General features: G+C 36.4%; 113 protein-coding genes, 7 pseudogenes and 2 riboswitches (1 of these 122 running past the window's edge). Of the genes and pseudogenes, 26 read left to right on the top strand and 94 right to left on the bottom strand.

The genetic code is table 11. From position 1 onward, the window contains the following. Positions 1–294 precede the first annotated feature (294 nt). The 5 genes from GX497_16465 (at position 295) to GX497_16445 (ending at position 2,413) form a co-directional block, all read left to right on the top strand. Positions 295–732 (top strand): GNAT family N-acetyltransferase, encoded by a 438-nt coding sequence (locus GX497_16465; protein ID HHY74783.1) that lies wholly within the window; start codon positions 295–297, stop codon positions 730–732. Positions 733–829: 97 nt separating this feature from the next. Then, complete coding sequence (locus tag GX497_16460; protein HHY74782.1) at positions 830–1,327, top strand: hypothetical protein; 498 nt, start codon at positions 830–832, stop codon at positions 1,325–1,327. An 87-nt stretch (positions 1,328–1,414) separates the two neighbouring features. Further along, positions 1,415–1,660 (top strand): hypothetical protein, encoded by a 246-nt coding sequence (locus tag GX497_16455; protein ID HHY74781.1) that lies wholly within the window; start codon positions 1,415–1,417, stop codon positions 1,658–1,660. Between the two features lie 15 nt (positions 1,661–1,675). Continuing rightward, complete coding sequence (locus tag GX497_16450) at positions 1,676–2,158, top strand: hypothetical protein (protein ID HHY74780.1); 483 nt, start codon at positions 1,676–1,678, stop codon at positions 2,156–2,158. Between the two features lie 36 nt (positions 2,159–2,194). After that, positions 2,195–2,413 (top strand): hypothetical protein, encoded by a 219-nt coding sequence (locus tag GX497_16445; protein ID HHY74779.1) that lies wholly within the window; start codon positions 2,195–2,197, stop codon positions 2,411–2,413. A 52-nt stretch (positions 2,414–2,465) separates the two neighbouring features. Here GX497_16445 and GX497_16440 read toward each other — a convergent pair whose 3' ends face one another. The 4 genes from GX497_16440 to GX497_16425 all read right to left on the bottom strand — a co-directional run bounded on the left by GX497_16440 (position 2,466) and on the right by GX497_16425 (position 6,514). Further along, positions 2,466–3,836, bottom strand: a complete 1,371-nt coding sequence (locus tag GX497_16440) for a diguanylate cyclase (protein HHY74778.1) — start codon at positions 3,834–3,836, stop codon at positions 2,466–2,468. A gap of 136 nt (positions 3,837–3,972) precedes the next feature. Then, a complete protein-coding gene (sulP, locus tag GX497_16435) occupies positions 3,973–5,730 on the bottom strand; it encodes a sulfate permease (GenBank protein HHY74777.1) in 1,758 nt (585 codons plus the stop codon). Positions 5,731–5,845: 115 nt separating this feature from the next. Beyond that, positions 5,846–6,187 (bottom strand): winged helix-turn-helix transcriptional regulator, encoded by a 342-nt coding sequence (locus GX497_16430; protein ID HHY74776.1) that lies wholly within the window; start codon positions 6,185–6,187, stop codon positions 5,846–5,848. Positions 6,188–6,346: 159 nt separating this feature from the next. After that, entirely contained in the window at positions 6,347–6,514 is a 168-nt protein-coding gene (locus tag GX497_16425; protein ID HHY74775.1) for a hypothetical protein, read from the bottom strand. Positions 6,515–6,734: 220 nt separating this feature from the next. Here GX497_16425 and GX497_16420 point away from each other — a divergent pair, with 220 nt between their 5' ends. Then, positions 6,735–7,673, top strand: coding sequence for a cation transporter (locus GX497_16420; protein ID HHY74774.1), 939 nt, complete (start codon positions 6,735–6,737; stop codon positions 7,671–7,673). Positions 7,674–7,714: 41 nt separating this feature from the next. Here GX497_16420 and queE read toward each other — a convergent pair whose 3' ends face one another. From queE to thpR, 4 genes are all read right to left on the bottom strand, one after another. Beyond that, the gene (gene queE / locus GX497_16415) at positions 7,715–8,434 is read right to left on the bottom strand and encodes a 7-carboxy-7-deazaguanine synthase QueE (GenBank protein HHY74773.1); all 720 of its coding nucleotides are present in this window, start codon (positions 8,432–8,434) and stop codon (positions 7,715–7,717) included. After that, a complete protein-coding gene (gene queD / locus GX497_16410) occupies positions 8,427–8,915 on the bottom strand; it encodes a 6-carboxytetrahydropterin synthase QueD (protein ID HHY74772.1) in 489 nt (162 codons plus the stop codon). Before queD ends, queE begins: the two co-directional genes overlap by 8 nt. Before the next feature lie 7 nt (positions 8,916–8,922). Continuing rightward, complete coding sequence (queC, locus tag GX497_16405; GenBank protein HHY74771.1) at positions 8,923–9,588, bottom strand: 7-cyano-7-deazaguanine synthase QueC; 666 nt, start codon at positions 9,586–9,588, stop codon at positions 8,923–8,925. A gap of 56 nt (positions 9,589–9,644) precedes the next feature. Continuing rightward, positions 9,645–9,688, bottom strand: a riboswitch (PreQ1 riboswitch). Positions 9,689–9,718: 30 nt separating this feature from the next. Beyond that, positions 9,719–10,312: an RNA 2',3'-cyclic phosphodiesterase gene (thpR, locus tag GX497_16400; GenBank protein HHY74770.1), complete on the bottom strand. Its 594-nt coding sequence runs from the start codon at positions 10,310–10,312 to the stop codon at positions 9,719–9,721. A gap of 80 nt (positions 10,313–10,392) precedes the next feature. On the opposite strand from thpR, the gene GX497_16395 reads away from it, so the two are divergent. Continuing rightward, positions 10,393–10,689, top strand: a complete 297-nt coding sequence (locus GX497_16395; protein ID HHY74769.1) for a hypothetical protein — start codon at positions 10,393–10,395, stop codon at positions 10,687–10,689. Between the two features lie 267 nt (positions 10,690–10,956). Here the strand turns inward: GX497_16395 and tatA are convergent, their stop codons facing one another. The 9 genes from tatA to GX497_16350 form a co-directional block, all read right to left on the bottom strand. Then, entirely contained in the window at positions 10,957–11,157 is a 201-nt protein-coding gene (gene tatA / locus GX497_16390) for a twin-arginine translocase TatA/TatE family subunit (GenBank protein HHY74768.1), read from the bottom strand. A gap of 33 nt (positions 11,158–11,190) precedes the next feature. Next, complete coding sequence (locus GX497_16385; protein ID HHY74767.1) at positions 11,191–12,906, bottom strand: GMC family oxidoreductase; 1,716 nt, start codon at positions 12,904–12,906, stop codon at positions 11,191–11,193. A 23-nt stretch (positions 12,907–12,929) separates the two neighbouring features. Beyond that, complete coding sequence (locus GX497_16380; protein HHY74766.1) at positions 12,930–13,685, bottom strand: gluconate 2-dehydrogenase subunit 3 family protein; 756 nt, start codon at positions 13,683–13,685, stop codon at positions 12,930–12,932. Positions 13,686–13,688: 3 nt separating this feature from the next. Continuing rightward, positions 13,689–14,423, bottom strand: a complete 735-nt coding sequence (tatC, locus tag GX497_16375; protein ID HHY74765.1) for a twin-arginine translocase subunit TatC — start codon at positions 14,421–14,423, stop codon at positions 13,689–13,691. A gap of 159 nt (positions 14,424–14,582) precedes the next feature. Next, complete coding sequence (locus tag GX497_16370) at positions 14,583–14,999, bottom strand: PaaI family thioesterase (protein HHY74764.1); 417 nt, start codon at positions 14,997–14,999, stop codon at positions 14,583–14,585. 79 nt (positions 15,000–15,078) lie between these two features. Continuing rightward, positions 15,079–16,104 carry a phosphotransferase gene (locus GX497_16365; GenBank protein ID HHY74763.1) on the bottom strand — a complete coding sequence of 342 codons (1,026 nt, stop codon included), beginning with the start codon at positions 16,102–16,104 and terminating at the stop codon, positions 15,079–15,081. A gap of 187 nt (positions 16,105–16,291) precedes the next feature. Beyond that, on the bottom strand, positions 16,292–18,628 hold the full coding sequence (locus tag GX497_16360) for a UvrD-helicase domain-containing protein (protein HHY74762.1): 2,337 nt from the start codon (positions 18,626–18,628) through the stop codon (positions 16,292–16,294). A 217-nt stretch (positions 18,629–18,845) separates the two neighbouring features. Continuing rightward, the gene (locus GX497_16355) at positions 18,846–19,343 is read right to left on the bottom strand and encodes a hypothetical protein (protein ID HHY74761.1); all 498 of its coding nucleotides are present in this window, start codon (positions 19,341–19,343) and stop codon (positions 18,846–18,848) included. A 133-nt stretch (positions 19,344–19,476) separates the two neighbouring features. Beyond that, positions 19,477–20,472: a LysM peptidoglycan-binding domain-containing protein gene (locus GX497_16350; GenBank protein HHY74760.1), complete on the bottom strand. Its 996-nt coding sequence runs from the start codon at positions 20,470–20,472 to the stop codon at positions 19,477–19,479. A 177-nt stretch (positions 20,473–20,649) separates the two neighbouring features. Between GX497_16350 and GX497_16345 the strand changes: the two genes are divergently transcribed. Next, a complete protein-coding gene (locus GX497_16345) occupies positions 20,650–21,081 on the top strand; it encodes a YndM family protein (GenBank protein HHY74759.1) in 432 nt (143 codons plus the stop codon). 41 nt (positions 21,082–21,122) lie between these two features. On the opposite strand, the gene GX497_16340 is transcribed toward GX497_16345, so the two are convergent. Then, positions 21,123–22,286 (bottom strand): DUF4317 family protein, encoded by a 1,164-nt coding sequence (locus GX497_16340; GenBank protein HHY74758.1) that lies wholly within the window; start codon positions 22,284–22,286, stop codon positions 21,123–21,125. A 151-nt stretch (positions 22,287–22,437) separates the two neighbouring features. Here GX497_16340 and GX497_16335 point away from each other — a divergent pair, with 151 nt between their 5' ends. Beyond that, entirely contained in the window at positions 22,438–23,058 is a 621-nt protein-coding gene (locus tag GX497_16335; protein ID HHY74757.1) for a trimeric intracellular cation channel family protein, read from the top strand. Between the two features lie 135 nt (positions 23,059–23,193). Further along, entirely contained in the window at positions 23,194–24,744 is a 1,551-nt protein-coding gene (locus tag GX497_16330; protein ID HHY74756.1) for an FAD-dependent oxidoreductase, read from the top strand. A gap of 221 nt (positions 24,745–24,965) precedes the next feature. Here the strand turns inward: GX497_16330 and GX497_16325 are convergent, their stop codons facing one another. Continuing rightward, on the bottom strand, positions 24,966–25,781 hold the full coding sequence (locus GX497_16325; GenBank protein ID HHY74755.1) for a protease complex subunit PrcB family protein: 816 nt from the start codon (positions 25,779–25,781) through the stop codon (positions 24,966–24,968). A 219-nt stretch (positions 25,782–26,000) separates the two neighbouring features. Between GX497_16325 and GX497_16320 the strand changes: the two genes are divergently transcribed. Next, positions 26,001–26,546 (top strand): pyridoxamine 5'-phosphate oxidase family protein, encoded by a 546-nt coding sequence (locus GX497_16320; GenBank protein HHY74754.1) that lies wholly within the window; start codon positions 26,001–26,003, stop codon positions 26,544–26,546. 212 nt (positions 26,547–26,758) lie between these two features. Beyond that, the gene (locus GX497_16315; GenBank protein ID HHY74753.1) at positions 26,759–27,895 is read left to right on the top strand and encodes a GHKL domain-containing protein; all 1,137 of its coding nucleotides are present in this window, start codon (positions 26,759–26,761) and stop codon (positions 27,893–27,895) included. An 82-nt stretch (positions 27,896–27,977) separates the two neighbouring features. On the opposite strand, the gene GX497_16310 is transcribed toward GX497_16315, so the two are convergent. Then, positions 27,978–28,922 carry an SDR family NAD(P)-dependent oxidoreductase gene (locus GX497_16310; protein ID HHY74752.1) on the bottom strand — a complete coding sequence of 315 codons (945 nt, stop codon included), beginning with the start codon at positions 28,920–28,922 and terminating at the stop codon, positions 27,978–27,980. Positions 28,923–28,939: 17 nt separating this feature from the next. Further along, complete coding sequence (locus tag GX497_16305) at positions 28,940–29,128, bottom strand: SDR family oxidoreductase (protein ID HHY74751.1); 189 nt, start codon at positions 29,126–29,128, stop codon at positions 28,940–28,942. 287 nt (positions 29,129–29,415) lie between these two features. Between GX497_16305 and GX497_16300 the strand changes: the two genes are divergently transcribed. From GX497_16300 to GX497_16285, 4 genes are all read left to right on the top strand, one after another. After that, on the top strand, positions 29,416–30,111 hold the full coding sequence (locus tag GX497_16300; protein HHY74750.1) for a response regulator transcription factor: 696 nt from the start codon (positions 29,416–29,418) through the stop codon (positions 30,109–30,111). Then, a complete protein-coding gene (locus GX497_16295) occupies positions 30,108–31,112 on the top strand; it encodes a HAMP domain-containing histidine kinase (GenBank protein HHY74749.1) in 1,005 nt (334 codons plus the stop codon). Before GX497_16300 ends, GX497_16295 begins: the two co-directional genes overlap by 4 nt. Before the next feature lie 92 nt (positions 31,113–31,204). Beyond that, the gene (locus GX497_16290; protein ID HHY74748.1) at positions 31,205–31,963 is read left to right on the top strand and encodes an ABC transporter ATP-binding protein; all 759 of its coding nucleotides are present in this window, start codon (positions 31,205–31,207) and stop codon (positions 31,961–31,963) included. Next, positions 31,960–33,906, top strand: coding sequence for an ABC transporter permease (locus GX497_16285; protein ID HHY74747.1), 1,947 nt, complete (start codon positions 31,960–31,962; stop codon positions 33,904–33,906). Before GX497_16290 ends, GX497_16285 begins: the two co-directional genes overlap by 4 nt. Before the next feature lie 45 nt (positions 33,907–33,951). On the opposite strand, the gene GX497_16280 is transcribed toward GX497_16285, so the two are convergent. The 6 genes from GX497_16280 to GX497_16255 form a co-directional block, all read right to left on the bottom strand. Continuing rightward, entirely contained in the window at positions 33,952–34,539 is a 588-nt protein-coding gene (locus GX497_16280; protein HHY74746.1) for an ECF transporter S component, read from the bottom strand. Positions 34,540–34,691: 152 nt separating this feature from the next. Next, positions 34,692–34,823: riboswitch (FMN riboswitch) on the bottom strand. 114 nt (positions 34,824–34,937) lie between these two features. Then, a complete protein-coding gene (locus GX497_16275) occupies positions 34,938–35,372 on the bottom strand; it encodes an OsmC family protein (GenBank protein HHY74745.1) in 435 nt (144 codons plus the stop codon). A 58-nt stretch (positions 35,373–35,430) separates the two neighbouring features. Further along, positions 35,431–36,180 carry an amino acid ABC transporter ATP-binding protein gene (locus GX497_16270; protein ID HHY74744.1) on the bottom strand — a complete coding sequence of 250 codons (750 nt, stop codon included), beginning with the start codon at positions 36,178–36,180 and terminating at the stop codon, positions 35,431–35,433. Positions 36,181–36,193: 13 nt separating this feature from the next. Beyond that, the gene (locus GX497_16265) at positions 36,194–36,838 is read right to left on the bottom strand and encodes an amino acid ABC transporter permease (GenBank protein ID HHY74743.1); all 645 of its coding nucleotides are present in this window, start codon (positions 36,836–36,838) and stop codon (positions 36,194–36,196) included. Between the two features lie 20 nt (positions 36,839–36,858). After that, complete coding sequence (locus GX497_16260) at positions 36,859–37,719, bottom strand: transporter substrate-binding domain-containing protein (GenBank protein HHY74742.1); 861 nt, start codon at positions 37,717–37,719, stop codon at positions 36,859–36,861. Between the two features lie 24 nt (positions 37,720–37,743). Then, positions 37,744–38,364, bottom strand: coding sequence for a TetR/AcrR family transcriptional regulator (locus tag GX497_16255; protein ID HHY74741.1), 621 nt, complete (start codon positions 38,362–38,364; stop codon positions 37,744–37,746). Between the two features lie 229 nt (positions 38,365–38,593). Here GX497_16255 and GX497_16250 point away from each other — a divergent pair, with 229 nt between their 5' ends. Beyond that, complete coding sequence (locus GX497_16250) at positions 38,594–39,868, top strand: YbfB/YjiJ family MFS transporter (GenBank protein ID HHY74740.1); 1,275 nt, start codon at positions 38,594–38,596, stop codon at positions 39,866–39,868. Positions 39,869–39,972: 104 nt separating this feature from the next. Here the strand turns inward: GX497_16250 and GX497_16245 are convergent, their stop codons facing one another. Then, on the bottom strand, positions 39,973–40,773 hold the full coding sequence (locus GX497_16245) for an Rpn family recombination-promoting nuclease/putative transposase (GenBank protein ID HHY74739.1): 801 nt from the start codon (positions 40,771–40,773) through the stop codon (positions 39,973–39,975). A gap of 145 nt (positions 40,774–40,918) precedes the next feature. On the opposite strand from GX497_16245, the pseudogene GX497_16240 reads away from it, so the two are divergent. After that, positions 40,919–41,377, top strand: a pseudogene (locus GX497_16240) (hypothetical protein). 958 nt (positions 41,378–42,335) lie between these two features. On the opposite strand, the pseudogene GX497_16235 reads toward GX497_16240, so the two are convergent. The 6 genes and pseudogenes from GX497_16235 to GX497_16210 form a co-directional block, all read right to left on the bottom strand. Then, positions 42,336–43,621, bottom strand: a pseudogene (locus GX497_16235) (translation elongation factor). Then, the gene (locus GX497_16230) at positions 43,599–44,459 is read right to left on the bottom strand and encodes a DNA adenine methylase (GenBank protein ID HHY74738.1); all 861 of its coding nucleotides are present in this window, start codon (positions 44,457–44,459) and stop codon (positions 43,599–43,601) included. Before GX497_16230 ends, GX497_16235 begins: the two are co-directional and overlap by 23 nt. Before the next feature lie 145 nt (positions 44,460–44,604). Next, entirely contained in the window at positions 44,605–44,865 is a 261-nt protein-coding gene (locus GX497_16225; protein HHY74737.1) for a site-specific DNA-methyltransferase, read from the bottom strand. A gap of 142 nt (positions 44,866–45,007) precedes the next feature. Further along, a pseudogene (locus tag GX497_16220) lies at positions 45,008–46,572 on the bottom strand (DEAD/DEAH box helicase). A gap of 265 nt (positions 46,573–46,837) precedes the next feature. Next, positions 46,838–48,757 (bottom strand): AAA family ATPase, encoded by a 1,920-nt coding sequence (locus tag GX497_16215; GenBank protein HHY74736.1) that lies wholly within the window; start codon positions 48,755–48,757, stop codon positions 46,838–46,840. A 188-nt stretch (positions 48,758–48,945) separates the two neighbouring features. Continuing rightward, positions 48,946–49,644, bottom strand: a complete 699-nt coding sequence (locus GX497_16210; GenBank protein HHY74735.1) for a DUF542 domain-containing protein — start codon at positions 49,642–49,644, stop codon at positions 48,946–48,948. Positions 49,645–49,893: 249 nt separating this feature from the next. Between GX497_16210 and GX497_16205 the strand changes: the two genes are divergently transcribed. Continuing rightward, positions 49,894–52,023: an EAL domain-containing protein gene (locus GX497_16205; GenBank protein HHY74734.1), complete on the top strand. Its 2,130-nt coding sequence runs from the start codon at positions 49,894–49,896 to the stop codon at positions 52,021–52,023. A gap of 73 nt (positions 52,024–52,096) precedes the next feature. Here the strand turns inward: GX497_16205 and GX497_16200 are convergent, their stop codons facing one another. After that, positions 52,097–52,540, bottom strand: a complete 444-nt coding sequence (locus GX497_16200) for a cell wall hydrolase (GenBank protein HHY74733.1) — start codon at positions 52,538–52,540, stop codon at positions 52,097–52,099. 54 nt (positions 52,541–52,594) lie between these two features. On the opposite strand from GX497_16200, the gene GX497_16195 reads away from it, so the two are divergent. Beyond that, positions 52,595–52,810, top strand: a complete 216-nt coding sequence (locus GX497_16195) for a VanZ family protein (protein HHY74732.1) — start codon at positions 52,595–52,597, stop codon at positions 52,808–52,810. Between the two features lie 272 nt (positions 52,811–53,082). Beyond that, entirely contained in the window at positions 53,083–54,021 is a 939-nt protein-coding gene (locus GX497_16190) for a magnesium transporter CorA family protein (protein ID HHY74731.1), read from the top strand. 83 nt (positions 54,022–54,104) lie between these two features. Here GX497_16190 and hfq read toward each other — a convergent pair whose 3' ends face one another. The 3 genes from hfq to GX497_16175 are packed head-to-tail and all read right to left on the bottom strand — an operon-like array spanning position 54,105 to position 55,469. Continuing rightward, a complete protein-coding gene (hfq, locus tag GX497_16185; GenBank protein ID HHY74730.1) occupies positions 54,105–54,341 on the bottom strand; it encodes an RNA chaperone Hfq in 237 nt (78 codons plus the stop codon). Between the two features lie 49 nt (positions 54,342–54,390). Then, positions 54,391–55,332, bottom strand: a complete 942-nt coding sequence (gene miaA, locus GX497_16180) for a tRNA (adenosine(37)-N6)-dimethylallyltransferase MiaA (GenBank protein ID HHY74729.1) — start codon at positions 55,330–55,332, stop codon at positions 54,391–54,393. Next, positions 55,329–55,469 carry a hypothetical protein gene (locus GX497_16175; GenBank protein ID HHY74728.1) on the bottom strand — a complete coding sequence of 47 codons (141 nt, stop codon included), beginning with the start codon at positions 55,467–55,469 and terminating at the stop codon, positions 55,329–55,331. The genes miaA and GX497_16175 overlap by 4 nt, the downstream gene beginning before the upstream one ends. Before the next feature lie 131 nt (positions 55,470–55,600). Between GX497_16175 and GX497_16170 the strand changes: the two genes are divergently transcribed. Next, positions 55,601–56,023 carry a hypothetical protein gene (locus tag GX497_16170; GenBank protein HHY74727.1) on the top strand — a complete coding sequence of 141 codons (423 nt, stop codon included), beginning with the start codon at positions 55,601–55,603 and terminating at the stop codon, positions 56,021–56,023. A 69-nt stretch (positions 56,024–56,092) separates the two neighbouring features. On the opposite strand, the gene mutL is transcribed toward GX497_16170, so the two are convergent. The 42 genes and pseudogenes from mutL to GX497_15960 all read right to left on the bottom strand — a co-directional run bounded on the left by mutL (position 56,093) and on the right by GX497_15960 (position 98,264). Continuing rightward, the gene (gene mutL / locus GX497_16165; protein HHY74726.1) at positions 56,093–57,967 is read right to left on the bottom strand and encodes a DNA mismatch repair endonuclease MutL; all 1,875 of its coding nucleotides are present in this window, start codon (positions 57,965–57,967) and stop codon (positions 56,093–56,095) included. A 15-nt stretch (positions 57,968–57,982) separates the two neighbouring features. Then, the gene (gene mutS, locus GX497_16160; GenBank protein HHY74725.1) at positions 57,983–60,613 is read right to left on the bottom strand and encodes a DNA mismatch repair protein MutS; all 2,631 of its coding nucleotides are present in this window, start codon (positions 60,611–60,613) and stop codon (positions 57,983–57,985) included. Between the two features lie 78 nt (positions 60,614–60,691). Next, positions 60,692–61,255: an outer spore coat protein CotE gene (gene cotE, locus GX497_16155; protein ID HHY74724.1), complete on the bottom strand. Its 564-nt coding sequence runs from the start codon at positions 61,253–61,255 to the stop codon at positions 60,692–60,694. A gap of 187 nt (positions 61,256–61,442) precedes the next feature. After that, positions 61,443–61,910, bottom strand: coding sequence for a hypothetical protein (locus GX497_16150; protein ID HHY74723.1), 468 nt, complete (start codon positions 61,908–61,910; stop codon positions 61,443–61,445). Further along, positions 61,903–63,456, bottom strand: coding sequence for a tRNA (N6-isopentenyl adenosine(37)-C2)-methylthiotransferase MiaB (gene miaB / locus GX497_16145; GenBank protein HHY74722.1), 1,554 nt, complete (start codon positions 63,454–63,456; stop codon positions 61,903–61,905). Before miaB ends, GX497_16150 begins: the two co-directional genes overlap by 8 nt. A gap of 198 nt (positions 63,457–63,654) precedes the next feature. Beyond that, positions 63,655–64,521, bottom strand: coding sequence for a 2-oxoacid:ferredoxin oxidoreductase subunit beta (locus GX497_16140; GenBank protein HHY74721.1), 867 nt, complete (start codon positions 64,519–64,521; stop codon positions 63,655–63,657). A gap of 1 nt (position 64,522) precedes the next feature. After that, the gene (locus GX497_16135; protein HHY74720.1) at positions 64,523–66,262 is read right to left on the bottom strand and encodes a 2-oxoacid:acceptor oxidoreductase subunit alpha; all 1,740 of its coding nucleotides are present in this window, start codon (positions 66,260–66,262) and stop codon (positions 64,523–64,525) included. 218 nt (positions 66,263–66,480) lie between these two features. Beyond that, on the bottom strand, positions 66,481–67,410 hold the full coding sequence (locus GX497_16130; protein ID HHY74719.1) for a membrane dipeptidase: 930 nt from the start codon (positions 67,408–67,410) through the stop codon (positions 66,481–66,483). An 86-nt stretch (positions 67,411–67,496) separates the two neighbouring features. Then, positions 67,497–67,757, bottom strand: coding sequence for a stage V sporulation protein SpoVS (gene spoVS / locus GX497_16125; protein HHY74718.1), 261 nt, complete (start codon positions 67,755–67,757; stop codon positions 67,497–67,499). Between the two features lie 111 nt (positions 67,758–67,868). After that, a complete protein-coding gene (locus GX497_16120; protein HHY74717.1) occupies positions 67,869–68,669 on the bottom strand; it encodes a TIGR00282 family metallophosphoesterase in 801 nt (266 codons plus the stop codon). A gap of 69 nt (positions 68,670–68,738) precedes the next feature. After that, positions 68,739–70,298 (bottom strand): ribonuclease Y, encoded by a 1,560-nt coding sequence (rny, locus tag GX497_16115; protein ID HHY74716.1) that lies wholly within the window; start codon positions 70,296–70,298, stop codon positions 68,739–68,741. A gap of 262 nt (positions 70,299–70,560) precedes the next feature. Then, positions 70,561–71,604, bottom strand: coding sequence for a recombinase RecA (gene recA / locus GX497_16110; protein HHY74715.1), 1,044 nt, complete (start codon positions 71,602–71,604; stop codon positions 70,561–70,563). 178 nt (positions 71,605–71,782) lie between these two features. Continuing rightward, a complete protein-coding gene (locus tag GX497_16105) occupies positions 71,783–73,024 on the bottom strand; it encodes a competence/damage-inducible protein A (protein HHY74714.1) in 1,242 nt (413 codons plus the stop codon). A 17-nt stretch (positions 73,025–73,041) separates the two neighbouring features. Continuing rightward, the gene (pgsA, locus tag GX497_16100; GenBank protein ID HHY74713.1) at positions 73,042–73,620 is read right to left on the bottom strand and encodes a CDP-diacylglycerol--glycerol-3-phosphate 3-phosphatidyltransferase; all 579 of its coding nucleotides are present in this window, start codon (positions 73,618–73,620) and stop codon (positions 73,042–73,044) included. Positions 73,621–73,749: 129 nt separating this feature from the next. Next, entirely contained in the window at positions 73,750–74,709 is a 960-nt protein-coding gene (locus GX497_16095) for a helix-turn-helix domain-containing protein (protein ID HHY74712.1), read from the bottom strand. 8 nt (positions 74,710–74,717) lie between these two features. Continuing rightward, positions 74,718–75,512, bottom strand: a complete 795-nt coding sequence (locus GX497_16090) for a DUF3388 domain-containing protein (protein HHY74711.1) — start codon at positions 75,510–75,512, stop codon at positions 74,718–74,720. Between the two features lie 197 nt (positions 75,513–75,709). Beyond that, positions 75,710–75,958 carry a DUF3243 domain-containing protein gene (locus GX497_16085; GenBank protein ID HHY74710.1) on the bottom strand — a complete coding sequence of 83 codons (249 nt, stop codon included), beginning with the start codon at positions 75,956–75,958 and terminating at the stop codon, positions 75,710–75,712. Between the two features lie 59 nt (positions 75,959–76,017). Then, positions 76,018–76,734 carry an SDR family oxidoreductase gene (locus tag GX497_16080; protein ID HHY74709.1) on the bottom strand — a complete coding sequence of 239 codons (717 nt, stop codon included), beginning with the start codon at positions 76,732–76,734 and terminating at the stop codon, positions 76,018–76,020. A 70-nt stretch (positions 76,735–76,804) separates the two neighbouring features. Then, the gene (locus tag GX497_16075; GenBank protein HHY74708.1) at positions 76,805–78,088 is read right to left on the bottom strand and encodes an insulinase family protein; all 1,284 of its coding nucleotides are present in this window, start codon (positions 78,086–78,088) and stop codon (positions 76,805–76,807) included. A 2-nt stretch (positions 78,089–78,090) separates the two neighbouring features. Then, a complete protein-coding gene (locus GX497_16070; GenBank protein ID HHY74707.1) occupies positions 78,091–79,374 on the bottom strand; it encodes an insulinase family protein in 1,284 nt (427 codons plus the stop codon). A gap of 164 nt (positions 79,375–79,538) precedes the next feature. Further along, a complete protein-coding gene (locus GX497_16065; protein ID HHY74706.1) occupies positions 79,539–80,291 on the bottom strand; it encodes a GntR family transcriptional regulator in 753 nt (250 codons plus the stop codon). A gap of 91 nt (positions 80,292–80,382) precedes the next feature. After that, a complete protein-coding gene (locus GX497_16060) occupies positions 80,383–82,755 on the bottom strand; it encodes a DNA translocase FtsK (GenBank protein HHY74705.1) in 2,373 nt (790 codons plus the stop codon). Between the two features lie 135 nt (positions 82,756–82,890). Continuing rightward, positions 82,891–83,112 (bottom strand): hypothetical protein, encoded by a 222-nt coding sequence (locus tag GX497_16055; GenBank protein HHY74704.1) that lies wholly within the window; start codon positions 83,110–83,112, stop codon positions 82,891–82,893. Then, positions 83,109–83,882: a ClpP family protease gene (locus tag GX497_16050; protein ID HHY74703.1), complete on the bottom strand. Its 774-nt coding sequence runs from the start codon at positions 83,880–83,882 to the stop codon at positions 83,109–83,111. The genes GX497_16055 and GX497_16050 overlap by 4 nt, the downstream gene beginning before the upstream one ends. 116 nt (positions 83,883–83,998) lie before the next feature. Next, complete coding sequence (locus GX497_16045; GenBank protein ID HHY74702.1) at positions 83,999–85,666, bottom strand: ribonuclease J; 1,668 nt, start codon at positions 85,664–85,666, stop codon at positions 83,999–84,001. Positions 85,667–85,761: 95 nt separating this feature from the next. Continuing rightward, positions 85,762–86,634 (bottom strand): 4-hydroxy-tetrahydrodipicolinate synthase, encoded by an 873-nt coding sequence (gene dapA, locus GX497_16040; protein ID HHY74701.1) that lies wholly within the window; start codon positions 86,632–86,634, stop codon positions 85,762–85,764. A 14-nt stretch (positions 86,635–86,648) separates the two neighbouring features. After that, a complete protein-coding gene (dapG, locus tag GX497_16035; protein ID HHY74700.1) occupies positions 86,649–87,857 on the bottom strand; it encodes an aspartate kinase in 1,209 nt (402 codons plus the stop codon). 98 nt (positions 87,858–87,955) lie between these two features. Continuing rightward, a complete protein-coding gene (locus tag GX497_16030; GenBank protein ID HHY74699.1) occupies positions 87,956–89,005 on the bottom strand; it encodes an aspartate-semialdehyde dehydrogenase in 1,050 nt (349 codons plus the stop codon). 136 nt (positions 89,006–89,141) lie between these two features. After that, a pseudogene (locus GX497_16025) lies at positions 89,142–89,486 on the bottom strand (dipicolinate synthase subunit B). 99 nt (positions 89,487–89,585) lie between these two features. Next, positions 89,586–89,969, bottom strand: coding sequence for a hypothetical protein (locus GX497_16020; GenBank protein HHY74698.1), 384 nt, complete (start codon positions 89,967–89,969; stop codon positions 89,586–89,588). Then, complete coding sequence (locus tag GX497_16015; protein HHY74697.1) at positions 89,966–90,223, bottom strand: hypothetical protein; 258 nt, start codon at positions 90,221–90,223, stop codon at positions 89,966–89,968. Before GX497_16015 ends, GX497_16020 begins: the two co-directional genes overlap by 4 nt. A gap of 126 nt (positions 90,224–90,349) precedes the next feature. Further along, on the bottom strand, positions 90,350–90,520 hold the full coding sequence (locus tag GX497_16010) for a hypothetical protein (protein HHY74696.1): 171 nt from the start codon (positions 90,518–90,520) through the stop codon (positions 90,350–90,352). Positions 90,521–90,653: 133 nt separating this feature from the next. Next, positions 90,654–91,160, bottom strand: coding sequence for a DUF3368 domain-containing protein (locus GX497_16005; protein ID HHY74695.1), 507 nt, complete (start codon positions 91,158–91,160; stop codon positions 90,654–90,656). Continuing rightward, positions 91,147–91,434: a UPF0175 family protein gene (locus GX497_16000; GenBank protein ID HHY74694.1), complete on the bottom strand. Its 288-nt coding sequence runs from the start codon at positions 91,432–91,434 to the stop codon at positions 91,147–91,149. Before GX497_16000 ends, GX497_16005 begins: the two co-directional genes overlap by 14 nt. Positions 91,435–91,713: 279 nt before the next feature. Then, positions 91,714–92,172 (bottom strand): DUF523 domain-containing protein, encoded by a 459-nt coding sequence (locus GX497_15995; protein ID HHY74693.1) that lies wholly within the window; start codon positions 92,170–92,172, stop codon positions 91,714–91,716. Positions 92,173–92,246: 74 nt separating this feature from the next. Then, entirely contained in the window at positions 92,247–92,903 is a 657-nt protein-coding gene (locus GX497_15990; protein ID HHY74692.1) for a Fic family protein, read from the bottom strand. 171 nt (positions 92,904–93,074) lie between these two features. Continuing rightward, a pseudogene (locus GX497_15985) lies at positions 93,075–93,285 on the bottom strand (hypothetical protein). Between the two features lie 26 nt (positions 93,286–93,311). After that, positions 93,312–93,839: a hypothetical protein gene (locus GX497_15980; GenBank protein HHY74691.1), complete on the bottom strand. Its 528-nt coding sequence runs from the start codon at positions 93,837–93,839 to the stop codon at positions 93,312–93,314. Further along, on the bottom strand, positions 93,836–94,456 hold the full coding sequence (locus tag GX497_15975) for a hypothetical protein (protein ID HHY74690.1): 621 nt from the start codon (positions 94,454–94,456) through the stop codon (positions 93,836–93,838). Before GX497_15975 ends, GX497_15980 begins: the two co-directional genes overlap by 4 nt. A gap of 128 nt (positions 94,457–94,584) precedes the next feature. Continuing rightward, entirely contained in the window at positions 94,585–96,744 is a 2,160-nt protein-coding gene (locus GX497_15970) for a DUF3160 domain-containing protein (protein HHY74689.1), read from the bottom strand. Positions 96,745–96,828: 84 nt separating this feature from the next. Next, positions 96,829–97,305: a hypothetical protein gene (locus GX497_15965; GenBank protein ID HHY74688.1), complete on the bottom strand. Its 477-nt coding sequence runs from the start codon at positions 97,303–97,305 to the stop codon at positions 96,829–96,831. Between the two features lie 431 nt (positions 97,306–97,736). Beyond that, positions 97,737–98,264, bottom strand: a pseudogene (locus tag GX497_15960) (hypothetical protein). Positions 98,265–98,493: 229 nt separating this feature from the next. On the opposite strand from GX497_15960, the gene GX497_15955 reads away from it, so the two are divergent. Further along, the gene (locus GX497_15955; protein HHY74687.1) at positions 98,494–99,057 is read left to right on the top strand and encodes a hypothetical protein; all 564 of its coding nucleotides are present in this window, start codon (positions 98,494–98,496) and stop codon (positions 99,055–99,057) included. Between the two features lie 314 nt (positions 99,058–99,371). On the opposite strand, the gene GX497_15950 is transcribed toward GX497_15955, so the two are convergent. After that, positions 99,372–99,980 carry a transglutaminase family protein gene (locus GX497_15950; protein ID HHY74686.1) on the bottom strand — a complete coding sequence of 203 codons (609 nt, stop codon included), beginning with the start codon at positions 99,978–99,980 and terminating at the stop codon, positions 99,372–99,374. A gap of 300 nt (positions 99,981–100,280) precedes the next feature. Between GX497_15950 and GX497_15945 the strand changes: the two genes are divergently transcribed. Further along, the gene (locus GX497_15945) at positions 100,281–100,622 is read left to right on the top strand and encodes a hypothetical protein (GenBank protein HHY74685.1); all 342 of its coding nucleotides are present in this window, start codon (positions 100,281–100,283) and stop codon (positions 100,620–100,622) included. Positions 100,623–100,743: 121 nt separating this feature from the next. Here GX497_15945 and GX497_15940 read toward each other — a convergent pair. Then, positions 100,744–100,934 (bottom strand): annotated as a pseudogene (locus tag GX497_15940) (glyoxalase). Positions 100,935–101,278: 344 nt separating this feature from the next. Between GX497_15940 and GX497_15935 the strand changes: the two are divergent. Further along, positions 101,279–102,220 carry a hypothetical protein gene (locus GX497_15935; GenBank protein ID HHY74684.1) on the top strand — a complete coding sequence of 314 codons (942 nt, stop codon included), beginning with the start codon at positions 101,279–101,281 and terminating at the stop codon, positions 102,218–102,220. Positions 102,221–102,350: 130 nt separating this feature from the next. Here the strand turns inward: GX497_15935 and GX497_15930 are convergent, their stop codons facing one another. Next, on the bottom strand, positions 102,351–102,890 hold the full coding sequence (locus GX497_15930; protein HHY74683.1) for a hypothetical protein: 540 nt from the start codon (positions 102,888–102,890) through the stop codon (positions 102,351–102,353). Between the two features lie 208 nt (positions 102,891–103,098). Between GX497_15930 and GX497_15925 the strand changes: the two genes are divergently transcribed. Continuing rightward, entirely contained in the window at positions 103,099–103,860 is a 762-nt protein-coding gene (locus GX497_15925) for a MerR family transcriptional regulator (protein ID HHY74682.1), read from the top strand. A gap of 442 nt (positions 103,861–104,302) precedes the next feature. Here GX497_15925 and GX497_15920 read toward each other — a convergent pair whose 3' ends face one another. The 11 genes from GX497_15920 to pnp form a co-directional block, all read right to left on the bottom strand. After that, positions 104,303–104,530, bottom strand: a complete 228-nt coding sequence (locus GX497_15920) for a hypothetical protein (GenBank protein HHY74681.1) — start codon at positions 104,528–104,530, stop codon at positions 104,303–104,305. Positions 104,531–105,062: 532 nt separating this feature from the next. Continuing rightward, positions 105,063–106,067, bottom strand: coding sequence for a hypothetical protein (locus GX497_15915; protein HHY74680.1), 1,005 nt, complete (start codon positions 106,065–106,067; stop codon positions 105,063–105,065). A gap of 201 nt (positions 106,068–106,268) precedes the next feature. Then, positions 106,269–107,189: a copper amine oxidase N-terminal domain-containing protein gene (locus GX497_15910; GenBank protein HHY74679.1), complete on the bottom strand. Its 921-nt coding sequence runs from the start codon at positions 107,187–107,189 to the stop codon at positions 106,269–106,271. Between the two features lie 142 nt (positions 107,190–107,331). Then, positions 107,332–109,068 (bottom strand): methyl-accepting chemotaxis protein, encoded by a 1,737-nt coding sequence (locus GX497_15905; GenBank protein HHY74678.1) that lies wholly within the window; start codon positions 109,066–109,068, stop codon positions 107,332–107,334. A 105-nt stretch (positions 109,069–109,173) separates the two neighbouring features. Then, positions 109,174–110,691, bottom strand: coding sequence for a recombinase family protein (locus tag GX497_15900; GenBank protein HHY74677.1), 1,518 nt, complete (start codon positions 110,689–110,691; stop codon positions 109,174–109,176). 38 nt (positions 110,692–110,729) lie between these two features. Continuing rightward, on the bottom strand, positions 110,730–111,014 hold the full coding sequence (locus tag GX497_15895) for a hypothetical protein (protein ID HHY74676.1): 285 nt from the start codon (positions 111,012–111,014) through the stop codon (positions 110,730–110,732). Continuing rightward, positions 111,015–111,914 (bottom strand): dipicolinic acid synthetase subunit A, encoded by a 900-nt coding sequence (gene dpaA / locus GX497_15890; protein ID HHY74675.1) that lies wholly within the window; start codon positions 111,912–111,914, stop codon positions 111,015–111,017. Between the two features lie 154 nt (positions 111,915–112,068). Next, positions 112,069–112,305 carry a YlmC/YmxH family sporulation protein gene (locus tag GX497_15885; GenBank protein HHY74674.1) on the bottom strand — a complete coding sequence of 79 codons (237 nt, stop codon included), beginning with the start codon at positions 112,303–112,305 and terminating at the stop codon, positions 112,069–112,071. Between the two features lie 100 nt (positions 112,306–112,405). Continuing rightward, positions 112,406–113,644, bottom strand: coding sequence for an insulinase family protein (locus tag GX497_15880; GenBank protein HHY74673.1), 1,239 nt, complete (start codon positions 113,642–113,644; stop codon positions 112,406–112,408). A gap of 83 nt (positions 113,645–113,727) precedes the next feature. Then, entirely contained in the window at positions 113,728–114,693 is a 966-nt protein-coding gene (locus tag GX497_15875) for a polysaccharide deacetylase family protein (protein ID HHY74672.1), read from the bottom strand. 204 nt (positions 114,694–114,897) lie between these two features. After that, positions 114,898–115,343, bottom strand: partial view of a polyribonucleotide nucleotidyltransferase gene (gene pnp / locus GX497_15870; protein HHY74671.1) — the end only. Its footprint extends 1,672 nt past the window's final position; the window shows 446 of its 2,118 coding nt (coding positions 1,673–2,118); its start codon lies beyond the right edge, outside the window; its stop codon occupies positions 114,898–114,900.

Genomic DNA, 115,343 nt, shown 5'->3' with positions numbered 1-115,343 from the left:
ATAATCGGAAAAGGCAGTCCAATAATTTCTTCTTCCTCCACTTAAAGTTCCTCCTTCAAAAGACATTTGCGCCCCCATGCCATAAACAAATACGGTAACTAGCTGACATTCCGAAATGGAGTAGTCCCTATAGCTTTAGGACCATTAATTGGCTTATGCAATTTTTTCATGATAGACTGTCTGTGAGAGTAAACCGTTGATATTTCATGGAACCAATTTCTTATTTTTTTCATGTAATGTATGTATAAGCATCGGTGACAAACGTATAAACAAATAGGTAAAGGTGGTTTCAAGATGATTATCCGCAAAGCCAATGAATATGAGGTAAACCAATTGCTGAAGTGGTCTGTATCGTTAACGGATGAACTATCCGTAGGTTATATGAAAAGTAACAAACACTTGACATATGATATGGTAAAAAATGTGCTATCTAATGGAGGCTATTACTTAGTTTCTCTAAATGGCGGGAAAATTATTGGCTGGATTTTGCTTGGAATTGACCGGAATTTCTATAAAGACGAAACGATTGGCTTTCTTTATGAATTATATGTGTTCCCGCCGTATCGAAAAAATGGCATTGGAAAGTTATTAATGGGACGCGCTATTTCGAATTTTCGAAATGCTGGTATAACAAAGGTTCAATTAAATGTATTTGCTGGAAACTCAGCCAAAACAATGTACGAAAAGCTTGGATTCAAGGAAGTGACGACATTAATGGAGAAAGAAATCTAGAGGCTACATAGCCTTTTGACGACAGATAATAAGTACTATCTTGGTTTTCGAAGCATATACTAGCAAGAGTAATTTTTTCTGAAGGGAGTGGGTTGTCATGTTCCCTTGGAGCCATCATGAAAATTTTAATGAGTATGTCAAACAACTAATGAATTTAAGACCAAATGAGGTTGATCAATTTATCAAAAAAACGATTGAAGATAATGTTCTAAATAAGTTACCGTTTACTCCCCAAAATAACACAACAGAACAAACAAGGAATAATACAACCTCTGCCTTCACAAAAAAAGACGTTACACCTCAAGCCAATACAAAGGTAGACCCCCTTAAAATAAACGTATTTGAATCTCATGAAGATGTATTTATCCAGCTCCCTGTTAAACATAAAAATGATTTGCGAGCAGGAAAAATATTTTATAATTCAAACCAACTAATTATAAAAGATATTCCAAATATCGGCGACAAGCATAAAGTTTTATTACCTGCCATTGTTCAGCAGCGCGGTGCACGAATACATCATAAAAATGGGATTCTACAAATAAAAATACCGAAAGCCGATGATATTCAATTTACGGAAATTGACTTAAATTTTTAAAAAAGTAATTTAAGTAGGAAGAAACATTACTTTTTTAAAAAAATATTGCATATAATAGCAGTAATAATTAATTAGGGTGGTTTTGTTATGGCCATTGCCATCAATTTTGTATCGGTTGTTGTTAATGCACAAAATAGAAATTCGACGATATCAATGGGAGAGGTGTTACAATCGAACTGGAATTCCCATCAAAAATCCAATTTTGGAATTGGTTTTTCCGTCGGCAACACAGCTGAATTTAATAATATCATTAATATTCTAGATAGTGATCTCATTGATATGCCACTTCAAGACAGTGATGTTGTACCATCAGCCCAAAATCAGTCACTATAAGGAGGGATAGGCTTCGTGAAAGCGAAAATTGAAGTAGGAGATCTTCACGTTCAAGCAATCACAACGACATCGGGCATTTTCATTTCCCAAATCAATTATGCAAATGGGTGGAGAACACAAACAAAGTCTAATTCAGGGTTCGGAAGTATCGTTGGTGATAGTGATACAATAGAAAACTGCATTTTTATTGTATCTGACGATGATATCATTGATTCAGCAATGGAAGATAATAGTATGTTAATTAGTAATAATAAAAAACCAGAAAACAGTGACACCATCATTCATTTTAACGGGATTGAAGTTGAACTGCAAAGTACAAATGCAGCGATTTCGATTGGTGATAATAGCCAATCCGGTTGGGTGACACGTTCTAAAAGCAACGAAGGGAATGGACGTTTTAGCGGGGATACAGCCCTTCTTCATAATAAAGTATTCATTGAAGATAAGGATATCGTGGATGCCCCTATTTATGACCGTCATCTTAACACCAATCTTTAGAAGTGATTTGAGTTTTGTAAATTAGGGTGATTAGTTTTGAGTGAAGAAGAAAAAGTTACTTGTGTAAGATGTTATCAAGTTGCGGGGGATAAAGACCAATATTGTGTGAAGTGCGGGGCGCCATTAGTAAACCGCTGCTCAGATTTAAAAACAGCAAAAGGAAAACATGGCTGTGGACATGTGAACCGGCCTGAAGCACTATATTGTGCAAAATGCGGCACAGAAACCATTTTTAAACAGCAAGGATTATTATAGCACTTTTCCAACGTTACAAAAGCGGAAAAGTGCTATTTTTCATCTGCTAAATTCATGCTTTTTTCAACTGTTTCTTTCGTATATTTTTCTTTCTTGATTTTGTTTTATTAGCTGAAGAGTTATATTGTGTTATTTGGTTACGACCATTTTCTTTAGATTTATAAAGCGCCTGATCAGCGAGCGTAATTAAGTGAGCAGAATTTCTATTTCCTATCGCCGGGAACATCGAGGCAACACCGACACTTATTGTTAGAAACTTGTTGACATAAGAGCTATGATGGGGGATCTCTAAATCAATCACAGCTCTCCTTAATGTTTCCGCTTTCGAAAAAGCAATTTCTTCATTTTGCTCTGGTAAAATGACCGCAAACTCCTCGCCGCCGAATCTAGCAACAATATCAGATGTATCTCCAAATAGCTCTATTAATTTATTTGATATTTTTTTTAGACATTGGTCTCCTCGAAGATGCCCATACGTATCATTATAATTTTTAAAGTAATCGATATCAAAAAGAATAAGTGATACTTGCTTCGCATCATTTTGAGCCTTGGTCCAAATCGTTTCTAACGTCTGGTCAAAATAACGACGGTTATAAATGCCTGTATTTCCATCTAAAACTGCCAATGATTCCATTGTCGAAAATTTTTCATTTAATTCGAGCCTCATTGTATTCACATTTTTGATAAGCTCCGCTAATTCATCCTTTTTATTGTACTGTGGAATATCAACAGAAAAATCCTTTTTTGTATAGGCTTTCACAGTTTTATTTAACGCTAAAACCGGCTGAATAATGGCTTTAATTTGCCGATTGATGATAAGAGCATTTAATAAAATTAAAACAATTGATAAGGCAATGAGAATACTTTTTGCCTCCTTAATTTTGCCGATATATAAATTTCTGGAACCATCGCGTAAATTCCCAATTAAAACGAGTGTTTCTTCTAGTGAATCTCGGAATTCTTCAAAAGCTGCTTTTGAGTCTCCAAGCGATTCAAGGCTTGGCTGTTGACCGTTCTTCGTCATTTTGACGAGCTTCAGACCATGTTGTTCCTGCCAATACCTCCCTTTTTCAATTATCACACTTACATGACTTTTAATGTCTGGTTTATCCTCCACCTTCTCTAATAACAGTTGAGAAGCTTCATTATAATCATTCAAGCCATCATGAAACGACTCAAGGAAAACGTTTTCACCTGTGAGGTTAAATGCCCTTTGTCCACTTTCTTGGTTTAATAATGATTGGTATAAAGTGTGCAATGAAGTTTCAATTTCATCTGCCTCAATTTGCGATTTAGCATTTGCCGTAAAATGATGATCAATTTCCCATATACAAAAAAATACAAAGGCTATGAAAATAAGTCCTGAAGTGGTAGATGTAATGAATAGGTTCCGGCCAATTCTCCCAAAATTGAAATATTTCATTCTTTTTTCTCCTACTTTTCCTTTTATTTCATTTTACAAAATAATCCAAGATTAATATAGGATATTCTCAGACCGTCACAAAATGTTCGAATTTAATAAAAAAACGCTCAGAGTTTTTTCACTCTGAGCGTTTTCATTAAATAATTTCTTGTCTATCTTTGCTCCCTGCTTCAACCTCGACACGATTGGAAAGTTGGGCACACTCCCGAAAGGCAAAATGCTTACAGCCGATACATTTATTCTTCTCAATTTCTTGTATTGCATAATCGATTGCTTCCCCTGTATGATTAAAAAAGTGGTTTTCAGCTATTTCATCATATAATCCCGATTTTTTTAAAATCTCTATTAATGACGAAATAGCCCCTGAAATAAGGACAACACCGCCATGCTTTTTAAAATGCTGAACAATACTTCTTAAATTGGCTTCCCCTGTTGTATCCATAAAAGGAACTTTCCCCATCCTTAAAATCAATACATGTGGTTTGTAGTTAATCGTCTCCGTAATCCGCTGTTCAAAAAGCTGGGCAACGCCGAAGAATAAAGGACCTTCAACCGTAAATATACTGACTTGCGGACAATCATGAGCATCATTTACTACATGTGGTTGTACTGGCTGATTTTTCTGGGAATGGTCAGGCAACACTTTCGAAACAACTGGCATTTCGCTCATTCGTTTTACAAATAAAATTATCGCTAATACTAGCCCTACTTCCACTGCTGTTGTTATATTAGCAAAAACCGTTACTAGAAATGTTACTAACAGAACAAGTGAATCTCCTGTTTTCAATTTTAATATATGCGAAAAATGCCTTCGTTCACTCATATTCCAAGCAACAATCATAATAACTGGCGCCATACTAGCTAATGGAATATTAGAAGCATATGGAGCGAAAACTAATAATGTGAATAAAACGAAAAGACCATGGATTACCCCTGACAATGGTGAAACAGCGCCAGTTTTTATATTTGTTGCTGTTCTGGCGATTGCACCTGTCGCTGGTATTCCCCCAAATAATGGCGTAACGATATTCGCAATACCTTGACCAACTAATTCCCGATTACTATTGTGACGGCTATTTGTCATTCCATCAGCAACAACAGCTGATAAAAGTGATTCAATTCCTCCTAGAATAGCAATAACAAATGCTGGTGCTAGTAATCTATTAATCTGTTCCCATGTTATTTCCGGCATTTGAAATTGAGGGAGTGTACTAGGGATATCCCCGAAAGCCGTGCCAATTGTCGCAACCTTACCGGAAAAAAAGATAGACGCAATAACTGTAGATACAATTAAGCCAACTAAGGACCCCGGTACTTTCGGTAAAATCTTTGGCGTTATTAATATAATAAATAAGGAAATAAGCGCCGTTATTACGCTGTAAATGTTAATTGTACCAAGATGTGAAACAATTTCTTTCATATTGTCAAAAAATTTCTCGTGATTTTGAAGACCTGTCAATCCTAAAAAATTAGCAATCTGTCCTGTAAAAATAATAATTGCAATTCCTGCGGTAAATCCAATCGTTACAGGACGTGGTATAAATTTAATCAAAGAACCTATTTTGAAAATCCCCATGAGACAAAGCATAATTCCAGCCATAAATCCAGCTAATAATAAATCCTCGTAACCATAGGTAATTACAATCCCGAACAATACAGGTATAAATGCACCAGTAGGTCCACCAATTTGATATTTCGAACCACCTAATAATGAAATAAGAATCCCGGCAATAATCGTCGTATAAATTCCATACTCCGGCTTTACACCTGAGGCAATAGCAAAACCCATCCCAAGTGGAATGGCAATAATTCCAACAATAAGTCCTGAAATAAGATCTTTTTGAAAATGTTTCAACGAATATCCTTCAAATCGCTCAATAAATAGGCTCTTCACTTACAACCCTTCTTTTCTAATTAAACTTTCTCCACAGAACATATCTGCAAAAAAATCTAATAGTAGATTATTTTTCCCCCAGCATTTATGTTCACTTTTTTCATTTAAGCATTGTTCATGCATTGCTTGATTGCTGCTCATCTAGTTCCTCTAAAATTGTAATCGTATTAATTAAATGGTTGTTAAAAATCCCTTTAGCCACATCTAACAGTTCATTTATTGCTGGATCCCTAAGAGAGTAGACAACCCTTTTGCCATCTTTTACACCAACGACTATATTTTTATTCCTAAGCACACTAAGTTGTTGGGATACAGCTGAGCCTTCACTATTCAGGCAACTTTGGATTTCATTAACACTTTTCTCCCCTTCCGTTAGTAATTCAAGAATTTTAATCCTTAAAGGATGTGCCAAGGCTTTGAAAAACTCTGCTTTAAAGTGTTGCATATCATTCCACAAAAATTTATCCTCCTAACTAAAACGGTCATATATATTCAAATATCTGAATATGTATGAATGAATTATACCTCTGTCCACAAAATTTTTCAAATACATTTTAAAAAAAGTGCAAATTTTCCTAAAGTTTTTAAATAATAAACCATATATACATTATGTTAACTAGTTATTGCTATCCTTTATTTTCCTTTTTTTAAATACAAAAACAGCTTTTTCCGCATTTTCAATTCTATCGATTGGTTCGTACCTATACTCATTTTCCTCATCATCAAGCAACGACCAAAAAATTGCAAAGGTAAAAATAATTATTAATAAAATGAAAAATTCCATTAAAAAACCTCCCTTCTCACTCATTATTGATAAAATATTCTAAATTGATACGTAAATAGTAATAATTATTGTTTTTTAATATATTGATAAACTCTATATTAATTATTATTTCAAATATCCATTATGATTCTTATTCTCAATTGTAAAAATATTTTCTCAATTAAAATTGACAACCCCGCCTAGCAAGAAGTATGATTGGCAATGAAGGGAGAAGAAAAAAATGAAAAGTTATGATTACCACCACCTTAATCATGTGAAGGAACAACATGAATCAAAGAGAACATTATGGATTACTTTAATCCTTACTCTATTTTTCACATTAGTCGAAATTATTGGAGGGATATTATCCAATTCCTTAGCCCTATTATCAGATTCTGCGCATATGTTATCCGATGTACTTGCTTTAGGGTTAAGTATGGTTGCTATTTATTTAGCAACACGGGAAGCGAATAATAAATATACGTTTGGCTTCCTTCGATTTGAAATTTTAGCATCATTTTTAAACGGACTTGCTTTAGCAGTCATCGCTATCGGAATATTTATTGAAGGGATTAAAAGAATCATTAATCCAATGGAGATTGAATTGGGATTAATGTTGGGTGTTGCCGTTATTGGCCTAATTGTAAATATTGTCCTTACAATCGTATTAATTCGCAGTACAAAGAAGGAAAATAATCTAAATATTAAAAGTGCGCTTTGGCATTTCATTGGTGACTTATTGAATTCTGTTGGCGTTATTATTTCCGCTATTTTAATTTATTTTACAGGTCTTATGATTTTTGACCCAATTATCAGTATTGTCATCGGCGGTGTTGTTTTCACTGGTGGTGCAAAAATTATTCGGGAATCTTATCTTATCTTAATGGAAACAGTGCCGGAAAAATTTGATCTTGATGAAATTCGTGCGGATATTAGAGCGGTTGAAGGTGTTGAAGATATTCACGAATTACATTTATGGACGGTTACAACAGACCACCATTCCTTAACAGCACATGTATTCATAAGAAAAGACAGTCAACCTTTTACCGTTGTCTCATCAATTACCGGCATGTTAAAAGATAAATATGGTCTTGAGCATGTAACTGTTCAGGTTGAACATCCTACTATAAACGAACACGGACAATATGGAGATGATTTTTTAGGTGAACGCCTTGATTAAGAAAAAAAGCGCTTTTCGCGCTTTTTTTGGCTTTTGTTTTCTTAAACCCCTCTTTTATTCCCCCACACGAGCGCATGGAGCTGTGGCAATACTTTGACATCATTTAATTTCGGGCTTTCAACAACTTTTTGAATAAGCCATTCATATTTTTCTAGCATTTTTTTCGTTAAAGAATCATTATTAACAGTTGTAGTATCATCATTACCAACTTGCAGAAAAAAAGGAACATCACAATACCGTTCATGAATTCTTATGGCATAGTCAAAATCAATGTCATCAAATACAACGACTTTTAAACTTGCATTATTAATTTCACGAAGATTTTCCACTATCATATCAAGAATCTCAAAATCAGTTTCCATCCCAGAGCTTGGCGGTTTTGGAGAAAGTGTTAAATCATCAATATCTTTCATCCACTCCTGCCATCTAGACCCTTGGGTTTCAAGGGCAATCTTCATTCCTTTATCCTTCAATAGATTAACAAATTCACTAATGGAAGATAGTAAAGCTGGATTACCACCTGAAATGGTAACATGATCAAAACAATCCCCACCTATTTCCAATAGCTTCGCCCATATTTGCGCTGTTGTCATTTGCTTTATCTCATCTTTAGCCGATCCATTCCATGTAAAAGCGGAATCACACCATTTGCAATGATAATCACATCCTGCTGTTCGAACAAACATTGTCTTACGGCCAATTACAGCTCCTTCTCCTTGGATAGTTGGTCCGAATATTTCCAAAACGGGGATTTTATTCAACTTCCATCCACTCCCTTTTCGCTTCCGCATAGCTTGTCGGGGTTTCATACAGTCTTACAAATTCAACCCGTGCACCAAAGTACTTATCTTGTCTTTTCTCCAGCGCCTCTTTCATTTTTTCATAAATCCAAACAACCATGTTTTCTGCGGTCGTATTCATTTTCGGAAGTGTTTCATTTAAATAGCGATGATCTAAATATACTTCAATTTCTTCTTTCCAAATTTCTTTAATATCCCCGAAGTCAATAACAAGGCCAATTTCATTCGCATAGCCGCTTATTCCAAACACTACTTTATACGTATGACCATGAAGATTTTTACATTTTCCATCATAACAGTGCAAATGATGGGCTGCATCAAATGTGAATTCTTTGCTTACGAGCACACGTTTATGATGATATTTTAGCTCGCTGCGATGAATATCTTTATCTATTTTTTGAAGATCCTCAACAATTCTGAAGCCGAAAATTTTGTTTTCCATCTTCATCTTATTCAACCCCCTCTGTAAGAGAGTTTACATATTGATCTAAACCAGCTTTGCGAAGCTTACATGCCGGGCATTCGCCACAGCCATCAGCGATCATGCCGTTATAACAAGTTAACGTTTTTTCACGAACAAAATCCAACACACCAAGCTCATCAGCTAGTTCCCAAGTTTCTGCTTTATTGATCCACATTAACGGTGTATGGATTACAAACGTCTCGTCCATTGAAAGATTCAACGTAACATTTAATGATTTAACAAAAATATCACGGCAATCTGGGTAGCCGCTAAAATCAGTTTCGCACACACCCGTAATAATGTGCTTTGCACCGACCTGGCTTGCTAACACCCCTGCAAACGATAAAAACAAAAGGTTTCTACCAGGTACAAAGGTATTCGGAAGTTCGCCTTCTTCACCAGCTTTTACTTCAATATCATCTCTCGTTAAAGCATTAGGTGCTAACTGATTCAACAATGACATATCCAATATATGGTGTCTCACACCAATTTCTTTAGCAATATTTTTAGCCACTTCTATTTCTAAGCGGTGACGCTGATTGTAATCAAAAGTAACGGCTTCTACTTCTTTAAATTGCTTTAAAGCCCAAAATAAACATGTTGTACTATCCTGCCCACCGCTAAAGACGACGATGGCTTTATCATTTTTCATATTTTCCAAACTCCTTTTTCAACAGAAAAAACAGCACCCCTAAGAAAGAATGCTGTCCCTCCTTAGTTTTTTTGAGAGGGTAGCTAAGAACCTCTACCGTTTGAAAACGGATTTTTATCAATTACTTTTACTATACCATATTTTTTGATATTGGTGTGAAACATTCTTTTCCAAGTTGATATGTTTGAACAACTTCATATCTGGGTTTTCTATTCGGAAATACTTGGTAAATAATAACTTCATTGACCTCCATATTCTGCATTTCCCTATATTCTTTTCTAATCTCAGCCATGCCTTCAATACCGTTGTCCCCTGTCCATTTTTTTGCAAGTGTAATGTGCGGACGATATTCTCGGTTTTCTTTTGCAAATCCAATTCTAGCGGCGCATTCCTCAACCCGTTGCTGTAATATTGTCAATTGATTAGTTTTTTCAACCCCAGCCCATACTACACGGGGCTGTCTAGGGTTTCCAAACGTGCCGATTGTTCCAACATTTAAAGAAAAAACTTCTAACTGTTCAATTTCTTTTAACTCAGCTTGCAATTGCAAAAGTGCTTCTGAATCCACCGGACCTAGAAACTTTAAGGTGATATGCAAGTCTTGTTGATGTGGCCATTCTTTATATGATAATTTTTGTTGCAAATCATTTTGCCAGCTTGAAAAATAATCTTTCAACAAATCTGGGAGCGGAATCGCAATAAAATAATGCGGTAGTTTTGACATAAAATCCTCCAATTATTATTTTAAATCATTCAAATAATATAGTATGATAATGATGAACGACGATAAGGAGTAGGTTAAATATGCCAAGAGCTTTGATTCATTTTACATTCTTTTTCTTCACTCTTATTGCATTATCTGGTTTATGGATGCGATTATTCTCTATCCAACCAAATAGCACAATTCCTTATACGAATGTTTTGCATGGTCATTCCCATTTAGCTATTTTAGGATGGGCTTTTTTAGGGGCTTTTATTATTTTCTTGGCGGTATTTTGGCAAACCATGCTAGAAAAAAAACAAGCAAAAGCACTAGCATATACCCTCTTTATCACCTCTTCTATCATGTTCATTGCCTTTTTATACCATGGATTGATATAGGTACATCTAGTACCGTGCTAGCTATAATCGGCTGCATTGGACAATGGCTCGGAGTTATCTTTATTATAATTTATGACAGGATTTTTTCTCAATGAAGTATTATTGTTTGGTCAAGGATTGCTTGAGTGGCTCACGCTTTCTAGGTTTCCTTATTATACAGAGGGGCTCTTTTTTACAAGTGGATTGTTATTAATTGGTGTTATAATGCTTTGGAGTTCGTTTATATTTGAAAAACAGCACCGCAAAATTTGATTTGCGGTGCTGTTTTTACGCTTTCACTTTTGTTTTTTCTTCCTTATCCTCGATTTTAAATTCATCTGTCACATCATCAACGATATCTTTTGTTGATGATTTAAATTCTCTTAACGTTTCACCAATGGCTTTTCCTAATTGCGGCAGTTTGGCAGGACCAAATATGATTAAGGCAATGACCAAGATTAAAATTAAACCTGGAACACCAATATTCATCATCGTTACTCAACTCCTTTGTTTAAAAGTGAATTATACTAACAAGCCTCCTTGTTTAAGATATTTTTCTATCCCCTCTGCTGCTCGGTATGCTAGAGCACCGACTGTTGCAGTTGGGTTGAAGCCAGAGTTATGCGGAAAAGCGCTTGCTCCAGGGATAAAAACATTTTGGAAGTCCCACATTTGAAGATAATTGTTCAATACACTTGTCTCGGGCTCGGCACCCATAATCGCGCCACCAGTATTATGAGTCGATTGGTAAGGCACAATGTTGTAAGGCCCTCTTTTGTTGCTCGTAATAACTTTATCTGCTCCCATTGCTTCCATGATTTTTCCAGCTTGCGTACCTGTAAACTCAATCAATTTTCGGTCTTGTTCCTCGAAATCAAAGGTAATCCGGAGGAGCGGGTTGCCGTAGGCATCTTTGTATGTTGGATCTAAGTCAAGATAATGGTGGCGGTATGGCATTGATGACCCTTGCGACCCAATATTCAACGTGCGGTTTGAATATTTAAGCGATTGCTGTTTAAACTCTTTTCCCCAATTTCGTTCTGCATCTAATGTTGAATTATTGGCGATTGGCCGTTTTCCTGTCTGAGTGATAGAGATGACCCCGCCATGAATGAACTCCAAATCACTATGATCAAAATTATCTCCATTGAAATCATCCAATGCCGCACCTAACGCTCCAGCACCAGCGTATAGATTAAATTCTTTATTTTCAAAAAAGCCTGTTGCAGAGGCGCCCATTGTTTGATAAGCATAGTTCTTGCCAACAACACCGCGACCAGTATCGGGATTATAAGCTGTTCCCATATTCGAAACGAGCAGTAATTTTACATTATTCAAGGCATAACTTGTTATCGCAACTACTTCTGCTGGTTGAATAAATTCTTCACCTGTGTTTGTATCAATATACAAAACACCTGTTGCTCTCTTTCCATCGTGTAAAATTTTCATCGCATTCGCATGGGTCCTAATTTCAAAATTACCTGTTTCTTTTGCGACCGGAAGGACCGTTACGATTGGATCTGCTTTTGCTCCAAATTCACAGCCAAATCGCTCACAAAAGCCGCAATATTGGCAGGCTGCACGTTCAATGCCATCAGGATTTTTATAATTTTCCGATAAATTAGCTGATGGAAGTCGATAAGGATGTAAACCTAGTTTTTTTGCACCATCCATAAATAGATTAATAGCCGGCGTTGATTTCATAGGTGGTGTTGGATACGGATTAGACCGTTTTCCATGAAGTGGATTTTCCTCACCTGAAATCCCACACATTTGTTCAAATTTATCGAAATACGGCTCGATTTCATCCCAAGTAATTCCCCAATCTTGAAGTGTCATATCAGCAGGGATTTTGTTCTTCCCATAGCGTTCGATTGTTTTTGTTTTAATTTCAAAATCGTATGGTAAGAAGCGGACGGTCATACCATTCCAGTGCGCGCCGGCTCCACCTAGACCATCACCTAATAAAAAAGAACCATATTGCCGCATTGGCAACGCTCTCATTTTTGTATTATTTCTAAACGTGATTGTTTCTTTTGATAAATCTTGCATCATTTCAAAACGGTTAGCAAAGCGAAGCTCATCATGCCCCATCAGGAAATCTTCCGTTTTTCTTTCTTTGCCCCTTTCTAAGCCAACCACTTTATAGCCCTTCTTTGATAGTTCAGCAGCGACGATGCCACCTGTCCAGCCTAAGCCGACGACGACCACGTCTGTTTTTGGTAGTTCTTTAGCCATACTATCACGTCCCTCTCTTTATCTTAATGTTGATGACCTTGATGCTGAGAATTTAGACTTGCAGGCTTAATAACATGAAATGTAGCGTCCTCAATGATTTTTGTATAAGACATTTGGTGTCCAGGGTAGTTTTTCATTTTCCATCCCTCCATTTGGTAGTTTCCACCATACATTGGGTCTGCATAAACACCTTCAATCGTTACGGATCTTAATTGGGAAAAGAAATAGGAAGCGGTCACACCCTTCAATTCAACTTGATCCGCCTCAAAGGCTATTAAAATCTCATCCTGTTGCTCAGGAGCTAATTCTTCAAAAGGTTTTTGATACGTTTTCATGCTATGATCATGCAGGCCTTTTAAGCCGATATCAAAAATTTGCTGGCGATTTAAATGCCCTTGATAACCTTGCGTCGCCTCCCCTTTGATAAATGGACCCATCGTATATTCCTTCCCTCTTGTTCCCCATGCACTTGCCAATTGATGGTCAATAAAATAAGCAACATTAAGTTTTTTAGCACCAGGGCCATTTTCATCTTCAGGAAAAACTCTTTCGGCTGCAGCGTCCACAATTCGATATTGTTGTGGACTAAAGTACATCAATGCTCGATTGGCATTGTTTTCAACTATTTTTTCAACTGGTACTTCCTTTGTAACTTCCTTTGTTTTTGTAAATTGGCTCGTAATGCCTGCACCGATAGCGAGACCACCGATGGTGAAGCCAGAGTTTTTCAGAAAGCTCCTTCTCGAATACTTTTTTTGTACTTCTTTTTTTCCTTCCATCCATTACCCCTCCGTTTTCTTATTCTTTTTTTGAATAGACCATTGTGAACACAAAATACTAATCTCAAATAAAAGGATAAGAGGAATGATGATTAAGATGTCTGAGAGAAAATCCGGCGGTGTTACCGAAACGCCAACGACAACTAAGACGAAATAGGCTAGCTTCCTCATTTTTTTTAACTTATAAGGGTCTAAGATTCCTAGTTTCGTTAGAAATAAGACGACAACAGGCATTTCAAATATAATACTAATTGGAAAAACAACATTGAACATGAAGGTAAAATATTGCGCGATCCCATATGTTTCCATTGCCCCAATGCTCTGGTTTATGTTCGACATGAAATTTAGAACAAGCGGAAACACAATATAATAGCTAAATGTGACCCCAACAATAAATAAGAAGAAGGAAAGTGGAACATAAAACAATGTGCCTTTTAATTCTTGTTTCGTTAGCCCTGGTTTAACAAAAGCCCATGTTTCAAAGAGGAAGACTGGTAGAGTAAATAACAATGCAACAATAAATGCACATTTGAAATAAATGAGGAATCCGTCGCTAAATCCAAATACATTCCAGTCAATTTCTACGGATGCGGCCGTTTTTATATAATTTAAAAGCTTTCTTGAAAAAATAAATCCAAAGGTAAGGGAAACTGTAAAAACAGAAATAACAATTATGAGCCGCTTCCGTAGTTCTGATAAATGCTCAACTAATGTTAGTTCTTGCTCAGTATTTTCCATGCTGATCACCCATTTTTTCATGATGATACTAACATTTTATGGTTATATGTATTATGAATTCGTTTCCATTATGCCCTATTTAGTAAAATAAGCTTCAGCAAAAAACAATAAAATCCGGCTCATTAGCATGATGCCGGACAATCAAAAATAAAAGAGATACTAAACCTTCGCAAATGTTCCTGTTGCCATTGCGATTAAATTTCCATCACAATCCTTGACCCGCGACTCCAAAAAGGAAATGGTTCTACCTTTTTTTAGGAATTGCGCCTCACAGCTAAGTTTTCCTGCTTGTACCCCTTTAAAATACTGGATTTTCATTTCGACGGTAACGGCATCACCGATTATTCTCTTACATAGGTGGCCCATCGAAACATCCAATACAAATGCAATGACCCCACCATGTAAAAATTGCCGTGGGTTGTGCATGAAATCTTCAACTTCAAATTCAACCGTACAAGTCTCATCAGTATAATGAAATTCCAAATCAAATAATTTGGCTAAAAAATAGTTTTCATATTCGCTCGCACAAGTTTCGATTGCTTTTGAAAACTTTTCATTCAATACTGTTTTGTTCATCGTCATCATCCTTACAAATATGTATTTAAAAATAATTGCTCTAATTTCTTTATTGTACCATATTTAATTAAATTCACGTTTAAAGGGCACCTACTTCTGCAAAATGCTGTAAATACTCTCTCGCTAAACGGTCTGTCGCAACCGTAAAACCACTTCCTAATTCTCTGGTTGTATCGTTGTCTCTACTGCCAATCCAGGCGATCAATTGCAGCCTTCGCATCATAATAAAAGTAGGAATTTCAAGCTCCTCCTCTATTGATAATGCACGAACCTTGCGATACCCTTTGAGCCATGCGTGAATGAGGGCGGGGACATATGGCTTATGTTCAATAAAGCTTAAAGAGCCGGCCAAATCATAAAGATAATAACTATAGCCGCAATCATCAAAATCAATTACTTTAATCTGCCTACCTTCAACTAATAAATTAGCAAGGCGTAAATCAGAATGAATGAGCCCGTAATGCTCGGGACCTTTTCCAAACTGCTCAAGTCTGTTTTTTATTTGTTTTGATACTTTCTCAAACAGTTCGATTCTCTCCTTTGTCATTCCTAATCCATCCTGCCATCTTCCCCACTTCGCGTTTGACCCGATAATGGTTTCGTAATCCCAAGACAGACGTTGAATAGTTGTTAAATTTTCTCGGAAATTCATACTATGTTCATGAAGGTGAGCCGTAATTTCACCTAAAGCCTCAAATTGCTTAATCAAGTCCGCTTCGTTATTTTCGTCTGGGGCATCCCCTGCTAAAAAGGTAAATAATATACAGTGATATCGTTCGTTTTCAAAAACTATTTCTTGTATGTATTCCCCATCACAAGCTAGAATCGGCAATGAAACATGAATGGACGAATGTTCGGCAATGGAGAGCAGCCAAGCAAGCTCGCTTTCAATTTCTCGTTTTGAATTGTAGCCAAGGCGGCCTACACGCAAAATATATTTTTCATCTGTTTCCGTGTTTTTTACCAAATAGGTCGCATTTTCAGAATAGTTTAATAGCTGTACAGTTGATTGTAATAATGCGGGGTACGCTTGTATAGCGGAATGAGCAATTTGGTCAAATTTTCCCAATACATCATACCATGGCTTGTCTATAGTACTCATCATATTTCTCCTCGTATTAAATTCAAAATAACTTTATTGGGAACGTGAGAACCATCCGAGATCACTGAAAAAATCGAGCCATTTCAAACTTATTGTCCGATTTCCATATATTTGAAATCTATGTGCATTATGAAAGCTACTTTTTCAGTAATATTGAACCATCCTCCGTGTTCCCAACAATAAGGCCCATTTATTTCGTTGCTGTATACAACTCATTACATATATCATGGAATAAGTTGCTTTTTTCACCAACGTAAAATAAATACAATTCATGCATAGCCCTTGTGCAAGCTGTATAAAGAAGCTTTTGTTCACTTTCTTTTGCGTATTGTGCTTTTGAACAATCCGGGATGATGACGGCATCAAATTCAATTCCCTTCGCCAAATAAACAGGGATGATAACGACGCCTTTTTCAAATGAATACGTTTCTTTATCGATTCTTTTGACTTTGATTTTTTCACTTAATTTAGTATACACTTCTTTGCTTTCCTGCTCTGTCTTACAAATAACGGCAATCGTTTGCATTCCGTTTTCTTTCAGTTGATGAATACACTCTGCAATTTCTGAGTATAACATCTCGAAATTAGCCACTTGTTTAAGCTGCGGTTTTTTACCTGAGCGATTGATGGGCTCAATCAAGTTTCCACCTTTAATCAATTTTTTTGTAAACTCAACAATTTCTTTTGTAGAACGATAGCTTTTTGTCAATGTAATCGTTTCAATTTTTTCTATGCTTTCTATTTCTTCTGAAAAAATAGAAGGAGCATTCATCGTTTCGGAAAAAATAGCTTGATTTAAATCTCCGAGAATTGTCATTTGACACATTGGAAAAAGCTGTTTTAAAAAAGCAAATTGGAATGGTGTATAATCCTGAGCCTCATCAATAAATAAATGACGGATTGAAGTATTTGGCTTTCTCCCTTCAATTTGATCCTGCAAATAAAGGAAGACGATTGCATCTTCGAAAAATAATGCTTTTTTCTTTGTATTTATAATCGTCTGTCTACAAATTTCAGACCAATGGGCAGGTAATTTGTTTTCCCCAAATAAACCCGTAACTTTTGATAACTCGAACAATTGACAATATACAGCTTGTAAATCAATAAATCCTAAGCCTTTAATTGTTTGTCTAATCGATTTCAAACGACGGCTGACAATGAACTTTGCAAGCTCCCTTTCTTCCTGTTCAAAATCATTAAATGTGTTTTCCGTAAATTGCTGTTGTTTCTGGAGCCTTTTAAATATTTTCTGGTAATCATCGTGATCTAGAAACTGTATTTCTTCTGTGACCCAATCTTTTTTCCGTTCCTTACGAGCATATTTGCTAACTTCTTTTAATAACCAATCCATCGTAAGGCCGATGCGATTTGGAATTGAAATTGCTCCATCGAGAGCATAAAAGAAATTTTTTATTTCTTCAGCAGAAATAAGCGTATCGCCGCGGAAGCGAATATTTTTGAAAATAAGGCCTTCTTGCGATAAATAACGAACATAAGAATGGATTAACTCAAGAAATTGGTAGCTACCCTTATAACCAATGCCCTCGATTCTCGCTTCATATTCTTCATCTCGATTAGCTGTAAGCACATATTCCATTTGTGAAAAGGCATCTTCAAGCTCATATTTGTCCGAAAGCCGACCTTCTAAGTAAGCTTGAAACGTCATTTGTTCCATATTATCTTCACCAAGTTCTGGAAGAACAGTAGCAACATAGTGACTAAACATCGGATTTGGTGAAAATAGCATAATATTGTCAGATTGAATCATGCCCCGATAACGATACAGCAAATAAGCAATTCGCTGTAGGGCAGCCGATGTTTTCCCACTTCCAGCAACACCTTGAACAAATAATAGCTTACTATGTTCATTACGGATAATTTGATTTTGTTCTTTTTGAATTGTTGCAACAATGCTTTTCATTTGATTATTGGCATTATTGCTTAACACTTGCTGCAAAACTTCATCACCGATTGTAACTCCTGTATCAAACATTCCTTTAAGCGTGCCGCCCTTGATGATGAATTGTCTTTTTAAAAGAATTTCACCGTGAATCGTCCCGTCCATCGTTTCAAAACGAGCTGGTCCTGTAGCATAATCATAATAAACGCTTGAAATCGGCGCGCGCCAATCATAAATAAGGAAATTCTCCTCATTCTCATCCATTAAAGACGCAGTACCAATGTAAATAATGTCTTTACTTACCTCTCCCTCCTCATGAAAATCAAACCGCCCAAAATAAGGAGCGTACTTTAGTTTATGAAGGCTTTTTAACCGTTGGTCCATTTTATAATGAGTCCGTTCCCGCTCAGACAGCATTTCAGCCTGCTGTTTAATACTTGTAAAGGTCTCGCCAAGATCATCTGGCTCATCAAAATTAACGGTAACATCATCCCAAAATGTTTTGCGAATTTCAACAATATCTTTCTTTACCCCACTATTATCATGAGTTATTTTTGCAATATTTTTACCAATAATTTCAATTACTTCGTCTATTCTTGCCTGTTCTTGTTCCCACTCGTTACTCATGTAATCTACCCCTTATACATTGAATATTCAAAGTCCTTGACATTTTTACTATTTTAATGTATATTATTATTGGATATTTATGATTATTAACTTATTTATATTAAAATAAAGATAAAGTATACTTTACCATGAAAATAGTTCTTTTTCAATAATATTCCCCAAAAAAAAGAGACCTTTCGGTTCTCTCCATCTTAAATTATTTACACCATTGCATCCATTAAAAGAAAAATCCAGGCGGACCTCCCTGCATCCCCCCTAATGGGCCAATGCCTGTGAATGGAAATCTACCGATACCTTTATTTGGAAAACTAAGCAACCCAAGAGGACCCCAAAGACCTGAGCTACCAAGACCATTCATACCGATACCACCATACGGAAACGCTCCCGTAAGCCCTCCTAATTGATTTGCCATACCCATTAGATTTCCTAAGCCGGAACCTCCTAGACCGCCCATACCCATACCGTATGGAACTGCTCCCATTAAGCCTCCTAGTTGTTTAGAAATTCCATTTAGATGTCCTAAACTTGGCCCACCACTGAAGTTAGAACCCCCTAAGCCATTCATACCAGGGCCAAATGGAAAGGAACCGGCAAAACCATTTAATTGTTTTACCATCCCCATTACATTTCCTAATTCCTTTGAAATAGCGCTAAACGGTCGTGCATAATAATTATTATATGGCTGGAGCATTTGGCCGTAATTTTGATGATTCATCCGTTTTTCCCCCATTTTAACAAAATACGTAACAGTACTATTTTATGGGAATACTTCATTATTGGACATTGTCCAACTCTTCGTCATTAACGGTGGCAAAACTAATAAATTCATATTATAGAGCTGCGACTGATTATTGTTTTTGTGTTGCCATTATTTCTTCGATTTTTTTTGATACTAATGGGTAAAAATAGTTTTTTGCATTATTGGTAGTATTCCCCCCAAAAAAGGCAGTCCCAGGACATGTTTTAACTATACTTCCTTTACTGTTATCTAACACCCTATTCCCCGTTCGCAAATCCCACCAATGATGATAAGTAATCGTATCAATGGAAGGAGTTAACCCAAACTTAATACAAAGCAAGGCCGTGATATAAATAATCGTTTCCTTTTGTTCTGCTGTCATTAAATCAAAACCTTTATCAAAATTCCCAATATGTTCAATCATAATCCCAGCATCGTTCGCTGCCCAGCCAATGGTCCCTTCTGGTGCACTGTTAAATGGCCTTGAAACTGCGATTGTACCATCTGGAAATGTTGTAATATTTTGAGCAATATTTCTCCATCTCATTTCATTTACATGAAAACTTTCCATGCCCTTCAATAATGTAAAATGATTGGAACCATTAAAGTGCTTGTAGGATGGTCGCCATGTGTGATGTTGTTGAATTACATTAATTTTTCTACTGAATTTTTGGTTAAATAACCATTCCTGAAATTCTTCCCTTGTCATCACTATATATTGTCCATGCATGTTTAAGGGCTTAGGCGGAATTTTTATAATTTGTCCTATATTTAATGCATTAGATGAAAGTTCATTTGCGTTTTTTATCTTCTCGACAGTGGATTGAAATGTAGCTGAAATGGTCTGTAAAGTATCGCCTGCTGCAACTTCATACATGATGGGTACCTTTAATTTTTGATCAACAAATAATAAATTCGATTGCAAGCCATTGGTTACTTTTAGTTCTTTTACAGAAATGCTAAATGTAGCAGCGATTTTCTCTAAAGTATCACCTGCTTTCACTACATAAATATTGCTTTGGTTATTTTCTGCAGCGAAGGTTGACGGAGAATTCATTGCCATGATGATAATAATATTTATTGATATGACAATATTTTTTATCATTTTTTGTATCCTTTCATTACTTATAATTATCGTTGTTTCGACACATACACACTACTTCCTTTCATAGTTTGTAAAATAGAAATGATATTTATGAATTGTTAAAAGTACCAGCAAAATAAATCGATGTATGATTTCTTTTAATGATGATGAAAATAGAAGGGAAGGAGGTGTTTTGAAATGAATAATATGAAGGTTTTACTAATCAAGTTTGTGACCTGTTTGATTGCCTATACAGTCGCTCTTGACTTATTTTTTGATGCTAGGTGGACAGATATCGTTTGGTTTAGTGGGCTTACAACTATTGTTTCTTATCTTGCTGGGGATCGAATTTTATTGCCGCGGATTGGTAATATGAATGCTCTAATCGCTGATTTTCTCCTATCATATACGCTTGTGTGGATTTTTGGTAGTGTCGTTTTCGGTAATGTTATGCAGATTGCCTGGGGAAGCATTATTTCGTCTGTCATCATAACAGTTGGAGAGTTTTTTGTTCACCGTATCGTCCTTCGTACAATGCCAGATGAAAGTCGTAACAGAAGCGGAGCTCCTGGAAGACTTGCCTATGCAATGGAAGCAGCCGAGGAAAATGAGCCCGTAAAGAAAAGATGAAAGAAAGAATTAAAAAGGCCTGGGAGACCAAGCCTTTTTAGTTAAAATGTTTCAGGAATCAACGTAAAGCCTTCAACCACTGTATCTTCATCCACTTCAATTAATAAACAACGCTTGCCATTGTAATGAACTAATTTAACGTACTTTAAATCTTGCGGACTTAGCGATATATTCGCTACTTTTGTGTTAATTTTGATTGATTTTGATTTAGGATTTGGAACAATATTGCTAGCCTTTAGCTCATACTTTTCATCATCAACGACCTTTTGGAAAGCCATTTCTACTTTTTCTTGATTAACATCTTCCACACCACTTACCTTCAAAACCCGTTCGACATCTTTGTAGTCTAATCTCGGAGTATCTTCTTCTTCATTTTCATCAATGATTCGGTTGATTTCATCGTAGACATTAGCAAGTGTCGAAGCATCCACTTGTTCCCCCACTACTTCTTTGACAATTTCTTCAAAAACAGCTTTGTTTTCCTGTGCCGTTAAAATCATTTCTGCATTTAATACATCTTCAATGATGTACGGGTCAGGTTGATTCGGTTTTTCTGCCGAGTATAAAATATGGTTTACATCAGCTGAATTTTCCGTAAAGCATGGGAACAAAAAGCCTGCTACAGGTGAAGATAGGTTAATAATTGGATCAACGACGACATTATACTTAAATTCCTTCCCTATATAATCGAACAATAACGTTTTTTTAGGCTGCTCTGTCTTATTAATACTACAGAGAATAAAGGAATGGACAAACACCTCATCACGGTCACTTTCTTCAGATTCCTCATTTTTCCTTTTTGTAGGTTTTAAATATTCACCGCGAATAAAGGTGACAACAACATCTTCCGAATGTTGGGCGTTTTTGAACATTTTCTCAACAATTACTAGCATATGTGCCTTCCATTCCTCAACATTACTCGATTGCAGCCCATTATAAAGCAAGTATTGAGTATGGTCCTCGACTTCACGTTGGAACTTAAGCTCAAATAGCTTCACATCCAACTGACCAGTCAATACTTTTTTGAAGTTGCTTAGAAAAAGCTCTTGCTGCTCCTCTTCTAGCATTTGAAACGGCTTGCTTTCTTGATGATAAATGTCACTTGTTTCCTTCATTATATATACATTAAAGATGTCTTTTATCTTCATTAAATCGTTGTCTAGTTTGAATTGCCTGCGAATAGTAGCTATATCTTTTTTGTTCATGAAATCTCCTTCTCCTACGCTGTATTAACTTACCATATAGTATCATATACACTGCTTCTAACGTAAGACAGACTTTTAATATTCGAAAGAAAGAAAATTGACAATTATGTGTTTTTCCACTACTGTAATAGTTATATCTAGGGGGGTTTTTATGGTTTGGGATGTATTAAACGTGATTGGAACAATTGCCTTTGCAATTAGTGGAGCCATTATTGCAATGGAAGTGAAATATGATATTATTGGAGCCTATGCGCTAGGATTAATTACGGCGTTTGGGGGCGGGGCTGTTAGGAATCTATTAATCGGCATCCCCATTCATGTATTATGGCAACAAACGACACTCTTTATTATTGCCATGATTACGATTACGATTGTTTTTCTTTTACCAAATAAAACGGTTAACCGCCTAAAAGAATGGGATTTTTTGAATTTCTTTGATGCCGTTGGCCTCTCTGCGTTTGCTATTCAAGGAGCAATGTTTGCCCATGCAAATGGATTGCCTATAATAGCAATCATGTTTTCAGCTGCCATTACGGGTGCCGGTGGCGGAATCATTCGTGATGTTTTAGCGCAACAAAAGCCACTTGTATTCCAAAAAGAGGTATATCTCTTTTGGGCAATGTTTGCCGGCCTCATAATTGGCATGGGATGGGCGGAAAAACCATATCAACTATACAGTCTCTTTGCAATCATTCTACTATTACGCGTGATTTCATATCGATTCGGATGGAGCTTACCATCGAGAGCGGTAAGTAAATTACAAGGAAACTAGCTTTCTTAGAATGATGAAACAGCTCCATTCGCGGTGAATGGAGCTGTTTTTTTGTGTATAATTCCCCTCTATTTAACGGATACTTTATACATCTTTGTAAAAATAAACGGGGGGTTACTAGTGACAGAAAACAAAATGCCGCAATTTCCGGAACCATATTGGCGAGATGGAATTGACTTGCCGAAGTTCAAGCAATTAAATGAAGATTGTGAAACAGATGTGGTCATTGTCGGTGGCGGGATTACAGGAATAACTGCCGCTTATCTTTTAGTAAAAGAGGGTGTAAAGGTTACCTTATTGGATGCAGGAAAACTTTTAAATGGCACCACTGGCCATACAACAGCTAAAATAACCGCACAGCATGATTTAATTTACGATGAATTCATTAACCATTTCGGTATTAGCAAGGCAAGACTGTATTATGAAGCGAATAGTACTGCATTAAAATTTATTAAAAATACAATTGAAGACCTCCAAATCGATTGTGATTTTAGTGAGCAGGATGCCCACCTTTATACAATTTCAGAGCAAAATGTTCAAAAAATCGAAAAGGAATATGAAGCCTATCAAAAATTGAATATCGATGGAAAGCTTATAAGAGAAATTCCTTTTAATATTAAAACGTACAGTGCTTTAGTAATGAAAAATCAAGCGCAGTTTCATCCTCTTAAATATTTAACACATCTTGCAAAAGTAATTCGTGATAGCGGTGGACTCATTTTTGAGGATACGACAGCTGTTAACATTGAAAGTGATGGCCAAAAAGCAATCGTCCTTACCCGTAATGGAAATCGTGTTACTGGCAATGGTGTGCTTTGCTGTTCGCACTTCCCTTTTTATGAAAGCACAGGGTTTTATTTTACAAGATTATATGCTGACCGTTCTTATGTTCTAGCTACAAAAACAAAAATGGATTATCCCGGTGGGATGTATTTAAGTGTTGACCAGCCAAGCCGCTCAATCCGTTATACGCCAGTAGATGGCGAAAATTTGCTAATCATTGGTGGTGAAAGTCATAAGACAGGGCAAGGCAAAGATACGATGGAGCATTATAAAGCGTTGGAGAAATTTTCAAAAGATGTTTTCAATTTTGAGGAATTTCATTATCGCTGGTCAACCCAAGATTTAACTACGCTTGATAAAATGCCATATGTCGGTGAGATAACGAAAGCTCAACCAAATATATTAATTGCAACAGGTTATCGGAAATGGGGAATGACGAATGGAACAGCAGCAGCCCTGCTTATGCGGGATATTGCGTTAAATAAGGATAACCCTTACAAAGGCATCTATACCCCTTCACGTTTTTATGCAGATCCAAGCTTGAAAAAGTTTTTTGTTGAAAATGCCGATGTTGCCAAGCATTTACTCAAAGGAAAACTGGGGATTGTAGACAAGAAAACAGAAGACTTGAAAAATGATGAAGGTGCCGTTGTCATGATTAATGGCACCCGTAAAGGTGCCTACAAGGACCTTGAAGGAAAACTCCATATTGTCGATACAACATGTACACATGTTGGCTGTGAAGTAAATTGGAATGATGGTGACCGCTCATGGGATTGCCCATGCCACGGCTCTAGATTTTCTTACACCGGGGAAGTTATCGAAGGCCCAGCAGAAAAGCCTTTGCAACGCGAAAATTATACAATGCTTGATAACTTAACATCGGAACAATCGGGTTACTAAATAAGAGGATAAGGAGCCTTTTATGGTCTCCTTACCTTTTTTCTGTATTCTGTTGTAATCAGCGGTATGCCCTGTCTGTGCGTAGCTACCGAAAAAGAGTGCAAGATAGGCGGGCTGATGACTGCGGTTCATACGTTTTACTTCATACGGGCACTAAACAAGCGCACTGGTGACCGAAATCAGGTTCTCAGCGTGAAATCGGGTACGAATTGGTCTCTTTATCATTTTCTAGCTACAATATAGACCGTATTTTGTTCCGCATCCCATTTTACATTTTCCCCTAAGGTTTCTCCTATAAAACGTAAAGGGACCAATGCGCGACCATTCTGTGCAAAAGGTGCAGCATCAATTATTTTTGTTTGTCCATTTACATTTACTTCCTTAGAGAAAACTTTCAATTTTATTATAAGCTTTTCTTTAGTAGCTGTAATCATTCCTGTAGTTTCATCATATTGAACTTGTGCCCCTAATGATTCGAAAATCCCTCTTAATGGCACCATTGTCCGACCATCCTTCAAAAGCGGAGGTTGATCAAATACTTGCATCCTTCCATTTATATAGACTTTGATTGCTTTATTATCTATTGGTTGGACTATTTGTTCTTTTTGAAAAATTTCCTCACCAGAGTCAATGTCAATCACATTGATTGTCATATATTTAGAAGGTAGCTGCAAGCGTCCGATTATATATGGATAATGAATAACCTGCGGATACATATAGCCTTCCTTCGGTAAAAGTTGTCTAACAAAAATTTGCTCCTGCTCCCAAGTTGTTTCGCTTTTAACAAACTCCAGTTGATAACCTGGATTTGGTTTTTCTCCAAGGGAAATCAAATACAATGTATCTTTTCGATGAACGCCCTTTTCAAATTTGTAATGCTCAACAAATGCCTTTTCAGCTTCTGATAGCGACTCCAATGTAACTGGTGTAAAGTGTAAATATTCATTTTTCTTTTCTGCGATGTTCTCTTGTATAACTACCGGCTGTTCATTTGCAGACACAGTATTGCTTGCTAATAAGGACAGTCCTAACAGCAATACTATACTCCTCAACTTCACGCCCATACAAAGCACCCTTTCTTTTTTCGTGAGATTATTAAAAACATTGACGTTAAAAATTCTCTAAAAGTTACAAACGAATGTGAAAAAGCCTACTATTTCTAATTAAAACAAAAACCCCCTATATCTATTTCTTATTTTACCATTTTTTTGTATAGTGAATATTGAAAGAAGGGATAAAAAATGAATTACAGAGCAATGCGAAGAACTTTAAAAGAAATAAAAGATGAAAACAGAATGAATGACTTGTTATCAACAGCAATGGTTGGCTACTTGGGCTTACACGATGAGGAAGGCACGTATGTTGTCCCATTAAACTATGTGTGGAAAGACAGAAAAGTTTATTTTCATGGCAGCGAACAAGGACGCAAGGCTGATGCCATCGAAACGAGCAATCGCGTCTGCTTTACCGTTTCAGAGGACAAAGGAATAATTGCTAAACCAGAACCAGCAAATATCGGTACAGCTTATACTAGCGTCATGGTTTTTGGTAAGCTAAAATTAGTAGATTGCCTTGAGGAAAGAACGGCTGCATTACAAGCAATGTTAAATAAGTTTGTTCCTGGTTATTTTGAACGAGAGCTTTCCCAAAAATATGTAGACTCATATCGTTCATCCCTCGGTAGCAAAACAATCGTTTATTGCCTAGAACCTGATCATATAACCGCAAAAGAAGCAGTCGCAGCAGAAGGACAATTATTTTTCCCGAGCAGAAAACAAGTTGATGATTTGAAAATTAAATAAACGGGCGTCTCCCCTTTTGCAGGGGAGAATTCTCATTTTAACATAGGCATAATAATATTATATCACTTTTTTCCACTTTGCTTTTTAACATTCCTAATAATATATTTAATAGAGTTTTTTTCCTGTTGCCATTATAATTGTATCATAAAGAAATACACCAACAGGTGCTAGCTATGTATTGCTTTTTAAAATTTTTAGAAAGTAGGCTATTTATGAAATCAAATGTACAAACAGATAATGGATATAAAAAATTAGGCCAATTTCTCAGAGAGAATGAAAATAATTTTTTAAATTTATGGGAAAAGCAAATAAGAGTTCAACATAATAAAGATAAAGAACTAATAAGACAGAATGGTTTGTTAATGTATCAATTGATAACAAAATCAATTTTTCACAAATTCTCGGAGAATGATATTAAATTATTGGCTTACAAGATAGCACAAGAACGGGTGGACGCTAATATCAATATTGGCGAGTTTGTTTATAATGTCAATCTTGGGAGAAGTATCATGATAAATCGTATTAATCATTCTGGAATCTTATTAGAAGAACTGCAACCAGTCATTGACTTAATAAATAGCCAGTTTGATATATTTTGTTATTATGCTGTGTTAAAGTATACCGAATTAAAAGATTTAAAATTACAAGAAAAAAATCTATTTATCACGGAATCACACAAAGACAGATTAGCTATCCTTGGACAAATGTCTTCTAGTTTTGTTCATGAGTTTCGAAACCCCCTTACCTCTGTATTAGGATTTGTAAAACTATTAAAGAACGAACACCCTACGTTGCCTTATTTAGATATTATTAGTAATGAACTCGACCAACTAAAGTTTAGAATTACGCAGTTCCTACATACGTCAAAGTTAAACATAATAAGTGAAAGTAAAATTAGAGAGATAAACATTAAAGAATTAATAGAGGAAATGGTCGATTTCTTATACCCGAGCATTGTCGACAGTAATATACAAGTTTACTCAAGAATAAATGCAACAGCAGAGGTAAGTGGTGATCGAAACGAGTTAAAACAGGTTTTTTTAAACCTATTGTCGAATGCAATTGATGCTGTAAGAGAAGAAGAAATAAAACAAAAAAGGATTAACATCGATGCAGAAGTAGACTTTAATCATATTAAGATTAAAATCTCGAATAATGGTGCATCCATAAATTCCGATGCAATAAAGCTTGTTTTCGAACCATTTTACACTACAAAGAAGTTAGGCACAGGCATTGGTTTATTTGTGTGCAAAAATATCGTAGAAAATCATAAAGGAAAAATTCATTGCTTTTCAAATGAAGACGTAACAACCTTTCAAATCACGTTGCCGTTAATTCAAAATGAATAAACAACAATTTTTCATATAAAAAATAAAAGAAGGATGAATCCCTTCTTTTTTGTGCTTCACCTTTTTTGCGTTGCGGAAAAAATTAGGACCTCCCAAGATTATTACGCATATAGTCTATTGTTTGTTTAATCCCTTCTTTATATGGGGTTCTCGGTATTGTTTTAATAGCCTGTTCAAGCTTGGCGCCGTTCAAGACAATGGGGTCTTCCGTTAAATACAACATCTCTACCACTTCACGCATCATCTTATCAAACATACCTAGGAACTTTACCATCCCCTTTGTAACCGTTCCTACTTTTTTGTTATAGCCGGTATGTTCCCGTAAGATAGCTATAATTTCATCTCCTGTAATAACGCCACTACCCGGTATATTCCAGTTTTGTCCATACGCTGACTCCATTAATGCTAATTCCACTAAAGCTTTTGCCCCATCAGGTGTAAAAATATATTCTCTTGCTACCTTCAAATCTCCTACAAACATTGATCTTTTATTTTTTATTACACCTTCAAAAGTATAGTTTAGGATAGTATTAGTCGCATTGGGGCCATAGAAATCTGGAAAATGAGCAATAATGTATGGCACATTTGAATTCTTAACCATTGCTTCAAGCTGCAAACGAATTTTTCCTTTTTTCGTATGAGGATTTTTCGGCGTTTCCTCGGTAACTAATGTTCCAGGGTTTCTTCCGTAAGCATATATATTGTCAACTAAAACAAGCTTTGCATTGGCATCCTTAGATGCCTCAATAATATTTTTCACCAATACCGGGAGTTTCCCCTCCCACTCCGGATAAGGAATATTCATTGCATGAAATACAACATCAACACCAGAGGCTGCTTTTTTCAAATTTTCTAACTCAAATATATCCCCGGGCCAAATAGTGACTTTTTCTTCATTTTGAAAAAGTTTATCTAGTTTTTCTTTTCCGCGGGCAAAAGCGATTGTATCAATCCCTCTTTGCGCCAACTCCTTTACAATTGAAGACCCCATTCCACCAGATGCTCCTAAAACCAATGCCTTTTCCATTAGATTTCCCCCTCTAATTATTGTGCCGTTATTCCTCCGTCCGCCACAAATTCAGAACCTGTACAATAACTGGATTCATCAGAGGCAAGGAATAAAACAATATTCGTAACCTCTTCTGATTTTGCAACCCTTCTAAACGGTATGTATTTAGCAAATTCAGCAATGACCTGTTCCCAATCGGCTGCATTTGTAACGTCATGTTTTATGAATTTTGCATTTTATCCACGCGCTCCACCAGTGATAACGGCAACTTTACCAGCTAATTTACCCATTTTTAATCCTCCTTGAAGGATAGAATTTACTCAATATCCATTATATATCAGCAAATAATTTTAAACAAAAATTTACAAATAACTTATCCAATTAGCTAAGCACGGAATGTAGACTTAGGCGCAAAGAACAGGTTCCTTATTCCAACCACAAAATCCTCTAGCATAAAGGATGGTTTTTCTGTAAAATTTAGGACGATACTAAATAAAATGTGGTGAAACTATTGATAAAACTTCTCCTTATTGAAGATGATAAAAGTCTTTTTAATGAAGTCAAAGAGCGGTTAACTAGCTGGTCTTATGATGTATATGGAATAACCGATTTTAGTAAAGTGATGAAAGATTTTACAGCAATCAAACCTGATTTAGTAATTATTGATATTCAATTGCCAAAGTATGATGGCTTTCATTGGTGCAGAATGATACGTTCACATTCAAAAATCCCGATCATCTTTCTATCATCCCGTGATCATCCTACCGATATCGTTATGTCGATGCAGCTTGGCGCCGATGATTACATACAAAAACCGTTTCATTTTGATGTTCTTATTGCAAAAATACAAGCGATTCTGCGCCGCGTCTACAATTACAATACGGCAGAACAAATGGAGGTCAAGACATGGTGTGGGGCGACGGTCGATTATTTAAAAAATACAATTACCAATGATGCCGGTTCGATTGAACTAACGAAAAATGAAATCTTAATATTGAAAAACCTGATTGAACATAAAAATAAAATCATTAGTAGAGAGGAAATCATCAAAAGCCTTTGGAATGATGAACGCTTTGTCAGCGACAATACTTTAACCGTCAATGTTAATCGCTTAAGAAAAAAGCTAGATGAGCTTGGATTAGGACGTTTTATTGAAACAAAGGTGGGACAAGGCTACATCGCTGTGGAAGGGGATTCAGTTCTATGATAAAAAACTTTCTAATTGAAAGACGGAGCTGGATCATTCTTTTTTTATCACTGCAGTGTTTGATTATCCTTGTCTCCTATCTCGATGCTGCCATTCCTTTTAGGCCCCTTCTCTACATTGTCTATTTATCATTGGCCATTTTTATTATTTTCTTAATGATACGCTATAAGCACGAAACAAAATTCTATCAAAGCCTGCTTGAATGGGAAAACAATCTTGACTTAACAACCATCGTCGACGCGGAAAGCCCTTTTGAAAAAATAATCGAACATAGAATTACAAAACAAACAGAGCTTCTAAAACAAGAAAACACCAAAAATCAGATTGCCTTGGAGGAAGAAAAAGATGAGCTATTAGCTTGGATTCATGAAGTGAAGACCCCTTTAACGGCGATGCGTTTGATGATTGACAGCATGGACGATGGACCTGTGAAAAATAAGCTAGGACTTGAATGGCTAAGAATTCATCATCTCCTTGACCAGCAACTTCACCAAAAGCGAATTCCATCTATTGAAAACGACCTTTTTATTGAAAATATTGACTTAAAATCATTGCTGTTTAAAGAATTCAAGGAATTGCAGTCATGGTGCATCCAAAAAGGAATAGGCTTTGACGTTGATTTAACAACCCCTTCTGTCATAAGTGACGGCAAATGGCTCGCTTTTATTATCAGACAGCTGTTAACAAACGCAGTGAAATACAGTGAAAAATGTGACATCATGATTAAATCTTTTCATCAGAATCAGCAAACAATCGTAACAGTGACTGATTATGGACGCGGTATTGACTCGAAAGATTTACCGCGCATTTTTGATAAAGGCTTTACATCTACTACGATGCATCAAGACGAAGCAGCAACAGGAATGGGTTTATATTTAGCAAAAAAAGCGGCAAAATCGCTGCTTATCAGGATTCAAGTTCACTCAAAATTAGGAGAAGGCACAACCTTTACGCTAGCCTTTCCAAAAAGAAATGATTTCAACAAGATCAGCGGCATGTGACAAAAATGTCACATGCTTTTATCATTTGTTAGATGAATCGAAGGAGAAAGATGCAAGAGCCCCTTATAATAAACTCAAGGAGTGTGAATTAAATGACAGTGTTAGAAGCTACAAAAATTCATAAAAGCTACGGCAACAAGTTTAATAAACAAGAAGTACTGAAAGGACTTGACATTCGCATTGAGAAAGGTGAATTTGTCAGCATCATGGGCGCATCAGGCTCTGGAAAAACAACTTTGCTCAATGTCCTCTCCTCAATTGACAAAGCAAGCAGCGGTTCCATCAAAATTGAGGAAAAAGAAATGACAGCTATGAAAGAAAAAGAACTAGCTGAATTTCGAAAAAATTATTTAGGCTTTATTTTTCAAGAATATAATTTGCTTGACACATTGACGGTAAAAGAAAATATCCTTTTGCCATTATCGATTTCTAATACCTCAAAACAAGAAGCACAGCGTAAATTTCAGGCAATTGCAGAAGAACTCGGTATTTATGAAATTAAAGACAAATACCCAAATGAAATTTCTGGTGGTCAAAAACAGCGGACATCAGCCGCCCGCGCCTTCATTCATGAGCCAAGCATCATCTTCGCCGATGAACCAACTGGGGCACTTGATTCAAAGTCTGCTTCTGACTTACTTAACAAACTAAACGAGTTAAATGAAAAACGTCAGGCAACAATTGTGATGGTTACACATGATGCGGTCGCTGCCAGCTACTCTAGCAGAGCCATTTTTATTAAAGACGGGCAAATTTACACAATGTTAAACAAAGGAGAAGAAGCAAGACAGGTGTTTTTTAATGACATCATAAAAACTCAAGCAGTGCTCGGTGGGGTGCAATCAAAATGAGCATAAACCAGTTAATCCTCCGCAACTTACGGAAGAATTTTAAAAACTATTATTTATATGTATTTGCATTGCTTTTTAGCGTTGCTCTTTATTTTGCGTTCGTCACCTTGCAATATGATCCAGCAATGGATGCAACAAAAGGAACTATCAAAGGAGCGGCCGCTATTCGAACGGCTTCCATCCTGCTTGTCACCATTGTGGCTATCTTTGTTCTGTATGCCAATACAATCTTTTTAAAACGACGCAGCAAAGAAATTGGTTTACTCCAATTGATCGGGATGACAAAAGGACGAATTTTCCGCATACTTAGTGCGGAAAACTTAATCCTTTACTTCAGTTCCCTATTAATTGGAATATTGATTGGATTCTCGACTTCAAAGTTACTCATGATGATTTTATTTAAAATAACAAAAGTGGATACAATTGCAACGCTTCATTTCTCAAATCAGGCTTTAGTCCAAACTATTACGATGTTTACGGTTATCTACCTTGTTATTTTAATGATGAATTACTTTTTTATAAAGAAACAAAGCATATTATCGTTATTCCGCCTCCTCTCTACAACAGAGCATAAGGCTAAAAAATTATCATCGTTTGAAATGTTCATCGGAATTGCTGGAATGGCTTTGATTATAGTTGGCTATTATGTATCTTCAAAATTATTTGGAGGCAGCTTTACAACAATGCTTGAGTTATTCGGCGCGATGTTATTTATTCTCGCATCAGTGATTATCGGAACCTACTTATTTTACAAAGGCTCCGTTAGCTTTATCTTTCATCTTGTACGAAAAAAGAAAAATGGCTATTTAAAGATTCATGAGGTTTTGTCGCTTTCTACGATTATGTTTCGGATGAAAGCAAGTGCGTTATTATTAACGATTATTACAACAGTATCTGCCCTAGCCATCAGCTTATTATCGTTAAGCTATATTTCCTATTATTCCGCAGAAAAAACAGCGGAAAACCAAGTTGCAGGGGATTTTTCATTTGCAAATATGAAAGAGGCAGAACAATTTACAAAAATGTTAGAAAAACAGCAAATAAACTATGTAGAAAGACAGATTGAAGTCATCCAATCTAAAGCCAATTTAACAAATATTTTAGGTGTAAACATACAAGGATTACACTTTGACCCCAGTGATGCAACTATTGCCGTTATTAATGACAAGGCGATTCCAGGCATAGATGTACATCCAGAGGAAACAGTTTTTACAGGTTTTAACGACTTACTGCAAAAATTTATGGCAATAAAAGACTCTGGACAGATTGAATTAAAAGGGAAAAATCAACAATTTCCATTAAAGTATATCGGCTTAGAAAAAAAGCATATTGTTTCGTGGTATTTTACAAATGGAGGTTTTCCCGTTGCCATTGTCGATGACGCAATCTTTACACAACTAAAAGCAGACATCGATCCCGCGATTCAAAAAGAAGCTTCAATATTTATTGGAGTCGATATAAAAGAGGTAAATAGTCTTGAAAAAGCTAATTTAATTTTTCAAGAAATGGACTTTGCAAATACGAGAACCAATGATTCAAGACTCGAAATAAGCAATATACAAAAGAAAAACATGGGGCTCATTATGTTTATCGTCGGCTTTTTAGGATTAACCTTCTTAATAACATCTGGCTGCATTTTATATTTTAAACAAATGGGTGAATGTGAAGAGGAAAAGCCAAATTACACGATTTTGCGAAAACTCGGATTCACACAAGCTGACCTTTTAAAAGGAGTAAAAGCTAAACAGCTATTTAACTTCGGTATCCCATTAATTATCGGATTATGCCATAGTTATTTCGCCGTTCAATCTGGCTGGTTTCTTTTTGGCACTGAACTTTGGACACCAATGATTATAGTCATGATTTTATATACAGCACTGTACTCTATTTTCGGATTACTTTCAGTCCGCTATTACAAAAAAGTGATTAAAGAAGCATTATAAGAATAAACAGGCGAACTGGGAATGAGTTCGCCTGTTTCTATATTTTTATGCTGCAATTGATTTTTCGTAAGTCCGTAACCATGGCTTTAACTTCGCAAAAAGCACCGTGAATAATAATGTAATTACAATTCCTTTTATTAAATTAAACGGCATAATACCTACTACAATTAACCCTTTTGCTTCTGCACTTGACATTGCTGGTGCATTCAGGAAAAATGTATAAGCTGGTAGGATCAGAAAGTAATTAAGAATGCTCATCATGATTGTCATTGTGATTGTGCCTATTAATAAACCGATTGTTAATCCTTTTGTAGAGTGAATCCTTTTGTATAAAAATGAAGCAGGTAAAATAAATAAAAGTCCCGCCACAAAATTTGCTGCTTGGTCAATTGGAACTCCCGTCATCGCACCTTGAATAATATAGTGCAAAATATTTTTAATTGCTTCAACAGTGATGCCAGCAACAGGACCAAATACAATTGTTGCGAGTAATGCTGGTACTTCACTAAAATCAATTTTTAAAAATGGCGGCAATCCTGGCAACGGAAAATTCAGCATCATTAGTAGATATGCAATGCTAGACAAAACTGCTACTGTTACGGTTTGACGAATTTTTTGACTACTTTTATTCATTTGTTCTCTCCCATTTCTCCGATCTAACTAGCAGAAAGAGATTTGCCCTATATAAAAACCCACCCAAAATCGATTGAGTGGGAGAATATGTGAATACATATAGGCAAACAAACGCTTATTCAATCACAAAAAATTGATATAAACGCTCAAACCTCCATCTTCTCCCATCCAGACTATACTGTCGGCTTCGGAATCTCACCAAATCATGCCAAAAAGGCTCGCGGGCTTAAGAAGTTACCTTCCATACCGCCGGTCGGGAATTACACCCTGCCCTGAAGATAGATCGATATTATTTTTTATTAGTATAAACTTTTCTTTATTGTATGTAAACCTTAGACAGATTTAGCAACCATTATTAATAAGCTAAAACTCAATGATGCTACCTAACTTGCTCAAGCTTATTCCTCAGACGTCGGGTCATTATCCTCTACTCCATTTAATACAAGGCGGAATGTTATATCAGCTTTAAGTGAATCAGAAACAGCACAATATTTTTGCTTTCCTAAATTAATCGCTCTCCATATTTTCTTGCTATCAATATTGCCATCAATGTGGAAGGTTACAGTAATTGCTGTAAATCCTGTTGGTAAATCCTCTTTCCTTGTGCCATTTGTTTCAATTTCTAGACTTTCAATTGAGTCTAGGTAATGTCTCAGAATCATCGTAACGTCAATGCCAATACATCCTGCCAAGGAGGCTAAAAGCATTTCGGTTGGTGTGACTCCCTTCCCTTCACCACCGTACGCTTCTGTGGCATCCATTTTAATTTCATATCCTGAGTCACCAACAGCCGTAAAGGCGCGTTGGCCATTCCACTTCGTTTTTACTATCATTTTTGCAATATCCTCTTTTCTTTGTAAAAATAGAATTTTCATTCATGGGTATGAATGTTCAATCATAGTTCCCGATCTTTTTCAAAAATTTTTGTGCACGTTCTGTTTGCGTATTGTTGAAAAATTCCTCAGGGGTACCTTGTTCGACAATGTTTCCACCATCCATAAAAATAATCCGATCTGCTACTTCCTGAGCAAATTCCATTTCGTGCGTTACTATAAGCATCGTCATACCTTCCTTGGCAAGTTCCTTCATAACAGCTAGCACCTCGCCAACTAATTCTGGATCAAGAGCAGATGTTGGTTCATCAAAAAGCATAACTGCTGGCTCCGCTGCCAAGGCGCGGGCAATCGCTACCCTTTGTTGTTGACCGCCGGATAAACGCGATGGGTACACATCTTTTTTTTCAAGTAATCCCACACGGGCTAACAACATTTCCCCTTTCTCAATGGCCTTTTCTTTTGTCCACTTTCTTACAACCAATAAGGCTTCCGTTACGTTTTCTAGTGCGGTTTTATGTGGATATAAATTAAACTGTTGAAAAACCATCCCGGTCTGCAAGCGAATCTGGCGAATTGCTTTTGATTGCACTTTCTTACTTTGTTCACAATCAATCACAGCTCCCGCCACTTCGATTCTTCCCTTTGTCATTTCTTCAAGACCGTTCAGACAGCGGAGCAATGTGCTTTTTCCTGAGCCACTAGGACCTAGAATAGCAACGACTTCACCCGTATTTACATGTAGATTAATATTTTTTAAAACTTCTAACTCTTGGAAGCTTTTTGATAAATAATTAATTTGAATCATGTAATCCCCCAACTTATAAATAGATTGATAAACGTTTCTCCCATCTTTCTAATAAAAAAGAAAAGCCTGTACTCATGATCCAGTACATAAGCGCGATTGAGAGATAAATTGGCATATAAATATAATATTGAGCAATTAATAACTCCGCTGATCGCAATAATTCGGTAACTGTGATGACAGATACAAGTGATGTTTCTTTTAACATTCCAATAAATGTATTTCCAGCTGGTGGAATCGCAATGCGAATCGCCTGCGGAAAAATGATCCTCTGCATCGTTTGAAAAGTGGTCATGCCCGAGGCATAAGCAGCTTCCATTTGCCCCTTTGGAATTGACTGTAAAGCCCCGCGTAACGTTTCAGATAAATAGGCACCAATACTTATGCTGAGGGCAATAATCGCAGCTGTCAGTGGCTGAAACTTAATCCCATATTCAACTAACCCATAATAAACAATAATAATCTGAACTAAGGTTGGGGTACCGCGTATAGCTGACACATATGCCCGTGCAAGCCAGCGTATCGGTCGATTCCCTTTCAGCCTAGCTACAGCCACAAACACAGCAATGATTGACCCAAAAAACATCGATACAATCGTAATTAGGAGCGTATAATACGCTCCTTGGAATAAAAATGGCAAATTATCAATTACAACATCCATTTTTCAGTTGGTGTCCTTTCCTAGCTTTGAGGTTCTTCCTCAAACCATTTTACAAAAATTTCATTGTACGTACCGTCTTCCTTCATTTCAGCGAGAATACGGTTTAATTCATTGACAAGCTCTTCATTCCCTTTACGAGTAGCAATCCCTGCTCGGTCGGATTTAATCGCTTCTCCAACTGCTTTGATTTTAAAACCATTTTGCTCAACGACTGGTTTAATAGCATAGATATTGTTGATTGTTGCATCGACGCGCCCAGCATCAAGATCTTTTAATGTAGTAATGACATCATTATATGTCATAATATTGAATTTACCGACTTCAGGCATTAATTTCGTGCGTAAATATGTTTCATCATTTGTTCCTAAACCAACACCAATATTTTTACCTTTAAAATCTTCTACAGATTTTATCGTGTCATTGCTTTCATGGACAATTACTTTTACTTGGTTTGTAATATACGGATCAGAAAAGTCCATTTGTTCTTTTCGCTCATCAGTAATCGTCATTTGACTAATCACAACATCGAATTTTTCGGCTTGTAAGCCAGCAATCATACCAGAAAATTCTTGAGCAACAAACTCAACTTCTACCCCTAAGCGTTTCGCTACTTCCTTCGCTATATCAGCATCAAAACCATCCATTTCTTTTTTCTCATTCAAGAAATTGTAAGGGCGGTATGTTCCCATTAAGCCCACTTTCAGGATGCCGCGGTCTTTAATTTCATCAAGTAGAGTTGTTTCATCTTGTGTATCTTCTTTCGTTGTTGGAGTTTCCCCCGCCTTTTGCTCTTTTGTTCCATTGTTCGCGCCACAAGCGCTAATGATAAAACTCAACATTAATACAAGTAATAGCGTAAAAAATGATTTTTTCTTATTCATCGTAATCCCCTTCTTTTTTCTTTTTTACATTCCTAAAAGTCCAAAAAACTCAAATTTTACAACTTCCTGTGCAAGTTCTTGCGCAGATTTCTTTTGTAGACTCGAATGCTTAAGCTGTGGACGGAATAACCACCTTTCTAACATTCCTTCCATTAGACTCACCAACAGCGCTGATTGAATGGCTGGGTCTTTTTTTGGCAAAATCCCAAGCTCCGTTGCCCTTTGAATATTGTTTTGAAACGCTTCTTCAAGTTTTTGTCGCGATTCTAGGATGGCGGATTGAACGGTATCCTCAGTCCCTATTCCTTTTAATAAAAGTTTCATAAAATAACTATTTTGCTGTGAGTATGTAAATAAATCTGCAAATAATTTTTCTGACGCCTTTACTACTTCTTGAACAGTTCCCTTTGACTCCCGATAACCTTGAGAAATCACAGCGATAAGATTAGTTTGTCCGTTATTGATAATTTCTAAAGCAATAGCTTCTTTGCTTGTAAAATACCAATAAAAAGTACCTTGCGCGACACCTGCGGCATGAACGATATCAGAAACTTTCGTTTTATGATAGCCTTGCGTAGCAAACAATTTCAAAGCTACCTCAAGAATTTGGCTTCTTCGATCAGAAGTTTGATCTTTAACAGAAATAACGTTCACCCCCTTGATTGATTAATCAGTCGAGTTTATTTTAACAAGCTTTTTAATATTAGTCAATTATCTTGATGAGATTTATCGGAATTAAAAACCAAAAGAGAAATAAGCACTTGCATTTTCAAATAAAGTACAATTCTTTTTTATTTTACAATTCCATCAAGCTTATGTAAAATTTAGAATGTTAATATTTTGAATAATCAAAAAATTAAGAGGGGTGAATGTTATGAAAAATATTCATAAAGGTTGGTTCATTTTAACTTTAATTACATGTTGTGTTTTAGCATCGCTCGGATTTGGTCGCTTTTCATTTGGTGCTATTCTTCCATTTATGAAAACTGGCCTTCACTTAGATTACAAAGAAACAGGCTATCTTGCTTCTTCCATTTTTTTAGGATACTTTATCGCCGTCATTGTTGCTGGATATTTTGTCATACGATTCAAGGCAAAAAAAGTCATTGTTTTTTCATTATTCTTTATAGCGTTAGGAATGGTACTGACAGCAAATTCTTCAAACTTCTATATCACCTTTCTAGGCTGCTTGATTATTGGTCTAGGAACAGGTGGAGCCTACGTGCCATCATTAGGACTTCTCGGTCATTGGTTTGCAAGCAAAAGTAGAGGCATGGCGCTAGGAATCGCTATGGGTGGTTCAGGGATTGGGATTGTTTTTAGCGGCTTAACAATGCCTATGCTTATTCAACAAACAGGGGATAACGGTTGGAGAATAGGCTGGTATTTACTTGCATCCCTTATAATTTTAATTACTCTATTAAACGTATTATTCTTGAAAAACAGACCAGAGGATCTCAACCTTAAGCCAATTGTTAAAGGACAAGAAGCTTTATTAATAAAGGAACAACCAGGTGCCAGTGAAGAAACGACTATTTATCAAAATAAAACAATATGGTTCCTAGGATTTATTTATTTTACTTGGGGCATGAGTTATTTAGTTTTTTCGACCTTTCTTGTAGATTATCTTATTGTTGATGTAGGATTTACAAATGAAGCGGCAGGTACATTTTTTGCGATTGCAGGTATCACTAGTATCATCAGTGGTTTTATTTGGGGGAGCCTTTCCGATCGTGTAGGCCGTATGTTTACTTTAATGATTGTATTTTTTTCACAAAGTTTCCTTCTTCTCTCATTAAGTTTCTCAGAAAACAGTGTGCTACTATTTTTAATTACTGCTGTATATGGCGTGACCCTTTGGGGTGTTCCAACGATTATAAATGCTACGGTGATTGAATATATTCATCCAAAATACATAACAATCGCCATGGGATTCGTGACAGTATTTTTTAGCACAGGGCAATTAGTCTCACCTATTATAACAGGGTTTCTTATCGAATATGCAAATTCCTATTTCTCCGCTTTTCTATTCTCCAGTGTAAGTGCGTTGTTCGGTGGATTGGGTTGTATAAAGCTATTGCTTAACAAAAGAAAAAAGGCGGAGCAGTCTAGTGTGGAAATTCACATATTAAATGTGAAAGATTCATAAATACAAAAGCAGTGGATTTCCGGATTAAAATCACACTACTTTTAGCGTTTAAATTAAAATTTATTTTGTCGAAGTACTAGGCACTTCGACATTTCTTTTCTGAATTAATTTTGATTTATTAACTGCAGAATTTCCTGTTCACTAAGACCTGTGATTTCTGCAATAGTTGCAATATCATAACCTTTTTCAAGCATTTTTAAGGCAACCTCTTTTTTACCTTCTTTAATTCCTCTTTCTTCCCCCAACCTTTGCGCACCTTCAAGATTACTAAGTAAGTCCATCAACTCTTTTTTCCTTGCTTCATCCAATTTTTTCTTTTGATAATCCGCTGCCGATAGCATCATTAGCCATGGCAACTCTTCACTTTTTTCTAGGCTTCTCATTTTCCGGCGGTATTTTCTCCATTGTACCATGAACGCACCTAAATCAAATACATGGAACTCTAGATGCTGGCTCCAATTGAAAAGTTCTGTGTCTTCTTTAATATGAAAAATCGAATGAAATGAATCTGTTTCTGATGGAAAAAGTGGATAGTTTAAAATGGAGATCATTATCGTAGGTTTAGCCAACACATAGGATTGACCAGAATGAACGGTATTTGAAAACATTTTAGCCCAATAAAAAAGCGTCCGCTCCTGCATATTATGTTGATTCGTAACTTGAACTTCAACATTAATATTTTCACCAGCAGTCGTCAATACTGAAAAATCTAATCTGACGGTTTTTCCATCTTCCGTCTCTTTAATATATTCAGTGCTTTCAAATGTTAAATCCGTGATCTTATCATCATCTGTTCTTCCTAAAAGATCATTCAAAAAGGCAATAGTAATGTGTTTTCGACTGGGCTGTCCGAATAATTGCTTAAACATAAAATCAAATTTTAAATCGAGGTATTCTTTTGTCAATTGGAGATCATCAGTGTCAATGCTCTTTATCTTTTTCGACATAAATTACGAATATCCTGCAAGAAATTTAAAATATTGGCAATATTTTTTTCTCCCTTTTCCCACCTATCACACTATTTCTTTAGTGAAAGGGTGGTGCAAAAAAATGAATATAAAATCAGGTCAAATTGAAGGATTTCAGCAATACTCACAATTCACAAGTTTAGGAGAATTTAATCGCCATATGGAAATGTGGTATTTAGAGCATAAACAGGCGTTTACAAAAGCTGAACTTGTCGGCTTAAAACGTCTTGTTCGCTATTCGGCAAAAATCCCAAGTGTTTCGAACGCCAAAATTGGCACAATCTTAAAAGCAATTCATGAACAATACAACGATAGTGGCATTTCCCGCGCAACTTTTAAACGTATGATTGGAAAAGCAAAAAAACTAGGAATTTTAACAATCTACGAAACAGAAAGACAAAACGGCTCCCAGTCAAGCAATCTTTACGTGTTTAATCGTTTCCCTAATTATGAACCACCTAAAAGCGAAAAACTGAACCACCATAATGAAACTAATAATCTTTTAAAAACTAAACAAATAAATATAAATAAACGTAATGAACAACCTAGTAAAAATGAATCTACTGGAAAAGAGTAGCGCCAAACAAAAGGGTTCTCCCAGCATCTCGATTACACATTCACAAACAAGTAGTATTTACTAAAAGATTAGTGTAATATATTAATAGTTTTCCATATTATTGAAAGGTGGTACCCATATGAATTGTAAGCATTGCCATAAACCATTAGATACTTCAATCCGTATTGACGGATATAAATCATGTCCAAGTTGTTCACAAAGAAACCCGAATCAAGAACATGTTTTTTATCCTGATAGTTATTTTGGCACCACTATTCATCGTATTACAAACAATAATCCTGATGGTATTCAAAGTCATTGTACATCATGCAGGGGTGAGAAAACCGCTACCAATGGTACACAATGTAATCAAATATGATAATAATTCCTATGAAAGTGGCTGGGACAAAACCCCTTCTGTGATGAAAAAGCCGATGAAATTTTACGACGGGTAAAATTTCATCGGCTTTGATATTTTTTGAATTAAAAATAAGGATCCCTTTTGGGACAGGAACCATTATTACACATATACAAGCGATTGCGTTCCAACGTCTTTTGTACAATGGTTCAAAACTTTCTTCAATGATGCAAAAATGATTGAAGAATTTTGGAGAATGGTTACAATCGCTGCCTGTAAAAATATTTTTAACAAAGAAACCGAAAAGTGCTTGCCATAGCAAACACTTCATTCAAGCAACTGATCCGCAAAATAAAAAGCACAAATGCTATAAAAAATCAGATTGCATATTTCTATAGGATTGTTCCAAACAAATTTACCGAGTTATATTTTGAAGAATCATACGAAATATGGACTTTCCAACTGAAATTGAACCGAAAAACAGCTACTTAGTTGCGTTTAAGGAGGGTTGGAAAGTTGGTATAAATAGACTGAACTTTATACCTAGGATTGCGTCATTTCCGTAAATTACAAAGTTTCAGCACACTAGTAGGTTTCTGGTAAGTCTAAAATCCAGTTTATCCGACCTATAACAGTCGACGATCTTCTAAAAAAAGTGCTCTCCTTCTTGACGTTGTACAAATTACAATTTTTCATTATTTCAATTACCCTTGCCTTTTCTGGGGGGCACCATTTTGAAAATACTCAGCCAATACCAACCTGAATGGTACATGAGATAGAATACAACTTGTCAACCTCAAGAATTTATCTTTTGTTTTGAGTCTCAATATTTCTTTTCCAGCTCTGGTTAGTCTGAACATAATCCTTTTATTTTCATCTTTGTAAGTTTCCATTAAACCAAGATACATTCCAGCCCTAGTGTAATAGCCTGTTTGTCTTTCGTCAAAAGCATAATTTAATGTAATCTCATCATTGCTCAAATCATTCTCAACTAGCAAACCTAACAAGTCAACAACCCTTGTGAAAGAGTCAGCTTGTGGAAATGGCAACTCTGGCTCTGGAACAGTTTTAACCGATTGAAATACCTCAACAATATCATCAAATTTCAGGGCCTCATGAGCAATAATAAAATCTTTTTGCTCGATAAGTCTTAATGAGTTGTACCTAGAAGGGTCAGTAAACTCATAAACAAAAAAGCTAAAAATGTCATTTGAGAATGTGAAAAAGACTGGCTTAACTTGTTTAAAGGTCTTTTCTTGCCATAAGCGATAAGGATAATAAAGCTGTCTAACGTGGAAATCATCAACAGTCTCATTTTTAGCTTCCACTATCATAAATTTTCTTTGACCCTCATATCCCCCATCAATTTCAATCTGAGAATTCTTAATTTTAATGAGGCAGTCAGTACCTATTCTAGCTTTTATATTAAAATCAAATTCTTTTGATGACATTCTTCCCGAGATAGTCTGGATAGATAGTTCACCCATGACCATTTCCATCATACCAGTAACATGAGCACAATGGAGAGCTGAGCTTTCTGAATATAGATTAGTAGGGTCTATAGTTGTTATGTCATTAGGAAACTCTACTTGAATTGGTTTTATTTTCGGATTATAAGTTACCTTCTCATAAACATCAAACTCACCAATTACATAGCTAGACCGTGAGATAGGTAATATTGATAACCCATTGTCCTTAAATAACTTTGGTAAGTGGCTGAAGTGGTCAAATTTAGCCATTAACCTTGGCTCTCTTACATGCTTTATTTCACTAGCTTTAATTTCAAAAAAGCCTTTTTGTTGCACCTTTTGTAATATCTTATGTCGTTCAAACAATATTTCCTAGGCTTTATCCGTTTTTGTTTGGGTCATAGTTCATCACCAGCACTTCATCAATTTTTCCACGCTTAGAAGCCACTGAGTTGATATGTCTAGATGCCGATACTATTTCAACATGGAATCCTTTTTCATTATATTTTTCTTTAATAAAATCAGTAGCAGAATTGCTTAACAGGAATTTGCATCCTCTTTTATCCAACTCTACACATACATCTCTTAGTCTGAGTTGGTCATCCCTATTAAATCCAGCCAAGCTGTATCCAGTAAAAGAAGATGTGTCTGAAACTGGATCATATGGAGGGTCAAAGTAAACAAAATCACCCTTTTTAACTGAATTAATAACTTCTGAAAAATCTTTATTCCATATAGTTACATCATTTAATCTTAAATAATTATGAACAGCCTTTAAAACAATCTCATTTACTATTTGAGGGTTTTTGTACTTACCAAAAGGAACATTAAATTGGCCTTGACTGTTTACTCTAAACAGACCATTATAGCATGTTTTGTTCAAATAAATCATTCTCGCTGCTCTTTCCACTTGGGAAAGTTGGTTGTACTTTTTCTTATCTCTATCTAGATCCCGCATAGTATAGAAATATTCACTATCATTTCTATTCTCATGCATTTTTAATTCCTCAATAAGCTCGTCTACTTTATCTTTAACAACATTGTAGACATTAACAAGTTCAACGTTAATATCATTTACAATAGCCTTCTTAGGTTGTAGGTCAAAAAGGACAGCTCCAGCCCCGATGAAAGGCTCATAGTAAGTATTAATTCTTTTAGGAACATACTTACGAATCTCTGGAAGCAGTTGACGCTTTCCACCCGCCCACTTTAGGAAAGGCTGAGCTAACTTTTTTTTTATTACTTTTGCCACTATATTTCTCTCCCTTATACTTCAAAAAAACTATTAAATATACGAACAAAATTTCTACTATATCATAACATTTTTACTTAAACAAATAAATCACAAATAATAAATGAAAAGGGTTATATTGTATTAGAAGAATTTATTTTTGTAAAAAAGCTACACGTTCAGAACTAATTTCAAAAAAGCTTTTATTATTCTCAATACCAATAAATCTCCTATTATTTTTAATAGCTGCAACTGAAGTAGTTCCACTACCATTAAATGGATCAAGAACTAAATCATATGGTTTTGCGCAACTCAATATAATCCGCTCAAGTAATTGTAAGGGTTTTTGTGTGGGATGATATCCAAATTCTTTTTCTATTGGGGATACATGAGGCAGAATCCAAACGTCTGTCATAGGTTTTCCATTATTTATCTTTTTCCACTAGTGTTGCAATTTATAAAAATAAAAATTCAATAGTTCAATAGTTCGATATATTTATAAAATGCCCTGTAATATTGATGTGCTTGGCACTTCGATACTTTTTCTTTTTAACTTCCTACCCTTTCCCCTTCCGCTCAAAATACTCATGCAACCTGTATTCACATATTTCTTTAGTAAAACGATACAATATGTCCCAATGAGCTTTATCAATTTCAAACGTTAGCCTAAACTGATTCCCCTTAAATTCCACTAATCCTTTCGAACTCCCGCTCCATTTGGTCATTGGCATAGCTTTAATTTGATTGATTAATTTCGTCCCATCATTAAGCCAAGCACCTTTATCCTTCTCTTTTGAAAACTCGATGATCATCTGGTATTTTTTCTGCTGGTAATACTCTTAAAAAAAAGATGCTACTTGTTCCGGTGTAATTGGCAAATGCCACTTTTCTGCTCCATTGCCAGCAAAACAACCCTTTTATAGCTTTTGCTCATGCCTGTTGATTCTACTTCATCAAGCCATGATTTGCACTTTTCATAGACTTCGTTTTCTTCATAAGATAATTCTTCCGCCCAATGAAGAAAGCTGACGTATGATTTGAATTCTTGTTTGTACTCCTTTGATTCAGCACTCCCATTTAAATGTAATTCCAAATAGGACGGCCTTCTACCTAGTTCTTCTTTTAACTCTTGATAGGCAAATAGGAGCTTTTCTCTTCGCGGCTGCCGTTTATGTGCAAGCTCATTTAATAAATTAATAACGTTTAACTCAAGATTGATTTCACATAATTCTGGCGGGATTGGGTCTACCAACTTTGCTTTCTTTTTTTCATTTCTACTAGTATCAAATAAGCTCAGCTTTAAATCCGCATTCCGATAGTTTCCTATTAAATCTATAATGGTGCAATACGTTTTATCACGATGACGTCTAAGGCCACGGCCTACCTGTTGTGTAAACACTGCCAATGACTCCGTTGGGCGCACAATCAGCAAAGTATCAACCGCGGGTATGTCTATACCTTCATTGAAAAGATCAACTGTAAAAATAGCATCTATTTCTCCATTTTCAAGTAAAAAAATTGCATCTTTTCTACTAACTTCAATTTGTCCTGAATGTAGTGCTATTGTTTTGAATCCATGACCGTTAAAAAAATTTGATAGAAATGCAGCCTGTTTTATACTTGAACAGAAAACTAGTGTTCTTGTTTGCTTATGCTGTGCCCAAGCCTTCAATGTTTTTTGGGCCATGTCCTCTCTTAATTGGACTGCTAATAGCTCTTCACGATCGTATTTTGTGCCAATCCATTTCACTTTTGTATAATCTGTTTCATCATAAACACCATAATATTTAAACGGTGCTAACCACTGTTTTTCAATCGCTTCTGTAAAATGCATTTGGTAAGCAACATTGCCATCACAAACTCCATAAATATCTTTATTATCCATACGGTCTGGTGTTGCTGTAATTCCTAGCAAGAACTCTGGTTCAAAATATTCTAATACCCGCTGATATGTATTGGCTGCCGCATGATGAAATTCATCAATAATAATTAAGTCAAAAGCCTTTTGTTTAAAAGCTGCAAGATGTCTTTTCATACTTAATGTTACAACGGACGCAAAAACAGCATCTGCATTCGGATTCTTGTCAGATCCATAATAGAGACCGGTCGATTTATTCGAAATGACCTTTTCAAAATGCTTTCCTTATCGGTTTTCGCAGACATATATTCTGCTAATTCTTCATGGGCTTTTTTTGAAGTTCGGATTTATATTCTTCATCTGACAGGACTTTAGATATTGCTTCTTTCCCGTCTTTTTGGATTATTTCAGGGATATAATCTCGGACTAATTTATGATATTCTATCATTTTATTCGCACCTCTTTTTTATAGAAATTTACCAACTGTAATATTGTATCTTTAACAATAACTCTGAACTAAAATAACACTTCAACTGCTTTTTTCACTAGACTTTTTCTCTTCTTTCCTTTGCTCCAAAATCCGATCAAAATATTCAGTAAACTCTGATTCCCCCGAATATGACAAGCACAAAAATTCTTTCGCTCTAGTCATGCCAATATACAATAATGAAGCTTCCCGCTCTTTATCTTCTACTAGCGCAAATGGCATATTGTCAACATTAACGATAAACACAGCTTGAAAGTCCAACCCTTTGCTGCTTTCAATTGTACTTATTTTCACAGTATCCTGATCCTTATCAAAATTTCGTTTTGATTCACTGTTTTCTGTTAGCCAATAATACCGAAGGCCTTCTTCGTCAAGGGCACGTTTCAATACATCTATGTAACTCATATTGTACGTTTTTTTGACCCGGTAAAGGATTAACATTTCCGAAAGCGGAACTTTGTACTGCTCATGAAGCTTTCGAATTTGCCTAGCGACTATTTTTGCTTCTTTAAAAAAGCTGGCTGCTTTTACAATCGCTGGCTCTACGCCTTTTCTTCTAGTACTTTGCGGCGCAATGATTTCGCCCTCATATTCTTTCGAAACAACTTTATTTTGTAAAGAAGAATTATTTTGATAAAAATCCCAGGCAAATGTAACGATTTGAGCAGTATTCCGATAGTTGATACTTAAAATTTTGGAACGCCCTTGAAAGCTTAGTCCTGTGTCCTGAAGATAGCTTCTTTTCCGCTTATATATATCTTGTGCTCGATCCTCTACTAAAAGCAGTGATTTTGTTTCAGGATTAAGCAAGCTGCTTACAAGCTGAAACCACTCTACTTCAAAGTCTTGTCCTTCATCAATCAAAATTGCATCGTACATTGGCAGAATGGCTTCGCCCTTTTCAATTTTTTCAATAATCGCTGGAATCTCTCTCTCAGTAATTTTCAAATCATGTTTAAGCCATGCATGAAAATTTCGAACCAAAATATTATGGTTAGAACATGCCAGATCTGAATCTTCTTTTGTAAAATCAAAATCGAAAAGGCTGTCAGGCTCCTTCATCATATGATAAATCATTTGTTCAATGCTGCGTGAAAGCGAGATATTATAACATAAAATTAGGATTTTCCAGTCTGGATGATCCTTCACTAGTAATTTTGCGCGGCTTGCTAGAATTAAGGTTTTACCGCTTCCAGCAACACCACGGATTAGGCGATTTTTGTCGCCAATCTGCTTGGCAAGGTTTTCTTGGTGTAAATCCATTGCTTTAATATCGTGCAGCGACAAAAGCAACTGATCTTGGTATGGGACGGGCTCTTTAAACTCGGCACTAATCCGAACTTCTGGAAAAAGGTGATATCGGATTGCATCAATTTCCTCTTTTACTAATGGTGCCCTCAATCTATATGGTACAACAAACATATTGGTGATTTTTTCAATTAGGTTTTCCTCGGAAAAAGCCTCTTTTTCAGGATCAATCTCGTCTCTTGTTAGGGACAATGACGGCTCAATTACACTATACAGGCCGTTTTCAATAAAATCTTTTTGGTGAAGACGAGTAAAGACGGTGCCAAACCCACAAGGAAACTTGAGTTGAAACTGATATTTTCCTTCTAAATGAACTAGGTTTTTATCCTTCTTTAGTACATTCACAATATGAAACATATAGTCCCGTGCTTGCTTTACAGGGCTTTTCGTTTTCGTTTGTTCACCTGCAGATGTCACTAACGTCCATTCGTCACTATTTAATTGAAATAGTGTATTTTTTGTATAATCCTTAACCTCTAGCACTAATAACCCCAAGTCTGGACCAATAATAACAAAATCTGGGCGCTTTCCGTGAATTTCGGGCTCATAATAGACGATATAATCATCAGGCAAATAAGTTTTTAACGTCCGAAAAAGTAATCTTTCTCCTGTTGTAGCTGAAGAACGAATCGTTTCTGGTACTGTATAAGCCAATTTTATCACTCCAAAATTTGACCTTTTCACTCATTATACTACAATATACCTAATTGTTTACCATAATTTAGGGGTAAATGTCACTTAAATATGTAAGCACCACATGAAAAAGGCACAAACTACCACTTGTGCCTTTTTATCTTTAATATATTTATGTGCAAGTACATTTATGGGTGCTTGCCTACTTTTTATTCGTAGCGCTTGAATAGTACGCTATTTTCCTTAACAATATGAAGGAAAATATCATCTGCTAATTCATGAAGTTTCGCATAGGCTGCTTTCATCGTAGGGCACGCAAACTCCGGTGGCGTAAAATCGTTCGTTTCTTTGATTAAGTGCTTAATAATCTCCCCGGCGCCATCGTGGTCACCTTCTAATTCGAGAATGTTTAAGCGGATTGCCTCCCTTTCCTCCGGCGTTTTATTAAGTTTGCGAATTGCCGGGAAGAGTTCCTTTTCCTCTTTGGCGAAATGTATCTCTAACTCCATCTTTAACTCACTGAAGTTTTTATGCAGCATTAAAACTAGTTCTTTGTCATGGTCATAGTGGGCAAGCAAAATTTTATTTAGCAGTTGATCTAATTCCTTTAATAAAACACGCTCTGGTTGATGATGGATTTCAAGAATAAGATCGATGAGTTCTTCGTCTGATAACTCAGTTACTGGCAGTTCCTTGTCTGGTGAAGCTAAAAAGTCGTTGTATGCGTTCTGTAGCTCAGTAACGAAATCCGGTGTTAGCCCCGCTTCTTCTATAACGGCTTCAAGTGCACGATCCCCTTGGCAACAATAGTCTATATGCAGTTCATTCAGGCGTGTAGTAATGGCAGGGAAATAAGTTACAAGTTCACCAAGTGTTGTTTTATTGTTAATAGAAATAATTTGATTCATAAGAAAATCCTCCTCGTCATTTGTGGAAGTTGTTTAGTCCACTTTGTTTTCTCTTCCTCTGCCTTTATACTAATGCATAACGAGGATTCTAACATTGACCAAGGTCAAATTTTTGACAACAGTTAAATAAAAGCGAAAAATTTCAATATTTTTGTATTTTTGTTATCACAGCTATTGTACTATTTCAATTGCAAGTTACAATATAATTAGTTGGAACAATTATACATTTTAAGGGGGGGTTCTTGGAGAATGCCCATACGTATAAAATTAATAATTATGTCCTTACTATTTCTAGCAGTACCAAGTCTATTAATTGGAATCATTGGTTATCAATCTTCCAGAAATAGTTTAAATACTCTTGGCGCTGAAGGCCTGCAAACCGATGTACGGATGACCATTGAAATGATTGGAGCGTTGGATAAACAAGTAAAAGAAGGAAAGGTTTTATTGGAGGACGCTCAGGAACAAGTCAAAGAAGCGATTTTGGGAGAAAAAGATGCGGACGGGCATCGCCCTATCAATCCGCGCCTGAACTTAGGAAAACACGGCTTTATATTCATTATTAATTCCGCAGGGCTTGAGCTCGCACATCCAAACTTTGAAGGGGTGAATGTATGGAATGTAAAGACAACCGACGGTGTTTATTCTACCAAAGAAATTGTAAAAGCAGCCAACAATGGTGGAGGGTTTGCCACTTATGAATGGCCCTTGCCCGATAACCCTAATGTGCATGAACCAAAAATTACCTATGCGGAAAAAGATCCAAATTGGGATTGGATTGTATGTGCCGGGGCCTATTTAGTCGACTTTAACGCTGGAGCAAATCGTGTACTTTATGTCTTGTTAATTACTCTTGGATTCTCGTTCCTTGCTGGTGTGATTGTCATTCTATGGTTTTCAAAAAAATTGACGAAGCCCATTCTTCAAGTAGCAGAACAGGCAAAGTTAATTGCCCGTAGCAACTATTCGCAAGAGCCGATTGAAATAACTAGCAAGGATGAAATTGGTGAATTGGTATTAAATTTTAATAGAATGAAAGAGAATCAAAAAAAGGCTGAAGAACAATTACGATACATGGCATTTCACGATGATTTAACAAAACTACCCAATCTTCGTTACATTAAAGAGAAACTGACGCAGGAAATGCAAAGTAACAAACCATTTACACTACTGATACTCGATATCGATCGGTTCAAACAAATCAATGAGGCCCTTGGACACTCCTTTGCTGATTCGATTCTAAAGTCGGTTGCAAACAGGCTAAGAGAACTATTTCCATCCCCCGTATTTGTTGGACGTCTAACTGGGGATGAATTTGCAATTATTTACCCTGGTTTGGATCAAGAAGACGAGTATGTCGCGGTGTGCAAACAAATTCAAAAGCAAATTAACGAATCTATGCAGGTTAAGAATCTCATCCTGAGCGTGTCTGTGACCATAGGTTGTACTGTCTATGCCAACAATGGAATTGAAGTGGACGAGTTTTTACAACACGCGAACATGGCGCTCATGGAAGCACAACAACAACAAGTTCCTTTTCAAATGTACCAACCATCTATGGACGGCAAAGCATTCGATCGCCTTGTTTTGGAAAACCATTTGCATCATGCTTTACAAAATAATGAACTCCGTCTCGTCTATCAGCCCCAGGTGGATATTGTAACTGGTGAAATACAAGGAGTAGAGGCATTGCTTCGTTGGCACCATCCAAGCTATGGCTCCATTTCTCCAGCAGAATTTATCCCTATCGCCGAAAACACTGGGCTTATTATCCCAATTGGTGAATGGGTGCTTCGGACAGCATGTAGACAATTAAAAGAGTGGCACGATCTTGGGCTTTCATTCCTTCAAATCGCCGTAAACCTGTCCTCTCGCCAATTTTATTCGCAGGACTTAATCGAAACGGTGAAAGGAATTCTGGATGAGACAGGATTACCACCTGAGGATTTGGAGCTTGAGATTACAGAAAGCATGATGATGAATATGGAACACGCATCAAAAACCTTGCAAGCTCTAAAGTCTTTGGGATGTAAAATCGCCATAGATGATTTTGGAACAGGGTATTCATCCCTATATTACCTAAAACATCTTCCGATTCACCGCCTGAAAATTGACCAATCGTTTATTAGAGATATCGCAGAAAATGGGCAGGATGATACGATTGTATCCACCATCATTTCAATGGCGCAACATTTGCAGCTTGATGTAATTGCAGAAGGGGTAGAAACGACAGAGCAAATGGATATTTTGCGGAGAGAACAGTGTACTCACGTGCAGGGATATCTCTATAGTCCACCCGTAGCACCGGAGAATTTCCTTCAACAATGGGATCAACTGCAACGAAAAGCGAAAACTTTTGTATTTGAACCGGATAAATGAAAATAGAGTAGGCGCATGAATACATTCGAGCGCCTACTCTATTTACGGGCTTGTTAAGCTAACTTTACCATTCTTAACCTCCGCTATAAACACCAGCACATGTTCCAGCTTTTGGTTCATAATAACAATGATTTTTATATTGACCAGCAAAAGGTTGACCGTACCATGTTGGAGGGCATGGAGCATATGGATTAAAATACCAGAGGGCATATTTTCCTGGATGTTGTGCCCAATAATCCAGAGTCTGTTTTGCTAATCTTTTTTCAGCAGTTCTCGCTCTTTGATAAAATACATTCCCCTTTTGAACAGCTTCGAAAGAATAATTTCCTCCTTGCACTTGAAAAATAACATGTGGAATTGTTCTTAAACCTTTAAAGTCTAAACAATTTGCTTTAAGACGATTAACGATTACATTCCCAACATATAACATTCCTTGCTTTCCTTCACCTTCAGCTTCTGCTCTCATCATCCTTGCCATTAAGTCAATGTCTGAACTTCGGTAATTTACTCTTGGCATTTTTTCACCCCAAAAATATTGTATGAAAGAAAGCTTACAAAGTTGCCATTTGGGATGTATTATTGTTATACGAAAGACAGGCAAGGTATCAGACCATTACTTGCGATTAGTTTTTTCTCAATTGCTATGATTGAGGGTTTACAATTTTTTACGAAACGAGGAAGCCTTGATATTGATGATTTAATCTTAAACCTAGTAGGGGTGTGCCTTGGCTATTGGCTCTATCCATTTCTGAAAAATATAGTAGTGATTAGAACGAAAAGCCAATAAAAGCATCTTTACAGTCATTCCTAATTCACTCACCACATTTTGTTTACAATCGCAGTTTGTCAGAGTATGATAATGAAGGTGGACAAACATATTTAATGCAAAGGAGTTGATTTTTTTGAGTAATCTACCATGTACAGAGCCTGACCCCAGTTTGAACGTTGAGGAAATCAATCACCATCTTTATTCCCAAAAAGTTGATTACTATAAAAAAAATCAACTTCTTTTTGGAAAATGGTAACTTGGCTTCCTCTTTAAGATGAGGAGGATTTTTTATGTTAAAAACATATATAACGAATAAGCATGGAATCATTCAAGAAACAGAGGAAATCACTAAAGGCTGCTGGGTCAATGTTATTGCCCCAACCGAAGAGGAAATTGATTATCTAATGAAGCAATTGCAAATTCCATTAGATTTTCTAAAAGATCCTTTAGATGAAGAAGAACGTTCTAGGATTGAAAAAGAGGATAACAATATTTTAATCATTATCAATATGCCTTTAGTTTCAAAAGATGAATTTGACAGACCTATTTACGATACAATTCCAATAGGGATGATTATCACAAATGAGTGCTTTGTTACCATTTGTTTAAAGGATAACTCCATTCTTCACCTTTTTTTACAAAATAAAGTAAAACAATTTTTCACATTCAAAAAAACAAGATTTGCACTCCAAATCTTATATTTAACAGCAACTTCATACCTCAAATACTTGAAACAAATTAACAAAATGACTGACGAAATTGAAAATGAACTACATCAGTCTATGAAAAATAAAGAACTTTTTACATTATTAAATATGAGTAAAAGTTTAACATATTTCACTACTTCATTAAAATCAAATAACATTGTTATGCAGAAAATGTTACGAACAAATTACATGAGAATGTATGAAGATGATAAAGAGCTGCTAGAGGATGTTATTATCGAAAATCAGCAAGCGATTGAAATGGCTGAAACACATACAACAATTTTGAGTGGGATGATGGATGCCTTTGCATCTGTTATTTCCAATAATTTGAATATAGTGATGAAGTTTTTAACATCATTCACAATTATTTTGGCCCTGCCAACGATGGTCGCAAGCTTTTATGGGATGAACGTTCATATTCCGTTCCAAGATTACCCACGTGCCTTTTATGTACCAATGACATTATCCATTATATTTTCAACTATTACTGCAATCATTTTTTGGAAAAAGAAGTTCTTCTAATTTTTTATCATAGATGTAAATATTCGCATACAAAAATACGGCTATCCCAAATTTTTTGGAATGTAGCCGTATTTTTCTTGTTTCTATTGTTGTGAGCCATCTAAATCAATTTGCACTGCTTTTTGCGGTGAAAATGTGGAAATCGCGTGCTTATAAATCATTTGTTGTTTGCCATCTGTATCTAAGAGAACGGTAAAATTATCAAATGCTTTAATCACACCCCGCAACTGGAAACCATTTAATAAAAAAACGGTAACTGAGATATTTTCTTTGCGAAGCTGATTTAAAAATTGATCTTGAATATTTATGGATTGTTTCAATTTGAACAGTCCTCCTCATCTCTTTCTTTATTATCTATTTCGCTTTAAGCTAAAGCTTTCCTGCTACTAAATTTAAAATTTCTTTTGTTTTTTTTTCAAAGACGTAGGTGCTTGAAACAGCTTCGGACATATCAAACCATTCTACATCCATTTTATTTCGAAACCATGTTAGCTGTCTTTTCGCATACCTACGGGAATTTCTTTTTAAAAGCTCAATCGCTTCCTCCACTGTAACCTTACCAGAAAAATAATCATAAAGCTCTTTATAGCCAATCGCTTGAACCGATTGACAATCTTTAATACCGGCATCATATAATTTTTTTACTTCTTCAATTAAACCTTGTTCAATCATCATATCTACCCTTTTATTAATACGCTCATAAAGGAAATTGCGTTCCATTGTTAAACCAATAATGCGATGATTAAACGAAGATTCACTTTCTTGTTCTTTCAAGTATTCTGTCATCGTTAAGCCTGTCTCATGGTACACTTCCAACGCTCGAATTACTCGCCGAACATTATTAGGATGGATGCGCTCACAGCTTTCTGGGTCAATTAGTTGCAATTCTTTATAAACATCTTCAATTCCTTCCTCTTCAACCCGTTTTTCAAGAAATGTGCGATATTCTAGATTAGACGTAGCGTCCGAAAAATTGTAATTATAAAGAACCGATTGAATATAAAGACCTGTTCCTCCAGCAATAATAGGAATTTTTCCACGCTTACAAATGTCGTCAATTAGCTCTGTTGCCAACATTTGGAACTCAGCTACTGAGAAATCCTCTGTAGGATTTTTAATATCGATTAAATGATGAGGAATGCCATCCATTTCAGCTTTTGTTACCTTCGCTGTTCCAATATCCATACCGCGATAAATTTGCATCGAATCGCCGCTAATAATCTCGCCACCAAGCGCACTAGCTAATTCAATGCTCATTTTTGTTTTTCCGACTGCTGTTGGCCCAATGATGGCTATGACTTTTTTCTTCATGATAGGTCACCTAAAGTTTTATATGCTCTACTATCCATAATAAACAATTGTTGGCATGAATACAAACTTTCATTCATTTTTCCAATAAGAAAATTTTCTACATTGTAACGTTTATATTGCTTTAACAGTTCTTTCATTTCCTACCTCCCGTATGTTACTATATTTAGTAGATTGAAAGATTGTTGGGAGTAATGTAATTACTATTTATGAAACCTTAAAAATATAGCATATTTAAACAGCTTGCTTTGCTAAAAAAGGAGTGAACAGAATGAATAACGATGAAAAAATGTTTGAATTAATGACGAAAATGTACAGTGAAATGCAAAAAGGATTTGAAAATGTTTACAGTGAAATGCAAATAGGATTTGAGCAAGTAAACGACCGATTAGATAAGGTAGAAAGTCGGTTAGACGGGGTAGAAAATCGATTAGATAAAGTAGAAAGCCGGTTAGACGGAGTAGAAAACCGATTAGGTAAGGTAGAAAGCCGATTAGACGGGGTAGAAAACCGATTAGGTAAGGTAGAAAGCCGATTAGACGGGGTAGAAAAAGCAGTTGTTCGTATCGAAAATAATCACGGACAAAAATTAACAGCTCTCTTTGATGGATACAAACAAAATTCAGATAAATTGGACAGGATAGAAGCTGAAGTAACCAAGCATGAAGAAATCATTTTGCGAAAAATTAGATAGAGCAACTAAAAGATTTATAAAAGAGGGCAAAAAGTGGACAAAAGCCCACCTTCTTCCCTTAAAAAGCCTCTACATCACCCGTTTAAACAGCTTCTCCATCTCGTACGTCGAGAAGTGAATGATGATTGGTCTCCCATGTGGACATGTAAACGGGTCGGTTGTTTTTCGTAATGTTTCGAGTAAGGCAAAAATTTCATCATTTCGAAGATGACGATTTGCTTTTATTGATCCTTTACATGACATCATGATGGCAGCTTCTTCGCGTAATTCATGAATACTAACCTTTTTCTTCGTCAGCACTTGCTCGATGATTTCTTCGATGAGTTCTTTTTCTTCCCCTTTCGGAAACCATTGTGGGTGTGAACGAATGATGTAACTCCCTCCCCCAAACGGCTCCAGAAAAATACCGACACATTTTAACTTTTCAAGATGTTCTTCTATTATAAATATCTCATTTTTTGAATATTCAAGTGTGAACGGCAATAGCATTTCTTGCAATTCAGGCTCTACTTGACCTACTTTTTCTTTAAAATATTCATATTTAATTCGTTCCTGAGCAGCATGTTGATCAATAATATACAAGCCATTTTCATTTTGGGCCAAAATATACGTGCCATGCATTTGTCCAATTGGATAGAGCGGCGGTATACGCTCCCGTTTCGCATTGTCAGTGTTTTCGGAGATAAATGTTGCTTTTTGAACTATAGATTCCGATTCATTTTCGGCTTCTTTCACTTCTTCTTGGGATATAGGGACAAACGTTTTATCTACCTCTTCTTGATTTATAGTAATAACAGCTTTTTCCCTTAGTTCCTCCGCTGGCTCCTCTTTAATCACTTCCTGGAACGGCTTCCATGCAGACTTTTCGTCATTTTCAATTGAATGTTCAAATGACATCTCTTGTTGTTCCGTAACTGGCTTAGGTTCTTTCTTTCCTTTTATAACCTCAGGGATTAAAGTTTGTTTGCGAAAAACGGACTGAATGCCTTCTGTAATCAATTCACATAGCTCGGCTTCTTTACTAAGGCGCACTTCAAGCTTTGCCGGATGGACATTGACGTCAACTAATAAAGGATCCATAACAATGTTCAAGAAGGCAATCGGAAAACGACCAATAGGCAATAGTGTATGATACCCTTCTTGAATGGCTTTCGTGAGCGCATAATTTTTAATAAAACGACCGTTTATAATCGTTGAAATATAATTTCTTGATGCTCTCGTTACTTCGGGTTTCGCCACATACCCTTGCACTTCAAAATCAATATTTTCAAGCTTGATCGGAATCATTTGCTTTGCAATTGACATTCCATAAATGGCGGCAAGAACCTGTAAAACATCCCCGTTCCCACTCGTGAAGAGTACCCGGTTTCCATTGTGAGTTAATTGGATGGAAATTTCCGGATGAGCCAAAGCAATCCTATTCAAATAATCAGTAATATTTCCCAATTCAGTATGAACAGTTTTCATGTATTTTAATCTTGCGGGTGTGTTAAAGAAAAGATTACTTACAATAATCTCCGTTCCTTTTCTGCTGGCACTCACCTCATGTTTAACAATATGACCGCCCTTTAACTTCATATACGTTCCAGGTCCATTACCAATTGATGTCTTCATTTCGAGTTCTGAAACAGATGCGATACTTGGCAAGGCTTCCCCTCGAAACCCAAGTGTGCGGATGCGAAACAAATCATTTTCGTCTTTTATTTTACTAGTCGCATGCCTTTCAAAAGCCAAGAGACAATCCTCTGGCTCGATGCCATCGCCATTATCGATAAGACGGATTTCTGCTAAACCCGCTTCCTTCACATGCACTTCGATTCTTGTTGAATGAGCATCAATAGCATTTTCAACTAATTCCTTCACGACAGAAGCTGGTCGTTCGACCACTTCACCCGCCGCAATTTTATTTGATAGTTGATGATCTAATTGTCTAATTTTCCCCACAATATCACCTAGTTTTTACGACTTTATTAATTTTTGTAGCTTATAAAGTTCATTCATTGCATCTAACGGTGTCATTTCCAATAAATTAATCGATTGAAGTGTTTTCAATATTTGTTCTTCCTGTTTAGTTAATGAATCATGCTTAGTTTTGCGCTCTTGTTTTTCTGTTGTTGTAATAAAAAACGAAAGCTGACCTGTATCCTCATTTGCTAAATCTTTCGGAAGTTGTGTCAGTTTTTCTTGCTTTTCAACATTTCCTTTTGTGTTTTGTCCATTCTCAAGCTCGTCCAAAATTTCTTTGGCACGTTCGATTAAGCTTTCGGGAAGCTCTGCAAGTTCTGCTACATGAATGCCATAGCTTTTGTCGGCAGGGCCATCTTTCACTTTATGAAGAAAAACAACTTTCCCATCTTCTTCAATGGCACTTACATGAACATTTTTTAAGCGGCTTAGAAACTCTTCTAGTTCTGTTAATTCATGGTAATGGGTTGAAAATAATGTTTTTGCGCCAATTTCATCATGAATATACTCAATAATTGCTTGTGCTAATGCCATTCCATCATAGGTAGATGTTCCTCTACCAATTTCATCTAGCAAGATTAAACTATTTTTCGTTGCTTTTGTTATCGCGTTTTTTGCTTCAAGCATTTCTACCATAAATGTGCTTTGCCCTGAAACTAAATCATCAGCCGCACCGATACGGGTAAAAACTTGATCAAAAATCGGTAGTTCAGCTTTATCAGCTGGGACAAAGCAGCCAATTTGTGCGAGTATGGCTGTTAAAGCAATTTGCCGCATATATGTGCTTTTACCTGACATATTTGGGCCGGTAATAAGCAACATTTCATGGTCACTATCTAGGTAACAATCATTGGCTACATAGGTTCCAGAATTTAGCACTTTTTCGACAACTGGGTGACGCCCATCCTTAATGACTATTTTTCGATCTGTTGAAAATTCCGGTTTCGTGTATTGGTATTCTTCACTCACTTGTGCAAAGCTCTGCAGAACATCTATTTCACTAACAAGCTTTGCTAACTCTTGCAGCTTCGGAATATATGTTTTTACCTCTTCACGGATTTCAACAAATAAGTCGTACTCTAAGTCTACTATTTTTTCCTCCGCCTCTAAAATCATCTCTTCTTTTTCTTTTAGTTCCGGTGTTATATACCTTTCCGCATTGGCTAACGTTTGTTTCCGTTCGAAGCGGCCTTCAGGTAAGAGATGAATATTTGCTTTTGTAACCTCAATATAATAACCAAACACACGGTTATAACCGATTTTCAACGACTTAATCCCTGTTTCCTGCTTTTCCTTCATTTCAAGTTCGGCAATCCATTGTTTGCCATTTTTGACTGCATCCCGGTACGTATCTAACCTTTCATTATAGCCATCTTTTATAATGGCCCCTTCTTTAATCGTAAGCGGCGGATTTTCATTGATGCCTCTATCAATTATCTCAAATAGTGGCTCACATGGGTCGATATTCCGTGCAAGCACATCAGCATAGTTATTTTCGAGTTGCTCAATTAAGCCAAGGATGATTGGAATTTGCTGTAATGATTTTTTTAATTGTATTAAATCACGGGCATTTACATTCCCAAAAGCAACACGCCCTGAAAGCCGTTCTAAGTCATAGACTGGTTTTAATGCTTCCCGCAATTCCTGACGGATAAAAAAGTTATTCAACAACGTTTCTACCATGTTAAGGCGATTTTCAATCTCGACTTGCGAAAGGAGAGGACGCTCAATCCATTGCTTCAATCTCCGTGCCCCCATCGCTGTTACAGTCGAATCTAGAAGCCATAAAAATGAGCCTTTTTTCCCTTTTGTCCGAATCGTTTCAGTTAATTCTAGATTTCGTTTCGAATGAATATCTAGTTTCATATATTGATTCGTTTCATAATAGGAAACTGGTTGAAGATGCTCTAGAGAGCGCTTTTGTGTTTTTAATAAATATTGTAAAAGGCGACCTAGCGTTTCTTTTAATTTTGTTTGTTCAAGGAATTTACTAGTTTCAGATAGTGATTCCGGGATGTCTGTTTCTTCCTCAACCGAAATGGTAACATTCATTCGCTCTCGTAATTCCTGCAATTTATGTTCTGGGTGATTGGTAGCTAAAACAACTTCTTTCGCACCGACAGAATATAGCTCGCCAACAACATCAAGCCAGTCACCAGCAATGATTGTAATTTGTCCTTCCCCTGTCGTCAAATCAATATACGCTAAACCATAATTACAATCATCAAAATTTGTTATTGTTGCGATATAGTTATTTTCTTTTTCATCAATGACTTTTCCTTGCATGACCGTACCAGGTGTAATCAACTGAACTACCTCGCGGCGGACAACACCTTTTGCTTCCTTCGGATCTTCTACCTGTTCACAAATAGCAACTTTATATCCTTTTTCAATTAATTGATTAATATAATTATCAGCTGAATGATGGGGGACGCCACACATCGGAATGCGCTCCTCGGCCCCGCCTTCCCGGCTCGTTAACGTTATTTCTAATTCTTGTGATGCATTAATCGCATCCTCGAAAAACATTTCATAAAAATCGCCTAAGCGAAAAAATAAAAAGGCATCTTTGTATTGTGCCTTTACTGCTAAGTATTGCTGTATCATTGGCGTGTATTGTGCCATGCGTAAATCCTCCAGTAATAATGCTTGTTATATAAAATTATAACACAAAAAAACTAGGAAGGGGCATCTTCCTAGTTCCTATTCTTCCTCTCCAGCGATTAAAAAATCTGGATTTAAATCTTCAAATTCTTCATCGACAAAGTCATCATCGGAATCCTCGTCTTCACAAGCATCTGGATAAATCTTCACACAAACTTTTGTTTCACCAATCACCTCAGCGATGAATTCCCGTTCTACTTGAACAACAATTTTATTGCCGTTTGGTGAAATCGAGCATTCCAGACAATTTGGTTGCTGCAACACTCTTGCCACAACCTCTAAATCATCAGAAATACAATTCTCATCTTTAGATGATAAGCGGACGACATCCTTATAGTGAACAGTTTCTGTTACAACCTCTGTTTTTGTATTGTCACTATAAGAATACCATACATTAATGTCATAGCAACCATCAATCTCTACGTTATCTCCGGCCTTTTTAGCATCATATTCATGGTTAATAATCCAACACCCAAGAATACTAGTCGGTCTATGGGAAGGTGTAATGGTGTGGGTACATTGTGTAAATTTCTTACCTTTACCGCAAACGGCTTTTGTTATGATTTCTCTAAATTTAAATTCATGCTCTTTTTCTGTTGACATATGAGCACTACCTCCTCAATCTTATGTTCCATTTCATCGTATGCAGGGCGAATGACTAGTGTGCAATAAATTGCTTTTCAATAACTTAGTACATAGTTCATTCTATGCATAGTAAAGGAGAGGTGTGCCTATCTGTAAATTGAAAAAGGCTGGCCCTTAAAGCCAACCTTTCCTCACTTTTTATATACTATTTTTGTTTCATTTCTTCTGGAATTAAATGATCATGTTCACAGCCACCTTCTTGATGGCATCCTGGTTCTGAGCCTGTTTTACCTTGCAAGAGGTCGCCGCCTGTAGATATGATGATTTCGTTCGTAACCGTTTGTGAGATGGTACTAGAAACAAGCTGTAATAAGTCATTCACAATCGTTTGTGATTGCTTAAACTCAGTTACTACAGGAATTTCATCTAGCTGGGCCATCAATGATTCGATTTTATCATCAACTTTCTTTAGAGCTTCAGGCTTATTGTAATGTTTAAAATTTACCGCTTGCTTTTGGTAGCTTTTAATATCACTCATTAAGCTGCGAACTTTTTCATTTTTGTTAATGGCAGCCTCAGCTTTTTTAAAAAATTCAACTTCTTCTGTTTCTGCAATTAGTTTTGCAAGCTCAGCCGCTTTTTCTACTACTTGTGATTTTGTATATTTAGCCATTATATGTTACCCCCATCGTTTCTTCTACCATTTCTCCATTCAATGACCATGTTTTTGCCTCTATAATTTTCACTTTGACAATTTGGCCAATGGCAGATTTTGGACCTTTAAAGTTTACTAGTTTATTTTTTCTTGTATAGCCTGCTAATATGTCGGAGTTATTTTTACTTTCTCCTTCAACAAGAACTTCTACAATTTTGTCTTGATATTCTTTGTTTTTCTTTGCAGAAATCTCATTAACAAGACTATTTAGACGTTGTAATCGTTCCTTTTTAACTTCCATCGGGACATTATCTACCATATCTGCTGCAGGTGTCCCTTCACGCGGAGAATAGATGAATGTGTAAGCACCATCATATTCTACTTCACGATATAATGACAATGTATCTTCAAATTGTTCCTCAGTTTCATTTGGGAAGCCAACAATGATATCCGTTGTTAATGCAACATCTGGGATTGCCTTTTTTATTTTTCGAACAAGTTCTAAGTAATGCTCCCTTGAATACTTGCGGGACATGATTTTCAGCATTTCTGTGCTTCCTGATTGAACAGGTAAATGAATATGATTCATTAAGTTGCCACCTTTCGCCAGCACTTCGATTAGATGATCATCGAAATCACGCGGATGGCTTGTTGTAAAGCGAATTCTTGGGATGTCAATCTTGCGGATTTCATCCATTAAATCGCCTAAACCATATTTTATATCGTCAAAATCTTTTCCATACGCATTAACATTTTGCCCTAATAACGTAATTTCTTTATACCCTTGGGCGGCTATGTGGCGAACTTCGTCGATAATATCTTCAGGGCGACGACTTCGTTCCTTTCCTCTAGTATATGGAACAATACAGTACGTGCAGAATTTATCACAGCCGTACATTATGTTGACCCAAGCTTTAATCTTTCCGTTTCTTACTTTCGGCAGATTTTCAATGACATCGCCTTCTTTAGACCAAACTTCAACGACCCGTTCTTTGCTTAACATTGCTTCTCTTAAAAGCTGCGGAAGACGATGAATATTATGCGTTCCAAAAATAAGGTCTACTTGTTGGTGTTTTTGAAGAAGACGATTGACCACCCCTTCTTCCTGGGACATACAGCCGCATACTCCTAAGATAAGATCTGGTTTTTCTCTTTTTAATTGCTTCAAATGACCAATTTCACCAAACACTTTATTTTCGGCATTTTCACGGACAGCACAAGTATTTAGTAAAATAATATCAGCTTCCTCGGTAGAATCCGTGCTTTCAAATCCCATCTCAGAAAATATGCCTGACATTACCTCTGTGTCATGTTCATTCATTTGACAGCCATATGTGCGAATATAAAATTTCTTGTCTTTGCCAATGGCCATCATATCATCTGGAATATCATAGCCACGCTGGAATTTGACTTCTTCTTTCCCCCGTTTTTTCGCATCTTTTAATGATGGTGGTTGATAAGTAGACTCAAAATATTTTGCGTAGTCCTGATCGGATTTTCTGTCCGAAGGATTTTCAGCTACTTTAATTTGTGCAGTTTGCTCTAAACGTTGTTTCTCGTTCATGAATATCTCCTTTCATTATTGCAATAAACAGTAATAGTACATTTTAACATACATTTACTAATTATAAACTGTTAATTTCAACTAAACAATATAATATATCACTTGTCTTTTTTTGGACAAATAGTAAGCACGAATATTAAAAAGATGCTGCCAAGCGCACGAAAAAGCTGACCCAAATCGGTCAGCTTTTTCAATATATTACATAAATTCCTTCACCAATTCATTGAACTTGTCTTCAGAAATTTTAAGGTCTGCATGAACAAGTGGTGTTTCACTGTATCCATGTACAAGCTCTTGATATGATTTTTGCTCTTTATTTTGATAGATAATACCAGTTACAAGTCCATGGTTATCCATCAATGTTTGCATTGCCATGTTACGGTTCGATGGGTCATACCCTTCAAAATCACTTAACTTCTTAAGATTTTCTTTATACCAATCGTAAGTGTTCACCTTATTGTATGTTACACAAGGGCTAAATACGTTGATTAAAGAGAAACCTTTATGGTTAATGCCTGCTTCAATGATTTCTGTTAGTTCTTTTAAATCGCTTGAGAAGCTTTGGGCAACAAATGTTGCACCAGCTGTTAACGCCATTTCCATCGCTTGAATAGACTGCTCAATAGAGCCTTTCGGTGTACTTTTTGTTTTGAAACCGAAATCACTGCGTGGTGATGTTTGACCTTTTGTTAATCCATAAATATGGTTATCCATTACGATGTATGTCATATCGATGTTACGACGAATGGCGTGGATTGTATGAGCCATACCAATCGCGAAACCATCACCGTCACCGCCAGCAGCAATAACTGTTAAATCTTTATTAGCCATTTTAACACCTTGAGCAATTGGCAACGAACGTCCATGAATACCATGCACACCGTAAGCATTTACATAGCCTGAAATACGTCCGGAACAACCAATTCCTGAGATCAGCGCAAGTTCATGCGGCTCAACACCTACATTGGCAACAGCACGTTGAATTGCAGCTTGAACTGAGAAATCCCCACATCCTGGACACCAGTTAGGTTTAACACTATTACGAAAATCTTTAAATGTTGCCATCTTATAACAACTCCTTAATTCTGTTGTAAATTTCACTAGGTAGGAATGGATTTCCGTCATACTTCAATACACTTTCTACCTTATTGTGATTTCCTACGTTTAACTTAAGGATTTGTGTTAACTGTCCAGTCGCATTATGCTCAACAACAACAACTTTCTTTGCTGCATCAACTAATGGTTGAATTTCGTCAACTGGGAATGGATGAATTAAACGAACTTGTGCATGGTTCACTTTAATACCATCTTGTTCAAGACGTCCCATTCCTTCTTCAATAACACCAAGTGTTGAGTTGAATCCAAGCACTAGAACGTCAGCTTCATCATGCTTTACATTTTTAAGAACAGCATTTTTAAACTTAATGTTCTTTAACTTACGTAGACGCTTGTCCATTTGATCTTTACGATTTGTAGGAGCTTCAGATGGTCTACCAATTTCACTATGTTCAACACCAGTCATATGGTGAAGTCCGTTTTTCATTCCAGGTACTACACGTGGTGAAACGCCATCTTCAGTTACAAGGTAACGCTTGAACTGTCCGTCAGGTCCATCAGCCACTAATTCAGCATTAAGGTCTAGCTTGCCACGACGAATTTCAACTTTTGAATAATCTAAAGGTTCTACTGTTTGTTTACCTAAAGATAATTGTAAATCTGTTAATAAAATAACAGGACATTGATACTCTTCAGCAAGGTTTAATGCTTCTGCAGCATCGTAAAATGCTTCTTCAACAGTACTTGGCGCAATTACGATTTTAGGGATTTCACCATGTGTACCATAAATCATCGCCATTAAATCAGATTGTTCAATTTTTGTTGGTAATCCCGTACTTGGACCACCACGTTGCGTATCAACAATAACGATTGGTGTCTCAGTCATACCAGCAAGACCAATTGCTTCCATCTTTAAAGAAAGCCCTGGGCCTGAAGAAGCAGTAATCGCACGAACACCACCGTAGTTCGCACCAATTGTCATTGTACAGGCAGCAATCTCATCTTCTGTTTGAATAACAGTTCCACCGAAATCAGGAAGTTTCTTAATTAAATATTCCATGATTTCAGAAGCCGGTGTAATTGGATATGCAGCCATAAAGCGGCAACCACCAGCCACAAAGCCCATTGCGATGGCATCGTTACCAATCATAAACAAACGCTTTTTACCATCTGCTTTTTCAAGCTGCATTGTAGAAAGTTGAGCCCCAGCTTGATTTTTAATATATTCATAGCCCTTTTGGATGGCTTCCATATTTTTGTCAACGACTTGTTGGCCTTTTTTGCCAAAGATTTCTTCGACCACTTCACGGAATGATTCAATAGGTAATTCCATAACAGCACTTGATGCACCTACGGCTACCATGTTTTTCATTAAGGAAGTGCCTAATTCTGTTGCAATGTCAGTAAATGGTACTGAATAAAATGTTACTTTAGAACCTTCAGGAATCACTGGATTGAATTTGGAATCAGCAATAACGACTCCGCCTTCATGCAACTCATGAAAGTTTACATCGATGGTCTCTTGATCAAATGCAACTAAAATATCAAGATCATCAGAGATTGATCGAACTTGACTCGCGCTTACACGAATTTTGTTGTTTGTATGGCCGCCTTTAATTCGGGAAGAAAAATGGCGATAACCGTATAAATAATAACCTAAACGATTAAGAGCAGTTGCGAAAATTTCCCCTGTACTCTCGATTCCTTCCCCTTGTTGTCCGCCAACTTTCCATGAAAGTTGATTGATCATCTCTTACACCCCTTTTGAATGTACATTTATGATAAATGTTTAGCGTATTTAAGTGTAGCACAATTCCACAAAAAATAATTACCAACTTCACCAAAAAATTTGAGTAAATTTTTGTATGGAAGGGTACTAAACGTTTACAATTCTAGACGTATAACTCAAAAAAATCAAGTCCTTCTCTCACATTTTTGACAAATTTGTGTATTAATTTTTTAATAAGGTTATTTCGGGAACTTATCCGCAAAATTTTGATAACAAATTTTAAAAACCTGCTCATTAGAAAAGTGTTTTTGCAGTTCAGAAATGAGCTTTTTGTAACAGCTAAAATCCTCTAATCCATTGACAGTTTCCTCTATTCCATCAAAATCAGAGCCCAATCCAATATTATTTTCACCGCCTAAAGAGCAAATATAATCAATATGCGAAATAACATCATTAATATAGGCATTTTGTTGATTTTCACTTAAAAAATCTGGAACAAATGTAATACCTATGACTCCATTTTTTTGAATAATCGCTTTTATTTGCCTATCTTTTAAATTTCGCGAGTGTTGAAATAGCGAGTAGGCGTTAGAATGTGATGCAATCGGAAACTTCGCTAACTCAATCGTATCCCAAAAGGAAGCTTCACTTAAATGGGAAACGTCAGTCCAAATTCTTAAATAATTATTTAATTCAACAACTTCCTTACCGAAATTCGACAAACCGCCATTTCTTTCTTCCAAAACCCCGTCTGCCACTGCATTGGCATAGTTCCATGTCAATCCTACAGAACGGACACCAAGGCGATATAATGTTTTCAATTTTACAAGATCATATCCGATAGCATCACAGCCTTCTAATGTTAAAATAGCCCCAATTTCATCATCCTTAAGTTGTTCAAGATCTGCCTTTTTTAAAATAAGTTTTAGCTTTGAATGTACGGTAAGCACTCTTTCGTAAAAAATATCGACCATCTCTAATGCCACATCAAATCTGTCATTAAATCTTACACTTTCTGGTATATAAATAGCGAAGCATTGCACTTTACTGCCGGCAAATACTAAATTTTTGTAGTTCACATGAAGAATCTCACTATCTTTGAATGAAATTTTATTATTTAGCCACATTTTATATAAAACATCACAATGAGCATCAAAAATTTTATTCATATATTTTTCACCTCTTAAAAAAAGGGGTCTGACCCCACAATACGAATGTGGGGGTCAGACCCCTTTTAAAGTCAGCATGATATTTTCTAGCGTGGTTCAACAATTAATTTAATGGCTGTGCGTTCTTCGCCGTCAATTAAAATATCTGTAAAAGCAGGAATACATATTAAATCGACTCCGCTCGGTGCAACGAATCCTCGTGCAATCGCAACTGCCTTAACAGCTTGGTTTAAGGCCCCTGCACCAATTGCTTGGATCTCAGCAGCGCCCCGTTCACGTAAAACCCCTGCAAGTGCCCCAGCTACAGAATTAGGATTAGATTTTGCTGAAACTTTTAATATTTCCATTCCTGGTTCCTCCTCGTATGAATAAGTAAATCTAAAAACATTTCTTCTTCTACTATATTCACGAAATTCCCAGTTATTCCTGCCTACTTCTAATAATTTTTCAAAAAAGTTTTAAAATTCACTCAAAAACAAATGGTCATCATTTATTAAAATTGTTTCAATTTTTTGCGCTTTTCCGGTTTTCGGGTCAATATCAACAATAACACCGTTCAATTGCTCACGCCCAGATGCTACTTCAAATCTTACCGGTAGATTTGTGAGAAATTTTTTTAAAACAGCTTCCCGTTCCATTCCTAGAATGCCATCATAAGGCCCGGTCATCCCCGCATCTGTTATATAGGCAGTTCCGTTAGGAAGAATCCGTGCGTCGGATGTTTGAACATGTGTATGTGTCCCAACAACAGCCGATACTTTACCATCTAAGTACCATCCCATCGCTTGTTTTTCACTCGTAGCTTCCGCGTGGAAATCTACAAAAATAATATTTGTTTTTTTCTTTATGTCCGCTATTAATTCGTCTGCTTTTTTAAATGGGCAGTCGATAGGAGGCAAAAAAGTTCTCCCTTGCAAATTAATGATGCCAATTTCAATTCCATTAAGATTCAAAACAACATGCCCTTTGCCAGGTGTCTCTACAGGAAAATTAGCAGGTCTCACCATATATTTGGCATGATCAATAAATTCAAAAATATCCTTATTATCCCATGTGTGATTACCAAGTGTTACGGCATTGGCGCCTGCTTCTAAAAAGGAACGATATATCTTTTCTGTTATTCCTTTTCCAGAGGCAGCGTTCTCACCATTAATGATCGTGACATGGGCTTTATATTTTTTTTGCAATTTTGGTAAATAATGTTTTATCATATCTCGTCCAAGAGATCCAACAACATCTCCAATAAATAAAATTCTCAATTTGGTAGCCCCTATCTTTATTCTATTTCGTAGTAACAAAAGAAGTGGTGAAATATTCACCACTTCTTTTTATTTTGCATACTCGACCGCGCGAGTTTCACGTATAACAGTCACTTTTATATGACCAGGATAGTCTAATTCACTCTCAATTCGCTTCCGAATATCTCTCGCTAATTTATGTGCTTGCAAATCATCAACAGTATCCGGCTTAACCATAATTCTAATTTCACGGCCTGCCTGAATGGCAAATGATTTTTCAACACCTTCGTATGACTCTGAAATTTCTTCAAGCTTTTCTAATCTGCGAATATAATTCTCTAACGTTTCACTTCTTGAACCAGGTCTTGCAGCGGAAAGGGCATCTGCAGCAGCCACTAACACTGCTATAGTAGATGTCGCTTCTGTATCACCATGGTGTGAAGCAATACTGTTGATTACAACTGGATGCTCTTTATATTTCGTGGCAAGCTCTACACCAATTTCAACATGGCTTCCTTCCACCTCGTGGTCAATCGCTTTGCCGATATCATGGAGAAGACCTGCCCTTTTCGCTAAAGTTATGTCTTCACCTAATTCTGCTGCCATTAACCCCGTTAAATGAGCAACTTCCATGGAATGCTTTAACACGTTTTGGCCGTAACTTGTCCGATACTTTAACCTACCAAGAATTTTAATTAAATCAGGATGTAAACCGTGAACACCAACTTCAAACGTTGATTGTTCTCCGACTTCACGGATATGTTCATCGACCTCACGTCTAGACTTTTCAACCATTTCCTCAATTCTAGCCGGATGAATACGACCATCTTGAACAAGTTTTTCCAAAGCTAATCTTGCTGTTTCCCGTCGAATAGGGTCAAAGCCAGATAAAATGACTGCTTCAGGAGTATCGTCGATGATGAGGTCTATTCCTGTTAAAGTTTCAATCGTACGAATATTACGTCCTTCCCGTCCGATAATTCGACCTTTCATTTCATCATTAGGCAAATTAACGACAGAAACAGTTGTCTCTGCAACATGATCTGCTGCACATCTTTGGATGGCTAAAGAAAGGATTTCCCTTGCTTTTTTGTCAGACTCTTCCTTAATACGATTCTCATTTTCCTTTATCATCATTGCAGCTTCATATGAAAGCTCTTTTTCAATATTATCAATGATAATTTGTCTAGCATCTTCCCTAGAAAGGCCTGAAATTCGTTCAAGTTCTGCTTGCTGTTGACGAACCATTTCATCCATTTTGCTTTCCAACTCTTCAATATGCTGTTGTCTTTTGACAAGAGATTCTTCCTTCTTTTCAAGTGTTGCTTCACGTTTGTCTAAGCTTTCACTTTTCCGATCAAGTATCTCTTCCTTTTGCATCAATCGATTTTCTTGTTTCTGTAGCTCGCTCCTTCGTTCACGGATTTCTCGTTCCGCTTCTGTACGAATTCTATGATTTTCATCCTTTGCTTCAAGAAGCGCTTCCTTCTTGGATGCTTCAGCTTCACGTTTGGCATCATCAATAATTTGCTCAGCTGCATGTTCTGCACTAGAAATTTTTGCTTCTGCAATGGATTTTCTAACAAAATAACCAACAACTGCACCGACAAGTATGGCCAGCAAAACGGAGATGATAGTTATTGGGTCCATCATTTCACCTCCTCTTGCTATCGACTTGTACATCTTTTGTGAACAATAAAATCATTCTCGTTTTGATGTAAGCTATCGTTCGCTTCTTACATCGAAATTTTCAACATACAGCACATGTTCTTCATAATTTTCAATATCTAAAAATAGTGAAATTATACATACTAATTGTAATTGTGGATATTTGCATTGTCAAGTATCATAGCTTTGTTGCTTGTAACGTGCGCTAAAAAAGGCTTGGTTTTTACACCAAGCCTTTTCACTGTTATTCAAAGAATTCCTCTTGGGCAGCTGCGTTTTCTACTTCCGCAACAGGTACTACTTCGTCTAATCCGTAATGAGCGCGGACTTGCATTTGAATTTGCTGAAGAATATCGGGATTTTCTTTCAGAAATTGCTTTGCATTTTCACGGCCTTGTCCTAAGCGTTCTTCGTTATATGAGTACCATGCGCCGCTTTTTTGGACAATGTCTAGCTCTGAGGCAATATCAATAAGCTCTCCTTCTTTAGAAATTCCTTCTCCATACATAATATCTACATCAGCTGTTTTAAATGGTGGTGCCACTTTGTTTTTTACAACTTTAATTTTTGTTTTGCTTCCAACCATTTCAGTGCCTTGCTTAATTGTTTCAGCACGGCGCACTTCGAGACGAATGGAGGAATAGAACTTCAACGCCCTGCCCCCAGTAGTAGTCTCAGGGTTTCCAAACATAACCCCAATTTTTTCACGGACTTGATTGATAAATATGGCAATTGTTTTTGATTTATTAATACCACCAGACAGCTTACGTAATGCTTGTGACATTAAACGCGCTTGTAACCCCATGTGGGAGTCACCCATTTCGCCTTCGATTTCCGCTCTTGGTACTAATGCTGCAACAGAGTCAACAACAATAATATCTACGGCTCCGCTACGTACGAGAGCATCAGCAATTTCGAGCGCCTGCTCACCCGTGTCTGGTTGGGATAACAGAAGCTCATCGATATTAACGCCTAGCTTTTCTGCGTAAATCGGATCGAGCGCATGTTCGGCATCAATAAATGCCGCAGTACCTCCTTGTTGTTGTACTTCAGCAATCGCGTGGAGTGCTACAGTTGTCTTTCCTGAGCTTTCTGGTCCGTACACCTCTATTATCCTTCCACGCGGATAGCCACCAATTCCTAGCGCGATATCAAGTGCTAATGACCCGCTTGATACGGTTGCTAGTCTTCTATCTGTTTGCTCTCCTAATTTCATAATCGAGCCTTTACCAAATTGTTTTTCAATATCCCTCAATGCTTTCTCAAGGGCAGCTTTACGATCGCTCATAAAAATGAATTCCTCCTTCTCTTAAACTATCACTATCATACCTGTTTTTTTTCATTTTGCCAACTTTTAAACGAACATTTATTCGTCCATTTTTCATGGTAAATACCTTAAAGAAATCCAATTTTCTCTTAGAAAAAATAAAAAATTCAGAAGGAAATCCCCCTGAATTTTTAATTTCTCAATCTGCTAATAAAATTTTTAACAGGTAAAAGAATCCGTGCTTAACCGTTCTCGTTCGAATCACGTCTCGATTTCCTGCTAATTTTAGCGGATAAACCTTTGTTTCTTCCCCAGTGATTGAAATACCAACAAACACTGTACCAACCGGTTTGCCCTCTTGTTCATCTGGACCGGCCACACCTGTAAAACTAATGCCGATATCGGTATTTAAAAGCTGCCGAACATTTTCCGCCATATAGTTGGCACAATCTTGACTAACAACACCTTGCTCATAAATTATTTTTTCTGGAACTTTCAAGACATTCCTCTTAACCTCAGTATCGTAGCATACAATGCTTCCTTTAAAAACAGTAGAGGCCCCCGCCAAATTCGTTAATTCCTTCGAAAAGGCCCCGCCTGTTAAACTTTCAGCACTCGCAATCGTCATGTTCTTCTTTTTTAATAATTGGAAGAGCTCTTGATAAAGGGTCGAATCATTATATCCATAGAAATAATGACCCACTCGTTTTTGAATCGCGCTTTCAACGTCATCTAGCATTTTGCGGGCTTTCTCTATAGATAAATTCTTAGCTGTTAATCTTAACATTGCCTCACCGTCTTCAATCAACGGAGCAATCGTCGGATTTGTCTGCGTTTCAATTAAACCTTCAATCTCTGTTTCAAGCTGCGCTTCGCCAATACCGAAAAACTTGAGTACTCTTGATTCAATACATTCGTTGATTTCAAGTTGTTCTAATAAAATTTTGCGCCCATAGTTCTTATACATTGGCTTTAATTCTGAAGGTGGCCCGGGAAAAAGCATATAAATACAGTCACCACAAACTAAAGCTAGTCCTGGAGCCGTGCCAAAATCGTTCGACAGTATAGTCGAGCCTTCAATCACCAATGCCTGTTTTCGATTATTTTCTGTCATTTGCCGATGCTGCTTTTTAAAATAACTAGCGATTGTTTCTAGCACATTTTTATCTTCAACTAAAGGAAGCGCCAAAACAGAAGCTAGTGTTTCCTTTGTTAAATCATCTTTCGTCGGTCCGAGACCACCGGTGAAAATAAGTACATCCGATCTATTTCTTGCGGTTTCAATTACATGTTTTAAGCGCGCTTCATTATCACCAACAACTGAATGATAAAATACATTTATGCCAAGCTCTGCCAGCTCCTTTGATAAAAACTGGGCATTCGTATTGGCGATTTGTCCAAGAAGGAGCTCCGTTCCAACAGCAATAATTTCCGCATTCACGTCCTTAAAGCCCCCGTTTACTTTGAATTTTTAAAAACATCCCTATTTTTTGCAAAGTAATCCCATCCAGAAACAACGGTAAGAATCACCGCAATCCAAAGCGCAATTTCACCTAACGGAATTCCGAATCCTTTAAATGGTACATTATGAAGTAACAGTGCAGAAATTGCAATAATTTGGAAAACTGTTTTCAACTTCCCCATTTGGCCTGCCGCCATAACTTGCCCTTCACCAGCAGCCACTAATCGTAAGCCTGTCACAGCAAATTCACGGCTGATGATAACAATCACCATCCATGAAGGAGCAAGCTGAAGTTCTACTAACACAATTAAAGCGGCTGACACAAGTAATTTATCTGCTAGCGGATCAAGAAACTTACCTAAGTTTGTCACAAGATTGTACTTTCTTGCTAAATGTCCGTCAATCCAATCTGTTGTCGAGGCAATAATAAAAACAAAAGCACCTATTACATGAGAAACAGGCAGTGATTCATTGATTAGATAAAGGTCGCCAAAACCAATAGGAGCTAACATAAACATTAAAAAAATCGGAATAAGAATGATTCTTGATATCGTAATTTTATTCGGTAAATTCAAGTTTAAATCCTCCGTTCCTATGATAAGCAAAAAATAGCTGTCTAAACGCGTCAGGCACATAATACCAGCCATGTAAATTCAAGTGGTATTACGTTTGTGGATGCCAGACATGTTTTAGACAGCCTCCTCTCATTGTTGGATTTCTTTATTAAAAGTAATCTTGATTTTTTGATGTACCTTTTCGCTAGGTGGAAATGGGAATTCAAAATCCTGTCCATTGATTTTAATAGCCACATCTAAAGTGCGTCCAATGTTTAATTCAATTTCTTGTTCTTCTGAAAAATCATAAGAAATCTTTTCACCTTCTTTTAACTCAGCGCCATAAAAAGACTTCCCTTTTCCATTTTTAATTCCAATGTAACTGTTGCCCGTCGATGTTAGTTCAACCATAAATTGATTTATGCCTTTAAGCTCATATGTTGTGGTAGGAGAATTCCCAGTTTTTTGGCCAATTTGATTCAATTGCTGAACTGTTGCCGTTTCCTCAGGAAGTGGCTCTGTATCTTCAAGGTTCGTTTCTGTACCATTTGGCGTTTCTTCTATATCAGTTGGCACTTCATTTTGCTGTTCTTCTTCACTTGGGACTTCTGTTTCCTCATTTGGATTAACAATCGTTACATTTTCATCTTCCTGACTTTCAACAACATTTTCCTCAAGTTTTCCATCCGCATTATTTTGCCCATTATTTTTTTGAAAATATAGCCAAAAAAAAGCGGCTACACTAACGACTAAAACAACAACTAGCAGCTTCGGGAGGATGGAAAAAAATAATGAAGAAGTATTTAAAACCGGCGTTTGCTTCTTCTGTGCCCTTGATAAGCCACTAGTAACCTCTGTTTCTGTTTTTGGTACCTCAGAGGCAAACTCATCAAAAATTTTCTCAGGATCAAGGCCAACAGCTTCAGCATACTGCTTAATAAATGCCCTTGCATAAAATTTTCCAGGGAGAATATCATAGTTTCCGGCCTCAATAGCTTGTAAGTATCTTTTTTGTATTTTCGTTATTTCTTGTAATTCATCAAGGGTAAGATTTTTTAGCAATCTCGCTTCCTCTAATCGTTTTCCCAATTCAGTCAATGATAACACCATCCATTTAATTAAAAATCAAAGGCTGAAAAGCCAAATCCAGCATCTGTGGAGTGTTGTTGATCCACAACCTCATATGTAAATTCTTCATCATAATCATTTCTAAGTTCGATAATATAATCAAAATCGTCAAGCGTATATTCGGAATGCTGAACAAAAATATCTGGATGCTCAATTACTTTTACGGCTTGCATACGCATGATTTCCCGTACCAATTGCCAATGCTTCTCTGGTGCTCTTTTCGATGAAACAACTCCATCGATAATATATAAATGGTCGCTGTAATATTCTTCATCTATTAATTGGCTACGGATTGTTTGTTTTAATAGCGTGGAGGACACAAAAACCCATCTTTTATTAGCACATACACTTGCAGCGACAATTGATTCTGTTTTTCCAACCCGCGGCATTCCCCGGATGCCAATCAATTTATGCTCATTTTTCTTAAACAGCTCTGCCATAAAGTCAACGAGAATTCCAATTTCTGCGCGAACAAAGCGAAACGTTTTTTTATCATCTTTTTCCCGATGAATATAACGACCATGTCTTACAGCAAGGCGATCACGTAATGTTGGTCTCCTTAGCTTTGTTACTCTTATGTTATCAATTGTCTGTAGAATTGATTCAAGACGCTCTATTTGTTGTTGTTTTTCACATTTTATAAGTAAACCACGGCGCATCGTCTCTACACCATTTATTGTAACTATATTAATAGATAACATACCTAATAAGGAAGATATATCCCCAAGGAGTCCTGGACGATTAATGACAATTTCATACTCTAAATACCATTCTTCCTTCTCCATGCGCCTGTCCCCTTACTTTCCATTCTTAACTACTACTATAATAAATGATTTTTTTATAATAGAAAAGAACAATAAACAAAACCAGACAAAATAATCATAAAAATATCAAAATTTGTCATAACAGATCAATTCATAGGATAAAAACAAAAGAGAGGTCCCGTTTAGAAGCCTCCCTTTAACATAATAAATAAAACCTTTTATGATTTTTGTACTAATTTTACCATCATATTTGCAATTGCCTGTTGTTCCTGTTCAGAAGCAACATTCCATAGTTCAGAAAGAAGTCTTTGTTCAGGATTTTTCGGATCAACCTCATTTGCCAAATACTCTCCTACTTCAACAGCTATGTTTGATATTGTGCCTTGATCGATACCGCTACCTTTCGCTTGGTTCATGCGGTCTTGTAAAAAATCTTTCCATTGTTCAAAGTTATCTAGTACTGACATCATCATCACTCCTTTTGGATTTATTCATGATTATGATGCCATGTTCTTTTAAAAAATATTCATGTATACCATGCGCCATTTATATTTAATATTTCTCCATTAATGTAGGAAGCTTTCTCTGAAATTAAAAATGTCACAGCATGACCAATTTCTTCTGGTTTTCCAAAACGGCCCATCGGAATTTCGTTAAGTATTTCTTGTTTATCAGTATCAGAAAAATGGTCGAGCATTTTTGTCTCAATCGTCCCCGGGGCAATCCCATTTACATTCATTCCAGAGGGAGCCACTTCCTTTGCCAATGCCTTTACAAACGTATTTTGCCCGCCTTTTACCATCGAATAAAGAACTTCACAAGAGGCGCCAACAAAGCCCCAAATGGATGATATAACAATGATTTTCCCCCGCTTATTGCGTACCATTTCAGGAATCAAATGCTTTGCTATTAAAAACGGGCTTGTAATATGAAGCTGGACCATTTTTTGTACTTCTTCATCGGATAGATCCGTTATTAAACCAACATGACTAAATCCCGCATTAAAAATGACGACGTCCAAAAAATGTTCCATTTGTTCGGTTAATACAAGATAACCATCTGGGCTTGATAAATCAGCACAAATACATTTCGATTGTACAGGTAAATGACTTACTAATGTTTTTACCGCCTGTTCATTTTTATTATAATGTAAATAAAGATTATAGCCCTCTTCCGCTAAGGCCTTGGCAATCGCTTGACCAATTCCACCGCTCGCCCCAGTAATTAATGCCCATTTATTCATAAATGTGAAACACCTCATCCTTTCCCAATCATTAGAAAAAGCGCCCACTCATTTCTAGGGGCGCAATCGATTATTTTGGCACAACTTCACATACTGTAAAGCATTTTTCATCGAATAAGTCTTTGGCCACTTCTTGTAAATCAGCCATTTGAATGCCTTCTAGCACCGACACAATATCAAATAAATTCATTTCATTAAATTGATACCTTGTGAACTGATTGGCAATATATTCTGGCGAATTCAATGCTCGCAAAAAGGAGCCGATTTTTTTCTTTTTCATTCTTGCTAAATAATCTTCAGAAATACTGTTGATATTAAAATTAATCATCATATCCTTAAGGCGTTTTGCCAACTCTTCGGGATTTTCTGTGTCCCCGCCGACCATCGCGAAACCAAAGCCATATTCCTCTGTATAGTCAAAAGAAAAACTGTCATCGATTAAACCATCATTATAAAGGCTTTCATAATTTTCAGAGCTTTTTCCGAACAATAAATCAAATAAAACATTGATTGACAATTCTCGCTCTAATAATGCTTTGCCGCGACGATTTGGATTTTTCGCTTTAAAACCGACTAAACATTTTGGCGTTTGCACCGGCATTTTTAACACTTGCTTCTGACTTGCCACTTCAGTTGGCTCCTCGTCAAAGAAACGCTTAATTTCCTTTGCTTCTTTAAATTCCTTTTTGTTTTGATTTTCACGGATTAGATTCATGATTTCTTCTTCATTAATCGGCCCGACAACAAAAAGAAGCATATTGCTTGGATGATAAAATGTTTCATAACAAGTATATAAAAGCTCTTTCGTTATTTTTGAAATCGATTCAATCGTTCCGGCAATATCTATTTTAACAGGATGTGTTTTATACATATTGTCAATTAAGCCGAAATAAACGCGCCAATCTGGATTATCGTCATACATCGTAATTTCTTGGCCGATAATCCCTTTTTCTTTTTCAACCGTTTGGTCGCTAAAATATGGACTTTGCACAAAATCAATTAATGTTTCTAAATTTTCTTTAACGGTGGAGGTGCTGGAGAAAAGATAGGCCGTTCTTGTAAAAGAAGTGAACGCATTGGCCGATGCCCCCTGCTTGCTAAACTGCTGGAACACATCGCCATCTTCTTTTTCAAAAAGTTTATGCTCTAAAAAATGGGCGATACCATCAGGTACATGCAATTCATTATTTTGACCGATAGGCACAAAGCGATTGTCAATGCTACCATATTTCGTTGTAAACGTTGCATACGTCTTATTGAAGCCCTCTTTAGGTAAAAGGTAAACATCCAATCCATTTGCTAATTTTTCATAATATAATGTCTCTTTTAACTGGTTAAAAACAATTTTCTCCATATTTACGCTCCCTCCAATCCCTTCAGGAAGTAGACCGTGTCAAGCTCCACTTTCGCGGCAACTGCTGTAATTTCTTCTTTCGCAATACTATCAATTTTCGTAATCCAATCTTCAATCGGACGTTTATGACCTGAAACAATATTGTGGTAGAGCACTTCTATTAAGCCAGAGGGCGTATCAATTGTTTCAAGAATTTGATTTTTTAAGACGGCTTTTGTTTGCGAAATTTCATCATCTGTAAAGTTGCCGTTCCTCATTTGTTCCATCTGCTCTTTAATGATGTTTACACATTTTTCATAATTGACAAACTCAATCCCACTCATAATCATTAACAGCCCTTTATGGCTTTCAAACCTTGAGGCTGCATAATAGGCTAAACTTTGTTTTTCGCGGACATTTATAAATAGTTTCGAGTGGGAAAAACCACCGAAAATGCCGTTGTACATTTGTAAGGCAAAATAATCATTATCTTTATACGTTACATTTGTACGACAGCCAATATGGAGCTTCCCTTGTTTAATATCTTGCTGCTCAACGACTTCATTCACGGCTGCTACCTTTTTATGAGCAACATTTGTTTTGACAAAATTCATTTTGCGACTAGATGGTAAAATAAAGGCTTTCTCGACTATTTCTTTAACTGTATCAAAATGAATATCACCGACAATATACAAGTCGATTTCATCGTTCAATAAGGCTGCTTGATAATATTCATATAACGACTTTTCAGTGATTTTCTCTAAATCTTCTATCGTGCCATGGGCATTTAAGCGATAAGGCTCTTCTTTACACATTTCTTCGATGAGGCGCATATTGGCATAACGCATTTTATCATCATAAACGGCTTGGATGCGCTGCTTTAAGGCACGTTTTTCTTTTTCAACGATTGTCTTCAAAAACCCCTCATTCTCCGTAGCCGGTGAAAATAATATTTCTGCCATTAGTTCAAGGCCATTCTTAAGTAATGGAGTCGTGTCTGTTAAATATTTCTCATTAGCGATATCCATTCGAATTGTAATAATTTGATATTCTCCCTTTTTCCCAACATCCACATTTAAAGATGCACCGTATAATTCATCAAGTTTCGTGCGCAGCTTTAGCGTTGACGGGAATTTTTCAGTACCGCTTTGTAAAACATAAGGGAGAAGCGCTCTTGTTGTTACCGTATCATCCGAAAGTGGGGCTTTCAGCCGTAAAGCTATCGTATTCGTCTTATATTTCAACGTTTCAATCCCATGAAGTGTCAATCCATTTAATTGTACACTTTCTTCCTTCACAAGATTCATCTAATTTCCTCCTCTATGGCAAGTTCAAATATGATTCATCTGTCAATATGTTTTGTTTAAAAGTACGAAAATAAACTCATAAGTATTCCCAATATAACGTAATCTTACTAATAATTTCTAATGAAAGCAAAAAAGAACCCCTTAAGGAGTTCTTCCGTTTTTCGTTACACTCTTTTTCGTAAAACATGGAACAAAAATTTATCGGCTCGAAAATAGTTGCATGAATAAAAAACTGGCTGATCATTCTCATCAAAATGCATTTGCTTCATTACTAATAGAGAAGCATCTACTTCACAATGCAGGATTGGCGATATTTTCTCTGAAAAACCTAATGGCTCGATGTTGGTAATCGCGTATGTAATATGACAACCTGCTTCCCGTTCAAACAAATCAAAGATAGAGCCTAACTCATGCGTATAGTTCATCGGTAATATTGATTTCGGAATTTTATCAATGCAATAGACAACAGGCTCATCATCTGAGGTCCGAACACGTTCGACTACAACAATTTCTTCATCAGGAGCACAATTAAATTTAAAAATATCATCATCTGTTGCTTGCCTAGAAGTTGTTGACACAAAGATTGTTCCCGGTTTTTTGCCAGCACGTTTAATCATATCAGTAACGCTAAACAATTCTTCAATACCCGAAGTGAATACAGGCTTCGGATTGATGAAAGTTCCTACCCCATGTCTGCGGATGATAATATTTTCTTCTTCCAATACCCGTAAGGCTTCCCGTAAAGTTGCTCTTGAAATTCCTAATTGTTTTGCTAAATCAAATTCAGAAGGAAGTTTTTCATCTTCCTTATAAGCACCGCTATCGATATCCTTTTTGATTCGATCGACCACTAGTAAATATAGATGTCTTGTATCCGGTTTAATCACATTTTCATCCTCCAAAAAAAATTGAGACATCAGACCTCTAACTTTATACTATTTACTATATCATTTTCATTTCGACAAAGGAAGCAGAAAAATGAAGCAAGAGAACCGCCCCTGCTTCCAATTATTGATTGGATACTTCATCTTTCGCTTTTGCTATTAAAACAGCGCGTGGTTTGCTGCCTTCGTATGGGCCAACAATACCTTTCGCTTCCATGGCATCAATCAGCCTTGCTGCTCGTGTATAGCCAATACGAAAACGTCTTTGCAACATTGATACGGAGGCAGTTTGCATTTCAATAATGAGTTCAACAGCCTCCTCAAATAAATCATCATCAACTTCGACATGAATTTCATTTTCCTCGGTCGGCATCATTTCTTCATGGTACTGTGCTTTTTGTTGTGAAATGACATAATCTACAACTTCCTCTACTTCGGCATCTGAGACGAAGGCGCCTTGGACCCGAACTGGTTTTGATGCCCCTACAGGCAAAAATAACATATCGCCTCGTCCTAATAGTTTTTCGGCACCGCCCATATCAAGAATTGTCCGTGAATCAACAGAGGAAGAAACACTAAAGGCGATCCTTGAAGGGATATTTGCTTTAATAACACCGGTAATGACATCAACAGACGGACGTTGGGTAGCAATAATTAAATGAATACCTGCCGCCCGGGCCATTTGTGCAAGTCTTGTAATCGCATCTTCGACATCACTAGAGGCAACCATCATCAAATCAGCAAGCTCATCAACGATGACAACAATGAATGGCAGTTCCGGCTGTTTTTCACCTGTCTCCTCGTTTTCGCTGCGAATATGTTCATTATATCCTTCAATATTTCTCGTTCCTGTATGTGAAAATAGTTCGTAACGCCGTTCCATTTCTGAGACAACTTTTTTTAATGCTTGTGATGCCTTTTTCGGGTCTGTCACTACAGGAGTAAGCAAATGCGGAATCCCGTTATACATATTCAGCTCGACCATTTTTGGGTCAATCATCATCAATTTTACTTCATGTGGTTTTGCCCGCATTAAGATGCTAATGATAATTCCATTTACACAAACACTTTTCCCGCTCCCGGTTGCTCCAGCCACAAGTAAATGCGGCATTTTATTTAGTTCTGCTAGGATTGCTTCCCCAGAAATATCCCGTCCAAGACCAACCATGAGCTTGGCATTAGACTGATTTTGTTTTGATTCCAAAACCTCCCGCAACGTAACCATTGCCACTTCTTGATTTGGAACTTCAATGCCAATAGCCGATTTACCCGGGATTGGTGCTTCAATCCGAATATCCTTTGCCGCTAAGGCCAATGCTAAATCATCACTAAGGCTAACGATTTTACTAACCTTTACACCCTCTGCGGGATGAACCTCATATTTTGTAACAGCTGGACCTAAATGGACCTTTTTTACTCTTGCTTTTACACCGAAGCTTTCAAAGGTTTTCTCTAGTTTTTGGGCATTCGATGAAATTAATTTTTTTTCCTGATTTTGCCCATTATGGATTGGTTTTTTCAATAATTCAACAGTTGGCAATTGATAGGCTTCGTTGGCAATTTCCGTAAACTTTATCGCGACACCTGTTTCAGATGTTTCAAATGCTTCGGTTTCATCTTGTTGGTGGGCATTTTTCAGATGATGAATTTGGCGTACATTCGTTTCATCATTATGAATAGTAGTATCAAGACTAGCCACTTCACTAAAATCAGATATGATTGGTTCTTCAAATTCACTAGAACTATGGTCTAGAATTATCGTTTCAGTTTTCGGCTCTTCTATTTCACTCTCGCCATCCTGATGTTTTCCATTTTTTCCATCGCTTTGTTTTTCCCCATGTTTTTTCTGCCTTTCAGCCATCCATGTTTGTATATCTGTTCCAAAACTAGTAAATTGATTTTTAATAAATTGAATGATTCGTCTGCTTCCCGTAGATAATACATCATGGAGGGAAATGCCTGTTACAAGTATGAGTCCGATTAATAGTAAAAATAGAAAAATAATTTTAGTACCAATTGCATCAAATAGAAAATATGATATTGCGAATAAAATCGCTCCTACCATTCCTCCTCCTAATTCTGTTGGTGTTTGGCCTTTTGCCTCTCCCCAAAATTGACTCCAAGTATTTTTTATAATAGAGGGATTCCCTAATGGTGCGTGATTGTTAATTTCACCAAAAACTTCAACATGGGAAAATAATAGAAAGGCCGCAATAATCGTATAAACACCAGCCAATCTTCTTGTTGCAAGAGGAGGCCATTTCCTTCGAATAATAAAGTATAAAGATAGCCCAAAGAGCCCTACTAATAAAACGCTGTACCACTCTCCAAAAAAGAAGCGCGATAGCTGCACTAAGGCTTGTCCAACTACACCACCAATATTAGCGAGGGCGATGATTGAGATTGCCAGAAGACCAAGTCCACCAAGTTCAAAGTAAAGCGTCTTTTTCCAGTCTAAGGCTCTTTTTTCTGATCTTTTTTTCTTAGATTTTGCCATTTTAATCACCTAGGTTTTAATTTCCGTATAGTATCAAAAAGAAAGCAGCCACATCAAAAGGCTGCTTTGTTGGTTTTTATCTATTATACCATAATATAGACAATCACGACTATTTCGACTTTTGTTGAATGAAGTTTAAAATTGAGGTTTGAGCATTAAGATTGAGCCCGGTTTATAGGACTCGTTTAAGAAATCGTATGGATTTGTGCTTAGCACTTGGACAACGCGGCATTGATTATTAGGTAGCGGTTCGACAACTAAGGACAAACCATTACATTCGATAATCGATTGTGCTTCAAAAGATTCATTATTTTCTTGGTAAATTAATTCTAGCGGCATTGTTGTATACATAATCACTGCAGTAGTTCTCCTTCATTGGCAGGCTTTGTGAGTCGATATTCCTCAATCAATTCATTTACCTTCGCAATTGCCTTGCCAACACCGCCTACCTCATCAATTAAACCATATTTGACCGCATCCCGCCCAACAACATTTGTCCCAATATCTCGAGTTAAATTACCCTTTGACAGCATTAATTCTTTAAATCGGTCTTCCGTAATATTAGAGTGGGACGTAACAAAATGAACAACACGGTCTTGCATTTTATCCAAATATTCAAATGTTTGCGGTACGCCAATAACGAGGCCTGTCAACCGAACAGGATGAATTGTCATCGTTGCCGTCTCTGCTATAAAAGAATAATCAGCACTAACCGCGATTGGAACACCGATAGAATGTCCGCCTCCTAATACGATAGAAACGGTTGGTTTTGATAATGATGCAATCATTTCTGCTATTGCGAGACCAGCTTCTACATCACCGCCAACTGTATTTAAAATAAGTAGCAACCCTTCTATTTTAGGATTTTGCTCAATCGCAACAATTTGCGGGATTAAATGCTCGTATTTCGTTGTCTTATTTTGTGGCGGTAATTGCATATGTCCTTCGATTTGGCCGATGATTGTTAGGCAGTGAATATTTGATTCTTGGCCCATTTGCGGCACATTTGTTTGACCGAGCTGCTGAATTTTATCTACTATTGATTCCTTTACGTCCTTTTTTTCTTGATCCTGATCTTGATCCTCGTCTGCTTGCCTTAAGGACGGATTGTTCTCTATATTCGCCATATCGGAACTCCTTTCATAAAATCAAACTACATATAGTATGAATCCCAATAGAGCATTTAATTCTTACCATGCAAAAAGAACTGGCTAAAGTGCAGCCAGTTCTTCTTCTGTGATTGTTAAATTTCCATAATAATCGGTAAGATCATCGGTCTTCTTTTTGTTTTTTCGTATAAATAGTGACTAAGCGATTCGCGAATATTTGTTTTTAAAGTTGACCAATCCATTGTCCGATCCTTTAAACACTTCATAATAATCTGCTCAACCATTTCAGTGGATTTACCAAATAATTGTTCGGATTCTCTTACATAAACAAAGCCTCTTGAAATAATTTCGGGGCCAGAAATAATTTGATTTTTTTCTTTTGATATTGTAACAACAACAATTAATATGCCATCTTGTGATAATAACCGTCGATCTCTTAAAACAATATTACCGACATCCCCAATTCCTAAACCATCAATTAATACATTTCCAGATGGAATCTTTCCACCAATTCGGGCGTGGTCGTTTTTATATTCAAAAACATCACCATTTTCTAGTAAAAAGATTTGGTCACTATCCATTCCTGTTGCCTCAGCCAGTTTCGCATGTGCCCGTTGCATTTTCATCTCACCCTGAATTGGGATAAAATATTCAGGATTCATGACGCTAATCATCATTTTAAGTTCCTCTTGGCTTGCATGACCTGATACATGGACTTTCCTATTCCCATAAATGACATTGGCACCTGCTCTGAAAAGTAAATCAACCGTACTAGAAACAAGCTTCTCATAACCAGGAATGATTGATGCAGCAATAATAACTGTATCTCCAGCTTTTATAGAAGTCTGACGATGTGATTTACAAGCCATTCGAGATAATGCTTCTAAAGGTTCACCGTAAACACCTGTTGCTAAAATGACAAGACGGCGATTATCCCATTTATCAATCTCCGAAATCGGGATCATTAATTTTTCTGGGGCATGTAAATATCCTAAATCCATTGAGATTTCAATGACCCGCTTCATGCTATTGCCGATGATGGCCACTTTTCTATTGGCAAAGGCTGCTGCATCAAATACTTGTTGAATTCGGTGGATATTAGAAGCAAAAGTAGCAACAATAACTCTGCCCTCTGAACCACTAATACAATCACATAATTCTTCACCTACAGAGCTTTCTGACCCTGTCGTTCCAGGTATTTCAGCATTCGTACTATCAGATAATAAACATAGAACACCGTCTCTACCGAGTTTAGCCATTTTTAAAAAGTCAAAACGAACACCATCTGCAGGTGTTTGATCTAATTTAAAATCACCTGTATGTACGACTGCGCCTTCTGGTGTATGAATAACGACTGCAACTGAATCCGGGATACTATGTGTTGTTGTGAAAAAAGAAACACTCGCACACTCAAACTCTAAAACGGTATCTGCATCAATTTCTTGTAGTGTTGCTGCATTTTTCAACCCTGATTCCTCTAACAAATTAGCCACCAAGCCAAGCGTTAACCTTGTACCGTATATTGGAACTTGTATACGGCGCAATACATAAGATAAAGACCCTATATGGTCTTCATGGCCATGTGTAAGAAAAATTCCTTTCATTCGCGTAACATTTTCCTCAAGATAAGTAATATCAGGGATGACGGTGTCAATTCCAAGCAATTCATTTTCCGGTAATTTTAATCCAGCATCGATGACATATATTTCGGGACCAACTTCAACACAATACATGTTTTTCCCGATTTCTCCGAGGCCTCCAAGCGCAAAAATTCTAACTGGATTTTTTTCTCTTTTTACCAAATCAAAATCCTCCTATTCAATTTTGAACCGCTCAAAGTCACTTATCTTTATTATACCGTATGGAAGAATTTTAAAACAAGTAAAACGAGCCTAAATTACAGGCTCGTTTTTAGAAGTTCATCAATGATTATTTGTTTTTCCTTTTGCAGCGGAACTAATGGTAAGCGCACCGAACCAACATCAATACCTTTCGTTTGTAAAGCATATTTTAAAGGCACAGGGTTTGGACCGATGAACAATCCTTTCATGATTGGTAATAAACGTTGATGGTGCTGGGCTGCTTTTTTCACTTCACCACTTTCGAAAAGTGAAATCATTTCTTGCATTTCTTTTCCGATGACATGGGAAGCAACAGAAATAACACCTCTTCCGCCGATGGACAGTATTGGTAAAGTATTACTGTCATCACCAGTGTATAAATAAAAATTATCATTTGTTCGGGTGATAATTTCAGTCATGGCAGTTAAATCTCCACTTGCTTCTTTTACAGCAACAATATTTTCCACTTCCGATAGTTTAACAATTGTATCGACCGAAATATTGACACTACAGCGCCCTGGAATATTATAAAGCATAACAGGCAAGCTTGTTACATTAGCAATCGCTTTAAAATGCTCATATAACCCATCTTGGTCAGGTTTATTGTAGTAAGGAGCAACAAGCATAATTGCATTTGCGCCCGTCTCTTCTGCTTTTTTCGTAAGCTCCATTGTTGACTTTGTATTGTTGCTCCCTGTTCCGGCAACAACCGGAATCCTGCCATTTACAACCTCAACAACATGGCGATACAAAGCAACCTTTTCCTCTGTAGAAAGTGTCGGCGATTCTCCCGTTGTTCCTGCGACAATGAGCGAATCCGTTCCGTTTTCTATTAAATAGTTCACAAGATTCGTAGTCTTCTGAAAATCAATATGACCATTCGCATCGAAAGGTGTTACCATCGCTGTACCGACGCGACCAAAAACCATATATGTTCAACCCCTTACACATTATTGATGAATTCATCATGTAATGAATTAACTGCCCGAACCATATCTTCTCCATGAACGAGCACCCAAATCGTTGTATGGCTATCAGCTGATTGCAGGATTTGAATGCCTTCCTTTGAAAGAGCGTTGACAATTCTTGCAGTAACCCCCGGAACGCCAGTCATCCCCGCTCCAACCGCAGAAACTTTCGCACAATTTCGAATGCTCTTCGGTTCATAGCCTAATTCTTTTAAAACAGTAATGGCACGATCCGCCATTTTGTCCATAACTGTATAAATGATGGCATTAGGTGAAATATTAATAAAATCAACACTAATGCCTTCTTGCGCCATCGCTTTAAATACTTCTGATTGGATATTATAATGCCCTTTCCCAGCTATAACGGTTAGTTGGGTAACATTTGGAACATGAGCAATTCCAGTCACGACACGATCACAAATGTCGCCGCTCTTCTTATTCTCAACTGTCGTTGTAACTAATGTTCCTAATCCATCTGAATAAGTCGAGCGCACCCGTAATGGGATTTTTGCTTGCATGGCGATTTCAACAGCACGAGGGTGAACCACTTTCGCACCTTGGTGTGCTAAATTACAAATCTCATTATAGGTCATCACAGTTAAAGGCCGGGCCCCTTCGACAATGCGCGGGTCAGCTGTCATCACACCATCTACATCTGTAAAAATATCAATACATTCAGCGTTCAATGCCACACCTAAGGCAGCAGCGGATGTATCACTGCCACCCCGGCCTAAAGTGGTTACTTCGCCTGTTTTAGAAATCCCTTGAAATCCAGCAACGACAACAACATCATATGTTTCGAGTTCACGAGAAATGCGTTCACATTTCATTTCAACTATTTTGGCATTTGTATGCTCGTCATTTGTTCGAAAACCTGCTTGTGCACCTGTCAAAGCAATTGCGGGTATCCCACGACCCTTTAACATATTGGAAAAAACAATGGCCGAAATCGTTTCTCCGCATGAAAGCAGTAAATCATGTTCACGGTTGCTAATCTTCGTAACATCGACAAGGCTTTGCAGTGTATCCGTTGCATATGGGTCACCTTTTCGACCCATCGCTGAAACAACAACGACGACCTTGTATCCTTCCTCTAATGCATTCAAGATATGGGACTCTGCTTGTAGACGACCTTCCTCATCCTTCACCGATGTTCCGCCAAATTTTTGGACAATAATTTTCATAAGACACCCCTTCAAAGTTGTAAAATCACTATTGTAGCCAGTGTGTCCTTAGCCCACCAATTAAGCCCAAGCAGTTTTCATATCGTTTATTTAAAAGTTTATTTAAGAATTCCTAATGAAATTACACGTTCAGCAATTTGTACTGAATTCCATGCTGCACCTTTTAATAAATTATCAGCAACAATCCACATATGGAATCCTTTATCATTATCTAAATCTTTACGAATACGGCCAACAAATGTTTCTAATTTACCAGTAGCAGTGACGGCCATTGGATAAACTTGCTCCTCTGGTCTGTCTTCTAAAATAATGCCTTCTGCACTAGAAAGAAGATCTTTCATTTCTTGAACTGTTACACCTTCTTTTTCAACTTCAATGTAAACAGATTCTGAATGACCGTATTCTACTGGAACACGAACACACGTTGCGGCAACTGCTAATTCAGGCATATGCATAATTTTCTTCGTTTCATTAATCATTTTCATTTCTTCGTATGTGTAGCCATTATCTTGGAATTTATCAATTTGTGGAACAGCATTAAAAGCGATTTGATAATGTTTTTTGTCAGACCCACAAGGCAAAATTTCCGGTGTAAAAGCTTCGCCACTTAATACAGCTTGCGATTGCTCCTTCATTTCTTTAATTGCCATTGCACCTGCACCTGAAACTGCTTGGTACGTAGATACAATCACCTTCTTTAATCCAAAAGCCTTTCTAATCGGCTCTAACGCTACTACCATTTGAATTGTAGAGCAGTTTGGATTAGCAATGATTCCTTTATGCTCATGAATATCTGCTTCATTAACCTCTGGTACAACTAACGGTACTTCTGGGTCCATCCGAAATGCGCTCGTATTATCAATACAAATGGCACCTCTTTTAGCTGCTTCAGGAGCTAAAGCTTTTGAAACCGATCCACCAGCACTAAATAAGGCAATATCAACGCCTTCAAAGCTTTCTGGCTTTGCTACTTGAATAACATACTCTTCGCCTTTGAAGACTAGCTTTTTACCAGCGGAACGCTCTGATGATAATAAAGTTAGTTTTGAAATGGGGAAGTTTCGCTTTTCTAACGTAGAAAGCATTTTCTCCCCTACCGCACCTGTTGCTCCTACTACTGCTACATGATATCCTCTTACATTTTCCATTATTTTTCTCCTTCCCTTACTATACAAATATTTTATCCAACGTTAATTTATTTTTAAATTATAAAAATTATTGTATCATATTCCATTACTTAGGAAAGAATTTTTATAACCAACTTTATATTATCAGAAATCTTGCTTATTCTCCATCTCGATATCTTTCAATTAATACTGGTTGGAATTGCCGCCCGTTTAGCGCTGCTTCCACCGTCTCTAATAAAGCATCCATTCTCGCCACAATCGAATTTGGCTTTCTTAATGGGTCATCTTGGCCAAAAGGAATAAAATAGATATTTTTTGTTGCCATTAGCTTCATTAAATTCATGCCATTTAATCCTAAGGCATCGTTAGTTGAAATGCCAAGGACTACAGGATTTAGATTTCTTAATGTTGCTTTTGCAGCCATTAATACAGGGCTGTCAGTTAAGGCATTCGCAAATTTGCTCATGGAATTTCCGGTTAATGGTGCAATCACCATACAATCGTGTGTTGTTGATGAAGGGTACCATTGGGGTTAACCTATTTATAGCTTAAATAGTTTACTACTATGACCACATAAAAAAAGCGGCACAAGCCACTCATATTAAATACTTAATTTTAATTTTTTTAGATCAATCGTTAAACCAAGTTCCTTCATAAAATCATAACCAATAATTCCATCGATTTCTACTCCATAATCCATCGATCCTAGTTCAACATCAAAATTACTAATAGCAATCTTATCTGAAATAGCAATTTGGTCAATCTGTTTCGTATAAACGAACTCAAGACCGCCAATACCTTGAATCGTGTGTGTTACATCATTAGATTCTGGTTTAACTCCAATTTCTTCTAGTCGATTAACATTACATATAGTACCAGCGGATCCGGTATCAATAAGAACATTTTCTAATCTAATACTTTTACCTCGAAATGTTACAGATGCTTCGATAAAAGGAAGACCAACTTTTTCGTTTATCTTTATCATATCATTCTCAACCCTGCCCATTTCTTTTCATGAATATCTAAGTTTTCGCGTGATGTATGAAAAAAGTAAAACTCTCGTTGTGGTTTTTGCTTGTGTAACTCCGCATGTCTTCTAAACGCATCCATAGAATCATCAAAAGTGTCAACAACAGCAATATCATCAACGATACGAAAATTATTGTCAGAATGAGCTTCTATCGCTTCGAATACAACCCACTTATTAGGATAAGCTTGTCTAACATCTTCCCATAGCATTGGATATCCCCTCCTTTAAACAAAAAATTGTTACATTTATTTTATCAAAATATTCCACTCTAATCACTACTGTTATATTAACTATGTATGTCAAAAGAAAAAAGAGGCATATGCCTGCCCCTTCGTTTACAAACGTTCACTTTTTACCACTTTATAATATTCTTGAACAGCCTTTTTTGTATCCAACTCATTCGCAACCTCAACAATAATCTTTATTTCTGTTTTTCCTTGCACAGTGCTCTTCTCTTTACCAACTTTTTCATTATTATTTAGTTGATTATTTAGTTGTTTTCCCATAAGCAACCACTCCCTTCATCTATTTGTTTAGATGTATTCGGGATTGATTGTCCAATATGCTAGAATGATGTCGCTTAGATTGGATTGGTGTGTTGCATAACCGTTAAATTCTGACACTTGTCTATATTTTTCCTTACCTTTCACCAGCATGATTCAAAGCTTGGCGATATAATTTCTTTGACATATAAAAATCATGTTTTAGCAATTTATCAAGTAAAGGCTTAACCTCTTCAATTAAACCTACTTTCTTAGCAAGAATTAAAATTCCAATAGTGCCTATTGGTTGTAAAAGAAATGTTTTGGAAAGTGTTCTTGCAGCATGCTCATCTATGGCAACGAATTTTAAATCAAGTTCCTTAGCTCCTACAATCACTTCTAATTCACCTTCATGGAGCTTACCATATAATTTCTTCACTAAGCCACTGTTCTGGACATCGTATAATTGAAATGTTCCTTCTCTAACCATTCTTGCTAATTCGTCTCTACCGTACTGTCGCGATGAATAACTGTCAATAATTTCTTCGAAAACAGCTTTAGGTACATAAATTTCTTCAAACAAATCAGCTAGAAGATGTAACTTTCCCAAAATAGACAAACCTATAATAGGAGTTGAATTCGTAATAATTTTATTCTTCAACATCCAAATCACCTAGCAAATCCTCTATTGCTTTCTCATCATCTTTTAAATCTGTTTCATTATACTCTATCCAAGGAATGTTTTTAGAACGCAAAAAATCAATAAATTCTCCTAATGATTTTCCAGAAAGTTCGGCTGCTCTAGCAAGCGTCACCTGCTTATTAACAAATAAACCAAGCGCTAAAGATAATTTAACTTTTGCATCAAGATTCGGGCCATCTAATGCTTTAATTAGAGGTAAAAATTCTTTTGGCAAATTTACTTGGAAAGATTCCATCTCCATAGTGAACACACTCCTTTTAAAATATTTTATCATTTTAAAATTCACTTTAACACTGAATTATAGGCTATTATAATAATCAATCATTGCATTCAATCTCTGTATATCAGCTCTACTCTTAACCGAATGGGTAAAATTTTGGATGCTTAATGAATATTGAAAAATAATAAAACCTATAATAATAACAAACATAAAGATTACTACTACTTGTTTATTTTATAACCACTATATACAATTAACAAAATAATCCCACCCCTGAATATAGTACGGACAGTTCTAATAGCTATTTTCGGCAAATTCTTGTTCTGAAATAACTTGTATTCCATTTCTTTTAAGTAAAGCAGCCGCAACGCCATTCCCTGCAATTTTCTTACCGGAAAATTCACCATTATATATCATTGAACTGCCGCAGGATGGGCTATTTTCCTTAAGTACAACAATGGTTGCCTTTATTTCTTTCGCTTTTTGTAAGACAGTATAAGCCCCTTTTAGGAAACAGTCCGTTACATCTTCCCCAGTTTTGGTAATTACTTTTGCCTTTCCATTCAAAACATCATTGCCGTCTCCACCAACTATTTCTGCAGGTTCTCTTGGAGTGGTAAGCCCGCCAAGCACTTCAGGGCAGACTGTAACGGCTTTGTTCGCTTTAACTAATTCGCTAACCGTCTTATCTAAACAATGGGCACCGTTATATCTTACTTTCAATCCTGCCAAACAGGAACTTACAAGTATCATTCATGACACTCCTTTAAATATTTTCCTAATGAAAAAATTGAGGTTTCCACTAAATATGTGAAGTTTCCAAAAATCTAGCTATAATCAATACCGAAAATACATTTGTCATATAAAAAGTAAATGATGTGATTATAATCATTCGTTTCGTAAAACTTTGACAACCTTTCATTAAATTCACCTAAATTTTTTTCTTCGACACTTACTATACCTTTGCCATTTTCAATCAGAATTTTATTGGCTGAAATAATACTTGTACGTTTATTTCCGTCCCAAAACAATTGTTTTCTCATCGCCCACAGCATATAAGTCAATGCTCGTTCTGTTACACAAGGAATACTTAAAATTTGCTCCATTTCAAGTTTTACTTCACTTTCTACTGGAATCGCAGGTTGGTATTCTACTCCTGAAATTCCTACATTCCCCGTTCGGAGAACACCCCATTCAATACTTTCGTTATACGCAACAAATTCATTTAATTTTTTTGCAAAGTCTAAATCAAATGGTTTCTCTATATTGTTTAATGTATATTTCCAAGCATTTCTAAGATTTAAAATTTTTTGCACATCATCCATATCCAAGTTGCTAACAGAAACACCTTCTAAAATTGTTTTTGTTTGCGGAAAAGTAATATTGACTCCTTCAATTTTTGCGGTGTAATATATGTTAGCTATTAATGTTTTTTTAGCTAAAAACATATTTTCATGCTTCGACAAATTATATTTATCATTCATTTAACTCACGCCTTTTCCAACGATTTCTGTTCTATATTTTACCATAGATGACACCGCTACACTAAGCACTGTTGAGTACTTATTCAACATTACTACTCTTAAACAAAAAAGACCGCCGTTTTGACGATCTCCGCTATTATGCAATAACCACTGTTTGTACAATAAGCCATTTTACCTGTCACCATTCAAATCACTATCAAGAATTAATTTCTTTATCCTCATTAACCCCATACTTCTTTTCGATATATTGACCAACCACAGACTTGTTAATACCAACCTTGACTGCTGTTGAAATGACGAAGTATAGAATAAATAGACCAACAATTAAAAGAATAATATTAACAAACAGAATGAAACCACCTGCACCAATATTTGATAACATATTTTACCTCCAATGATTTTAATTAATTATTTACTAATGATAAAATCAGACATTTTTGTTTCTTCCCATTCGATTCCTTTTGGAGAAACATTAGAATACAGCGTGATTCCATCATTTTCATCTATCATGGCTTTTAACTCGAAATTCATTTCTTTCGGTTGTAAGTATTCATCGTACATTTGTTGATAGTTGACATTACCACTTTCCTTCGCTTCTTTAATATATCCCACTGTATCCGGGTCTTTATCATAATTTTTGTGTATTAATTTATAGAAGAAGGTCGCTTCAACGTTTCCATTCACAACTTCTTCCTGATAATCTGATATTTCAAAAGCTAATAACTCATAATATGGAGAAAAGACGTTTTTGCATTCTTCTTCCATATAGGCACTTATTTTGTCATAGTTACTATGATCAACTGTTCCTTCCGTATCAACAGCAATTTCATTATCATTTCTTATATTATTCACTTCTTTTTGCGTAGTTGTATCATTGCATGCAGTAACCACAATTACTAAAAGCATAGTTAACAAAATTAATAGAATTTTTTTCATTTTATCTCCGCTCCCCCAGCCTCAAAGTCACTCCTAGAAAATCCCCAACCATCCCACTTCCATAAAGTAACTTCCCGCTTGTAGGGGTCTGTATAACTACCCTCTACCGTTAGTAACTCAGTTTCACCATCACTATTGAAGTTAATATTGTCAGCACAGTAATTAGGGAAATCAAGGTTGGAAGATTGCCAGACCGGTTTCATATCACCTTGTTCTAGTTTGAAAATAAAGAAGTGATTTTTAACCTCCGTATCCTCTTCCTCTATCCAAAAGGGCTTTTGGGAGCCAAAGCTCCCTTCTTTCCAAACTAAAAGGTTAAGCTCGGAAATACCATCATTGTTCGTATCTCCAAGAAAAAAATAGTCGACCCACCAATTTTTCGGTGACTGCCAGATTAGCCGAGAGTCCGCTTTGACCGTTATCTTACCATCACGCAATGCAAATTCTTCCTTGATTCCATTTCCATCCAAGTCGAAATACTCGGTTTTCACCAGTCTGTATGCCGGTAGCAACTTTTGATCTTGAAACATTTCTGATGCGAAGCCCTTGTTCGATAACGGCTTTATATCTTCCCTTATCGCAAAACAATTTGACTCTCTTTTTTCTGGCAACTTCATACGACTTTCTCTAAAAGATGAAATATCATGAAAAGCGCTGTTATTTCTATCCTTCTGTTGAGTAGTAAAACCGCAACCAAATAGCATTCCTATCATCAACAAAGCGCTAAATATCAATAAAGCTACTCTCATTGGGCTATATAGTTTTTAGTCCAACCAGATAGTGGTGGAACCTCACCAGTGTCTAGCATTTCATGCCATTTTTTATCCGTCAACCGATCAGCAAGTGGCCATGGAAACTCATAATGGGAATAAACACCACCACTAGCGATTCTCAAACGACCGTCAACAGGAACGACAGCATAAATTTCAAAAATATGGCCTGTAGCCTCTTGCAGTACTTGTCCATTTGGATCAGTGGCCACATCAGCCACTAAGGCTGCAGGGTTTTCACCTATTAAAGAAGGGTGGTCTACACCAACATCCCGCAATGCCTCAAGCCAGAAATGCTCCAATTGCCCTCCATAGGAACGGATTAAATCATACTCCTCATCCGAAAGTGGGGTATTGGAAAGTTCTTTTTCTGCAATAGTTTTTAAGGAAAGAGCCAATTGCTCCATGCGGTCGAGACTTTCACGGTCTCTTTCATCCAAAAGATTCCGCGAAGCTAGCCCCTCCCGTGTCATGTCTACCAATGCAGCCAGACGCGCAAAGAGAACTGGGTTAGGCTCGACATAACCGCGGTCATCCACATCTTCTCCTCCTCCACCCATTTCAGCGTAAACCTGTTTCGTATATAGAAGCGTATCATGCTTAAGCTCGGTCCAACTAGATACAAACGTATTCAAGTCTTTTCTCTGCCAATTTCGGTTTTGCATAAATGATGGATAACCTTCACCTTTTTCATCAAGCAGAGAATTCAAAGTATAAAGCCAACCCCAGTAAAGGTTTTGGGTCCATATTTCTTTACCCTGATTGGCAATATATTCTTGTAGTTTGCTCATATTTTTTTGATAACCGTCATACCTCGTTTGCCCTTCGTCTTCTAAAATGGTATGAGCTTCCTTAGATCCCATTGCAGCAGGGATATCAAGTACCTTTGGAAGCAATCTTCTCTGACCCTCACTATTTTCTTTTACATCACGGTAAATCAACCGTTGAAAAATAGCCGCATCAAGTGTAAAACGCTGCCCCATAAAGCGAAAACCATTGATTGCTTTTGCACGGTCAGGTTGGATATCTTCATCAAAAATTGGAATTGAATTGATAAGTGCCGGCTCCATCTTTGAAGCAGCTTCCTTAAAAGAAAGCAATTTTCCGTCATCGGCTGTTAAATCCTCAAGCCCCACATCGGCCCCGTATATTTTCTCCAAAAGGACAATGTACTCTAAAAAGGACAAATCGTCGGCTTTTCCTACAAAAAAGTTTGTCGGCTGGTATATTTGATCCCACTTTTGTCCGTTGTCTCCACTACTAAGAGCCAACGTCAGTAAGATTGCGGACTTCGTTTCATCGTCGCTTTGAAGTCTAAAAGTCATTCTTCCATACCACATCATCGCCTTGAAATACGACTGTAAAAGTTCATCTTTATCATAGTGACCACGCGGGATGTACTGCGAATAATCCTCTCGGAGGATTTCTGTTCCTTTCACATTTTGCCCCATATTCATTAAAGGAGAGTCCTGAATTCCTCCTCTGTTTTCAATAAGTCGCAGTTCTTCTTCCACTTCCACCTTTACTATTCCTGAAACAGGAATTTCAGGATTTAAAAGTTTACTAGCTACGGTGAAAAAACCGATGTTCCTTTTAGCAGCATTCTCCCAATCTGTTCCTTTAAGGGCTTTATACTGTTTTTCAGATTCAGAAAGCATGGCTGCCGTAAGCTCATTTAACAACGGTGCTAGCTTGTCCTTTTCTACCACGCGCAGTAAATGATTAAAGTATAAATGATAGTTATGAAGCATGGAGTCGGTTGTAATGAAATTGGGTACTGGTTGATAGCGGTTGACTTCATAAAGCATAAAAAATTCCCGATATTGACTTGGAATAACGACAAAGCCATTTTCTATCAACATACGTTCCGCCTCATTGGAAAACTGAAACATCTCTGTATTCGTTACGTTACTTAAATCCGGCTCTATTACATAAGGCTTAACGGTCGCTGTTGAACTCACAGGCACCTCTTTGTAATTTGCAAAATCCGTAGCCATAGATACCGGCATATGAATCTTTTCCCCAGTACGCTTCTGTCCTATTTGATTGGAATTCACACTGCACCCTGCAGTTGCAACGGGCACAAGAAGAACAAGGCTAATCATTCCTACTGAAAATTTTTCTTTCCATGACATTACAATTGCCTCCTTTTATAATCAATTTTGATAATTTCGGACAAAAGTGTGCCTGTTTCATCAAAATGTGTAATGACTCACTCTTCACCTTTTTTGTATCTCTCTTAAAATATTTAATATTTTCGTACTATTTTGATAACCAACTAAATCGCCAGACTGAAAGAATTTTGCTGCTCTTGCTTCGTATTCTGCAATCCAATCTCTTTGCCCATTTTTGTTAGCTTCTGTTTCATATAAGCTGAAATTAGGTGATACACTTCCAACCTGATTTTTGATATCATTCGTTGCTCTTTCATAATCAAATGTAAGAATTGCAACTTCCTTCAAAGAAATTTCACCCGCTTCATATAGCGAATGAGAAATCTCTTTTATTTCTTCAAATGTTGCCTTTCGAACATCATATTTATTGGATAGATTCTCATAAATATTTGTTATGGTATTTTCTGGATTATCCTTTTTTGTCACTTGTGTATTCATTAATACGTCTTCAAAGCTAGCTTCACTTCTTTGAGTAGCCGTAATTGGATTTGTTGCAGCATTTCCAACCGCTTGTATTCTCAAATTCTTCACCTCTTTAAAATAGTAGTTCCTATAGCTTATATCGGACATACATAATCATCATTTATAATATTTTCCATTTTGACAATATTTTTGAAGTAACCAGCATTAATAAATTCATCCAATGTTCCCATTTTAACTAGTCTTTTAAAAATTTCCTTCGTTACACAAAAAATCCCCAGATACTTTCTGGAGCATCATTTAAAAACAAAAGAGCATCTTCTCCTTTAATTCGGGCGGTGCCTGACCTATTTTCTTTTCTTCAGCTTTTTTAAATTTGTATCAACAAATACTTTTTTTGGTTTTAAATAGCCATCCCTAAAAGATAAGGGGCGTTCTTCGTTTTTTCCTTCAATATTTATTTGTTGCCACATGTACTTACGGAATGGAAAAGAATGATATTCATATGGATTTCTTATTAATCTTTGTTTTATCGGTTCATATTCATAGATTCTCCCTTCATAGACAAGAGTCGTTTGCTTTATTTTATAAAAATCTTCTGGAGTTACCAATGCACTAGGTTTATCAAAAAGTGATAATCCACTTCTGTTTAGAACTTCCGAGACAAATTGAGAACAAAAATAAGCTGAATCTATTTCTAACGGTCTATTTAAACAAACCCCGAAAAGTCCAATGAAATTATACAAATACTTATCCTTGTGTATTTGAAATTCAGTAATGACCTGTTCCATGTTTTTATACACTTCTTCTGATACTGCTAATTCATATAAGGCACCTGTAGTATGTGGATGCCAACTATAAGTGCCGCGTTCAAAATCCTCATGAACAAAACCTCCGTCTAACGGATTAATGGGATTTTTACGGCCAAAACTATATAGTTGCCGTAGCTCATAATCCAATCCAAGTGATACGTGATTATACTTGGCCTTTGTATATAATTTGATGGTTTCAGACAAAAGTGTGCCTGTTTCAGTTAATAGAAAATAAACTTTTTTACCCATCGTTCCCTCTCCCTTTTTGTTACTCAATTTAATACCCTCTCGTAAAATAATACCATTAATTACTAATTTTGTGTTTATCAATCCTGTCTTTTATCAAATATACTAATAGCCTAACAAGGCTTTTGGTAAAATTTGCAGAATAATAATCTATATTGAGGTGTATTGCTAATGAACATCTAAATCAAATTGTATTCCTTTTTATTAAATAGAACTTGAGGATGTGCATGTAATGGGGTTCTTTAATCGCTTTTTTAAGAAGATAGAAAAAGTTAATAAAGGAGAGGCTGATGTTTCTGAACTAGAATCTGAGTTTTATATAGAGTCTCCAGAAGAAGAAGCAATGAATTTTTGGGTGGAAATTGCACAGAATATTATCGTGAATGCGGTTAAGGCGACTAACAACACAGTAGAACGTGCCTTTGTTTTAATCAATATGGGTGAACGACCTTCTTTCGACATTTTTTATCAAGTAGATGGCTTGCTTGTTATGTGGAACCAACTTGAGAATCCTATCATAAAAGATAAGATTCAAAACGAATTACTACCCCAAGCATCTACTGTTGCTTCTGCAGTAAATGGGAATTTTACTCAAATTGAACACCCTAAGATTGCCTATGCTGAGCTACAATTTCAATGGGCAACTGGAGCTTGGTTTTCTCATGTAATTTGGGAAGATGATGACAATGCAAATCTAGCAAAGGATGAAATTTTAAGTAAATGGTTCAATACCTTAAGTACAGAAATTAAAACCCAACCACTAAACGGTGATACCAAACTTTCGTGGTATCCTTAAAGTCTGCTTTAAAAAGACATAAAAATTTTGAGAGCAAATATTATTTAGATACAGTTGCGGGATACTTTGAGAACAAATAATTGCTTAATTCTGTGATACACCTCGTATAATCACGCAAAAGGGAATCAATGTAATGATTCGCCTCACGAGAGGGAGAACAAGCGTATTCGTTATTTTAAGTTGAATACGCTTCTTACTTTAATAAAAACAACAATCCTCTTCAACGAAACTTCCTACGTAAGTCTGATAACAGTTATTTTAATAAGATGCCATTAGCAGCCAAACCTTCAACTCTTGCCCCGTTAGATAAATAATTATAAACTATCTGGTAAATGACTTTTATACAATTCTAATACATCAGTATGCTCCTTTAATACATCTATCGTTTTTGGATGTGGTTTTACATAAATAACGGGGTAGTCCTTTTCACCGAATTCCTCTTGAATGGGAAAAGCTAATTTTTCTTCATCAACCGAAAATTGGGCATCAATTCCCTTTTTATTTCCACGAGCATCTAACCTTACCCATTTATTAAGTGATTTAAAGAAGACAGCATTCAAAGCGTGAATACAATATCCTTTTTCTGGCGTATCAAACAACATTAAGCGTTGATAACAAAAACCGGTTGGAATTCCTTGTGAACGTAATAAAGACGCTAATAAATGTGATTTTGCATAACATATACCCTCTTTATAGGCTAATACGTCTGATGCATTGCAAGTGACTCGTTTTCCTTGAATATCCCAAGAATGAGATATTTCATCTCGGACAAACTCATTAGCTACTCTTGCTTTTTCAAATTCTGTTTGGAAGGGATTAAAAAGTTCCTCAACTTTTTTTCTAATTATAGGATTAGAATAATCAGCTACATTTAATTCGAGTAAGTATTCATCTAATGTTTCAGACTCACAAATCATATTCATCCAATCCTCTCCCTTTCAAGCTAAGCAATTATTCATAGTTTTGTATTATTATACATTTAAGTGGAGGATAATTTATAGTGATATTTGACATTCATTTCACTTTTAGGTGAAACTATCATTCATTTTACCATAAAGACCCAGTTTCTCTCTCTTAAAAGTACCATTTAAGAAAATGATTATTGATAATTGCTTATTCTCATCCAATTCTAGTTATGATACGCTTTAATTAACAGAATTTAGTATTTTTTAAACGAGACAACTTGTAATTGGTGATAAATGAAAGTTAAGGAGTGAAAAACTATGCTGTTAGAAAACAGTGACATAGCTTTAGCCATTTATGTTGCTTCTATAGTAATTTCTTTGATTATTTGTTATGTTTTTGGTTCAAAAATGATTGAAAAAACAGGGTTATTCGGTATACAGACGATTATTGCCAGTACACTCAACTTTTTATTGGGGATTTGTGCAATAGTGGGGTGGTTTTTCTTTTCGTGGCGTATAAATGAATTTATGTTTTTCGGAGGGTTGTTATTAGGTGTAGGTTTGTTGATTATAAGCGAAGCAATTTTAATCATTGTATTATTTATCAGGCGAAAAAAAATGTTACAAACTTACAATTCTAATGTTGGGACCAATAGCTAGTTTGTGCAACACTTTCCAACGTAAGCAATGTGCCCAGAAAAAAACATCGTTTCTTACAAAAAAGTACGAAACGACGGTTTATTGTTTATTCAATTAGGTTTTAATTTGTCGTATTACTCTTTTACAATTTACTTTTTTCCATCACCGCAAAATAGTTTCCTTCCATATCTGCAAAGTTAAATACTCTACCAGAAGGCATATTGACAATTTCTCCAACTATAATGTTTTTATTCGATAAATCATTGTGTAATTGATCAAGGTTTTCTGAAAAAACATTAAAGAAGGCGTACTGAGGCTTAGTTGAGGCTGCATTTTAGCAATGAATTCCTTATTATGGAGTACAATACTTGTCTCAGCTTCCTTTGTTGGAGAAATCTCAATCCATCTAAGTCCTTGACCATTATCTTATTCAGTTATAACACAAAACCCTACTTTTTCAGTCCAAAATCTCACTGCCTCATCTTGATTATCTACATATAACATAATTTGACCAACATTATTAATCAAAAATATCCCCCCATTTTTCATCAAGCTCATTAATATATTTTTCCTTTTAGACCAGTAAAATTATTCCTTCCGCAACATTATCGCAGCCAAAAATTTTTTGTAACTTTTTTGTCGAAGGAACGTCTTATCAATTGAAAGGAGATGATGAAATGTTTAATAAAAAAACATTGACTGCATCAATGCTTGCTTCAGTGTTAATTTTTTCTGCAGGTTGTACTTTAGGAAATCAAACAAATGAAAATAATAGCAGTGAACCAGTGGAGGTTGTTCAACCAGAAGAGAAGCCACAAGCAAGTGAAGAACAAGTGATGAGTGACTTTAACACTTTAATTGCTAACACCCCAAAGATTAGTGAAGTTCTTCAATTTATGAAGGACAACGTATCTAATTTATCACCGCAAAACGTTTCTAATATGGTTTTAGCATCAGAAGATTTACAAATTAATTATTTACCAACATTTGAAGAAAAATTTACAAGCAGTGAAGACTTGCAAGTAAAATTTAGGGATGTTTTTGAAGGTGTTGCTGATACTAGTAAAATAGAAAATATTGCTGATGCTGAGATAAAGACTTTGCTTGAAGAGACAAAAAACAGCGGTTATAAAATTGAAACAGCAGAGGGGTATTATTTCCCAATTATAGATTATCAGTTTTATAAAACATTCAGTTCAAGAGCAACTGAGGAAATACAGGATTATATCGAAATCATGTCCATTGAATCAAATCAGGTGCCGGCCAAGGATGCTGCCTTAATGATCAGTTGGGACGAAATTGTCGAGAGAGCACTAGCCCAAGAAGCATTTTTAAAGCAATATCAAAATTCTGAAAGACTGGATCAAATGACCGATCTTTATAAAAGATATGAAATGTTTACTTTCTTTGGACTGAATAATACACCGTTGTTTAGTTATGATACTAAAAAAATTGACCCTGAGGCAAAGGCTGTTTATGTAGATACAATTAATAAAGGAATCGATAGTGATTATACAGAAATGCTGAAAAGCTTTCTTAAAGTTTTGGCAAATAATAATGATACATTAACTGACGAGGTAGATACATTTAGAAAAAATTTAACTGATTTTCCAAGTTAAATTTCACAAATCGATTAGCTTGTCTCTGATGAAAGAGAGGACGAATGTCTTCTCTTTTTTATTATTTTATGGCTGTTAAAAACACAGATGTTTTTATTCTCTCCGCATTTTAGTTTAATACTTAATTCATTTAAGTTTTGCTTATGTAATCTAAGTGGCTCCAAAAAATTAAAAAAATAAAAATAATAACCATAGAAAATGGTATCAACCATAATTTTTCCCCATTTAAAAATAGCCCCAAAAACATAATTACAACCGAGATAATTGGTGCCATTACATAATATGGTTTAGCATTATAGAACCACCCATAAGGAAAAAAGTGAGCACCTGTTATAATTGCAAAAAACATGATAGCTTCGTTTGGACTTTTTATCATTCCCCAAATAAGGATAGGAAAATAGATAATCTGTGCAAGATTTAAATATGTACCAAGAGTACCTAACGGATTATTTTTCAGTTTCCAATCAGCCTTTATTAAAGTAGAAATACCAATGGACAATGGGAACATTAAACCTGTAGAATATAGCATAAATATATTTTTCTGATGTATTTCTATTGATTGTAAAAATATTATTGTAATTATTGACCAAATTACAAAAGCTGATAATAAAAACCCTATTCCATTTTTCCCTCTTACTGATAGTTCATTTCTAGTTTCGTATAAATTCAAAATGTTTTCCACCTTTATTTTTAAAAAGTTTAACAACCTATTATTTCAATTGAAGTTCAGCGATTCTACTATATTTATGATAGCGCAAATCTTAATAGTTGAATAGAAAAATTGGCAATTTTGTGCATAATCATGTAGTATTTTTTATCACTTGACCTTTACGCAACGTAAAGGTTTATTATATTGATTATTAGGAGGGAAATCGATTATGGAATATACAGTGAATAAATTGGCACAGTTATCAGGGGTGAGTGGCCGTACACTTCGTTATTATGATGAAATTGGACTTTTGAAGCCTGCTAGAACAAATTCATCCGGTTATCGAATTTATGGGCAAAAAGAAGTAGACCTACTTCAGCAAATTTTGTTCTATCGAGAATTAGAGTTGAGTTTGGAAGAAATAATCGAAATCATCAATCAGTCTAACTTTAATCAAATGGAAGCTTTAAAAAGCCATTCTGATAATCTTAAGAAAAAACGTGATCGGCTCGACAAACTAATTACAACAGTAGAGAAAACGATTGCCAGTAAGGAGGAAGGATTACAAATGACAGATAAACAAAAATTCGAAGGTTTCAAAGAAAAATTAATCGCTGATAATGAACAAAAATATGGAAGAGAAATTCGAAAAAAATACGGTGATGAAACAGTTGATGCAAGCAATGCAATACTAAAGGGAATGTCCCAAGAAGACTACCAAGCTATGACTAGCTTAGGTGAAGACATTTTAGAATTACTTGAAAAAGCATTTAAAACAGGAGACACTAAGTCCGAACTGGCACGGAAACTTGCAGCCAAGCATAAAAAATGGTTAATGTATTCTTGGTCTGATTACTCAAAAGAAGCACATGCTGGGCTGGCGGAAATGTATGTTGCCGATGAACGTTTTACTGCCTACTATGACAAGAGAGTAAAAGGTGGAGCGGAATTTCTACGAGATGCGATTTTGATTTATTTAGGAATGAAATAAGGCCTTGAGTAATTTCAGGGAATAAAAAACGTCGTTTCCTGCTCAAATAGGAAATGACGTTTCAAGAAATGTTTTTTCCTCACTAACCCCATACTTCATTTGAATAAATTGACCAACAATCAAAAAAAGAATATTAAAAAACAGAACTAAACCTCCACCCCCAATGTTTTAATTGAAGCACTAGCAATCCTTCCATTTTGTGATAATCGTAAATGTAATAATCGGACTGAAATATTTGAAAACTTTGGATATAATTTCATTTAAGGAAACTGCTTATCTCATAGTACCATGCACCTATGTATTATAACTTATTATGATAACCTGCGTCTTTAGCACAAAAAGATTGCCATTTTGACGATTGCCATTGTTGAGCAATCACCTTCGGTAGTGCAGCAAAAAAAGAATCTGATTCCAATAAAAACTTTTTTTATGTTTTTGGTTTTTATTCCTTATTCTTTCCTTTGCCTAATCCCCAACCTATAAATATTCCACCAATGGCACCCAATACACTGTATCGAAATAAAGAAACGACGTAATCGTAAACGGGTACATACTCTGTTGTATAACCGCCGTCAAAATGTGTAATTATTTTATAATCCACAAATAATACTGATAAAGCTAAGGAAATTAAAAATCCATAAAAAGACCATTTTTGAATGCTTTTTTCCATATTCTCACCCCTTAATAGCTTTACCAAAATAAACCTTGCCTGTCAAATTACAGTAGATTTATTTTCATTTATGCTTTACGCTCCAATCCGTTTAATATTCCCCTTTTAATCTTCTATTCGCCTTCTGATAACTGTTCATTTAATTCAAGTGAATCTATTTTTTGCCGAAAATTTTAGTTGCTAATGCAACCGTAACCAACGATGTAGTAACAGCAAGTGCAACAATAAAAGCGGTTATCCTTCCTAGATCAACGCTCTTTAGTTGAACAATAGTGGCTGTTATAGGGCTGTTATACAGCCCTATTTCGTACCACCAAAAACTGTTCTATGCCATTTTGATGCACAATATGGCTCTAATGTTCATCACTAAAAAACAATGAAGCTAATAAAAAAGCAAAGGAATAAAGCTAATTCCTCTACTTTTTTTATCACTTTATTCTCCCCGTTTTAGTACGCTAAACAATACCGTATGATTCCTAAACAATTGTTGCTATCCAAGCCTAGTTTAAAAATAGTAGTATCGTATCAAACATTATACAACTTTTAAAAACAATGGCTGTTCTACACTAAAGTTATTTTTTGCTATTTTCATTTGTTCTGTGTAGCTAGTCACTGCTTTTTTATATGTTTTTTCAAACATTATAGTGTCTAAAGTTTGATCAGAAACGAAAGTTGTTATTTCTGATTTGTTGTTATCATTTTCTTTTGAAGATCTCTTTTGAGTAGAGCCATTTAATGGCTCGTTTTGTGCTTCTGCATCATCCTGTAGAGAAGTGTTCTCACTTGACATTTCAGCTTTCTTTTGTTGAATTTGTGCTGTAGCATTGGCCGCTACACTTAAGTCTTGTGAAGATGGGTCAGCTGGTGCCAGCGCAGCACTTTTTACTTTTTCAAGGATTTGAATGGATTCCTCTGGTGTATTCCCTTCAGGAGCCTGTACTGAGACCTCTCCACCAGTTATATATTTTTTCCCATCTGGCCCTGTTGAATAGGAGTATGAAATCGCCCCTGTCACACCCGCGCCTGCTGCTTTGTGTGCCTGTTCATGCATGCGAACATTTTGCTCTGCATTTTGCAATTCGCGAATTTGCCGTTTTACTTCTGGCTTTTCTAGCTTTTTTTCCTTTACAGGATTATCTACTGCTTTTGCACCTGAAGAATTTTCGGAATTTTTTTGATCAGATGAACCTAGTAAATTCTTATTATTAATTTCCGATGAATTGCCTGACTGATTTCGTATGTTGATGAAATTGAAAAAAATATCCTCTACTGTATAATTGATTTTTCCATTAGCTGCCCCTGCTTGATTTTGAGCGCTTTGTGCCCTGTCATTCACGAAAGAGTTCTCTTGAGCATATAATTCTTGTTCTGTTTTCCCTGAAAATAAACCTTCTAATTCCTGTGATTGATTTTTACTTGTTTGTGTATCCTGCGCTGTACTGTTGTTATTCGTTTCAGTCATCAGTCTCTGTTGCGTGGCAAGTTTCTGGTCTTCCATTCTTAAAGTATTTCCAGTTGATAAGCTTGAAACCCCCATCTCTATCACCTCTTTTCTATGTATTTTTCTTCATTATAAGCTTTCATTTTTTTAATAATCAACATGCTTTTACAAATTTTCCATCTTTTAAAAATACAGTCTACGGCATTGTTTCTAATTTAGAGTGTTCTCGGCTATTTCATAGAAATTCAAACTCAATATAGCCGCTTACTCCGATAAAACCCCGCAAACAAAGCTATATTAATTTATCAATTCTTGAATAAATTGAACCGGTACATATGTTTTCCCTGGCTCGAGAAGAGCTGGAGCTACTTCGAAATAGCGAAGGGCTTCGTTATGGCTGTATACCTTTTCACCACGTGTAATGGTATAGGTTTGGGCTCCTTTTGTTAGGATAGCTCCTTTACTTGTTGCATCAACCTTGTAACCAAGTTCTTCAGCAAGAGCTCGAAGCGGTACCATTTTTGTTCCGTCTACTTCATAGTAATCTTTGGCGATAATTTCTTCGACAACAGGATTAGTTACAATTTCCTGATTGGATTCCTCAATTTCCTGACTAGGTTCCTCTTGATCCAATACAACTATCTTTTGCGGTGATGTTTGTGCAGGAATGCTCCTTGTTGTGATTGTGTAGAATACGAGTAAATTTTGCTCCGCTAAATCGGCAATTTTCACCTTTTTACCCGATAAGCTAGATAGTTCCGTCTCATCGCCAACATTTAATTTTAATGACAGGTTAGCATCTACTAAGTTTTTATCAAATGTTCCTACTGCTGCAAAACCCGCTGCTTCTGTTTCAACAATGACTACCTCTGGGTTGTATTGTGGTGGATAAATCATTATCATCGGTTTATTCGCGTATGTGTAAGCCGTTACTTTATCGCTTTTCTTCAGCTCTACCCTTTTCCCTGTATTGTCAAATACAAATGTATCGGCTGTAACCACTAACGTATTTGTATTTTCCCCTTCTTTAATTGAATAGTAGCTTACCCCCATACGAACATCTATGCTTTCAATTGTACCTGTAGTCTTAATAAAGACTGGTTGTACCTGCTCCTGTTCAATTGGTACTACTGTTGTTGCGAATGTTGTGGTGGCAACAGTTGTACTGCCTACTAATAATGCTGTCATCGCAATTGGTATGATTTTTGCCATTTTCATAAAAAGCATCTCCTTTTTTTCTATTTCACAATAATAGTCGATTATAAAAATGGAAAGGTTACAGTATTATCGTAATGAAAAAAGAGCTGTGACCTTTTTTTCATCACTAGCTCTCCTATCAATCTTTTTGTGGTGCAGCCACCTACAAAGTAAATTTACTTACAATTTGCTGAAGGTCATCTGCCATATTAGCTAACGTGCGGGCTGCTGCTGATATTTCTTCGATAGATGCAAGTTGTTGTTCGGTAGATGCCGCCACTCTTTGAGAATGTCCGTCAGCTTCTTTCGTCACATGTTCCGTAGATTGTGCTGTTTGTGATAATGTTTCTCTACTTGCATTCATCTCTTGAATAGCTGCAGAAATGTTTTGAATTTGTTCACTAATCTGTTCAACACTGGCAGCAATTTCTCCGAACGCTTCTCCTGCTTGATTCGTTAACGTCATTCCTCGTTCAATTGCAACGCCGTTTTGTTCCATTGCTTTCATTGTTTTGTTAACCTCTAGCTGAATATCTTGAATTAATTCATTAACCTTGCCGCCAGCTTGGCTTGACTCTTCCGCTAGTTTACGAACTTCACCGGCAACAACCGCAAAACCTTTACCATGATCCCCAGCTCGGGCAGCTTCAATAGCTGCATTTAATGCTAATAAATTAGTTTGATCGGCGATGTTTGTAATTAAAGAAATGACATTGCCAATTTGTTCGGATTTTTGCCCTAATACTTTAATTATCTTTTCCATCGCTTCGCTTGTACTATTAATTTGCTTCATCTGTTCGACAGATTGGGTTACAACCTGATTACCTAATTTAGCATTATTTGCACCTGTGGCTGAAGAGTCACTTAGCTCTTGGATACTTTGGGAGATATGCTCAATTCCCTTCGTTATTTCAGAAACAACTACCGTCATTTGTCCTACGCTCTTCATCTGGTTATCAACACCGCTGGCGATTTCCTGAATCGAATTTGCTATTTCTTCTGTAGCTATACTTGTCTGCTCACTGCTGGACGACAATTGTTCTGATGTACTAGCTACATGATGGGAGCTTGACATGATTTGTCCAATAATATCGCGTAAATTGGTTGTCATCGTGTTTACATCTGATGCTAGTGCACCAATCTCATCCTTATTATTAATTTTAATTTCTTCAACATTTAAATGACCTGATGCAATTTGTTTAACTTGCCCAGATAATACTTGCAATGGCTTTGATAAATGATTTGAAAAAATTATGATTACAATAATGCCAGCGATAAGCGCAAACCCTAATATAGTTAACAGAATATATAATACTTGACTTGCTCCGCTATTATAATCTTTCATATAAGAGCCTGCTGAAACATACCAGCCCCAATTCGGATCTAGCTCCGTATAAGAAATTTTCGGTGCAGCTTTATCTGGATTATCTGGCAATCCCCATTGGTAATATGTAAACCCTCCGCCTTCATTCCCCTTTTTAATAAAATCTTGAACAAAAAGAAATCCATCTATATCAGGTTTTTCCCAAAGATTTTGCCCTTCAAGTGAAGGATGGGCTACTAAATTCCCTTCTTTATCAAGAATAAAAAAATAGCCATTTGTCCCAATATCAAGCTTTTTAGTAATAGGTCGTGTTCCACCTGCTTGTTTTTCGCCGATAATATGCGCTTTCACACGCTCTTGTGCTTCATCAAATGGTAAAGTTCCTTTTTCTACATCTACCTGTAGGGCATCTATCATCTCAATTGTCATTCGTACAAGGTTTTTCAATCCAGTTGCACCTGATTCGTTTAAACTCGTTTTTGCTGAATAATAACCTGAAAATCCGATGATTAAACTAGGTACAGCTAACAATAACAGTGTAATGATGAAAACTTTGTTCCTTATTGACATTCTCATTGCCCTAACCACCTTTCCCCATTTATATATAATTGTATCTAAAAGCATCAACCTATACCATCGGGGGATTCCCTGATTATGGGTCTTATATCCCACTTGTTTCTTTTAAACAAAGTAAAGTAAAATCCTCGGACTTCCCTCTACATCTTTATCATTATACAATTCTATTTTTTCTATAAAAGATCGTAACCGGCTGTTTAATTGCTTCGCAGTTAAGCTTTCGTTTCCATGTAAAAATGTGTCTAAATCTTCTAGCACTTTCTTCACTTCATCTCTATCGTTTTTTATTAGTATATTGTTAAGTACTTTAATTTCTTGATTTAGTATTTCCTTTTGCCCGTTTAATTTCTGCCGTTTTTCTTTATATTCTGTTAGATTGATAATCATTTCTTCCCAGGCAATATCAATTTGTTTTAATGCTGAATCAATTTTTTTAAATTGATTTTCAAGTGCTGCAAGCCTTCCTTTTCGCTCCTTTTGTAGTGTGTTTTCTTGGATTTCTAATTTTGTAATATCATTTTGTAGCTTTGTTTCATACGATTTTAATTGTTCAAAAATTGCTTCCATAACAGCATAATAGGAGATACTGCTATTTTTGCATCTTTGACCATTTACATATTTACGATGACAACCACGCACGATTTTATCTGTTTTCCTATCTTTTCTATGCCTTAACGTTAATGTATAACCACAATAGCCGCATTTAGTAAATCCACTTAGTCCAAAGGTTTTTGCTCTTATTTTCATCGGTTCCGTTGACCGCTTAGTTAATTCATCATTCGCAGCTTCCCATATTTCTTCACTAACAATGGCGGGAAAGGCATCTTTTACAACCACCCAATGTTCCTTTGGATGAAGTTCACGCTTATTGCCACTCTTTTTAAGGCGATGTCTTATTAACAAGCCTTTATACGTTTCGTTTTTAATAATTCTCCTTACACCGACATCATTGAAAGGCCGCTTTCTTTTTGTTTTATAGCCCCGTTTATTTAGCTCATCAGTAATCGAAGTTATGCCTATTTTTTCTGTCGCCCTTTGAAAAATATACTTTATAATTGCTGCCTCTTCATCGATAATTTCGAGTGTTTTTTTCTCTTTATTTACTTCATAGCCTAACGGTGCGATGCCATTATTCCATTTTCCATCTTGTGCCCCAGCGCGCTTTCCTCTCATCATTCTTTTTCTGATCTGTTTATACTCAAAGCTTGATAAAACATCCATAAAGTCACTGACAAGGCTATCATTATCCTCATTTAAATCAATGACCTGCAAGTCCGCCGTGATGATAAAAACATCATGTTCAGCTAATATCGCTTTAATAATTGCTGAATCTTTTACACTTCTTGATAAACGGTCTACATCCATCACTAAAACCGCATCATAGCAGCCCGTTTCAATTTGTTTCAGCATTTTCGTAAGCTCTGTTCGAATATCCATATCAATAGAGCTTGCTACTTCTTCATAAATATCGTATTTCCAACGATGTTGTTCGGAAATCTCGGTTAAAATCTTCCTATGCGTTGCCAATGTTTCTTCCGTTTCCAGCCCTTCATCCTGCCTTGATTTTCGTAAATAAATCGCAATTTCTTTAATACGTTCGAGCTTGTTAGGATATCCGAGCATGCCCATTCACCTCTCGGGATTCGTGATGTATTGCCATTTTATGTGGGCACTTTACCAACTATGCTTTCTAAAGGCGTTTTCGGACCAAGTGGTTCAGCCGCAACGATTGAATCAATTACCTTTGTCCCTGTCACTTCTTCCAATTTCGTTAGCCAGTCCTCCCCCTTGCCAAACCTTGTTGTCGTATTTTTTACTGTATGAGTAACAACGGGGATGACATGGGCCCCTCTATTTACGAGCTTTTCGATTTGCGGCATGACGGCATCATACGTGCAATGGGAGCCAGTTAAGCCAAAACCAATTCGTTTTCCATTAAGAGACATTTATAATTTCTCCTTTCCTTGTTGCAGCTCTTCCATCAGCAATTGCGAAATGACATTCGCCACAATTTTCCCAGCTGTTTTCGGGGCGACGATGCCGGGAAGGCTTGGTGCTAAAAGAGCTTTCACGCCCCTTTTTTCGGCATACCTAAAATCAGTGCCTCCTGGTTTCGAAGCTAAATCGATAATCACCGTATGAAGTGGCATTTTGGATATAACTTTAGCCGAAACAACTAAGAATGGAACTGTATTAATGACAATATCGGCCTCATCAACTTCGTTTATTAAATCGGCTGTATAAAATGGCTGTAAGCCCATTTCCGTGATTCGCGCAAGATCCTCCAGCTTCCGAGCCCCGACCTTTACTTTTGCACCAAGGCAACTAAAGGCCCTTGCGACCGACATGCCTACTCTCCCAAGGCCAATCACAATGACATTCGAACCATGAATAGTTATATCTGTATGTTGGATGGCCATCATAATCGTGCCCTCAACAGTTGGGATTGAGTTATAAATTGCGACATCATTCCGTTCAAAAAGTTTTATAAGCTTTCGTCTTGAATCAACTGAAAGAGAATCCAAATAAGGATTGCTAATACCAGAAAAAATGATGCAATGTTCTCGTGTTTGTTTCAGCATTTCCACTGTTAACACAATTTGTTCATTTGAAAAAATCGTTTCCACTTCACCTGTTGCATTCGTTCCTTTTACAGGCAGAATAATTGAATCGAGTTTAGAAAAATCAAGTTCCTCGATATTTTTCTTTGAGGCTCCAGAAAAAACATGGTCCAGTTGCGTAAATCCTACTAATGATAACTTCGCATCTAATTCTGTCAATTTGCGGATGACTTCTAATTGCCGAGCGTCCCCACCGATCACAGCAATATGCAAGTCTGTTAACATTCGCATCTCACCTTCTTTATTGCTGAATAATTAAAGGAATAACCTACATTACATTCTTCCACATCATATGAAAAGAACAAAAAGATGGTGAATATTAGAAAAACACGAAATATAAAAAGAGGCTAATCCCTTTATTGGATTAACCTCCGATTTTCTACTCACCAAAATCTATAATGATCATATCACTGCCGATTTTTGTAATATTATGCCATGGAACACGTACTTCCATACCATCCTTCTTCAATCCAAACCACTTCATCGTCGGAATTAAAAAAGCTTTAATATGCCCGGTTTTCTCATCAATCTCCAAATCAGCTTGACCAAGAACACCCATCCGTTCTCCTTTTTTTAAATCAATAATTTCTTTGCCATTCATTTCACTAAGCCTCATTTAGCCTTCCCCCTTGCTGTACGACCTTTATAATATCTATATTCTGCTAAATAAAAAAATACCTATTATAGATGATAATAGGTATTTTTATTTATACGCCTTATATAATATTCGTTGGCAATTTCCCTTCAGGGCTAATGAGTGCTACAGAATATTGATCTGTAAAAATCTTTTTCGCAAAATCATTTACGGAATCTAAAGTAACCGCAGAAACTTGCTCTAATATTTCATTTAACGAGCGATGGCGCTTGAGTAGCAATTCATTTTTGCCATTGCGGCTCATCCGGCTATTTGTGCTCTCCAAGCTCAGCATTAAGCTTCCTTTTAATTGCTCCTTACTGTTTGTTAGTTCCTTTTCAGTAATGCCCTTTGCCTTTAACGTCGACAGGGTTGTTTGAATTGTTTCGAATAAAATATCTAACTGATTGCTAGCCGTTCCACCATAGATTGCTAAAAGACCATTATCCAAAAACGCCGAATGATAACTAAAGATTGAATAGGCCAGACCTCTTGCCTCACGTACATCTTGGAAAAGTCGGCTTGACATGCTTCCACCAAGAATATTGTTGAGGACAATAAGGGAATAAATATTCTCATGGCCCAGCTCTAAACCATTGAAGCCGATACATAAATGGGCTTGTTCTGTGTCTTTTTTTCTGGCAATCTTTTCATCAAAGATGGTTGGAGCAGTATAAGCAGGCCGTGTGTGTGTAGATTCGTAGCCGCCAAAATAATTTTCAACCTTTTTAATAAAAGTATCTTCAACATTTCCAGCTATTGAGATAACAACATTGTCAGGCGTATAATACTTGCCAACATAATTTCTTAAAGTATCACCAGTAAAGGTTGCTAATGTTTCCTCTGAACCTAAAATTGGATAGGCAAGCGGATGATCTCCGAATGTTGCTTTGCTTAAAATGTCATGAACGATATCGTCTGGTGTATCCTCATACATTTTGATTTCTTCTAATACAACATTTTTCTCTTTTTTTAATTCCTCTTCATCGAAGATTGAATTAAAAAACATATCTGCTAATACTTCTAGGGCAAAATCTGCATGTTCATCTAGTACTTTTGCATAATAGCATGTATATTCTTTTGACGTAAACGCATTGACTTGACCGCCGATGCTATCAAAGCTTTCAGCGATATCTTTTGCAGTGCGCGTTTTTGTTCCTTTAAAAATCATATGTTCTAAAAAATGGGAAATCCCATTATTTTCTTTTGTTTCATTGCGCGAACCTGTACCAATCCAGACGCCAATGGCAACTGAGCGGACGGTTGGGATATTTTCAAGTACAACTCTAGCTCCATTTTGGCAAGTATACTTTTTTATCAAGCGAAATCCTCCTATTGTACAAAATGCTACTATTGCATCATACCAATATTAGCAAAGTATGTCACGTATTTTATATTTCCCCTCTATTTCCTTATCTTTACACGCTCTTCACTTAATAATGTTGACACATTTGCAATTTGGTATTCTTTTTCTTTTATTTTTATAATAAGATTTTCCAATCCATTAGCCGTTGACGATGTAGGATGCATTAAAATCATCGAACCGGCTGATACTTTACTAACGACACGATTGACCATTTCAACCGGATTAGGTTTTTTCCAATCAACAGTATCAACCGTCCACATAATGAGTTTCATATTTTCCTCAGCAGTAATTTTAACAACTGCATCTTTATAACTTCCACTAGGAGGAGCAAACCATTTCGGGGAAATGCCAGTCGTTGCTTTAATAATTTCATTCGTTTTTACAATTTCTTCACGAATCTTTTCTTCGGATAAATTTTTCATATCTGGATGTGAATAAGCATGGTTGCCGATTTCATGCCCGGCATCAACAATCATTTTAGCAAGATCAGGATGTTTTTTAACCCAGCTGCCATCTAAAAAAAACGTCGCTGTAATATGATGCTTTTCCAACGTTTTTAACATCGAAGGAATGTACTCATTCCCCCAAGCAACATTAATTAAAAACGTAACCATCGGCTTTTCTGGGTGTCCGCGATAAATCGGAGCTGGCGGCAAATCGTTTAATGTAACTTTTGGCGCCACTTCATCGAAAACTAACTTGTCAGGATTAAATCGGCCCTCCTTCTTCATCCGTTTATACGATTCCGCTACGTTCACTTTTAGACCGTTCAAGCCAGGTATCGCTTTCCACACCCTGTCTATACGGGCATCCTGTGGTACGGCTTCAAACTCACTCTTTTGTTGTTCTATTTCCAGATAAAGAGGATCCTTTTGTTTTGAAACGGTGATTGCAGACTTTTTTAATACATCCACATAGTTAGTCGTATATGGGTTTTGGGTAACTCCAATCGTTATAATCAAAATAAGAGAAAAGCCAACTAATTGCAAAGCTACTCTATTCATTTTATCTCGTCCTCCTTCATAGAAAAGCTATGTAATAACTGGACGAGTTAGAACATTAGAAAAACACGAAATTTGCCATAATAGCAAATTTTGATGTACCAAGGGTATGACCTAAAGGCCCTTTTTCTTATACTGATATCCTATAAAAGGTTATACTTATCAGTATTAAAAAAAGAAGAAGCTGTTGTTTCAGCTTCCTCCTTGTTATGCTTGCTCTTGTTTTTCTTTTTGTTCTTTAAGAACCGCTTTTCTTGAAAGGTTAATTCTGCCTTGTTTATCGATTTCCGTTACTTTTACTAATAACTCATCACCAATCGATACAACATCTTCAACCTTGCCGACCCGCTCTTCAGCCAACTCTGATATATGAACAAGGCCGTCTTTCCCTTGGAAAATTTCAACAAATGCTCCGAATTTTTCAATTCGTTTTACTTTTCCAAGATACATTTGGCCAACTTCAACTTCACGGACGATGTCTTCAATAATTTTCTTTGCTTTTTGATTCATTTCCATATTTGGAGAGGCAATGAAAATCATACCATCTTGTTCAATATCAATCTTAACGCCAGTTTCTTCAATAATTTTGTTGATTTGTTTTCCACTTGGACCAATGACATCGCGAATCTTATCCGGATTAATCGTCATTGTTA

It is taken from the genome of Bacillus sp. (in: firmicutes), assembly GCA_012842745.1.
In the GTDB taxonomy this organism is placed as follows: domain Bacteria; phylum Bacillota; class Bacilli; order Bacillales; family Bacillaceae_J; genus Schinkia.
This window is presented reverse-complemented; position numbering and strand designations above follow the sequence as displayed.

Coding starts and splice junctions, on each gene's coding strand:
- GX497_16465 (HHY74783.1), top strand. CDS start 295: ATGATTATCCGCAAAGCCAATGAATATGAGGTAAACCAATTGCTGAAG.
- GX497_16460 (HHY74782.1), top strand. CDS start 830: ATGTTCCCTTGGAGCCATCATGAAAATTTTAATGAGTATGTCAAACAA.
- GX497_16455 (HHY74781.1), top strand. CDS start 1,415: ATGGCCATTGCCATCAATTTTGTATCGGTTGTTGTTAATGCACAAAAT.
- GX497_16440 (HHY74778.1), bottom strand. CDS start 3,836: ATGAAATATTTCAATTTTGGGAGAATTGGCCGGAACCTATTCATTACA.
- GX497_16425 (HHY74775.1), bottom strand. CDS start 6,514: ATGGAATTTTTCATTTTATTAATAATTATTTTTACCTTTGCAATTTTT.
- GX497_16420 (HHY74774.1), top strand. CDS start 6,735: ATGAAAAGTTATGATTACCACCACCTTAATCATGTGAAGGAACAACAT.
- queD (HHY74772.1), bottom strand. CDS start 8,915: ATGGAAAACAAAATTTTCGGCTTCAGAATTGTTGAGGATCTTCAAAAA.
- queC (HHY74771.1), bottom strand. CDS start 9,588: ATGAAAAATGATAAAGCCATCGTCGTCTTTAGCGGTGGGCAGGATAGT.
- thpR (HHY74770.1), bottom strand. CDS start 10,312: ATGTCAAAACTACCGCATTATTTTATTGCGATTCCGCTCCCAGATTTG.
- GX497_16395 (HHY74769.1), top strand. CDS start 10,393: ATGCCAAGAGCTTTGATTCATTTTACATTCTTTTTCTTCACTCTTATT.
- tatA (HHY74768.1), bottom strand. CDS start 11,157: ATGAATATTGGTGTTCCAGGTTTAATTTTAATCTTGGTCATTGCCTTA.
- GX497_16385 (HHY74767.1), bottom strand. CDS start 12,906: ATGGCTAAAGAACTACCAAAAACAGACGTGGTCGTCGTCGGCTTAGGC.
- GX497_16380 (HHY74766.1), bottom strand. CDS start 13,685: ATGGAAGGAAAAAAAGAAGTACAAAAAAAGTATTCGAGAAGGAGCTTT.
- tatC (HHY74765.1), bottom strand. CDS start 14,423: ATGGAAAATACTGAGCAAGAACTAACATTAGTTGAGCATTTATCAGAA.
- GX497_16370 (HHY74764.1), bottom strand. CDS start 14,999: ATGAACAAAACAGTATTGAATGAAAAGTTTTCAAAAGCAATCGAAACT.
- GX497_16365 (HHY74763.1), bottom strand. CDS start 16,104: ATGATGAGTACTATAGACAAGCCATGGTATGATGTATTGGGAAAATTT.
- GX497_16360 (HHY74762.1), bottom strand. CDS start 18,628: ATGAGTAACGAGTGGGAACAAGAACAGGCAAGAATAGACGAAGTAATT.
- GX497_16355 (HHY74761.1), bottom strand. CDS start 19,343: ATGAATCATCAAAATTACGGCCAAATGCTCCAGCCATATAATAATTAT.
- GX497_16350 (HHY74760.1), bottom strand. CDS start 20,472: ATGATAAAAAATATTGTCATATCAATAAATATTATTATCATCATGGCA.
- GX497_16345 (HHY74759.1), top strand. CDS start 20,650: ATGAATAATATGAAGGTTTTACTAATCAAGTTTGTGACCTGTTTGATT.
- GX497_16340 (HHY74758.1), bottom strand. CDS start 22,286: ATGAACAAAAAAGATATAGCTACTATTCGCAGGCAATTCAAACTAGAC.
- GX497_16335 (HHY74757.1), top strand. CDS start 22,438: ATGGTTTGGGATGTATTAAACGTGATTGGAACAATTGCCTTTGCAATT.
- GX497_16330 (HHY74756.1), top strand. CDS start 23,194: ATGCCGCAATTTCCGGAACCATATTGGCGAGATGGAATTGACTTGCCG.
- GX497_16320 (HHY74754.1), top strand. CDS start 26,001: ATGCGAAGAACTTTAAAAGAAATAAAAGATGAAAACAGAATGAATGAC.
- GX497_16315 (HHY74753.1), top strand. CDS start 26,759: ATGAAATCAAATGTACAAACAGATAATGGATATAAAAAATTAGGCCAA.
- GX497_16310 (HHY74752.1), bottom strand. CDS start 28,922: ATGGAAAAGGCATTGGTTTTAGGAGCATCTGGTGGAATGGGGTCTTCA.
- GX497_16295 (HHY74749.1), top strand. CDS start 30,108: ATGATAAAAAACTTTCTAATTGAAAGACGGAGCTGGATCATTCTTTTT.
- GX497_16290 (HHY74748.1), top strand. CDS start 31,205: ATGACAGTGTTAGAAGCTACAAAAATTCATAAAAGCTACGGCAACAAG.
- GX497_16285 (HHY74747.1), top strand. CDS start 31,960: ATGAGCATAAACCAGTTAATCCTCCGCAACTTACGGAAGAATTTTAAA.
- GX497_16280 (HHY74746.1), bottom strand. CDS start 34,539: ATGAATAAAAGTAGTCAAAAAATTCGTCAAACCGTAACAGTAGCAGTT.
- GX497_16275 (HHY74745.1), bottom strand. CDS start 35,372: ATGATAGTAAAAACGAAGTGGAATGGCCAACGCGCCTTTACGGCTGTT.
- GX497_16270 (HHY74744.1), bottom strand. CDS start 36,180: ATGATTCAAATTAATTATTTATCAAAAAGCTTCCAAGAGTTAGAAGTT.
- GX497_16265 (HHY74743.1), bottom strand. CDS start 36,838: ATGGATGTTGTAATTGATAATTTGCCATTTTTATTCCAAGGAGCGTAT.
- GX497_16260 (HHY74742.1), bottom strand. CDS start 37,719: ATGAATAAGAAAAAATCATTTTTTACGCTATTACTTGTATTAATGTTG.
- GX497_16250 (HHY74740.1), top strand. CDS start 38,594: ATGAAAAATATTCATAAAGGTTGGTTCATTTTAACTTTAATTACATGT.
- GX497_16225 (HHY74737.1), bottom strand. CDS start 44,865: ATGACAGACGTTTGGATTCTGCCTCATGTATCCCCAATAGAAAAAGAA.
- GX497_16210 (HHY74735.1), bottom strand. CDS start 49,644: ATGAATCAAATTATTTCTATTAACAATAAAACAACACTTGGTGAACTT.
- GX497_16205 (HHY74734.1), top strand. CDS start 49,894: ATGCCCATACGTATAAAATTAATAATTATGTCCTTACTATTTCTAGCA.
- GX497_16200 (HHY74733.1), bottom strand. CDS start 52,540: ATGCCAAGAGTAAATTACCGAAGTTCAGACATTGACTTAATGGCAAGG.
- GX497_16195 (HHY74732.1), top strand. CDS start 52,595: ATGTATTATTGTTATACGAAAGACAGGCAAGGTATCAGACCATTACTT.
- GX497_16190 (HHY74731.1), top strand. CDS start 53,083: ATGTTAAAAACATATATAACGAATAAGCATGGAATCATTCAAGAAACA.
- miaA (HHY74729.1), bottom strand. CDS start 55,332: ATGAAGAAAAAAGTCATAGCCATCATTGGGCCAACAGCAGTCGGAAAA.
- GX497_16175 (HHY74728.1), bottom strand. CDS start 55,469: ATGAAAGAACTGTTAAAGCAATATAAACGTTACAATGTAGAAAATTTT.
- GX497_16170 (HHY74727.1), top strand. CDS start 55,601: ATGAATAACGATGAAAAAATGTTTGAATTAATGACGAAAATGTACAGT.
- mutS (HHY74725.1), bottom strand. CDS start 60,613: ATGGCACAATACACGCCAATGATACAGCAATACTTAGCAGTAAAGGCA.
- cotE (HHY74724.1), bottom strand. CDS start 61,255: ATGTCAACAGAAAAAGAGCATGAATTTAAATTTAGAGAAATCATAACA.
- GX497_16150 (HHY74723.1), bottom strand. CDS start 61,910: ATGGCTAAATATACAAAATCACAAGTAGTAGAAAAAGCGGCTGAGCTT.
- miaB (HHY74722.1), bottom strand. CDS start 63,456: ATGAACGAGAAACAACGTTTAGAGCAAACTGCACAAATTAAAGTAGCT.
- GX497_16140 (HHY74721.1), bottom strand. CDS start 64,521: ATGGCAACATTTAAAGATTTTCGTAATAGTGTTAAACCTAACTGGTGT.
- GX497_16135 (HHY74720.1), bottom strand. CDS start 66,262: ATGATCAATCAACTTTCATGGAAAGTTGGCGGACAACAAGGGGAAGGA.
- GX497_16130 (HHY74719.1), bottom strand. CDS start 67,410: ATGAATAAAATTTTTGATGCTCATTGTGATGTTTTATATAAAATGTGG.
- spoVS (HHY74718.1), bottom strand. CDS start 67,757: ATGGAAATATTAAAAGTTTCAGCAAAATCTAATCCTAATTCTGTAGCT.
- rny (HHY74716.1), bottom strand. CDS start 70,298: ATGGACCCAATAACTATCATCTCCGTTTTGCTGGCCATACTTGTCGGT.
- recA (HHY74715.1), bottom strand. CDS start 71,604: ATGAGCGATCGTAAAGCTGCCCTTGAGAAAGCATTGAGGGATATTGAA.
- GX497_16095 (HHY74712.1), bottom strand. CDS start 74,709: ATGGTGTTATCATTGACTGAATTGGGAAAACGATTAGAGGAAGCGAGA.
- GX497_16090 (HHY74711.1), bottom strand. CDS start 75,512: ATGGAGAAGGAAGAATGGTATTTAGAGTATGAAATTGTCATTAATCGT.
- GX497_16085 (HHY74710.1), bottom strand. CDS start 75,958: ATGTCAGTACTAGATAACTTTGAACAATGGAAAGATTTTTTACAAGAC.
- GX497_16080 (HHY74709.1), bottom strand. CDS start 76,734: ATGAATAAATGGGCATTAATTACTGGGGCGAGCGGTGGAATTGGTCAA.
- GX497_16075 (HHY74708.1), bottom strand. CDS start 78,088: ATGGAGAAAATTGTTTTTAACCAGTTAAAAGAGACATTATATTATGAA.
- GX497_16070 (HHY74707.1), bottom strand. CDS start 79,374: ATGAATCTTGTGAAGGAAGAAAGTGTACAATTAAATGGATTGACACTT.
- GX497_16065 (HHY74706.1), bottom strand. CDS start 80,291: ATGTCTCAATTTTTTTTGGAGGATGAAAATGTGATTAAACCGGATACA.
- GX497_16060 (HHY74705.1), bottom strand. CDS start 82,755: ATGGCAAAATCTAAGAAAAAAAGATCAGAAAAAAGAGCCTTAGACTGG.
- GX497_16050 (HHY74703.1), bottom strand. CDS start 83,882: ATGGCGAATATAGAGAACAATCCGTCCTTAAGGCAAGCAGACGAGGAT.
- dapA (HHY74701.1), bottom strand. CDS start 86,634: ATGGTTTTTGGTCGCGTCGGTACAGCGATGGTAACACCTTTCGATGCG.
- dapG (HHY74700.1), bottom strand. CDS start 87,857: ATGAAAATTATTGTCCAAAAATTTGGCGGAACATCGGTGAAGGATGAG.
- GX497_16030 (HHY74699.1), bottom strand. CDS start 89,005: ATGGAAAATGTAAGAGGATATCATGTAGCAGTAGTAGGAGCAACAGGT.
- GX497_16020 (HHY74698.1), bottom strand. CDS start 89,969: ATGATAAAGATAAACGAAAAAGTTGGTCTTCCTTTTATCGAAGCATCT.
- GX497_16015 (HHY74697.1), bottom strand. CDS start 90,223: ATGCTATGGGAAGATGTTAGACAAGCTTATCCTAATAAGTGGGTTGTA.
- GX497_16010 (HHY74696.1), bottom strand. CDS start 90,520: ATGGGAAAACAACTAAATAATCAACTAAATAATAATGAAAAAGTTGGT.
- GX497_16005 (HHY74695.1), bottom strand. CDS start 91,160: ATGTTGAAGAATAAAATTATTACGAATTCAACTCCTATTATAGGTTTG.
- GX497_16000 (HHY74694.1), bottom strand. CDS start 91,434: ATGGAATCTTTCCAAGTAAATTTGCCAAAAGAATTTTTACCTCTAATT.
- GX497_15995 (HHY74693.1), bottom strand. CDS start 92,172: ATGATACTTGTAAGTTCCTGTTTGGCAGGATTGAAAGTAAGATATAAC.
- GX497_15990 (HHY74692.1), bottom strand. CDS start 92,903: ATGAATGATAAATATAATTTGTCGAAGCATGAAAATATGTTTTTAGCT.
- GX497_15980 (HHY74691.1), bottom strand. CDS start 93,839: ATGAAAAAAATTCTATTAATTTTGTTAACTATGCTTTTAGTAATTGTG.
- GX497_15975 (HHY74690.1), bottom strand. CDS start 94,456: ATGAAGTTGCCAGAAAAAAGAGAGTCAAATTGTTTTGCGATAAGGGAA.
- GX497_15970 (HHY74689.1), bottom strand. CDS start 96,744: ATGTCATGGAAAGAAAAATTTTCAGTAGGAATGATTAGCCTTGTTCTT.
- GX497_15955 (HHY74687.1), top strand. CDS start 98,494: ATGGGGTTCTTTAATCGCTTTTTTAAGAAGATAGAAAAAGTTAATAAA.
- GX497_15950 (HHY74686.1), bottom strand. CDS start 99,980: ATGAATATGATTTGTGAGTCTGAAACATTAGATGAATACTTACTCGAA.
- GX497_15945 (HHY74685.1), top strand. CDS start 100,281: ATGCTGTTAGAAAACAGTGACATAGCTTTAGCCATTTATGTTGCTTCT.
- GX497_15935 (HHY74684.1), top strand. CDS start 101,279: ATGTTTAATAAAAAAACATTGACTGCATCAATGCTTGCTTCAGTGTTA.
- GX497_15925 (HHY74682.1), top strand. CDS start 103,099: ATGGAATATACAGTGAATAAATTGGCACAGTTATCAGGGGTGAGTGGC.
- GX497_15920 (HHY74681.1), bottom strand. CDS start 104,530: ATGGAAAAAAGCATTCAAAAATGGTCTTTTTATGGATTTTTAATTTCC.
- GX497_15915 (HHY74680.1), bottom strand. CDS start 106,067: ATGGGGGTTTCAAGCTTATCAACTGGAAATACTTTAAGAATGGAAGAC.
- GX497_15910 (HHY74679.1), bottom strand. CDS start 107,189: ATGAAAATGGCAAAAATCATACCAATTGCGATGACAGCATTATTAGTA.
- GX497_15905 (HHY74678.1), bottom strand. CDS start 109,068: ATGAGAATGTCAATAAGGAACAAAGTTTTCATCATTACACTGTTATTG.
- GX497_15900 (HHY74677.1), bottom strand. CDS start 110,691: ATGCTCGGATATCCTAACAAGCTCGAACGTATTAAAGAAATTGCGATT.
- GX497_15895 (HHY74676.1), bottom strand. CDS start 111,014: ATGTCTCTTAATGGAAAACGAATTGGTTTTGGCTTAACTGGCTCCCAT.
- dpaA (HHY74675.1), bottom strand. CDS start 111,914: ATGTTAACAGACTTGCATATTGCTGTGATCGGTGGGGACGCTCGGCAA.
- GX497_15885 (HHY74674.1), bottom strand. CDS start 112,305: ATGAGGCTTAGTGAAATGAATGGCAAAGAAATTATTGATTTAAAAAAA.
- GX497_15875 (HHY74672.1), bottom strand. CDS start 114,693: ATGAATAGAGTAGCTTTGCAATTAGTTGGCTTTTCTCTTATTTTGATT.